Genomic DNA, 115,343 nt, shown 5'->3' with positions numbered 1-115,343 from the left:
GATAGCGGCATACCAAGAATTAACACACCATGTGGAGATCGTGTCTCTCAAAAATCGCTTTAAACAACCCAAAGCAAACGGCTATCGCGACTTAAACCTGGTTGTGCGCTTGCCGGTCAGCGGTCATTTGGCCGAAGTACAAATGCATCTGTCAGCCATTAGTGACGTCAAAAATGGCCCGGAGCATGAGATCTACCAACAGATCCAACAGCTGCAGCGCCAAGGCGATCTGTCTGAGTTCGAACTCAATCGCATCACTCGACTGCAAAATCAATCTTTGCAGATGTACGCCAATGCTTGGCATCACCACCTCAACCCTGCACCGACTCTGCTGCCAGAGTTCGCGCAGACCGCTTAACGTTCCCTCCCTTCCTCTCTCGCAACACTTTGCCGACGCCCAGGGCGTCGGCTTTTTTTTCCCTGAGATCAGCAATGCGAAAGACCGTCGTATCCGCCCCGCGCCAAGATCCTCATCTGCCAGTCTCGCTGGCGATACTGATGTGAATAGCCGCACGGATCTATCCGTCCCGTTGCCAAACAAGTGACCGAGGTCGTAAAACAGTTCGTCGACGGCCGGTTCAACCGACCAACCCTCGGCGAGGTGGTCACGTATGCATGATGGATGATGTCTAAGCACGGACGTTCCTAACGGCTGACTCTGATGCGCAAGCCGGTCGTGAGTAGACAAAGAGCGCGATGTTGAGTGGCCCAACCATTCACCGACGAGCCAACACAGAGATCTCAACCATAAGATCACCAGCAAGCTGCCGTCAGAGCAGAAAAAGCCCGTAAAGGATCGTCCTTTACGGGCTTCAGTGCATCTATCTAACGAGATCGCGCTGCGATCAGGCTTTCTCTGGTGGATTCAACGAACGATCCGGCAGCATCCGCAACATTGGGAAGCCCAGCAAGACCAAGATAAAGAAGCCCATGATGGTATTTCGTCCTGATCGCAGTCGAGCTTCTGCGTTCAGCGCAACCAATACCTGCATCTCGTCCTCAGTCTGCACCACAGCTTGCCACTGATCGACCAGTTGTTCGTCGCTGGCAAATGGCATGCTGGCTGTGGTTTGCAACGCTTGTTCCACCGAAACACTCAACTGCGGATGACCTTCGGTCCGTTGCTGCATTTCACCTGTAATAGACAGATTCATGATGGTACCCAACACCGCGAGGAAGATCCCGACACCGATATTCTTCATCGTCGCTTGCAATCCACCGGATTGCTGCGCATCGCGCGCCGCCAACGCCGAGGTGACGATCACCGGGGCCAACGCCACCATTGGGCCACAAGAGGCGCCGATCAACACCAAAGCGATAAACGCCAGGCTGTTATAACCATCAACCTGCATGCCGAAATACAACGCAATGGCGGCCATGGCCAACAACAGATAGCAAGCTCCGATCACCTTACGGATGGACATCGGCCCCAACTTGGCCGGGGTGAGGACAGACGCGATCACCATGGTGACGGCCATGATCATAATGCTCAGGCCCGTGGTCATGGCGGAGAAGCCAGCGACTAACTGCGCATAGGCGATGAACACAAACATCACACCAGACAACGCACCGGCAGAAAGAGCGAGTACATAGAAGCCTTTCATCACCTGAGGATTGCTGGTAAATGCCTTCGGCAGCAAGGCAGAGCCATATTTTGCTTCGAAGCGGGGCTCCCAACGCAGCAAGGCTGCCAACAACAATATGCCGCTGCATACTAGGACTAAGCTGGGCGATAGGCCAAAGATGGCAAAGTCTGTCAGTGGCTTGAAGACCCCCCAATTGGCGGCCTGCAGCAAACCAACGATCAGCAACACCATACCGCCACAGCCTAACAGGGCACCGATGCTATCAAATTTGGCGGCTGCCTCAGACTTAGGCATCTCGGCGATCTTAAACGACGCGACGAGTACCAAGGCAGTGTAGCCAGCCACGACCATGTAGGTTGCCGAGAAACCGAAGATATCAATCAGCATGCCTGCAGCAACGGGGATCAACACGCCAGTCAGTCCCAGTGCTGCGCCGAGCATGGCAAATGCCGTCGCGCGCTGTGCACCATGATATAAGCCTGCGACATGCGCTAAGACCGACGGGATCAACAAACAGGCGCCCAGTGCGACCAAGACCCGTACCCCGATCAGCACGGTCATATTTGGCGCCAATGCCATCAACACGAAGGCCGACAGCAGCGTAACAAGTCCTATCTGTAACTGCCGGTGCCAGCCGATCAGCAATCCGCTAAAGCCCCCGATCAACATACCGCCAGCGGCGATCATGGCATAGGTTGCGTTAGCAAATTGCACCTTGGGGAGATCGGCACCGAGTTGGGCGATCATGGCATCGGTAGACACTTGCAGGGTGGCTTGGTCGATAATGGTCACCAATTGAGCGGCGACAAGGATGATAAAGCTAAGCCAACTGACTTTTTCCGTCACACTCTCACTGGGACGACTGTCGGCGGCGGACACGGTTGCTGTCATAGAGTTCTCACTGTTGTGTTTGGGGATTGCACAATGCTTTCGGGCAGGTTTGGACAATTCAAACCTGCAACACTGCACCGGCAAGCGCCACCTTACGTCGTCCCATGCGCCGACAGCGTGAGGTGGCTGGCATCCGCACAAAATCTCACATTAATATAGTTACCCCCTGACACCGCCCGAGATAAAACAATAATATAAACAGTAATTTACCCACAAAAGGCAAATATTATCACAATTTCTATTGTCCGCCGTATCAGCCAAGCGAACGACGCCGTTCTGTGCCGCTGTCCCGAACGTGGTCCAGTCATTCGCCTCATCGAGAAGGTAAAGGGTGCCCTTGTTGTTCTGCGCTGAGCGGCACGCCCAGGGGGATAAGAGCATCACCGACAAAGCAAAGCCTTCGGGCTGAGCCAAACTGCCGCCGCGCTAACCCGCTTTCTCACTGCCCTGTGCCGGCATAGCCGCAATGTTGTCGGCCATAAGCTGCACCGGGTTGCGCCGCTGGGCGTAAGCACTCAACTTGTCGCAATACCCCTGAATGGCATGACCCACCGCACCGGCCCGCCCTCGTGTCGCTGAGAGTCGTGTCATCAGACACAGATCCGGCTTGACCATGCTGGGATCCTGCTACACGTGCAGATCGGCGAAGTCGCTTTGACAAGCGGTGAGGTAGCGCATATCGCCACAATGGCGAAAGCCCACCATGCTCTCCAGAAGATCGACCAACATTTTGCTCAGGTAGGGGATCCTAACCAGCTTAAACAGCGCATTAAGCCCATCTTGCAGGTAGGCCGGCGGTAGCCGCGAAGCCAGAACTGCCGCATTGACCACGCGATAGATCGGGGTGCGAACCGTTTCACCAAAGCCGAGCGAAGCAACCCGTGGGCCACCAAAGGTGTAGCAAGCCTCAATGCTATCGCAGGCTAAGAACTTGGTTGCCAGCAAGGCCAAGGCACCGCCGAGTGAGTGGCCGGTGATGTAAAGCGGGTAGCCGTTCTGGCGCATCGACAACAGTTGGGTCTCGATAGGCTGGCGCAGTGCCTCAAACGCGTGATAAAACCCGCGATGGATCCCATAGCCCCCAACCTGGATCATACCTGCGTCCAGATCGGCCTTGATGTCATCCATCTCCATCTCGGTGCCACGAAACGCCAACACATTCATTTGCAACGCGTCGCTGTTGCACATCAACGCTTGGCTGCCCTCATGATTGAACACGGCATGGAGACGAAACTCGCCGATGGATAGATAGTGTGCCATCTGCTCGCGCGCCTGCTCACTACTCATCTTTCGCTCTGACATCAACGCCGTAAGCGCGGATTCTACAGAGTGCGGCTCATGCTCCTGCGCCAGCTTCTGCGCCAACGAAGCCAGCTCCACGCTGCCTTCGGATTTGAAATAGGCCAAACGCGACAACTCGCCCATCAACCATGCGGTCCGATCGCTGTATGCGGCTCAGCTCACCGGTGGGGTTAACGGTGATCGGGCGTCAAAATACAGGTCTTATCCTTAAGGTTATCTATGAACGCCAAAGTGCCTTAATGACCGCTCTGAGGCGTCAACTCACGCGGCTGCGGCAGCAAGTCGAATCTCGGTTGTGCCAATGGCGTGCGGATCGGTACGGGCGCCAAGCTCCCTTCAGTGTCCGGCCCCAAGCGCTGGCGCAGGATCAAACCATCGAGTTCAGCGGCGGGCAGTTGCAGCAGGTTGGTCCGGACTTGGATGAAGCGCTCCACCTCGTCCCGCTCCCAGCCTCCTTGAGTTTGCTCATTGAAATAGCGAAAGCGCTCTAACTCCATGTGATCCCAACCGCCCCGGCTACCGGAATTCAGGTAGCGATCCGGTCCGATGCACGCGGCGCCATTGGTCAAACGGCTTTGTCGCAGTTGAACAAAGTACTGGGTATAGGGTTGCAGGAACGGATCCGTCAGCGACTCGCATAATAAGCGGTAGGCGGCGCTCATCAACAAGCGGTCTGACTGCGCTTTGTTGCGATACGCTTCATAGCTGATGGTTCGGCAGGTGGTTTGCAGTTCGTCTGGGCTTGGCGGCGCGGGCGGCTCCGCTAAGGCCACCACGCCATAGCCACACAACATCAGGGACAGGAGCTTGCGTTGCATGCGATCAGCCCTTCTCAGCCGGAAACGGGGGCTCATCAACGGCACCGGAGGTTAGGATCTTTGCGGGGTAGTCGGCAAAGTGATCCTTACTCTGGATCGTGGCGCTGATCAGGTACCCGCCGAGCAACATGGCGATGATCCCTGGAGAGCCGGTTGCCAAGGCCACGGAGAGGCCAGCCTGACCCAGATCGATCTGGGTTTGGTTTTTTAAGCTGTAGAAGCACACGGCCATACCGATAAACATCGCGGCAAATCCGGCGAAAAGCCCGACCGAGCGTTTGATCATGGCGAGGTGGAGATGGTGAATGTGGATCTGAAATTGATCGCTTTGCCAGTCCGGCGACTGCGGTGCCTGCGTCTTAAACCACTCAATATTCAGCGTCAGAAACACCGCCAAAGCCATCAAGGTGACGGTTGATATGATGGTCATGTACCAGGGGATCGCCGCTTCCCAATTGCGCATAAGACCGCTCCGTGTGTCCCACGCGCGCCCCGAAAGGGCGCGCTTTCAACACCCTAGTCGGTCTTTGCAACAACGGCGACTGGCAGGATCATCAGGTCTGTCGCCGCCAGCCCGAGCGGATCAGCGCAGCACCAGCTGACACGCCGAGCTCTTACTCTGGTGCTGAAAATAGGCCAACGCATCCTCTTTGCGGGTAAAGGTCTTCCAATTTAACGTGTTGCCACTTTCGGTCTGACGATTATCGGTCACCACATAGTGACCTGAATCATCCCGGCCCAAGGTGAGCAAGCGATTGCGCTGTTCGTTGCCGTGTTGCGAGATCACGTGATCGATCCCATGTGCGTCACTGCCAAAGGCCACGCGCTGATCAATATTGAGTTGATCCTCCAGCCGATCCAGCTTCTGCAATACCACACTCAGCTGGCTTTTCAGCTCCCGATTTTGGATCGACTTATCGAACAAGTCCCGCAGGTAGTCACTCACAAAGCCCACCACAAAACCGATATTGATGGCCCCCACCACAAACATGGAGCCCACCACGATGCGCCCTCCCAGAGTCACCGGATAGAAGTCACCAAAGCCGATCGTCGATGCGCTCATCCAGATGGTCCACCACGCGTCCTGCCGACTGAGGATATTGGCTGTTTCAACGCCGCTCTCAAAATGAAACAGCAACAAACCCATGCTCCAGACGATCAGTGCAACCGCCACAATGAAGGTCATTAAGATGGTCGGTTTGTGATACTCAGCTACGCCGTGCTCATCCACGGTCTTAAAGTTAAATGCCCTCACAGCAGCCTCCATGCGCCCAAAACTCCCACCAGTATCTTGAACTCGATACCGAGAAACAAGCGGTTTACCAAGCGAAACCGGCAGTCACCCGCCCGAGGATCATTCGTCCGCGGTCGGATCCGGTTTAGCGCACAAAATGGCAAAATTCTCCGCCAGACAAGATGGCCAGAGATTGACGCACCGGTGGGAACCGCACAGGCTCTCTACTCCCACATGCACAGTGAGCCGCTCAAGCGCGGACTCACACACAACAACAAGAGGCAGTTTTAACGATGAGAGCCCCCCGTCTACTCGGCACCTCGATGGCCATGCTCAGCCTAGGGATCGCCCCGGCATTCGCCACCGAGCGGCCCAATATTATTGTGATCATGGCCGACGATCTCGGCTACGGCGACGTCAGCTACAACCCCGAAGGGGAAGGTGACTTCGAGACTCCCAACATCGATCGCATCGCCAAACAAGGAGCCTCATTCACCTCAGGCTATGCCATGAACATGGTCTGCGGTCCCTCCCGCGCGGGCTTTGTCACCGGCCGTTATCAGCAGCGATTCGGCTACCACGACAATACTGGCCCTCGCGTCCGTGAGCACGGGATCACCCTTGGTCTGCCGCTCGAGTTAAACACCATTGGCGACTACCTGAGTGACGCTGGCTACATGACCGGGCTGATCGGCAAATGGCACGACGGCGACGATCCGGCCTACTGGCCCTACAACCGGGGCTTTCAAGAGTTTTACGGCTTCAACAACGGGGCAGCGAACTACTTCGTCGGCGCGAGCAACCAACAGCAGAAGAATTCCTGGCAGGGGATCTATCGCGAAGATGGCCAGCGCGTCGCCAACTTTCCTGAATACATGACCGATGCCTTCGGGCAGGAATCCCTTGCCTTCGTCGAGCGCCACAAAGCGGATCCCTTCTTTCTGTTCCTAGCCTACAACGCGCCACACGGACCGATGCAAGCCACCGCAGAAGACTTAGCCCGCTTTGCGCACATTGAAAATGAAGCCCGTCGCACCAGCGTCGCCATGGTCCACAACATGGACAAAAACATTGGCCTGCTGCTGGACAAGCTGGAAGCGGAGGAGCTGCTGGACAATACCCTCATCTTCCTGACCAGTGACAATGGCGGTGAGGGCTATCCCCACTCGAGCAATAAACCACTCAAGGGCATCAAGGGCACCACGCTGGAAGGGGGCATTCGTGTCCCTTATCTCATGATGTGGCCGGGAGTTGTGATGGAGGGCGTCACCCTGGATGCCCCCGCCAACGGCATCGATATCACCGCCACCTTGCTGCAGGCCGCCATTGGCGAGATCAAGCCGGAATGGCAATTGGAAGGGGTGGATCTGCTGCCGTATGCCGGCGGACAGGCAGACCACCTGCCCGAACGCTATCTGTACTGGGATAACATCACCAACTCGGCCATTCGTAACAGTGAGTGGAAATTCGTCGACAGCCACCGCAAAGAGTTTCGTGGTGACACTCGGCGCGATCGGATCCAAGCACTGTATCGGATCAGCGATGATCCGAGCGAAACCACCGATCTCAGCCGCCAATACCCAGAAGTCGCAGAGCGGATGAGGCAAGAACTCGACGCCTGGCGCCAAGGCAATGAAAAAACCCGCTTTGGCTGGGGCCGCCATATTGGTCCTAAAGTCGGTTATCGCGGCAAACATCAAGACTAAACACGCCAGCTCACCTCCCCCCCCCCACCCTCGTCGGTGGGGGTTCCCCATCACATCGACAAGTCGATATGACAAGGCCTGCAACCGATCGCTGTGCCAATCAAGCATACGCCAGGCTTCGTCATCCCTCGTTTGGTGGTCTAACCCCACCAACCCTGCCCAAGGGGCCGATCAAGTTCACACGCAGCCGAAAAGCGTGAGCTTGATTAAGGTACTTCATACTGTAAACGCCGCCATATTCATCACTGGGCGAACGGTCATGAGAGCAAACGCACACTTGAACCAAGTCAGCCATTCACCTGCAATCGCAGCAACTTTCAAACCGCTCAAAGATCATTATGATGCACGCAGATCCTAACGGATCCTATCATCACATCGCTTGGTCCCATTTATAATGGAGAAAACATGCACACTTTGGATCAACTCATCGCCTTCGCGGCCGTGTATGAAAAAGGCTCATACAGCGCCGCGGCCAGAAAACTGAGTCGAGACCGGGCGACGGTCAGAGAGCACGTCCTGAGCTTCGAAGACAATCTGGGCTACGCCCTATTTGAGATCGAGGGTCGCAAGGCGATCCCAACCCACCGCGCCAGACAGCTCTACCCTAAGGTGCGGATCCTGATCCAACAAAACGAGCAACTGATCCTGTTTGGCCAGGCATTCTTTAATGACGAACCCGTCTCGTTGACCATCTTGCACGACACCAGCGTACCGCGGGACATGCTCCATGCCGTCGAGCAACAGGCACTGCAACACTTTCCCCAACTGCAACTGAGCTGGTTAAACCGCAACCGACACGATACGCTGCGCGCCCTAATTGATGGAGAAGCGGGCCTGGGGATCGCCCTCAAAATGACCCAGGTGCAACCGGAAAAGGAACTCGATTTTACCCATTTAGGGACGATGCCCATTGTGCCCTATGTCAGCCCTAAATCGCCTTATACCCAGTTTTCTCAGGTCCGCTTTAGCGAGTTGATCACCGAGCCCCAGTACATCCTGGAGGACCAACTCAGCACCCGCCCCGAGCTGGGTGTGTCATCGCAGTTGCGTGTGGTCAGCCATTTCGACACCGCCGTAAGCCTACTCGGTGCCACAGGATGGACCGCCCTACCCAAGCACATAGCCCAGCCTTATATCGCACAAGACAAACTGGTGGAATTAAGCGTCGATGCCGCCACCCAGCCGCACACGCTTGAGCTTAATCTCTTTTATCGCCAAGGGATGTCGCAGTCATCCACCTGTACTGCTTTGATAAACTGGATAAAGCAGGAAGCTCAACGCCACCTAAGCTAAGCAAGCTGAAGCGGGCCGCCTTGATAGCAGAAATTGTAGATAGCTGAGTGGTTTCTGAGCGCAAGATCAAGAAAGCGATAGAGAACGTCCCACGGACGGGTCGACTGAGAACAACCAACACTGATGGCGATTGCGCTTTCTCTCTGCTCGTCCGCCTAGCGGAAAGATAAGCACTTGGTGCAGCCCAACGGGATCTGTCGCCCCTCGCTACCATGCAAATAGGCGACACGAAGGTTTATCCGCTCCAGCGCTGCTCTGGCCCACTCAACGACAGGGATAAAGCGCATTGCCAGCGCCGGTGGCAGCCCGCCTTAGGCTCCGGCGCCCCAGCCTGGCATCAGGCTGGGGACAACGCCCTCGCGCCGAGGCTAGCGCCGTCAAGCAACGGCCACCCGGCTGATCTGAAGCTGCTGACGCAGATGGTTCAGCAGCCAGGTTTCACGAACGATGGAAAGGCCCGCCCGCTCGCTGTGGCTGATGACCGCCTCGTTGTGCGCAATGGCGTCGGCCAGTGACACCCAACGCGCCTCCATGCCGTTCGCCCGCTCGTAATCCTCCAACTGCGCCGACCCCAACTCAGCGGCCGCTTCGGCGAAATAGCAGTAGGACAGCATCCGCACATTATCGTAGTCGTCTTTGTGCCAGGGGCGCAGCTCTTCGTAGAGCCCAAACTCCGCGGTGATCACCAGTTCGCGCGCACCGGTTTCTTCGGCGACCTCGCGTCGCAGCGCCTGCTCCAACGCTTCGCCTTCGTCGACGCCACCACCAGGTAGGCTGTAGTCGTCATAGCGCGCAGTATACATCAATAAGATCTGCTCCCCGCGCAAGATGATGGCCCGCACTGAGGGTCGCAGAAATTCGCTGCCACCGGCAATGGCTCGGGGGTGAGTGGCAAAATGAAGATGTCGCATAAGGCGCCTTTTCGCTAACAAGTCCGGCGATTGTACCCATGCTGGCGCCGGAGGCAATGGCGAGAGCACATAGCCCAATTCAGCGCACAATTTCCCGGGCAAGAACCACAAGGCTCATAGCATCATTTATGCGTCACATAGGCGAAACAGCAGCAACACGACGGCTGACTCGATCACCGCTGTCATCAGCAAGAGATGAAAAAACAGCCCACAGGAAGGTGGGCTGTCATTCGTGCAACGGTAACACCGATAAAGCTTACCAGCCGGTGATGTCCCGCAGTGCGCCGCCGATATCGGCCAGGGAGCGCACGGTGCGCACGCCGGCGTCTTCCAGCGCGGCGAACTTCTCGTCCGCCGTGCCTTTACCGCCAGCAATGATGGCGCCAGCGTGGCCCATGCGCTTGCCTGCAGGGGCGGTGACCCCGGCGATGTAAGAAACCACTGGCTTGGTGACGTTGGCCTTGATGTAGGCCGCCGCTTCCTCTTCGGCAGTGCCACCGATCTCCCCGATCATCACGATCGCTTCGGTCTGCGGATCGTTCTGGAACATCTCCAGGATATCGATGAAGTTGGAGCCCGGGATCGGATCGCCCCCAATACCGACACAGGTGGACTGGCCGAAACCCTCATCCGTGGTCTGCTTAACCGCTTCATAGGTCAGGGTACCGGAGCGGGACACAATGCCCACCTTACCCGGCTTATGGATGTGACCTGGCATGATCCCGATCTTGGACTCACCCGGGGTGATAACCCCTGGGCAGTTGGGTCCGATCATGCGCACGCCCGCTTGGTCCAGCTTCACCTTCACATCCAGCATGTCCAAGGTTGGAATGCCTTCGGTAATGGTGACGATCAACTCAATACCGGCGTCGATCGCTTCTAAGATGGCGTCCTTGCAGAACGGCGCAGGTACGTAGATCACCGAGGCGGTCGCGCCGGTCACTTCAACCGCTTCACGCACGGTGTTAAACACCGGCAGACCCAGGTGGGTGGTGCCGCCTTTGCCCGGCGAAACCCCACCGACCATCTGGGTGCCGTACTCCAGCGCTTGCTCAGAGTGGAACGTGCCCTGCCCGCCAGTGAAACCCTGACAGATAACCTTGGTATCCTTGGTCAACAAAACGCTCATTATTGGGCCTCCGCTGCTTTGACTACTTGTACTGCCGCATCCGTCAGGCTGGTGGCTGCAATGATATTGAGGCCAGATTCAGCCAAGACTTTGCTGCCCAGCTCGGCGTTGTTGCCTTCCAAGCGCACGACGACAGGCACCTTCACGCCCACCTCTTCCACTGCGCCGATCACGCCTTCGGCGATAAGATCACAGCGAACGATACCGCCGAAGATATTGACCAGCACCGCTTTGACGTTGTCGTCGGACAGGATGATTTTAAACGCTTCGGTCACCCGCTCTTTGGTCGCGCCGCCACCCACATCGAGGAAGTTGGCCGGGCTGCCGCCATGCAGGTTAACGATGTCCATGGTGCCCATGGCCAGGCCCGCGCCGTTGACCATGCAACCGATGTTGCCATCCAGTGCGACGTAGTTCAGCTCCCATTGCGCGGCGTGCATTTCACGCTCATCTTCCTGGGAGGGATCGTGCATTTCGCGCACGGTTTTCTGACGATACAGGGCGTTAGAGTCGATGTTGATCTTGCCGTCCAGGCAGTGCAGATCGCCCTGCTCGGTGATCACCAGTGGGTTGATCTCCAGCAGCGCAAAATCCAGGTCCAGGAACATCTGACCCAAACCCATAAAGATCTTGGTGAACTGCTTGATCTGATCGCCCTTCAAGCCCAGCTTGAAGGCCAGCTCACGGCCCTGATAGGTCTGCGGGCCCACCAGCGGATCGATCGCCGCTTTGTGGATCAATTCCGGGGTCTCTTCCGCCACTTTTTCAATTTCGACGCCCCCTTCGGTGGAGGCCATAAATACCACCCGCTGGCTGCCACGATCGACCACGGCGCCCAGGTAGAGTTCCTTGGCGATGTCGGTACACTCTTCCACCAAGATCTTGGTCACCGGCTGGCCATTGGCGTCGGTCTGGTAGGTCACCAGGTTTTTGCCCAACCAGCTCTGAGCAAACTCGCGGATCTCTTCTTTGCTGGAGGCCAACTTGACGCCGCCGGCTTTACCACGGCCACCGGCGTGGACCTGACATTTAACGACCCACTTGTCGCCACCGATCTTGCTGGCCGCTTCGGCCGCTTCTTGCGGGGTGTCGCACGCAAAACCTTCGGATACGGGCAAGCCGTACTCAGCGAAGATCTGCTTAGCCTGATACTCGTGCAGATTCATGTTTATTAATCCGTATTACTTCTTGCGTCCTTCCGGCGCCTCAGCCGAGACGCCATTTTATCAGGGGCACGTTGCCGCGCCCCGCGAGAAAAATCAGATATCCAACAGCAAACGGGTCGGATCTTCCAGCAACTCTTTAATGGTCACCAAAAAGCCCACCGACTCACGGCCATCAACGATGCGGTGATCGTACGACAGGGCCAGATACATCATCGGCTGGATCTCCACCTGACCATTCACGGCCATGGGCCGTTCCTTGATGGCGTGCATCCCCAGGATCGCGCTTTGCGGCGGGTTGATGATGGGCGTGGACATCAAGGAGCCAAACACGCCGCCGTTGGTAATGGTGAAGTTACCGCCGGTCAGCTCTTCGACTGTCAGTTTGCCATTTTGACCCTTAACCGCCAGCTCTTTAATGCCCTTTTCGATCTCGGCCACCGACAGCTTATCCGCATCACGCAGAACCGGCGTCACCAACCCCCGTGGCGTCGATACCGCGATGCTGATATCAAAGTAATTGTGATAGACCACATCGTCACCGTCCAAAGAGGCGTTGACTTCTGGATAACGCTTCAACGCTTCGACCACGGCTTTGACGTAGAAGGACATAAAGCCTAAGCGAATGTCATGACGCTTCTCGAAGATGTCTTTGTACTGCTTACGCAGGGTCATGATCGGCGCCATGTTCACCTCGTTAAAGGTGGTCAACATCGCCGTCGAGTTCTTGGCATCCAACAGCCGCTCAGCAATGCGTTTACGCAGACGGGTCATCGGCACGCGCTTTTCCGTCCGCTCACCCAGCTCAGGGGCGGGCGCAGGCGGCGCCTTGGACTGTATTGCCGGTGCCGCGCCTTTATTGGCGATGAAGGCTTCGACATCCTCTTTGCTGATGCGACCACCAGCGCCTGTGCCTTTAAGTTGGCTGACGTCAATATCGTGCTCCGCCACCAATCGGCGTACCGACGGGCTCAGTGCCTCATGACCCGCTTCAACGACCGGCGCCTCCGGCGTTTCCGCTTGCGCCTTGGTGACTTCCTGGCCGGCTTTGGCACCGGCAATGAAGCTGGCGATCACCTGCTCACCCAAGACGGTTTCGCCTTCGGTGTTGAGGATCTCGCCAAGCTGACCGTCTTCCGGTGCCGGAACCTCTAGCACCACTTTGTCGGTTTCAATGTCCACCAACACTTGATCACGACTTACCGCTTCACCTGGCTGAACGTGCCACGTGGCGATCGTGGCATCGGCGACTGACTCGGGCAGTACGGGAACCTTAATTTCGATGCTCATGGTTCAATCTATCCTTGTTTGTTCTTATTTCAGGTTGAGCGCGTCGTTGATCAACGCTTGTTGCTGACTGTTATGCAGCGAGACATAGCCCACTGCAGGCGCTGCAGAGGCTTCGCGTCCGGCGTAGGTTAACCCTGCACCCGCTGGGATCGCCTGCCAGAAATGGTGTTGACTGCAGTACCAGGCCCCCTGATTCTGCGGCTCTTCCTGACACCAGACGAAGTCGGTCACATGCTGATACTCCGTCAGCACGTGCGCCATCTCCTCGGCCGGGAAGGGGTAGAGCTGCTCGATGCGGATCAAGGCGACGTTGGTCACCCCTTCGCGGCGGCGCTTCTCTAGCAGTTCGAAATACACCTTGCCAGAGCAGAACACCACGCGCTCGATCCCACTTGGCGCCAACTCATCGACTTCGCCGATGACATTCTGGAAGGTGCCATTAGCCAATTCATCCAGGCTGCTGACCGCCAACGGGTGACGCAGCAAGGATTTCGGACTCATCACCACCAGTGGCCGACGCATCGGCCGCACGGTCTGACGACGGATCATGTGATACACCTGTGCGGGGGTGGTCGGCACACATACCTGCATGTTGTGATTGGCGCACAGCTGCAGGAAGCGCTCCAACCGCGCCGAGCTGTGCTCCGGACCTTGCCCTTCGTAGCCGTGAGGCAGCAACAGGGTCAGCCCACACAGGCGGCCCCATTTCTGCTCGCCGGAGCTAAGGAATTGATCGATCACCACCTGAGCGCCGTTGGCAAAGTCACCGAACTGCGCCTCCCACATGGTCAATCCTGATGGCTCTGCGGTGGCATAACCATACTCAAACGCCAGTACGGCGGCCTCCGACAACACCGAATCGTGGATCTCGATCGGCCCCTGCGTCTCACTCAAGTGACGCAGCGGCATGTAGGTGGTCGCATTGTCCTGATTGTGCAGCACGGCGTGGCGATGGAAGAAGGTGCCTCGGCCGGAGTCCTGGCCGGTCAAGCGAACCCGGTAGCCCTTGTCCAACAAAGTGGCGTAGGCCAAGGTTTCCGCCATGCCCCAATCCAGCGGCTTGTCGCCACTGATCATCGCTTCCCGATCCTTGTAGATCTTGGCAACACGGGATTGCACCGGATGCGATGCTGGTACGTCGGTCAGGGCCTGACCCAACTCCTGCAGCTTGTCGACCGCGACGCTGCTGTCCCAGTCGGAGTTCCAGTCGTGGCCCAGAAACGGGGTCCAATCGACCGAGTGTTCGGCCATGGTGCGCCACTCGGGCACCACGCAATCGCCATGATCCAGTTGATCCCGATAGGTGTTGATCTGCTCGGTCACCTGCTCCGCGGTCATGACCCCTTGCTCGATCAGCCGATCGGCGTAGATCTTACGTGGCGTCGGGTGCTTTTTGATCTTCTGATACATCAGCGGCTGAGTCGCATTGGGCTCATCCGCTTCGTTGTGGCCGTGGCGGCGATAGCAGATAAGATCAATAAACACATCGCGGCCAAACTCGTAGCGGTAATCCACCGCCAGCTGAGCCACCAATGCGACCGCTTCTGGATCGTCCGCGTTGACATGAAATACCGGCGCTTGCAGCATTTTGGCGATGTCGGTGCAGTACTCGGTTGAGCGGGTATCCTGCGGATTGGAGGTGGTAAAGCCCACTTGGTTATTGATCACCAGTCGGATCGCCCCGCCCACTTGGAAGCCGCGGGTCTGCGACATGTTGAGGGTTTCCTGCACCACGCCCTGACCGGCAATGGCCGAGTCACCGTGGATGGTAATGGGCATAACCAGTTTGCCGGTCTGGCAATGGCGCCGATCCATCCGCGCCCGCACCGAGCCCATGACCACGGGGGCGACGATCTCCAGATGCGACGGGTTAAAAGCCAACGCCAAATGGACGTTGCCGCCCGGCGTGGCAAAATCGGACGAGAACCCTTGGTGATACTTCACATCCCCTGAGCCCAAGACCTCATCGTGCTTGCCGGCAAACTCATCAAACAGATCCCCGGGTTTCTTGCCCAAGATATTGACCAACATGTTGAGGCGGCCCCGGTGCGCCATGCCCACCACGACCTCTTTGGCGCCTTGATCGCCCGCACGGTAGATCAACTCCCGCATCATGGGGATCATCGCATCGCCGCCTTCGAGCGAGAAACGCTTGGCCCCCGGGAACTTGGCGCCCAGATACTTTTCCAGCCCTTCCGCTGCGTTCAGCCCGTTAAGGATCCGCTGCTTGCCCTCGGCATCGAGCTGTGGCTGCCCCAGCACCGATTCCAGCCGCTGCTGGATCCAGCGTTTCTCCTCGGTGGAGATGATGTGCATGTATTCCGCGCCAATGTGGCCGCAGTAGGTTTGCTTCAGGCTGTCCACCAAGCTGCCCAGCGGCATGGTTTCGCCGCCATAGGCATAAGAGCCGGTGTTAAACTCTCGATTGAGATCGTCGCTGGTCAAGCCGTGGTGATTTGGATCCAGCTCCGCCACCGGCTCGCGCTGCCACAGCTCGAGGGGATCAAGCTTGGCGGCTTGATGGCCCCGAAAGCGATAGGCGTTGATCAGCTGAAGTACCCGAACCTGCTTCTCCGACAACTCCGGATCGACCGTGGTCGTTTTCGAGCGGTTACTGTCCAGCGCCGTTTCGCGGAAATATTCCCGGATCCGGGTGTGGCCGACGTCGGAGACCGTGCCATTCACCGGCAAGCCAGCAAACACTTGCTGCCACTGCTCGGCAACCGCACCTGGATCGTCCAGATAGGCCTCGTACAGCTCTTCGATATAGGCGGCATTCGCTCCGGCAAAATGGGAGCTCGCCTGCCAGGCCTTAAGAGAATCCCGTTGCATTCTTGTTCCTTTCACTCAATTCGCTCAGTCAGCGCACTTGATTTAAGTAACTTGCTGAACAATATATAGAAAAGCCACGCCCTTTGGTAACAAAGCGTGGCCTTTCATCTTGCTGCAGTGTTGCGGTTCATCGCGCCGTTAGACGGCGCGACTGAGCAGCATGGACTTGATGTGGCCGATCGCTTTGGTGGGGTTCAGTCCTTTCGGACAGACATTCACACAATTCATGATGCCGTGGCAGCGGAACACACTAAAGGCATCATCAAGATCACTCAGACGCTCTTCTGTTGCCGTATCCCGGCTGTCGACCAAGAACCGGTAGGCGTGCAGCAAGCCAGCCGGGCCAATGAACTTGTCCGGGTTCCACCAGAACGACGGACAGGAGGTCGAGCAGCAGGCGCACAGGATGCACTCATACAAGCCATCGAGCTTCTCCCGTTGCTCAGGGGATTGTTTGTTTTCCCCCGCCGGGGTCTTGCCGTCGTTGATCAGATACGGCTTCACCTTCTCGTACTGGGTGTAGAACTGGCTTAAATCGACCACCAGATCGCGCACCACCGGCATACCAGGCAGCGGGCGCAGCACCAGTTTCTTGCCCTTGAAGGTGGAGATCGGCGTGATACAGGCCAAGCCATTTTTGCCATTCATATTCAGACCGTCAGAGCCACAGACCCCTTCCCGGCATGAACGGCGGAAAGAGAGGCTGGGATCCTGCTCTTTGAGCAAGATCAGCACATCCAACACCATCACGTCCGAGCCTTCTGGCAACTCTAAGGTGTAATCCTGAGTCCGGGGCCGATCGTCGCTTTCCGGATTGTATCGATAGATTGAAACGTCCAGTTTCATGCTCTGGGCCCTCCTTAGTAAGTCCGAACTTTGGGTGGAAAGGCTTCACGCAACGACGGCGTCATGTTGACGTCACGGGTGCTCATCTCGCCGGTGTTCGGATCATACAGGCTGTGGCACAGCCAGTTGTCGTCGTCCCGCTCGGTGAAGTCTTCACGCGAGTGGGCACCACGGCTTTCGGTTCGGAAATTGGCCGCCATGGCCGTGGCCACCGCCGTTTCCATCAAGTTATCCAGCTCAAGGCACTCTATCCGCTGGGTATTAAACGACTTGGAGGTGTCCGTCAGTTTGGCGTTTTGCAGCCTTGCTTGGATCGTCTTCAGCTCCTCCAAGCCTTCGGCCATGGCCTCGCCTTGGCGGAAAACGGAGAAGTTCAGCTGCATGCACTGCTGCAGATCCTTGCGGATCTGCACCGGATCTTCACCGTCGCCCTCTTTGCTGACTTCCCAACGATTGAATCGGGCCATTGCTGCATCGATGTTTGCCTGAGTCGCAGGCTTAGGTGTGCCCTGCTCATCCAGGGTTGCCCCTAGGTGCATGCCAGCTGCCCGACCAAATACCACCAGATCCAGCAGCGAGTTGCCGCCCAAGCGGTTGGCACCGTGTACGGAGACGCAAGCGATCTCACCCACCGCCAGCAAGCCTTTGACTGGCTGCTCGTCAGCATCGATCACCTGACCGGTGACCTTGGTTGGGATCCCGCCCATCATGTAATGGCAGGTTGGGATCACCGGGATGGGCTCGACCACAGGATCGACGTGAGCAAAGGTACGGGACAGTTCACAGATACCCGGCAAGCGGGACTCCAGTACCTCTTTGCCCAGATGGTCAAGCTTGAGCTTAGCGTGTGGACCCCAGGGACCATCGCAGCCACGACCTTCGCGGATCTCGGTCATAATGGAGCGCGCCACCACGTCCCGGCCGGCCAGATCTTTCGCATTCGGTGCGTAACGCTCCATAAAGCGTTCGCCGTCTTTATTGAGTAGGTAGCCGCCTTCACCCCGGCAGCCTTCGGTCACCAGTACCCCAGCGCCGGCAATGCCGGTTGGGTGGAACTGCCACATCTCCATGTCCTGTACCGGAACCCCGGCACGCAGCGCCATGCCGACACCGTCGCCGGTATTGATGTGTGCGTTGGTGGTGGAGGCGTAGATCCGTCCGGCACCGCCGGTTGCCAATACGGTGGCTTTCGCTTTGAAGTAAACGATCTCACCGCTCTCAATGTCGATGGCGGTACAGCCGACGACGGCACCCTCGTCATTTTTCACCAGATCCAGCGCATACCATTCGGAATACACCTCGGTCTTGTTCTTGACGTTCTGCTGGTAGAGGCAGTGCAGCAAAGCGTGACCGGTTCGATCCGCCGCCGCCGCGGTGCGCGCGGCCTGCTCGCCACCAAAATTCTTGGACTGACCACCGAAGGGACGCTGGTACACAGAGCCGTCCTCAAAACGCGAGAAGGGCAGGCCCATGTTCTCCAGCTCGGTGATCGCTTCGGGTCCGGTGTTGCACATGTATTCGATCGCGTCCTGATCGCCGATGTAATCGGAGCCCTTGACCGTGTCGTACATATGCCATTCCCAGTTATCCGGATGGGAATTGCCCAGCGCAACCGTAATGCCGCCTTGGGCGGAGACGGTATGAGACCGGGTTGGGAACACCTTGGACAGCAAGGCACAACTTTTGCCTTCCTTTGAGATCTGCAACGCGGCGCGCATTCCCGCACCGCCAGCGCCGATCACGATGGCATCAAATTCTTTTACTGGAATACTCACTTACACACCCCACAGGATCACAACACCGACCGCAAAATAGGCCAACAGAACCAGGTTAACCGTCAACAGTAAGGTGGCCCGTAAGCCACTGGATTTGATGTAGTCGGTGATCACCTGCCACAGTCCGACCCAGCCGTGGATCAATACCGCCAGCAAGGCCAGCAAGGTATACACCTTCACACAGGTACCGGAAAATAAGCTCTGCCAAGTGGCGTAATCCAAGCCGGGGTTCGCCACCAAGTAACCCACTAGGAACAAGAGGTAGCTGGCCATCACCAACGCGCTGGCGCGGATCAGGACAAAGTCATGGACGCCGCTGCGCCCTATCGTGGCTGCATTCTTTACCATAACCAGATCCCCGCTAAGACAGAGAGCACTGCGGTCAGGGCGAAAGCGACCCGAGCCGAGTTATTGCCGCTTTCCATTGAGTCTTCGAAATACCCTAGATCCATCAGCAGATGACGAATGCCGCCACACAGGTGATAGGCCATGGCCGTCAAGATCCCCCAGAACACCAGTTTGGCGAACAGGGAATTGAGCAGATCGGTTACGGTTTGAAACCCAGCCGCGGATTCCAGTGAAGTGGCGAAAAGCCACAGTAGGACAGCTAGAGACACGAAGAGGATCACACCGGATACCCGATGCAAAATCGACGCGATCGCCGTCGCGGGGAATTGGATCTGTTGAAGATCCAGATAGACAGGTCTTTGCTTGTTCACGTTCTGCTCACTCAGCTCCATTGAGCAAATAGTTATCGTTTTGTCCTCCTGACAGCGACACCACCCTGTCCCGATAAAAAACAGACTTTACTGCCACCGCTCAGGCCCCTCCTTCGACGACTAATGGTCCACTTTAGTCTTACCTTTACTAAGTCCTGGCAGTCACTTAAATCCACCAGCGATTAGCCTCTCCCGGAGGGTCGCGGCCAGTATACACCGACCCAAAACAAATACAAACATCACATTTTTTGCCATTCTGAGACAGGGCGACCATTTAAAATTAACTAGTCCGAACAGAGGTCACTCGAATAAGCCTCATATGTATGCACTTTCGATGACAAGTGATGCGAATTGCCTTTTGTGACCTGCGTCACTTAGAATGGCGGGCGTGACATTATGGATAACGATAAATAGAAGTAAGGAGAACCAGCTATGGGTGACCACGTTGCCAAGCTTCAGATCCCCGGTCGGGAGACCATTGAGCTCCCGATCAAGTCCGGCTCTGCAGGCCACGATGTCATCGACATCAGTAGCCTGGGCAAGCACGATCACTTCACCTTCGATCCCGGCTTCTTGGCCACCGCCTCGTGTGAGTCAGAGATCACCTTCATTGATGGTGACAAGGGGATCCTGTTGCATCGAGGCTATCCGATCGATCAGCTCGCGACACAATCGAGCTATCTGGAGGTCTGCTATGTACTGCTGAAAGGCGAGTTACCAAATGATCAGCAGATGCAAGAATTTAAGGATCTGATCACCCGCCATACCATGGTGCATGAGCAGCTCGTGAATTTTTACCGCGGCTTCCGGCGGGATGCCCACCCAATGGCCATCCTCTGTGGGGCCGTGGGCGCTTTGTCCGCGTTTTATCATGACTCAACCGACGTCAACGACGAGCGCCACCGTGAGATCGCGGCGATCCGTCTCATCTCCAAGATGCCAACGTTGGCAGCGATGGCCTACAAGTACAATCAAGGCCAGCCGTTTGTGTACCCCCGCAATGAGCTGTCCTTTGCCGGTAACTTCCTGAGCATGATGTTCTCTGTGCCCTGCGAAGAGTATGTGGTCAACCCGGTGGTTGAGCGCGCGATGGATCGGATCTTCATTCTCCACGCCGATCACGAGCAAAACGCCTCCACCTCGACCGTACGGTTGGCGGGCTCCTCCGGCGCCAACCCGTTTGCCTGTATCTCGGCTGGGGTTGCGTCACTTTGGGGGCCTGCGCACGGTGGTGCCAACGAGGCCTGCCTGAACATGCTTGAGGAGATCGGCAGCGTCGATCGCATCCCTGAGTTTGTTGCCCGAGCCAAGGATAAGGACGATCCGTTCCGGCTGATGGGCTTTGGCCACCGCGTGTACAAGAACTTCGATCCTCGCGCCACGGTAATGCGAGAAACCTGCCATGAGGTCTTGGCCGAGCTGGATATCCAAGATCCGCTGCTGGATGTCGCCATGGAGTTGGAGCGCATTGCCTTGTCTGATGAGTACTTCATCAGCAAGAAGCTCTACCCCAACGTCGATTTCTACTCCGGTATCATCATGAAAGCCATCGGCATTCCGACCTCGATGTTCACGGTGATCTTCGCCCTGTCCCGAACCGTCGGTTGGGTTTCACACTGGCAGGAGATGTTGAGCCAGCCTGGGCATAAGATCGGCCGCCCACGTCAGCTCTACACCGGTGCGCCCCTACGCGACTACCTACCGGGCAATCAACGCTGATCCCTGCGCCGATCGCCTAACCAACGCCAGCCTTCGGGCTGGCGTTTTTTGTCTCTAACTACACCTTTTCCCTCCTGCTGCCAGCTCAGAGTCGCGCTTCTGACTATCCTTTTGTCGTTTTTGCTAACATTTCACCAACCACGCTTAACAAATTGCCAGTATTCGAGGTCAAAATTTTGAATTTAAAGGACATATGAACTCTGGCACGAATGTGGCTTAACTGACAGGTCATGATAAAAAACGTAGGGAACGTAAGATGGAACTGAAGCGACTCGCCCCCTGGGCATGCCTGCTGGTGCTCACCGCCTGTGGTCAGCCCCCTGCCGCACAAGATACGCCGCAAACGGAAGATGAGCCGGCCGTCGCCAGCATTCCGGTGGAAACCCAGCCCGTGATGCAAGATTCGGTCTCTGAGTATTACCACACCACCGCCGTGCTGGAGGCACCCGAAGCGGCCGAGGTCGTAAGTCGCGTGACGGGGATCATCGGCGCCATTGAGGTCGAGGAAGGCGATCAGGTCAAAGCGGGCCAAAGGCTGGCTTCCATCGACGCCAGACGCTATCAACTGAATCTAGCGAAGGCGCAAGCGGAGCTGGACGTGATCGAGCAGGAGCTGCACCGGCTCAACGCCATCGCCAATAAGCAACTGGTCAGCCAAGAGACGCTGGCCAAATTAAAATATCGCCGAGAAGCCGCGCTGGCCGAACGGGATCTCGCCCAGCTTCAGGTGCATTACAGCAAGATCACCGCGCCGATCGACGGGATCATCGCCAAGCGCTTGGTCAAAAATGGCAATATGGCCACCGAATACACCCCGCTGTTTCAGGTGGTACAACAGCACCCGCTGCATGGGATCCTGCACCTGCCGGAGCAGGAGCTGAGCAAGGTACACCCTGGCCAGCATGCGCAACTGCAACTCAGTGGCGTCGACGAGACGATCCAGGCCAAGATCTTACGGATCGCCCCTACGGTCGATCCCGATACCGGCACGGTTAAAATCACCCTCTTGGTCGATAACAGCGCCCATCGATTAAAAGCGGGCATGTTCAGCCGTACCCGACTGCGCTTTGACACCCACGACAATACCTTAGTGCTGCCACGCATCGCCGTGATCCGCCAGGATCTGGGCCATTCGGTGTTTGTGATCCATGACGGCAAGGCCAGCAGCCGCAGCGTTGAGCTGGGCTACAGCGATGGCGATCGGGTCGAGATCCTGTCCGGATTGGCGTTGGGCGAACAGGTCGTCGTACGCGGTCATCATCAGTTACGTGATGACGCGACGGTGGAAGTGATCGAAAGCCTGCAACTGGCCGCCAAGCGCTAAGGATCGCCCGATGAAACTGATCCAGACCGCCATCAAACGGCCCGTGACCGTTTGGATGGGGATCCTCACCCTGCTGCTGTTTGGTATGGTGGGCTTCTCCCGCCTGTCCGTCACCCTGCTGCCGGACATGAACTATCCCACCTTGACCATTCGCACGCTCTATCCGGGGGCGGCGCCCATCGAGGTGGAGCAGCTGATCTCCAAGCCTATCGAGGAGTCGGTCGGGATCGTCAAGGGGTTACGCCGGATGACCTCCACCTCCCGCGCAGGCTTGTCGGATCTGCAGCTGGAGTTTGAGTGGGGCACCCCGATGGATCTGGCGGCGCTGGAGGTGCGAGAAAAGCTCGATGCCATCTGGCTGCCACTGGACGTCGATAAACCCATTATCCTGCGATTTAACCCCAACCTGGATCCGATCCTTCGCCTCGGCGTCCAGGCAACGGACAGCGATGAGGCCAGCCTGATCGCCCTGCGCAGCTGGGCGGACGAAGATCTCAAACGCCAGCTGGAATCCGTCAGTGGCGTCGCCTCGGTTCGCCCCTCTGGCGGCTTAGTGCGCGAGGTGCAGATCCTGCTGGATCAAGAGAAGCTGGCGCAGTTGGCGCTCAAGCCCGAGCAGTTGGTCGAGCGGATCGGGGCTGAAAACATCAATCTGTCCGCCGGCAAGCTGACTCAGGGCACTCAGGAGCTATTGGTGCGGACCTTGAATCAGTTCAACAGCATCGAGGAGCTGGCCAATGTGATCGTCTATCGCGACGCCGACCGGCAGATCCGTTTGCGGGACGTGGCTCAGGTTCAAGACAGCTACGCCGAGCGCACCGATATCTCCCGGGTCGATGGCGTCGATGCGGTCGAGCTGGCGATCTACAAAGAGGGCGATGCCAACGCCGTGACGGTCGCGCAGGCGGTCAAACGTCGCCTGGCCCAATTGGCCGAGCAGCCGGACAGCCGCCCTATCGAGCTGTTGTACGACCAATCCCAATTTATCCAGGGGGCGATCGACGAGGTCACCTCGGCCGCACTGATCGGGGCGCTGCTGGCCATGCTGGTGATCTTCCTGTTTTTACGCAAGCTGCGCCCGACTCTGATCATCTCTCTCTCCATCCCGGTCTCGGTGATCGCCACCTTCAATCTGATGTATTTTGCCGGGATCAGCCTCAACCTAATGTCACTGGGTGGGATCGCCCTGGCCGTTGGCCTGCTGGTGGATAACGCCATCGTCGTGCTGGAAAACATCGACCGAAACGACACCGGCCAACGCAGCCGGGCCGAAGCGGCTGAACTCGGTACTCGGGAAGTGGCCGGAGCGATCACCGCCTCGACCCTGACCACCCTGGCGGTCTTTGTGCCGCTACTGTTTGTGGAGGGCGTTGCTGGTGCGCTGTTTGGCGATCAGGCCCTCACCGTCACCTTCGCCCTAGTGGCGTCCCTCCTCATCGCTTTAACCGCCATCCCAATGCTGGCAGGTCGCAGCGGCTGGCGCTGGCCAAGCCCGGTGGCGAAAACCCGCCGTCCAACCGCAACCACTCGCCGAGGACGATGGGGTCAACATGGGATCACCCTGGTCTCCTTTCCCTTTGTGCTGGTGCTACAGTGGCTGCCGGCCGCGCTGCTGACCGCATTGATCTACCTAGGTCGTATGCTGTCCCGTATCGCTGGCTTGGTATTTGCGCCGTTGCTGTGGGGCTTCAACCGCCTGTATGCAGCGCTGGCCTGGTTCTACCCACACCTGCTCACGCTGGCACTGCGTCAAAAAGCCCTAACCCTGCTCCTGGCCGTCGGCCTAACGGCGTTGGCGGCCTACCAAACCCCGAGATTGGGCATGGAGTTGATCCCACCGATGAATCAAGGTGAGTTTTATCTCGAGATCCAGATGCCGCCGGGCACCGATGTCGCCCATACGGATCGGGTTCTGGCCCATCTGGCACACGCGGTGCTAACCGCCCCCGGCGTACGCCACGCCTACTCTCAAGCCGGCAGCGCGGCGCTGATGTCTTCGGCCTCAAACCGCAGTGGGGAAAACTGGGGCCGGTTACAGGTGGTGCTGTCCGATCCTTCGGCCCAGCCCGAGGTGATGGCCTTGCTGCGCCACACGGCCAGCCGTGTGCCCGATCTGGAAGCCGAGCTGAAACAACCGCAACTCCTCTCCTTCAAGCAACCCCTGGCGATCGAACTCACCGGCTTTGATCTCGACCAGCTCAAGCACGCCAGCACGCAGATCGTGGCGACGCTGGCGCAGGATCCCCGCTTTAGCGATATCACCAACAGCCTGCGCGATGGCCAGCCGGAGCTGGCAATCCAGTTTGATCATGCCCGCCTGGCAGCGCTCGGCCTGACCGCGCCGGAGGTGGCCGGTCACATCGCCACCTTAGTGGGCGGCTCCGTCGCCAGTCGCTATACCCTGAATGACCGCAAGATCGACATTCGGGTTCGAGCCGACGAGCGCGCCCGAGATAGAGTGGAAGACATCGGCGCACTGATCGTCAATCCCGGCTCGGATCGACCTATCTCGCTCTCTGCCGTGGCCACCATCGAGCAGTCCGTCGGCCCCGCAGCGATCACCCGTATCGCCCAGCAACGGGTCGCGGTGATCAGCGCCGGACTGACCCAAGGCAGCCTGAGTGAGGGGGTCGACGCCGCTCGCTCGCTGTTGGCAAAACTGACCCTGCCCGCCGGCATGACGCTGATCTTCGGCGGCCAGAATGAGGAGATGGAGCAGTCCAGCCGCTCGCTCAAGATCGCCCTGGCCCTTGCTGTGTTCCTGGTTTACATCGTCATGGCCAGCCAGTTTGAGTCCTTCAAACAGCCGCTCATGATCCTTGCTGCCATTCCCATGGCGCTGGCGGGCAGTATTTATGGCCTGTGGCTGACCGTCACGCCATTGTCGGTGCTGGTCTTTGTCGGCCTGATCATGCTGTGCGGGATCGTCGTGAACAACGCCATTGTCCTGGTCGACCGCATCAATCAACTGCGTCAGCAGGGCCTGAGTACGATCACGGCCATCGAGCAGGCCGCGGCCAATCGGCTGCGGCCGATCCTGATGACCACCCTCACCACGGCGCTGGGCCTGCTGCCGATGTTGCTGGGGCTGGGGGAAGGGGCCGAGCTGCGGGCGCCGATGGCGATCACCGTGATCTTCGGCCTCGCCGTTGCCACCCTGCTGACTCTGGTGGTGGTACCCGTGCTCTACGCGCTGGGCGAACGCCACGCCATGACCACGGAGGTGTCCGATGGCCAAGCATGATCAACCCAAGTCAACCGGCCTGACCCAGGCCGCACTGCGCCGCCCGGTGACCGTGATGATGGCGTTTCTGGCGCTAACCCTGCTGGGGTTAGTCGCAACCCGGCTGCTGCCGCTGGAGATGTGGCCTGGACTGGAGATGCCAGAGATCACCGTGCAGGTGCCCTATCAGGGCGGCTCGCCGCAGGAGGTGGAACGGGAGATCACCAACGTGCTGGAGGAATCGCTGGCGACCCTGAGTGGGGTCAAACGGATGCGCTCAGGCTCAAGCCAGACCGAGTCCTGGATCCGGCTGGATTTCGACTGGGATCAACCCATTGGCAGTAAGGTGGTCGAGGTGCGAGAGCGGATCGATGCCGTGCGCCATCTGCTGCCAGAGGACGTCGAGCGCGTGCTGATCTGGCAGTTCTCGACTGCCGACATGCCTCTGCTCACACTGCGTCTGTCCTCCCAGCGGGATCTGGCGGGAGCGTGGGATCTGCTCGATAAACAACTCAAGCAGCCCATCGAGCGGTTGCCGGGGATCTCGCGGGTCAATCTGTATGGCGTCGAGCCGCAAGAGATCCAGATCCGGCTGCTGCCTGAGCGCCTGCTCAGTGCCGGGATCGAGCACCATGCCTTAAGCCAACTGCTGCAGGCACAGAACTTTGTCAGCTCCGCGGGCACCCTGCGCACCGGCCAGCAGATCTGGCAGGTATCACAGCAGGGAGAATACCGCTCGCTGGAGGCGATCCGCGCGCTGACCATCAAACCCGGCCTGCGCCTCGGCGATCTGGCCGAGATCGACTATCAACGACCGGAGATGGTGGAGGGGCGCCACTTGGATCGAACCTATGCGGTCGGCCTGGACGTGTTCAAAAGCTCCGGTGCCAATCTGGTGACCGTGGCGGATCGGGTACTGCAATTGGTGGAGCAGATCCGCAGCAATCCGCAATTTGATGGCATTGAGCTGTTTGTCATGGATGATCAAGCCGCTGGGGTGAAAGCCTCACTGAAGGATCTGGCCAGCGCCGGTGGGATCGGGGCGTTGTTGTCCTTTGCCGTTTTGTTCCTGTTTATCCGCAACCCTCTGACCACTGCCATCATCGTGATCTCCGTGCCCCTGTCCCTCATCATTACGTTGGCCCTGATGTACCTGCTGGGTTACAGCCTCAATATCTTGTCGATGATGGGTCTGCTGCTGGCCGTCGGCATGTTGATCGACAACTCGGTGGTGGTGTCGGAGAGCGTGCTGCAGCAAGATCCCAGTGATCGAGCCAAAGCCGTCAGCACCGGCGTCGACAAGGTTGCCCTCGCGGTGATGGCCGGGACCATCACCACCGCCATCGTCTTCCTGCCCAACATCTTCGGCGTCAAAGTCCAGCTCACGGTGTTTCTCGAACACGTCGCCATTGCCATCTGTATCTCACTGACCATCAGTCTGGTGATCTCCCGTACCTTGCTGCCCTTGCTGCTGTTTCGATTTGGTCATTTGGGTCAAACCCAGGCTCAGGTGCAAGCCCCGCGCTACCGCCGTACCCTGGCCAGGGTGTTGGATCACCCCAAGATCACCGGTTTGGTGGCGATTTTGATCCTAGCCAGCACGGCGATCCCCATGTCTCAAGTCACCAGTGGCGACGATGACGAAGGCGATCCCAATCGACTCTTCATCAATTATCAGCTTGAGGGCCGCCACAGTCTGCAGATCACCGAAGGGATGATCGATCAGATGGAAGCCTACCTCTATGCCCATCAGGCCGAATTTGGCATCGAGTCCGTCTACAGCTATTTCTCCGCCGATAACCTGCAAACCACGCTCTTGCTGCGCGATGACGTGCCGCGTGCACTGCCACAGCTCAAAGAGCGCATCGCGGCCGGGTTCCCAGTCTATACCCACGCCAAGCCGGTCTTTGGCTGGCAGGGCAGCGACGAAACCGGCATGCGGCTGTTCCTGCACGGGCGTTCAACCGAGGTTTTGCTGGAGCTGGCCGAGCAATTGCAGCCATTATTAAGCCGAATAGAGGGGCTGAGCGATGTCCGCTCCGATGTGGATGGGGGGGAGCAGGAGTTGTTGCTGCAGTTTGACCGCGAGCGCCTCAACCGGCTGGGGCTGGATCTGGCCCAGACCGCCCAAACCGTCGCAACCGCGCTGCGCGGTCAAAGCCTGCGCTCCTACCGGCACGATCCCAATGGCGAGATCCAGCTCAGACTGCAGTGGCAACCTCACTGGCGTCAATCGTTGGCGCATTTGCAGCAACTGCCGCTGGGCCGGATCGATGGCAAGATCATCACCCTGAAGCAGGTTGCCAGCTTGACCCAGCAGCCACGGTTGGACGAGATCCGACATGAAGGACGACAAACCGCGGTGGCCATCGGTGCCAATGTCACCGAGCGAGATATGGATGAGCTGCGCCAGGAGATCACCGCCCTAATGGACACCATCCGTCTGCCCGAGGGCTATCGCTACAGCTTTGGCGGCGGCTTTCAGTATCAGGATGAAAGCCAAGCACTGATGGCCACCAACATGCTGTTGGCCGTCGCCATGATCTACATCGTAATGGCAGCGCTGTTTGAATCCTTGCTATTACCCACAGCGGTGATCAGCTCCATCCTGTTCTCCATCACCGGCGTCTTCTGGAGCTTCCTGCTCACCGGCAACATGCTCTCCATCATGGGGATGATCGGGATCTTGGTGTTGATGGGTGTGGTGGTCAATAACGGCATCGTGCTGGTGGATCAGATCAATCAGCGCGAGCCAGCGCTGGATCGGCTGCGCAGCGCCATCATCGATGCGGCGGTATCCCGCCTGCGCCCAGTTCTGATGACGGTCGCCACCACCATTCTGGGGCTGCTCCCCCTCGCGTTATGGGAAACCCGCTTGGCCGGTGGCGGCCCAAGTTACACGCCCATGGCCATCGCCATCATCGGGGGGCTGGCCTTCTCGACGCTAACCAGCTTGCTGCTGGTGCCCTACCTCTACCTGATGCTTTGGCGTCTACGCCAACGGGCCAGCCTCGGCGTGGCTCGGGTATTGTGCTTCTGCGATCAACACCGACCGGCGTGGTTATAGCCAGGACGCTTTGGGGGATCCGATGGGATCCCCCTTTCCTTACTTATTAACAATCGGTTAACCTAAGGCATCGCATTTACGGACGACATGGCATGTTACGGCTCATTCCCTTGCTTTTGCTGATCGTTAGCGCCTCGATAGGCGCAAGCGGAGAACACTTTGCCCAAGCGGAGATCCGCAGTCAGAAGCTGGCTGAAGGGATCTTTATGCTGACCGGTCAGGGCGGCAACATCGGCGTCAGTGCCGGTAAAGATGGCCTGCTGATCATTGACGATCAGTTCGCGCCGTTGGCTGACAAGATCCAGGCCGAGCTCAACACCTTGCATCCCGCCAGTGCCGGACGACCGGACTATGTGATCAACACGCACCATCACAGCGATCATACCGGCGGCAACCGTCATTTTGCCCAGCAGGGCGTACTGATGGCCCATCGCAACGTCCGTCGCCATCTGCAGAGCGAAGGCGAGACGGATGTGACCGCACTGCCAGTCCTCACCTTCGAGCAGGGCCTTGAGCTGCACTATAATGGCGATACGGTGCGGATAATGCATTTGGGGCCAGGCCACACCGATGGGGATGCCGTGATTCTGTTTGAACAGGCAAACGTGCTCCATATGGGCGATCTCATGTTTAAGGATCGCTTCCCGTACATCGATCACCAGCATGGCGGCAGCGTCCGGGCCTACCTGCAGCGGATCGAACAGGTTTTGCCATGGTGTGATGACGACACTAAGATCATCCCAGGGCACGGTGACTTGGCCGATCGGCAAGATCTCGCCCGCTTTATGCTGATGCTGCAAGAGTCGCTGGATTGGGCGCAACAGATGTCCGGTCAGCCTGAGGCTCAATGGCACCAACAAGGCCTACCCAGCGCACTCGAAAACTGGAGTTGGTCTTTCATCTCTCAAGAACGCTGGATCGATACCCTTTGGCGGGAGCTACAGGAGTACTAACGTGGTATTGCAGTTATTTCTGTTTCTCATCATCGCCGTCTTGCTGGCGCTCACGCCGGTATTCGTCGGCGTGCGCGCCCTAAAGATCGGCAATCCTAGCTGGTTTGCCGCTTTGGCGGCCGTGGCCGCCCTGCTTGCACTGCAAGATCTGGCCCAGCTCTTTCTCGACGAGCCCAGGTGGATCTGGCTTGCGGGCCTGATCGGCGGCGGCTTTGCCTTTTCACTGCTACTGGATTGCCCCTACTGGAAAGCGTTTCTAATCTGCATCTTGGTACTATTAATGCAGTGGTTTGCCACCGTCAACCTGTTGGAAGGCACCCCGCCGGTGCAGGAGTTGCAACGCTTGGTCAAGGGCTCACAAGCGGAGATCTGGCCCCAGTATCAGGATTAAGCGGCCGACGATCAAAAAGGCCACAGCGCGGGCTGTGGCCTGAGTGTTTTGTCTGCCGGTTTACTTGAGCAGATCCTCCACCTGGTTCATGTCCAAGTGGCGAATATCTTTGCCTTTAACGTAATAGATCACGTATTCACAGATGTTCTGGCAACGATCGCCGATCCGCTCCAGCGAACGCGCCGCCCACAGCACGTCGAGGATACTGGGGATCGAACGTGGATCCTCCATCATAAAGGTCATCAGCTGACGCACCACCCCTTCATAGGCATCGTCGATCTTGCTGTCCTCTTTGTGGATCCGCATCGCCGCTTCCACATCCATGCGCGCAAAGGCGTCGAGCACGTCGTGCAGCATGCGCTGCGTCTGCCGCCCCATGGCGTCCATCGCCATCAGCATGCCTCGGTGGCGTTTGCCATCTTGCTCCGCCGCCATCCGCGCGATCCGCTCCGCGGAGTCGCCGATCCGCTCCAGATCCGTCACCGCCTTAGAGATCGCCAATACCAAGCGCAGATCCGACGCCGCCGGTTGCCGTTTGGCGATGATCCGGGTGCACTCCTCATCGATGGTGACCTCCATGGTATTGACCTTGCGATCATGGGCGATCACTTTATTCGCCAGTTGCTCATCACCGCTTTGCAATACCTCCAACGCGTTGGTCAACTGCTCCTCGACCAAACCGCCCATCGCCATCACCCGGTTACGCACATCCTCCAGCTCGGCATTAAACCGACCCGAGATATGCTTACTCAAATTAAGGTTATCCATCTGTCCGTCCTGCCTAGCCGTAACGACCGGTAATATAATCTTCGGTCTGTTTCTTCGCCGGTGTGGTGAAAAGGGTGTTGGTGTCACTGTATTCGATCATCTCACCCAGATACATAAAGGCGGTATTGTCCGAGACCCGCGCCGCCTGCTGCATATTGTGGGTTACGATCACCACGGTAAAAGACTGCTTTAGTTCGGTGATCAACTCCTCGATGGTCAAGGTCGAAATAGGATCCAACGCCGAGGTCGGCTCATCGAGTAGCAGCACCTGTGGCTCGATCGCGATCGCCCGAGCGATCACCAGGCGCTGCTGCTGACCGCCCGATAAGCTGTAGGCGTTGTCACCCAGTCGCTCTTTGACCTCGTCCCACAACGCCGCCGCCTTGAGCGCCTTCTCCACGGCCTCGTCCAACCGGCGCCGATCGTTGATGCCCTGTAAGCGTAAGCCGTACACCACGTTTTCGTAGATCGACTTAGGAAACGGGTTTGGCCGCTGAAACACCATGCCGACATTACGCCGTAGGGCCGCCACATCGATCCGCTTGTCGTGAATATCATCCCCGTCTAACAGGATCTGCCCCTCTATCTGGCAACCGTCGATCAGATCGTTCATCCGATTCAAGCAGCGCAACAGGGTGGATTTACCGCAGCCAGAGGGACCGATAAACGCGGTCACCTGATGTTTAGGGATCTTCATGCTGATCCGGTTCAGTGCGGGCTTGTCACCGTAAGACAGGCTCAGCTCCCGGATCTCAAACGCGGTTTGCTCCGGTGTCAGGGCGCTCAGATCCCGGTTGTGGGTGGAGAGGAGCCCGGTATCAATCGACAACATGCTTGAGTCCCTGAGTTAATTATCAAAACTGCGGTATTTTTCCCGCAGGTGGTTGCGCACGGCGATCGCCGTCAGGTTCAGCGAGACGATCACACTGACCAAAAGAAACGAGGTCGCGTACACCAGTGGTCGAGCCGCCTCGACATTCGGACTTTGAAAGCCCACATCATAGATATGAAAGCCCAAGTGCATAAATTTGCGCTCAAGATGGACAAAGGGGAAGTTACCATCGACCGGCAACTGCGGCGCCAACTTTACCACGCCAACCAGCATCAATGGTGCCACTTCCCCCGCCGCGCGCGCCACCGCGAGGATCAAGCCGGTCATGATCGCCGGGCTGGCCATTGGCAGCACAATACGCCACAGGGTTTCTGCCTGGGTCGCCCCAAGCGCCAAACTGCCCTGGCGCACCGAAGAGGGGATCCGTGATAGGCCTTCCTCGGTCGAAACGATCACCACCGGCAACGTCAGGATCGCCAACGTCAAGGCCGACCACAGCACGCCGGGCGTACCAAACGTCGGGGCTGGGTGCGCTTCAGGATAAAACAGGGCGTCGATCGAGCCTCCTAACATGTAGACGAAGAAGCCCAAACCGAACACGCCGTAAACGATGGAAGGCACCCCGGCCAAGTTGATCACGGCAATACGAATAAACCGAGTGAGCGCCCCATTGCCGGCATACTCGTGCAGATAGACCGCCGCCATGACACCAAAGGGGGTGACGATCACCGCCATCAAGAGCACCATAAATACGGTCCCGAAGATCGCCGGAAAAACCCCGCCTTCGGTATTGGCCTCGCGCGGCTCACTGCTGAGAAACTTTGCTATCTCCTGCGCCCACCAACGTCCCTTAGCCCACAGGTTCATTCGGTTTGGAAACGAGACCGCCATCACTTGGTCCAGCGGCAATGACACGCTCTCACCGCGCATATCCCGAACCACCACATGATCATCCGCCGCCTGCTCTCGCAGCGCAAAGAGCCGCGACTCCAGCACCAGATATTCCTGGTTTAATGCCTCCCGCGAGACGGCGATGGCGGCCAGCGCTGCCTCGCTGTCCTGGCCGTTGAGTGCCAATTTCCGCTCGGTCAAACGCAGCTGCTCCAGCTGATAGTTGATCTGACCGATCGCTTTGCTCTGCAGCTCATTGGCCTGGGCTGCCAAGGCGTTCGACTGGGCAATGGCGTCTTTCATCTGGGACTCCATGGCTGCCCCCTCGAAACGCGCTCCGTCGATCACCACCGCGATCGGATAGCCATAGAAGTTGCCGTTGCGGATCCGTTCGAACGCCGCCAGATCGACCGGGCTTCGCTCGGTCACCACCGTCGGCTGCCAGATCCAGCGAAAATCCAGTGGCACAAACTCTCGGTTGCCGGTTTTCACCAAAAATCGCTCGACGAATTCACCTTCAACCTCAAACTGGATCCCCGCCTCCTCTAGCCGCTCAAGCGGAACCTGCTCCCACTCATAGCGCTCGCCGATCACCACCTCTTCCCGTCCATCCGCATGCACCAGATCCCACTGGTACAGCGTCGACGGCCAGAAGTAGACCAAGCCACGGCTGGCGATCAGCAGCAACAGCCCTAACACGGCGATCAATGACAGGCTGACGGCCCCGCCCGTCATCCAGATCCACGGCGCCCCAGATTTAAACCACTTGTTCATCCTGTTTCGGGGCTCCTACAGCGTCGAGTATTTCTGACGTAACCGCTGACGGACAAATTCGGCCACGGTATTGAAGAAAAAAGTAAAGATAAACAGTACAAATGCCGTCAGGAATAACACCCGATAATGCGTACTGTCGATCGCCGATTCCGGCATTTCCACCGCAATGTTGGCCGCCAGCGTCCGCATCCCTTCGAAGATATTCCACTCCATCAGTGGTGTGTTCCCTGTGGCCATCAATACGATCATGGTCTCGCCGACCGCGCGGCCAAAGCCCATCATCACCGCCGAAAAGATCCCAGGGCTGGCCGTTAACAGCACCACTCGGGTCAGGGTTTGCCATTGCGTTGCCCCCAACGCCAGCGAGCCATTAACCAAATGACGCGGCACGGAAAAGATCGCATCTTCGGCAATGGAAAAGATGGTCGGCACCACAGCAAAGCCCATTGCCAGTCCCACCACCAAGGCGTTGCGTTGATCGAACGCAATGCCCAGATCATTGGTGACAAAGGCCCGCGCGTCGCCATCCATCAACCACAGCTCCAACCATGGGCTCAACGACATGCTAAGCCACCCCACCAGCAGCAAGACAGGCAACAACACCAGCTCGCGATAGTCTCCCCAGCGGCTGTTGCGCCAGCGCTCAGGGAGCTGGGTCCAGCCCCAAGCCGTGGCCAGCATGGCACTGGGCAAAGCCACAAGCAGCAAGAGGATCCCCGGCAGATGACTCTCAACGATGGGGGCGAGCCACAATCCGGCCAAGAACCCCAAGATCACCGTTGGCAACGCCTCCATGATCTCTACCGTCGGCTTCACCAAGCCCCGCACCTTGGGCGACATAAAGTACGCGGTATAGACAGCACCGGCGACCGCCAGTGGCACCGCAAACACCATGGCGTACAGCGCGGCTTTCAGGGTGCCAAACACCAACGGCATCAGGCTAAGCTTGGGTTCAAAGTCGTTTGAGCCCGATGTGGACTGCCAGACGTAATCCGGCTCGGGATAGCCTTCATACCAGATCTTCTGCCACAGCGCGCTCCAGGACACCTCCGGATGCGGGTTGTCCAGCTCAAACACCGTCAGTCCCTGTTCCGTTTGTGCAATAAAGCCATTGGCAGCCGGCGAAAAGGCCGCATGACTCACCACGGAGCCGGCGAGAGACTGCCGCAGCAGACGCCGCTGAGAAGTGGTGTAGTAAAGATCAAAGCCGCCCTGCGCATCGCCAACAGCAAAACTTTTGCGGTAATACTCGGTGGTAATGGCTGTGACTGCGGTATTGTGTCGAAACTCACGGATCCGCTGATAGCGGCGCTCGCCATCGATCCGGGCTTGGAACCATTGGGACACCACACCATCACTGTTGGCCACCAGCACCGAGCTGGCACCTGCCAACAGCGCCATATCGGTGATCTGCGCGCCCGGCTCCGCCGCCTCCAGCTGCTGAATTTGTTTTATTTGTCCAATGTCCCCCACCGACCAGACCTGGATCTGATTATCGGCCAACACAAACAGCTGGCGCTGATCCGGCGTCAACAACAGCTCATCGGCGGACACTGGGATCGCACTTAACGCCACATCATCGCGGTAAAGCACGGTTTCATCACTGAGAAAATCCACTTCCCTAGTGAGTCGAGACAAACGCAACTGCCCAGCCCCGGCGCGCCATACCAACGTCGTGATCTCGTCATCGGACTCAAAGGCATACACTTGGATCGGGGTATTGGTGTCGACCAAGCGGACACGACTGTCAGTCATGGGGTAACGCACATTGGGCGTGACCGTGCGAACGTCGTTTGGGTAAGACACATCAAAATCGGCTTTGGCGATCAGCACCTCACCGCTATCCAGTCCCATCGCCACGATCTCACTGGAGGGATGGCCCACAGCCGTGCGAACGATCTGTACCCCCTCGGGCAGATCCAACCGTCGAGCGGTATGCTCACCATTGGCTTGATAGAACTCGACGATGCCTTGATCGGTAAAACGGTAGCCAAACTGACGTGACTCATCCATCCCCACCGTCAACGTCTGGCCCGGGGAGAGGGGCTCCGCCTCAAATACCGGCGTCAGCGAAGCACTGCGAAAGGTCGGAGCAACCACATACAGTAGATAGAGGAAGATCAGCAGCAAAGCCACTAACACCATCACCCCGCCGCTGACGATAACCGCCCGGGCCAATCGGTCTTTCAACAACCGGCGCTGGCTGCTCTTGTAGCGCTCGAGTTTTACTGCGTCCATCGATCTCCAAACTCAATAGCAACCAACATAAACACTTAGCCTGACAGTATATGTCGTTTATATGACACTACGGTGACACTGATAAAGGCGTTGACTTGGATCACGACCGAGTGTTAATCATTGGAATAAGATAATTGCAGAACAAAGCGTTAGGTGATAGGACGCGCTTCACTCTCTGCGCCGAATGTTGTCACAGCGCCCACGCCGGATCGCTGTAATTGAACGCTATATGTCATCCATATGACACAGTCGCGCCCCACACTGGCCACTCGCAATTATCTGCCATTCCCACCCGTTGTCATAAGGAAGAACATAGGTGCAATCCTCATTCCCCTACATGGAAAAAGAACTGAGCTGGTTGAGCTTCAACGAACGCGTGCTGCAAGAGGCCGCCGACCCGAGCAATCCGGTGATAGAGCGGGTCCGCTTTCTGGGGATCTTCTCCAACAACCAAGACGAGTTTTTCCGGGTTCGAGTCGCGGGTGTCAAACGCCGCCGACTTATCGAGGAGTCCCGTGGCAGCGGCGAAGCCGCACGCACCTTGATGGCCGAGATCCACAATAAAGTACAAGTATTACAAACGCGTTTCGACGAGATCTATCATCAGCTGTTGCTGGATCTGGCCCGCCGCAACATCTTTCTTGTCAATGAAACTCAACTGACTGAGTTTCACGGCGCTTGGCTAAAGAAACACTTTCGCGACAAGATCCGTCGCCATATTATCCCCATCTTGCTCACCAAAGACACACGCCTGGATCTGTCATTAGAAGACGGTTTGACCTACCTCGTGGCCGAGCTTCGCAAGGATGATCGGATCCAATACGCCTTTATTCCCGTCCCCTCAGACAAGAGTGCGCGTTTCACCCTCATGCCAGCAGAGGGAACCAAGAAGCGCAAGACAATGATCCTACTGGACAACATCATCAGGCACTGCCTGGATGAACTGTTCGAGGGGATCGTCCAATACGACAGCATTCGATGCTTCTCCATGAAGCTCACCCGAGATGCGGAATATGGCCTGTCCAATGAGATCGACGAAAGCTTGCTGGAGCAGATGTCCGAAGGGCTCAAACAACGCCTGACGGCAGAGCCCGTCCGTCTGGTGTACGATCGCGAAATGCCCCATTCCATGCAGGAGATGCTGGTCGAACAGCTCGGTCATACCGATTATGACAACCTCAGCCCCGGCGGTCGCTACCACAACTTCCGTGACTTTATGTCCTTCCCCAATCCGGGCCGTAAGTATCTCGAACATGAAAAACTGCCGGCGCTGGCCAGCAACCAGTTCACCCGCTACCCAACCGCCTTTGCCGCGATCACCGCCGGGGACGTTCTGCTGAATTACCCCTACCACAAGTTTGCTCACCTGACCGAATGGTTGCGTCAGGCGGCCTACGATCCCTCCGTTCGCGCCATCAAGATCAACGTCTATCGGGTCGCCAAAAGCAGCCAGGTGATGAACGCGCTCACCGAGGCGGTGAAAAATGGCAAAGACGTCACCGTCGTGGTCGAACTGCGCGCCCGCTTTGACGAAGAAGCCAACATTGAGTGGGCCAAGTTGCTGACCGATGCCGGGGTTCGCGTCAGCTTTGGCATTCCTTCATTAAAGATCCACTCTAAGCTCTGCCTCGTGAGCCGCATCGAGCATGGAGAGCTGGTCAACTACGCCCACATCGGCACCGGCAACTTCCACGAGAAGACTGCCAAGATCTACACCGACTTCTCGCTGTTTACCAAGCACCCGGAGCTCACTCGGGAAGTCGAGCAGGTGTTTGACTTTATTGATCACCCCTATCGTCGCACCAAGTTTCAACATCTGTTGGTCTCACCGGTCGACAACCGTCGCAAGCTCTATAGCCTGATCGATCGCGAGAGCCAGAACAAACTGGCGGGCAAACCGGCGGGGATCACCCTGAAGGTCAATAACTTGGTGGATCAAGGATTGATCAAGCGACTCTATGACGCCTCTCGCAACGGGGTGAAGATCCGACTGATCATTCGTGGCATGTGCTCCTTGATCACTGAAGTCCCTGGCGTATCCGATAATATCCGCGCGATCTCCGTGGTCGACCGCTTCCTCGAACACCCGCGGATCATGGTGTTTGAAAATGGCGGTGACCAACGAGTCTTTATCACCAGCTCTGACTGGATGGGCCGCAATCTGGATGCGCGTATCGAGGTCGGCACCCCGATCTACGATCCCCGCTTGAAGCGGATCATCACCGATACCCTCGAGCTCCAATGGAGCGATACGCAAAAGGCGCGTCAATTGGATCGGCATCAGACCAACCCCTATGTCAAACGCGGCAACCGGCGGAAAACCCGTAGCCAGATCGAGATCTACGAATACCTCAAACAGATGGAAGACACCCTTTTGGCAGAATAAGCCACACTTAAGGGATCGCGACGCGCATGTACGACACTATGAATAATCAAGCCGCTCGGATCGGTGACACGATCGCTGCCATCGATCTGGGCTCCAACAGCTTCCATCTGGCGATCGCACGGGTACTGGAAAATCGAGTCCAGATCCTGCATCGGGTCAAACAGCGGGTCCAGTTGGCGGAAGGGATGGACGACGAGGGCAATCTGGCCGAAGCGGCAATAGCGCGAGGGCTGGCTTGCCTGACTCAGTTTGCCCAGCATTTGCAGACCAGTCAGATCAGCCAGATCCGCGTCGTGGCAACCTATGCACTGCGACGCGCCCCCAATCGCAACCGCTTCGTCAAACCCGCCCGTAAGATCCTCAATAGCCGTATCGATGTGATCCCGGGTACCGAAGAGGCGCGCTTGATCTATCGCGGCGTGGCGCAAGCCAGGCAACTGGAAAACCATAACCTAGTGATCGATATCGGCGGTGGCAGCACCGAGTTGGTGCTCGGGCAAGGACCCACGCCTATCCTGCTGGAAAGCCTGGACATGGGCTGTGTCAGCTATCAGGATCGCTTCTTTGCCGATGGCAAGTTGTCGGCCAAACGGTTCGACAAAGCCAGCCTCGCCGCCCAGCAGCAATTGGAATTATTGCAGGAGCGCTATACCCAACTCGGGTGGCAGCACGCCATCGGCTGCTCCGGCACCATTAAGGCCATCGCACAACTTTGTGGTGAGCCCCCCTTGCCCGGGCTCATCACCCAAGACGCTTTAGAGTCTTTATGTCAGCGTCTGAGTGAGCACGGGCTTTCTGATCCCCGTTTTGCCCATTTGAGCGACAGTCGTTTGCGGGTGCTGCCCGCAGGCCTGGCGGTGTTACTCGGCTGCTTCCGGGCGCTGGGGATCGACAACATGCAGTTCTGCGATGCCGCCCTGCGTGAAGGCGTGATCGTCGAAATGAGTGGCGAGCAGCCGCACGATTCGGTCTGTGCCACCACCGTCGCCGCCATGGAGCGGTTACACCACATCGATACCACACATGCCAGCCAGGTGGCGCAAACGGCGGTCAGCCTCTATCAGCAATCCAGCCAGCCCAATGATGAGCTGTCGGCTCTGCTGGGGTGGGCTGGCCGACTCCATGAGGTTGGGCTCTCGCTCAATTTTAAGGGGATGCATCGCCATACCGGCTACATTCTGGCCCACAGCAACCTGCCCGGCTTTACCATTGAGCAACAGCAACTGCTGGCGCTACTGGGCCGGTTTCAGCGCAAGCGACTGGATGACTTTGCGCCATTAGAGCTGGAGCTGGCCAGTGCCCAGCAACAGCAGCAACTGCTGATGGCACTGCGTTTGGCGGTGTTATGGCATCTGGGCCGACGCCACACACTGCCACCGCCCCGAGTGACTTGGCACTCAGATGGTCTGACACTCGAATTGAACCCCTCGGTGCAAACGGAGCCTTTGTTATTGGCGGATCTGCAGCAAGAGCAGCAATTGCTCGCCGCACGCTCATGGCAAGTTAAGATCGTCGCGAGTACCTAATGCCTACCAATCCAGCAGTTCGCGTCCTGGATTGGTAGGGGTAGGGGTAGGGGCAGAAACCGATCCGATCTCGCTGACCGGGGCAAGCGTCAATAGGAGAACTTTATGGAAGAGTTGCTGCTTGGTGCGCTGCGCTTGGCTGGGCGCTTGATGATTGAAATACTGGGGAGTCTTTGGGTGGAAAAGTGCCTGCGCATTCCCTGAGCCTGGCTGCTGTCTCTGCTGCTGAGAAAACCGGTGTCACCGCAGACGCCATCAGCCCTGCTGAACGGCGTCATGCTATGGTTGAGTGCGGCCGTCATCGCGATCTATCTGATCCCCTAAACCCGAATGCCGTCAATGCGCGCCAGCCGGCGCGACACTTCGCTCTTCGTGCTCAGCGCTACAGCGTAATTCCCAGCTTCAGCAGATCTTTCGCCACCACCGCCCGCGGCAGCGCCACATAACCGTCCTTCTCAACCACCCTCTGTCCCTGTTGGGACAAAGTAAACTTAATGAATTCAGCCACCACCGGCTCCAGTGGCTTATTCGGGTGTTTATTAACATAAACGTAGAGATATCGACTCAGCGGATAGCTGCCGGTCGAAGCCGTTTCTGCCGTCGCTTCGATAAAGTGCGTGCCCCGCTTAGCCAAAGGCACGGCCCTGACGCCGGCGGTCTGATAGCCGATCCCCGAATAACCGATGGCATTCAGCGAGGTCGACACCGACTGCACCACGGACGCCGAGCCGGGCTGCTCATTGACACTGGGTTTAAAATCCCCCTTACACAGCCCTTTCTTTTTAAAATAGCCATAGGTGCCGGACACCGAGTTGCGACCATACAGCTGAATATCCCGGGCCGCCCAAGAGCCCTGCAAACCCAGCTCGCCCCAGCGTTGGATCGGCTCCCCCCCACACTTCTGCGTGGTCGAAAAGATCGCATCAACCTGCTCGATGGTCAGCCCCGAGATCGGGTTATCCTTATGGACAAACACCGCCAGCGCATCGATAGCGACCCGGATCGCCGTCGGTTTGTAGCCGTAGCGCTTGACGAAGGCTTCCTCTTCACTGGGCTTCATCTTCCGGCTCATCGGACCAAACTGTGAGGTGCCTTCGGTGAGAGCCGGTGGCGCCGTGGAGGAGCCCGCCGCCTGGATCTGAGGGTTCACGTTCGGATAGTGGCGACGAAAATCCTCTGCCCATAGGGTCATCATGTTCGCCAAGGTGTCGGAGCCGGCCGACGAGAGGTTGCCCGACACGCCGCTGATCCGCTGATATTCGGGCAAAGTTGGATCCACCTCCGCTCGTGACGCGCTGCTGAGCAATCCACAGATCAGCCCCAATGCAGCCAAGCAAGTTTTCATGTGCATTATCGATCTCCAGAGCGTTCGCGAGGGGGGGGGCAATGGTCACCAGTATCAAAATTCAATGTGACGCTTTTACGTCACATTTGTTACCCGCTAATGATGGAGGGGATCTGCCGTTCTCGCCACCCCCAAGGCCGGCGCGAGCTCAAACGCAAAGCAGCTACCCCGTCCGATCTCAGAGCGGATCGTCAGTTGGCTGTTGTGATGACTCAATGCGTGCTTGACGATGGCCAGCCCCAGACCACTGCCACCGGTGTCGCGCGAGCGCGCCTTATCGACCCGATAGAAACGCTCCGTCAAACGGGGAATGTGCTCCGCTTCGATCCCTTCGCCTTGATCTTCCACCTCGAATCGCGCCGTATTGCCCTGCCTAAACCAACGAACGGTGACCTGCCGCCCCTCAGGGCTATAGCGCACCGCATTTTGTACCAGGTTGGCGCAAGCACTGTGCAGCTGCATCTCATCACCGTAGGCCTTCAGCTCCGGATCGACGTCAAACACCAATTCGTGCCGACCCGCAGACAGCTCGCTGGCTTCCTGCTGTACGGTATTCAATAGTGTTGGAATATCAACCACATGCTCAAGATCCACATCGGTCGAGGACTCGATCCGAGACAGCACCAACAGCCGGTCGACCAGATTCTTCATCCGTTGAGACTGATCCTCCATGGCACCGTATTGCTTCGCTAACATACTGCCCGGCTCACAGGTCATCTGCATCATCTCAACATAGCCTTGCAGCACCGTCAGCGGTGTCTTCAACTCATGGGACACGTTCGCAACGAAATCCCGCCGCATCTGCTCCAGTTGGCGCAGCCGGGTCACATCCCGCGCGATCAGCAGACGCTGGTTGTCGCCGTATGGGATGATCCGCACCTCGAGGATCCGCTCCTCATTCAACGGCGACACCAGCTCCAGCGGCTCGGCAAACTGGCGCTTATGCCAATATTTCACAAACCGCGGATGACGCAGCAGGTTGTGGATCCGGTTGCCGGAATCTTTCGGCCAATGGATCCCCAACGAGTGCTCGGCCAAGCGGTTGCTCCATAGGATCTGGCCTTCTGGCCCCAAGACCAGCGTGGCATCTGGCAACGCCTCAGCGCCCTCTCGAAAGCGCGACAACATGCGGGCCAGCTGAGCCCGGCGACGCCGGTTCTTGCCTTGCAGCCGGTAGATCCCATTGAAGATCGGCTCCCAACTGCCACTGCCATGCGGTGGCGTCAGGCTGCGATCATGCCAAAGCCAGTGGGCCAAGCGAGACAGATGACGATAATGCCAAAACATCAGCAACCAGCTGCCCGCCAGCAGGCTCCACCCCATCTGGGAGGTCAAGGATCCCAACAGGACGAATGGGACAAACCACAAAACCAGACGGAACAGCAGGCGTGGGCCTGAGTATTCTTCAAACATGGCAACGCTCAGACAAGCAAGATACGCCGCAAGCCTCAGGCACGGTATTCCGAGCTGAGGATGCGACGCGAACAGTGGAAAGAGGAGTCATTAAACTTTGGTGGAGAATCGATAGCCGGCACCACGTACCGTTTGGATCAATCGGTCATGGCCTTGGTTTTGGATCGCCTTACGCAAGCGGCGAATGTGCACATCGACCGTGCGATCCTCCACGTAAACGTTGGTGCCCCAAACATTATCCAACAGCTGCTCGCGGCTGTAGACCCGCTCTGGGTGGGTCATAAAAAAGTGCAACAGGCGGAATTCCGTTGGCCCCATATCGAGGCAATCTTCATCAACTGTGACCCGATGCGACACAGGGTCCAGTCGCAGCCCCTGCACCTCAACCGCTTCTTCCAGCCGAGTCGGTGCGGCGCGCCGCAACACCGCCTTAATACGGGCCACCAGCTCTTTGGGTGAAAAGGGTTTGGTGATGTAGTCGTCCGCACCAACCTCCAGCCCGCGAACGCGATCCTCCTCCTCACCACGCGCAGTCAGCATAATGATGGGGATCTGACGAGTATGCTCCTGCTGGCGCAACGTCTTGGCCAACTGGATCCCGCTGCCACCTGGCAACATCCAGTCGAGCAGCACCAGATCAGGGTAAGGTTCGTTGATCGCCTCCAGACCCTGATCGTAATCAGCAGCGCTGGTGGTACGGAAGCCATGCTGATCCAGCACGAAGGTCAACATGTCGCGAATGGCAGATTCATCTTCAACAATCAGGATATTAGCGGTCATAACTCTACATGAGATCCAAGGAGTGACAGTTCGTGAAGGATTATCTGGCAAATAAATGACAGAAATATTACCTCGTCGCAAGCGAAAGCCAAATATAAACGAAAAAGAGGACCTTACGGCCCTCTCAACATCAATAGCTTACGTTGCTCTGACGGAGCCTAGAAATCGTAACGTAGACCCACCGCAACATAACGGTCGTCATCACGATCGGCAGCGTCAAACTCAAGACCGGTGAAGTAAGCATTGAGCCGCAATTGCTTCGACAGCTTGTGCTCGGCACCCACACTGTAAGAAGTGTTCGCTTTACCCGGGATGTCACCATCGATGAACTGGGCTTTCACTTTGGTATCGCCAAAGCCATATGCAGCAGAGATCAAGAAGGCATCCCCTTGAGCACCGGAAGACACCACCTCTTCATCGGAATACATGGCACCCAGCTCGATGCCGGCAATTTTCCCCCCGGCAGTGATGCGCAGAATATCGCGATCAGACACTTCGCTGTCGTAGGCTACTGCACCGTAGAAGGCCTGCTTCTTATAGTTAGCATCACCCACAGTCGCCGCAACGGAAACACCGTGGTCGCCATTGGCGTCATCAGTTAAATAAGTCATCTCAGCACGGAACAGATCCGCAATAACCGGAGTCGCATAAGACACTTGCTGTGAGGCACGAACTTCTCCGCCCATGATCTTACCCAAATCACCATCAAAATCATTGAACTGATCCACTTTACCTTGAGACAGTTTCAGGGCGGTATCACGGCGACCAATGGTGGTCATACCGAAGTCACCTTTCAAACCGATAAACTGATTACGATTTGAAAACGCAGGATCTTTAGTCACGTTCAAGCCCCACTCAGCTTGGAAGATGGCTTCCAGGCCAGCTGAGATCTCATGGCTGCCTCTTACGCCAAAACGGGAAGAGTGGCTGGCAATTTTGGTTTCGCTTTCACCATCGATATCATTGGCTTGCAGGGTCAGGTTCAGACGACCATATACGTCTACATCGGTAGCAGATGCGGCAGTCGGCACGACAGCGGCAACCACGGCGGCAGCCAAAACAGAACGCTTTATAGACATGTTTCTTTAATCCTTGTTTGAGTAGGGTGCTTCTGGGTTCAGCAGAAAACGAGACGCAGTGTGACAACTCTTTGTGACACTTTTATTTCACCAGGTTGTAACGAGCTCGTGACGCCCAGTAATAGCACTCAATCTGGTGGCATCCTGTTCAGCCAGTTATCTGCGCTTGCCCACCTTGGGCAAATAAGCCACACATTCAGTACGACCAACCATCAATCGGCAGGCACTAACCCGATAAACTGGAACAGGTGTGTTCTGTTGTGCGAACAATCGCCGCAAAGCAATTGCCCCCTCGGCCGCTTTTCCCTAAACTCCGGCCCCACTATCTGAAGCAATTTACGGGTGATCCCATGTGGTTTAAAAATATCCAGCCGTACCGTCTGACCAAGACCATCGACTGGCAGACCAATGATCTGGAGCAACAGCTGGAAGCCTTGAGCTTCACTCCGGCCACCAGCCAGGAGATCAGCAAACTGGGCTTTGTTCCGGCCTTGGGCCCCAAGGCTAGCCATGCCATGGTGCATGACTCGGATGGCAACTTGCTGATTGCAATAGAGAAAGAAGAAAAGATGCTGCCCGCATCGGTGATCCGTGAAGAGTTAGAAGAGCGCATCAGTCAATTGGAAACGGATCAGGGCCGTCCCGCCCGCAAAGCCGAAAAAGAAGCGATGAAAGATGACATCATCGCCGTCTTATTGCCTCGCGCCTTCAGCCGCCGCAAGCAGGTGCGCGCCCTGATCATGCCCAAACAGCAGCTGATCCTCGTGGACAGCTCCAGCGCAGCCCGCGCCGAAGAGCTCTTGTCTCTGCTGCGCCAAGCCATCGGCTCCCTGCCTGTCGCGCCTTTGATGCCCAACACCTTGCCTGAAGAAGCGATGGCGGACTGGGTTCGTACCGGTAACGTAGGCAACAACTTCACCGTCCTCGAAGAAGCTGAGCTCAAGAGCCTAGCCGAAGCCGGTGGCAGCATTCGTCTTAAAGATCTACCGCTGGACAGCGATGAAGTGCGTGCTTATTTGGATTCCGGCTTGCTGGTCTCCAAGCTGGGGATGGACTGGGCCGAGAGCCTAAGCTTCGTGCTCAATGCCGATCTGTCGTTGAAGCGCCTCAAGTTCGCTGACGTACTGCAAGAGCAAAACGAAGAGATCGATAAGAAAGAAGATCTGATCGCCCGCCTGGATGCCGATCTGGCGCTGATGTGCGGCGAGTTCGCTCGCGTTTGGCCAGCCCTGCTCGACGCCATGGGCGGCGTTGACGACACGCTGTAACCCGCTCAACCGATAAAAAGCAGCACAGAGCCATACGCTGTGCTGCTCTGCGCGCTCACTCCTCGGCTGAAAATGGCCACTCAATGCCACTCCACTGCAGGAATCGATGCCGTTGCTCAGGGCTGGTTGACGCCATTGGCTGGATCGTACCCTCGACCTTTGGAGTGCGAAGCAATCGGAGCGGTCGCTGGATCAATCTGTCCCGGCGAAACACACTCACCTCAATGATATCGCCCTCCTCATGACCGGCCAGCAGTGAGCGCCAGTGCGACGCCTGCCAACGCAGGCCATTGAGCGCGACGATCCGATCCTGCAATGCCAGCCCGGCCGTCCAGGCAGCACCGTGTCGATCCAACCGAGTGATCTCGCCCTGCTCTGTTGCGAGCCCCAAGTCCCACTCTCGCTCGGTCGCATCCACCCATTCGAGCCCCACTTCGGCCAGCAGTGCATCAAAATTCAGCGACAAGGGTTGCATCACATGCTGCTGCCACCAAGGCTCGATGGACGCCTGCCCCAGCTCGCTGAGCAATCCGCGAAACTGTTCGGGATCATAGCTCGCAGGCAAAGAAAAGCGGCGCAATAACGCCTGATGCAACGCTTGCATCGAGCTGCCGCGGTTAAGCAACCAAGACTCCAGAGCCCACGACGCCATATAGCCCTGACTGTAGATACTGACGCTGTTGTTGTGACCGTAATCCCCATGCCGCGCGATCCAATTATCAAAGCTGGCCTCACTGACGGACTGGATCGCCACGCCGGGGCGCCGTTGATGTTGGTGGATCCGCTTGGCCAGACCGTTCAGAAATTCCTTAGGCGTCATGATCCCCGCTTCCAACAGCCAGCGATCCTGCAGATAGCTGGTGCCGCCTTCAGCGAACCAGAGCAGCTCACTGTAGTTGTCATTTTGGTAGTCATAAGGCACCAATCCTTTAGGCCGGTAACGCTTGACGTGCCAGGTATGAACCAGCTCGTGTGATGCGGTGGAAAGGAAACTCAGATAGTCTTTGCGCTCGCCAAAGCGCCAACGCGGCCGCTGGATCACCGTCGAGTTTCGATGCTCCGTCGCCCCTCGCGCGCCATCGGTGGCGTGGACGATAAACAGATAATACTGATACGGGTATTGCCCCCGATAATAGCGCCCGCCCACCGCGACCAAGGCTTTGAGATCCTCAAGGATCTGTGCGGCGTCATAATTGCCCTCGCCCCAGATCACCAACTCATAGTCACGTTGATCAACTTGAAATTGCCAACTTTGGTGCAAGCCCGTTTCGATCGGGCTATCCACCAAGATATCGTAGTTGGCTGCTCGGAACGCGTGCGGCCCGATCCGCTCCATGCCGGAAACGCTGCGCCACCCTTGCGGTACCTGCAATGACACGGTCACGGCTTGATCACGCCAAGCGTCGGTGTACATCAGCAGCCCCGACGCGTCCAAATACGCGTGGCTGTCATCCACATGCCGGCTACGATCCGCCAACTCATTGGCATGCACTCGATAGCGCACCGTCACCGGTCCCGGGCTATCCAAGGTTATGCGCCAACGTGCCCTATCCACCTTCCCCCAGTTCAGTTGCTGCCCTTGCCCATCCACCGCTTCAAACTGACGGATCCCATCGGCCATCGGCAGCAACTGATAACGGCCGGTGCGCCAATTCGGCAATTGGAGGATCAGCTCAGATGACTCGGACGTGGGTAAGTGCATGCTCACCTCCAGCCATTGCCGCTGAGGGTGCTCCAAGACAATGTCATACCGCACACCCGCCTGCACCGGCGTTAAGACAATCGCCATTAGAAGCAGGAGCATCCCTCTCACATTCATAATAAATCCCTTTATATAACTTATTGTTAAGCGCTGCTTAGGCTGGCAGTATACCAACATTAAGGATCCGTTCAGCTTCGGAAAGAGAATGCGTAAACTGATAGGCGTGATGCTGATGTTGGCAACAATATCCGCCATGGCGTCCACTTCCATCGACTGGCACACCCTTGAGGACCGGTTAGAGCTTGATCCGCAAGCCGTCCTCGAGCAACACCGCTTCCCTGCCGCCAGCGCCGTCGATGAAACCGATCGCTTGTTAGTCCAAGGCTTCGCCCACTTCCACCTACGGGATCAGGAGCAGATCGAGCAGAGCTTGACTCAGCTGCGTCAGCGCACCTTAAACCAGATGCAAAAAAGTCGATTTGGCTTGCTGGAAGGCACCTACGTCGGCGCGATGAAAAGCCAGTTTGAGCAAGCCTTACTACTGTACCAGGAAGCCAGTTTACCCTTAGCGAACCTCAACAGCGCAGATGCGCTGACTCTGCATATCGACGTTTTGCTGAAAACTGGCTCACTGCTGCGCTATCTTCGCCGCCCTGACGAAGCTATCGAGGTTTTAAGCAAAGCCCGGCAGCGGGCGCTGTTGGCCGATGATAAGAGCCGCGTGGCCAAAGCTGAACACCATCTGGGACAAGCGTATCGCATCGCCAACGATCCCCTCAAAGCCGCCGAGTTCTACCGCTCTGCATTAAATGCCAGCGACGAGGTAAACTCACCACGATTCCGAGTCGATCTGGGGATAGAGCTCACTCGGCTGCTTCGGGCGAATGGCGACTATCAGGGCTCGTTGGAGTACGCTCACCAAGCCACGGTTAACGCAAAGAAAGCCAACAAACTCCACCTGATGGCCAACGCACTATCCGAGATCGGTTATACCAACGAAGCCAAAGGCTCCATTTCCGAAGCGCTGCATTATCACCTCCTGGCATTGGACAACCTATTTCAGGTGCAATCCAGCCTAGCCATCGCCGCGGCCCGACACGACATCGGCCGCGTCTATCTGACCGCCGAGCAACCAGACAAAGCCATGGAGTATCTCCTCCCAGCAGAAACTGTGTTCGAACAGCGAGGTCACTTCCGCTACCTGTTTTTAAATCAACTTCGGCTCGGTCAAGCCCACCTGATGTTAGGCGAGCCCATGCAAGCACTGTCATTGGCGCAGTCGCTGGAGCAGCGAGTAGACGACAGGATCCAGATCAAGGAACAACGCGAAATGTGGCTGTTGCTGGCCGACGCTAACCACCAATTAGGCCATCAAGAACATGCGTGGTCACAACTGCAAACCGCGCTGGAGCTGCCACAGCCTCTCTCACCCATGGTGGTAGGAAGCAGCAGTCAGATCACCCAAGAGCAGCTCAGAACTCAACTGAAACAGGCGCAGCAACAAGACCTTAAGCAACAAAGCCAGTTACAGCGATTAACATTACTGCACAGCATTGGCCTAGCGACATCGGCGATGTTGTTTTGCCTACTGCTGCTGGTTTGGCACAGGAAAAGGCGGACCCAGCAGAGGCTGGAGCAAGCCTGTGAAGCCTTGTTAACCGATCCCATCAGCCAGCTTGGCAACCGCCAGGCCCTGTTCCAACAGCTAAAGCACGCATCGGATGGTGCGCTGGTGCTACTGCACTTTGGCGACTTGGCGCAGATGGAGCTCGCCACCGGCCAGTTTCAATATCGTCAGATGCGACGCGCCATCGCCCAACGATTGGCTCGCCTGGAAGATCTGCATCTGCTGGCCGAGCCCAGCCCCGGCCAGTATGCCTTGATCGTACGCTGTCAAAACATTGAAGATAAGCTGAAAACACTCTTGCGGATCTGTGCTCAATGGCCGGAAAGTCAGCCCGCTCTTGCCAGTCCGCTTGCCGTTGGCGCCATCGGTCTGCCATTTCAGCCGGGCTCCATGCTCACCCTGCCGCCGGCGCTCTCTTTGGAGCTATGCCAATTTGCACTTTGGTCTGCCGTGGACGCGTCTCACTCGGCTCAGGATCATCGCTTTGTCCTGCTGCAACCTGTCGCACTGAATGCCCCGTTGCTTAAGTCTGACGATCTCTATCGCAGTGCGGCCAAATGCGTCGACAACGGGGTCATTCGCTGCATCTCCAATCATGACGATCCGGTCCGCTTACCCCATTCTGCGACCACCAACCCCATGAGACCGGTCACAAAAGTGACCAACCGAACACAGCTTAATCAGGCCTTACCGTAAGATGTAGGCGGTTCAAAGTAGCTATGGTATAACCAAGCGATATATCTGAATTTTAGATTCGTTAATCAACCGCACCATGATCCGGCCCCAATCGCTAACGCGAATCTGGCAGCCGATCAAGATCAGAACAGGGATCGTCACCGCGCATGCATGATGCCATTGAGCCTCAAGCCAAAACGATAATGCTCGAACAGCAGCTAAAACGCGCTCAGCTTACCCAAAAAAAACTGCTTGAGTTAAGCGAAACCAACCAGCGGCAGATCCGCGGTTTGGTCGAGTGCATCCATCACCTCAGCATCAGTTGCAAAGGCCAAAACCTCGAGTTGGATAACCGACTGGCCAAGCTGCGTACCCGCCTCGCATCGGAAAAAAATGTCGAAGCCTTGCTGCCGGAGTTGGCCACGCTGTGCCGCACCCTGCAAGCACAAGCTCAGAGCACGCAGCGAGAGCTGCAAACCAACCAGCAGTCGATGGCCAGCTTGGCCAAACGTATGGGTCAACTGGCGTCCGCGCCCGAGCCGATGCTACGCGAGCTGAGTCATTTTCAGCAGGAGATGCAAAAGCCGATCTACAGCGTCTGGGAGCAGTTGCCCCAGCTGCGCCGCCTCGCCGGCTACTACGAAACTCTGCTGCTTGACCGCATGGCCAGCGCAGAGCCGCTCCCTGTCACCCCAAAGCAGATCCAGATGTGCCATGAGTTAGCGCATCTATTATCCGACCTGGACTTCCGGCCCGAGCATAAAGACAGCATTGCTGCGATGAAAGCAGAGCTGGCCGGTGAGATCAGCGGCGATGCCTTGCTGGATGCCTACCAACAAGTGCTCAACTTACTGGTTGAAGAACTGGTTAAAGAGAAAAACGCCTCACAACAGTTCCTGCTGGCCATCAATGATGCCCTGAGCGTGGTGCGCGAAGCGGTCTCCGACAACTGGAGCCAAACCGAGCGCAGTTTTGGCAATCAACGTGAAGTCAATAAACGCCTCACCAGCCAGTGTCAGGAGATAGGCTCGCACGTCGCTAACGCCACCGAGTTGGAGCAACTCAAACAGCATGTCAGCCGAGAGCTCTCGCTGCTGCGCGCCATCATCCGCAAGCGGGAGGTGGACGAGCAGCATGAGTTCACCAAGTTGAAAGCCTCCATGGACAGCATGCGCAAAGAGCTGAACGCGCTCACCTCACAGGCAAGCAATTATAAGGAGCGCTTGGTCGAACAGCAGCGTCTCAATATGATCGATAGCCTCACCCAACTGCCCAACAGAGCCGCGCTGGATGACCGACTAAAACGCGAATATCGCAACGTCCGTCGCTACAACACTCAGCTTTGGATCGCGGTGATCGATATCGACCATTTCAAGGAGATCAACGACCGGTTTGGCCACACCACAGGTGACAAGACCTTACAGGTGATCGCCATGGCGCTGAAGAACGCGCTGCGCCAAGAGGAGTTTGTCGCACGCTACGGTGGCGAAGAGTTTGTCCTATTATTGCCAGAGGTCGAGCTGGAGCAGGTCAACCAAACCCTCAACCGGATGCGGGAGCGGATCAAAGCGATCCCCTTTAAGTTCCAGAGCGATCGCCTGACCGTCACCATCTCACTCGGCGCTGCTCGTGTCGATGCCCAGGAGACGGTGCAGGAAACGTTTGAGCGCGCCGATGCGGCTCTGTATCGCGCTAAGCGACAGGGCAGAGATCGGGTCGAGATCGATCAATAAGGAGACCGGGCCTATGCAGATCCAGGTACGTCCCCGAGGCAGTCTGGATCAGCTGTCCCAATTGGAAGTTGAACGACTGAGAGAAAGCGCGGCCTCCGAGCTGTATCAACTGTTTCGCAGTTGTGCTCTGGCCGTTCTTGCGTCTGGTATTAAGACCGACGACAGCGAAACCCTGTTTAAACGCCACCTAGATTTTCATATTCGGGTGCTGAGACAGGAGCGCGGGGTGATCCTTGAACTGACCAATCCGCCCCAAGATGCACTGGTGGATGGCAAACTGATGCGCAGCATACAGGAACACCTGTTCGCGGTGCTGCGCGATATCCTGTACATCAATGATCGCTTCGAAAACCTACGCCACATCAACCTGACCAATGCCACGCACATCACCAACGTGGTGTTTGAGATCCTGCGCAACGCCAAAGCGATCCCCACCGGCGGCAAAACCAATATGGTGGTCTGTTGGGGTGGGCACAGCATTAATGACGTCGAGTTCCAGTACACCCGTGAAGTGGGCTTCCAGATGGGGCTGCGCGAGCTCAACATCTGTACCGGCTGCGGCCCGGGCGCCATGGAGGGGCCGATGAAAGGCGCCGCCATTGCCCACGCCAAACAGCGCGTTAAAGAGGGTCGCTTCCTCGGCCTGACCGAGCCCTCCATCATTGCCGCCGAGCCACCCAACCAGATCGTTAATGAGTTGGTGATCCTGCCGGATATTGAAAAACGCCTTGAGGGCTTCGTCCGCCTGGCGCACGGCATCGTGATCTTTCCTGGCGGTGTCGGTACAGCAGAAGAGTTGCTCTATTTACTGGGGATCCTGCTGCATCCAGACAATGCCGCCGAGCCCCTCCCCGTTGTACTGACCGGCCCAACCGAGAGTCGGGCCTACTTCGATGAAATCAATGACTTCATCGGTGCCACGCTTGGACCTAAGGCACAGGCGCGCTACCACATCATTATCGATGATCCGATCGCCGTTGCTCGCTGCTTAAAACAGCAGATCCCCAACGTCAAAGCCTATCGGCAACAAACCGGCGACGCCTTTGCCTATAACTGGCGCATGAAGATCGAACCGGAGTTTCAGCTGCCCTTTCTGCCCAGCCACCAAGCCATGGCCAACCTGGCGCTGCAGCCGCAAGCCCACACCGCCCAACTCGCCGGCAATCTACGCAAGGCCTTCTCCGGGATCGTCGCCGGCAATGTCAAAGCCGATGGCGTTCGCGCCATCGCCAAATATGGCCCATTTAAACTGACCGGCGATCCGCAATTAATGAAGCGAATGGACGCCCTGCTGTCCGCCTTCGTCAACCAAGGCCGGATGAAACTGCCCGGCAGCACCTACCACCCCTGTTATGAGATAGACCACGGATGACCGTCCAACTTTTACTGATCGACGCGCTCAACCTGATCCGCCGGATCCACGCAACGATCCCCGATAACCAAACCGCCCTGATCGAACGCTGTGATAGCGCCATAAAAAAAGCCCTACGCCAGCATGGCCCCAGCCACGCCATGTTGGTCTGGGATGGCGGCCACCAGCACAGCTGGCGTCGCGAGCTCTATCCGCAATACAAAGCGCAGCGCAAACCCATGCCCGACGATCTTGCCGCCAATCTGCCCGCACTGCAGCAGCACCTCGAACAGATGGGGTTAGGCTCAGTGCGGCAAGACAACATCGAAGCGGATGATCTGATCGCCACCATCGCCGTCAAGGTGGTTGAGCATGGTGGCCACGTGGTGATCCTCTCAACCGATAAAGGCTTTGGCCAACTCCACCGCGTCGGATTAACCCAGTGGGATCACTTTGAGGGCGAAGCCCTGGATCTGCCCAAGCTGGAGCAGAAAGTCGGCGTACCACAACACCAACTGCTCGACTTTTGGGCGCTTGCCGGCGACAGTGGCAACGGGATCCCCGGCGTGCCCGGTATCGGCAAAAAAACCGCGCAAAAGCTGTTACAACAACACCAAAATCTCAGCCAGATCTTCACCCCCGGCACCGTTGAGGGCAAGCTGGGCGACACGTTGCACCAACACCGCTATCAAGCTCGCCTCAGCTACGCGCTCGTGCGTCTGCGGCAAGATCTGATCCTCAACCTCAGCCTCAATCAATTTCGACTCAGGGAGCCTGCATGAAACCTACCCTCCTCATTACCGGTGCCAATCGAGGGATCGGCCTGGAATTCACCCGCCAATATCTGCACGATGGGGCCCAGGTTATCGCCTGTTGTCGACAGCCGGAGTCTGCCGACGCGCTGCAGCAGTTGGCCCAGCAGTTCCCCCAACAGCTGGAATTGGTTGGCTTGGATCTCAGCCATCCTGAGCAGATCCCGGCGTTGGCTGATTACCTAGGCGAGCGGAAGTTGGATCTGCTGATCAGCAACGCCGGGATCTACGGCCCCAAAGGCTTACCGCTGGGCCACTATCAAGCCGGCCCTTTTGCCGAGATCATGCAAATCAATGTGCTCGCTCCACTCCTGCTGGTGCAGGCGCTGCGCCCCAACTTTGCCCAAGGCGCGAAGATCGCCCTGCTGAGTTCCAAAATGGGCTCCATGGACGACAACGGCAGCGGCGGCGCCTACTTCTACCGCGCCTCGAAGGCAGCACTCAACGCCATTGGTAAGAGCCTGGCCAATGATCTCGCCGCGCAGGCCCACCCTGTCGCCCTACTGCACCCAGGCTGGGTCCAAACCGAGATGGGCGGACCCAATGCTTTCATCTCTGCACTCACGTCAGTTGAAGGGATGCGCAAGGTATTAGATCAGCTGACATTGGCGAATACGGGCAGATTCCTTAACTACGACGGCAGTGAGATCCCTTGGTAGCCCGCCCCCTTTGCCACGCGCGGGGCAACGATCGCCCCGCCATGCCGTCACCTGTCAAAAAGCCCCAAGTCAATCGATAACCCACCGCTGCGCACAGATAAGCCCCCATCTCATAGCCGCTCATCTTCGCTTGCCATTGGGCTCTACTAAGCCCTTGGCTCGCGCCATATCCGCTTATCGGCCCCATCAACGCCAGCATGGTCTACGGCGGCACGTTACGTTCTTACCCATTTTTTTCTCGCCCAGCCCATTGCACCAAGGCAACATCTTGTTAACCTAAGTGGCAGTCACAGCACAGCGTTGATGGAATATGAGAGAGCAAAAAAATCGCATTGTCCCCGTGATCCTCGGCCTGCTCGGGGCGTATTTGTTGTTTGTGATCATCACGATCACCCTGTGGGATGGCGCTGAGCGCACACCGGATCAACTCGATTGGGACGACCGGCAACAGCATAACGTCGCCACCATCGCCACATTACAGATGGGCATGGAGCAAGCTCAGGTCCTCAGCCTGCTGGGATCCCCGGATTTTAATGAAGCCTTTACCGCCAGCGATGGGGTGCAGATGCAGATATTGCGCTACCGCACCCATCGGCTCAAAGGGGATGGCATGACCACCGAAGACGAAACCACGCCTTTGCTGTTTCGCGATGGTGTCTTGGCCGCATGGGGCAAAACCGCATTAGCCCAACTCGAACCTTAACACTGAACGCGGCGCTTCGGACCGGCGTACGCACGCGCCGATAAATAACAAAAAAACGGCCCGATGGCCGTTTTTTATATCAACACTCCGAGCCTATTGCTCTTCTGGATCGGGCAGGCGCAGCGGTTGGCCTTGCAGCCACCAGCTAGGCGCTGCTGCGCCTTGCAGGGTATGGTCAAAAAACGCCATCATCTTCAGGCTATAATCGAGTTTGTTGTGGTACTCCTTGAGGTGATGCGGCTCCCCTTCATACTGCAGCATCACCACCTCCTTGCCTAAGCGGCGCATCGCCAGATACAGCTCGATCCCTTGTTGCCAGGGCACCGCATCGTCCTTATCACCAAACATGATCAGCATCGGAGTCTCGATCTTGTCGGCATGAAATACCGGACTGTTCTCAATATACAATTGCGGCGCCCGGTAGAGGCTCTGACCAATGCGGCTTTGACCCGCCTCATATTGAAACTGCCGGCCCAGCCCAGAGCCTAGGCGGATCCCAGTATACGCGGAGGTCATATTGGCCACTGGCGCCCCAGTCACTACGGCCTTAAAGCGATTGGTCTGAGTCACCAATTGGGCACTTTGATAGCCCGCCCAAGAGTGCCCCTGCAGACCCACTGCGTGCGGATCGGTCAGCCCCATCTCGACGAGCGTATCGAGCCCGGGCAAGAGTGCATCCGCCGTAGAGCGGCCAGGATGGCCTATCTCGAAGCGGATATCGGGCAGGAAGATGGCGTACCCTTTGCTGGCAAACCACGGGAAGTTCGGGCGGTGATTGAGCGCCATTGCTGGAAACTGATGCAACCTATCGCTCATAAAGCGGTAGAAATAGATCATCGTCGGCAGGGGCTTGTCGCCTTGATAACCCGGTGGCGTGATCAGCACACCGGACAAGGGCTCGCCGGTGCGCGAGCGCCAGCTGATCCGCTGTGCCTGACCCCAATCCAGCGTCTCGAGCTGCGCGCCAAGATCACTAACCTGAGTAAACTCGCCTTGCCAACCACGGGTCTGAAGCAGATCCGGATAGCGATCGTAACGCTCCTGAGTAAACAGCAGCACATCGCTTTGCTGCGCCTTTGCCACAAAACGGGTGCGTTGCGGCCCAGTTAACCAGGGCTGCAGTTGCCGCGGGGCGATCTTAAGATGGCTTAAGCCCTCATCCCGTGTGTGCTCGTTGTGCCGATGCAGCAGCAGATCCGCCTGACTCGACAGGAACAAGGCATCATCGTCGGTGCGCACTCGGCGATGGATCCAGCGCTGCGCACGCCCCTCCGTCAAACGCTCCAGTTCACCGCCTTTGGCCAACCAAATGTCGTACTTGTCATAAACCAGCACGCCGGCCCCCGGCTCCAGCCAAGCGTCAAAACCGTAACCCGGCGCCGGACTCGGGTAATCGTGATCCTCATCGGAAAAGCCCTCCGCAATGACGCGGGTGGAGTTGGCCTTAATGTCATGCCACTTGAGCTTACCGCGGACATGCCAGATCACCCCATCATCGTGAGGCGACAAGCTGGGCTCATCCGCCGACAAGGTCTGCTCAACCAAAGCCCGACGTTGACCGGTTTTCAGATCGACCAGATACCAATCTCGATAGAACCCGGCCCAAGAGGCCATTTTGCGATAAAGGGTATCACTGGACGCCAACAGGAATCGTCGGTTATCCGCCAGCTTCAAACTGGGCACGCGGGGATCGGTTAACTGAATAAACTCTTCGCCGCTAAGATGCCAGACACCTTGGTATTGACGTTTAAACTCGTCTTTATGGCGTTTTTGTTCGACGGATTTGATCCGCGCATCGTCGCCATGCCAGAGCACCAACTCGGTCCGACTTAATATCTGCTCTGGTTGGTAGAGGGCCGTCGGATCCGCATAATCTTCTATTTTGCGGCTTTGAGGCTGGCGCGCTTGGCGGCCAACGAACAGGCGTTCGCCGTCGCGACTGAAGGTTAACTCACTGAACCCAGAGACAATAAAATCGGCATGATTGAGCGCTTGCCAGCGCAACTTGCCCCCCTGAAAATGGCCCAGGCGATGCTCTCGCTGACGCTTCGCCACCTCTTCTGGGCCCCAACTGAATGCCAACTGCTTGCCATCCCGACTGAAGCGCAGTGCCCCACTGACGTGGCCCTTTTCTTGGTAGACCGGCACCGAGCTCAGATCGTGCGACAGTAAATAGACGCCATTAAGCTCTCCCGCCGGGGTCTCACTACTGTAAGCCAAGCCAAAGCCTTTTTCCGCCACGGCGATCTGGTGAACATGACTGAAGGTGCGGCTGGTGTCCTTGTGCAGATCGCGAATGGTCAAGGTTGCCCCAGCAACGGGCGTTTCATCCGTCGCCTTGGCCTTTTCATGCAAAACCAGTAAGTACCGGCCATTGTGACTGAACTTGGCTTCCTTGACCTCATCGAAGCGCCACTCCTGACCGGTTCGGCTATGCACCAGTACCCGGCCTGAATGCAACTTACGCCGCGCCTTCTTGGGCGTCTGCTCCCACTCCAACAGCGACGGTGGCACAGTAAACAAGGCATGGTCACCATCGCTCGACAGCACCGGCGCTTGTGCGCCCACAACATTAAACACATGGCCATCAGGACGGCGTAATCGACCGTTCGGCTCACCGCGATCGGCCTGCACGGCGTAGGCGATCACGCTGCCATCATCGGAAATGGCCGGATCTTTGAGTGACTCAAAGGCCATGACAGCCTCCGGCGTCACCGGGGCCGCACAGGACAGACCACTACTCCCCATCCCCAGCAATAGAACAAACACTAACTTCTTCACACGGCACCCTCACCTATCGTCCATATCCGTTGCTACGACTTTCCGCCAACTGTAAGTGGCCTGTGAAAAGCGGTAGACTGTGCGCCGAAACATGCTAACAAAGCCCCCATCTCCTGTCACAGTTGCTCTCGCTACTGGCTGGTACTAGAGGGGTACATAAACAAACACCAACGTGGAAGGATGTATGCATGTCCGCAACAACCATAACTGTAATACCCGGCGACGGGATCGGTCCCGATATCGTCGATGCAACCTTAAAGGTGCTGGATAAGGCGGGCTGTCAATTCGACTATGAATTTGCTGACGCTGGCTTAACGGCACTGGAAAAGCACGGCGAGCTGGTGCCTCAACAGACCTTAGATCTGATCGAAAAGAACAAGGTGGCGCTAAAAGGCCCCTTGACCACCCCCATCGGCGACGGCTTTACCTCCATCAATGTCAGCTTGCGCAAAACGTTCAATCTGTATGCGAACGTCCGTCCGGTGCTCTCGTTGAAGGGCACCCGAGCCCGCTATGAAAATGTCGATATCATCACCATTCGGGAAAACACCGAAGGCATGTACTCAGGTGCAGGCCAAACCGTCAGCGCCGATGGTCAAACGGCCGAGGCGATGAGCATCATCACCCGGGATGGTGCTGAACGGATCTGTGAATTCGCTTACCAACTCGCGCGCAAAGAGGGCCGCAAAAAAGTCACCGCGGTTCACAAAGCTAATATCATGAAGTCGACCTCCGGCCTGTTTCTCAAGGTAGCCAGAGAGGTGGCCGAGCGTTACCCGGAGATTGAATCGCAAGAGATGATCGTCGATGCCACCTGCATGAAGTTGGTGATGGATCCCAGCCAGTTTGACGTGATCGTCACCACCAATCTGTTTGGTGACATCCTGTCCGATCTCTGTGCTGGGCTGATCGGAGGGCTTGGCTTAGCGCCCGGCGCCAACATCGGCCAGGAGGCAGCGATCTTCGAAGCGGTCCACGGCAGCGCACCCGATATCGCGGGGCAAGATCTGGCCAACCCCACCGCTTTGATCCTCGCTGCTGTACAGATGCTCGAATATCTGGGGCTGGCGGAGCAAGCTGGTAAGATCCGCAATGCGGTGCGCGACACCATCGCAGCGGGGGAATGTGTTACCCGAGATCTCGGCGGTAACGCCGGCACTCAGGCCTTTACCGACGCCATTCTGGCCCGGCTGTAACGTCACCTCACGACGATGAGCCCCGGACTTTGCGGGGCTCCCTCCTCCAAGCGACTGGCCCTGTCACTCTCCTAGAGCACCGCCCGGCAGAATACCCCTTCCTCAGAGAAACACATAAACTGGTTTGCATACGCTAACCATTCGACAAGGATAGAAAATGACATCTGTCTTCCAAACATTGCCTATGCTGACGCGCCGTCTGCTCCCTTTGTTGCTCCTCATCGGCTGTGCAACGTTGCTCTCCACTCAGGTTCAAGCACAGAGCCGAGCGGAACAGGCCTGGCAGCTAATCGAACAAGGCGCTGTATTGATCGATGTACGCACGCCGCCGGAGTACCAAAGTGAACACCTAGCCGGCGCGCATAATCTTGAATACCAAACCATCACTCAGGCCATCAACGCCCTCAAACTCAACCAAGATCAACCCATTGTCGTGTACTGTCGGAGCGGGCGCCGCTCAGGGATCGCCGCCAATTCCTTATCAGCGTTAGGCTATCGGGTCCACAATGGCGGGGGTCTGGAGGAGTTAAAGGCGGCACGACGCTAGAAGTGAACACCGAGTTAGGCCATCCTCGATGGATGGCCCGATATGCGTCACTCAGCGCATCGGCAAGGCCATGCCTGCAAACATGGCATCGATCTGGGCCTGATCGCGCAGCCCCAAGGCTTGTTCCACCACCGGCCGCGTCAGGTGCGGGGCAAACCGCTCCATAAACTCATACATATAGGAACGGAGGAAACTGCCTTTACGGAAAGCGATCTTGGTTGTGTTCGCTTCAAACAGATGCGAGGCATCCACCACCACCAGATCTTTGCTGTCCTCCGGCTCCAACGCCATAGTTGCCATCACCCCTACCCCGAGCCCCATGCGTACATAAGTCTTTAACACATCAGCACTGGTTGCAGAGAACACCACACGCGGCTCGCCTTCAACCTGGGCGAAGGCTTTCTCCAACGATGAGCTGCGGTTAAAGCCAAACACATAGGTCACCAATGGGTATTGGATCAGCTCCTCCAGGCCCACATGGGCACACTTGGCCAGTGGATGATCCTTATGAAAGACGATCGAACGGTTCCAGTGGTAGCACGGCAGCATCACCAGATCGTGGAACAGGTTCATCCCTTCCGTGGCGATGGCGAAATCCGCGTCCCCTCGCACGGCCATCTCACAGATCTGATCGGGCGTCCCTTGATGCATCAACAGGTTCACATCAGGGTAGCGTTGGATAAAGCCACGGATCACCTCAGGCAGAGCATAACGCGCCTGCGTATGGGTAGTGGCGATATTGAGATCCCCTCGGTCGGGTTGGGTGTATTCCGACGCAACATTTTTTATCCCTTCCACCTTGCCAAGAATATCGCTGGCAAGCTCGATCACCTGCTGACCGGCTGGGGTAACGTGCGTCAGGTGTTTACCGCTTCGGCCGAAGATCTGTATGCCCAGCTCGTCTTCGAGCATCCGAACCTGCTTCGAGATCCCCGGCTGGGAGGTATACAGACTGTCTGCCGTCGCCGACACATTCAGGTTGTTATGAACGACCTCAACGATGTATCGCAATTGCTGCAGTTTCATACCTGCCTCTTACGCTAATTCTAAAGTGTTATATAGATAGCATAAAAACAACAGAAGTGTAATAAGGTGCGCTCAGCTAGCAAGATCAGAGATGCGCTCTAAGGGCAGATTGGTGTAGCATTGGAGCAAATAAAAAGGATCCAGAAAAACCATGTCTTTAACTCTTGTGTTGCTCTTACTCGGCGCCCTTCTTCTACTGGTTATCTGCGTTAATTTGATCCAGCAGCACAAAGAGCAGCTGGAGCTTGCTCGGCAGCAACAGCTCGCCAAGCACCGGGCCACCATCGATGAAACCGAGCAGTTACTGACCGCCGGTACTCTTCTACCAATGAGCAACGAGCTGCTGCTACTACTGAATCAGCGGATCCTCGATGCGATCGATGCCGCCTTAACCATCGAACGCAATCACAGCGACTATCTGCGCCGAAAGACTGACATCGAAGCGCAATTGATCTCACTGAACAAAAACGAAGGTGCAGCCAAAGGCTTGGATACCTTCACCGTCCCAACCAATGACAAACAAACCTTAAGCTTGGTACAGGCACTCAAACGTCTGAAAGACGTGTTACGCCATGAGCATAACAAGAGCCGCATTACCCACGATCTGTTTGTCAGCGAATCCGAACGAGCCGATCATCTACTGGCTCGGATCAACGCTACCGTCCTGCTCGACCGCGCCCGCGTCGCAATACAAAACAGTCAGCTGGGCTCGGCAAAACAGCTGCTGTCCAAGCTGATCAGCAACCTCAATGCGCAAAGCAGCGAAGACATCCTGTTTCGAGATGCCACCATGAACAAGGCCAACGCGATGTTGGCGGACATTGACCAACGTCAGCAGGCCAGCCTCCATAGCGGCAGTAGCGACAAGGGCAGCAATGAACTCGACGAGTTATTCCAGCCCAAGAAAAAGTGGTAGAACCGATTCCGACATTGCTACGCCGTCGGTTATAGCGACCAACAAGACGTAAAAAAGGCGCTCAATCGAGCGCCTTTTTCTATGCAACGAGATATCACTCCGCCTTCTTTGGCTTCGCTTTCGACTTCTTGGTCTGCTCTTCAACCCACTGACCGTTGACGTACTTGGCCACCCAACCGGTCGCCTTGCCATCAAGCTCAGAAGCCACATACTGCTCCTTGGTCTTACGGCTGAACTTCAACAGAGCCAGATTGCCGTCTGGATCCTGAGCCGGTGCATCCGCCAAATAATAGAATTTCGGCGAGATACGATCACGGAATCGTTTCAGCTCTTCGACTCGAGGCGCGCGTGTTTCGCGGCTTTTCGGGAAGGTACTGGCCGCCATAAACAAACCAGCGGCGCCATCGCGCAGCACAAAGTGCGCATCGGACTTTTCACAGGGCAGCTCAGGCAGCGGTACAGGGTCCTCCTTCGGCGGAGCAACCTCCCCACTTTTCAGAAGTTTACGTGTATTCTTACACTCAGCCCCTTTGGTATCGGTGCACGCAAAGTACTTACCGAAGCGGCCATCTTTGAGCTCCATATCTGAGCCACAGCGGTCACATTCGATCAGCGGGCCGTCATAGCCTTTGATCTTAAAGGTGCCCTTCTCAACCACATAGCCTTCACAGGTCGGGTTGTTACCACAGACGTGCAGCTTACGGGTTTCATCGACCAGGTAGCTGTCCATGGTCGAGCCACACAGCTCACAACGCTGGCGCGTGATCAGCGCCTCCGCCTCCTGCTCATCCGAAGTGATGGCTTCCGCCTCCTCTCCCGGTGTCAGGTTGATGGTGGTCTTACAGCGCTCTTTCGGCGGCAATGCATAGCCGCTGCAACCTAAGAAGACCCCGGTGGTCGCAGTGCGGATCCCCATTGGACGTTCACAGGTCGGACACGGAATATCCGTCAGCACCATCTGATTTGGGCGCATCCCGCCTTCGTCCACTTCCAGCTCGGCGGTTTCCAGTTTGTCTCCGAGGTCGAGGTAGAACTCGTTTAGAACCTGCTTCCACTCAAGATTGCCCTGAGCGATCTTATCTAGGGTCTCCTCCATCGAGGCGGTAAAATCGTAACTGAGCAGCTCTTCGAAATTCTCGACTAAGCGATCCGTGACGATCTCACCCATCTTTTCGGTGAAGAAACGGCGGTTTTCAACCCGCACATAGCCTCGATCCTGGATAGTAGAGATGATCGACGCATAGGTCGACGGACGACCAATACCGCGCTTCTCCAGCTCCTTGACCAAGGAGGCCTCGTTAAAACGTGCCACCGGCTTAGTAAAGTGCTGTTTAGGATCAAGCTTATTTAACTCCAGCGCCTCACCGATGGTGACCGCAGGCAAGGTCTTGTCCTCTTCGCCCTTGCGCCCCATGGGTGGCTGCGCCCGGGTCCAACCATCAAACACCATGATGCGGCCTTTAGCCTTCAGCTCGTAATCGCCCGCTTCCACGGTAATGGTGGACGCATCGTACTTGGCTGGCATCATCTGACAGGCAACGAACTGGCGCCAGATCAGCTCATACAGACGCTGTGCATCACGCTCCATGGTGCTGAGGGTGCTGGCTTTGGTGTTTACATCCGAAGGTCGGATCGCTTCGTGCGCTTCCTGAGCCCCCTCTTTAGAGCCGTAGCGATTCGGCTCTTTAGGCAAATATTTACTGCCGTACTCGGTGCCAATGAAATCACGAGCACTCTCCACCGCCTCTTTGCTGAGGTTGGTCGAGTCGGTACGCATATAGGTAATGTGGCCCGCTTCGTAGAGGCGTTGCGCCAACGTCATCGTCTTTTTCACCCCAAAGCCCAGGCGCGTACTCGCCGCCTGCTGCAATGTCGAGGTGATGTAGGGGGCCGATGGACGGCTAGAGCTGGGTTTATCTTCGCGCTTGCTGATCCGGTATTGCGCCGACTGGAGTGCCGCTACCGCCTGATCAGTATGGTTCTTATCACCCAGCTTCAGGGTTTGGCCTTGGTATTTCGCCACCTCCATCCGCAACGCAGCGCCACTGGCGCTCGACAGATCGGCGTGAATGTCCCAAAACTCCTCAGGCACAAACGCGCGGATCTCCCGCTCTCGCTCGACGATCAGGCGAACCGCAACGGATTGAACCCGTCCCGCCGACAGACCACGAGCCAACTTCTTCCACAACAGCGGTGAGACAGAGAAGCCCACCAGTCGGTCGAGGAAACGACGGGTTTGTTGCGCATTGACCTTGTCATGATCGAGAAACAAGGGTTGCGCAAACGCATCCTGGATCGCGGACTTGGTGATCTCATTGAACACCACCCGGCGATAACGCGCGTCATCGCCGCCGATCACCTCCTGCAAGTGCCAGGCGATCGCCTCTCCCTCTCTATCCAAATCCGTTGCGAGATAGACGGTGTCGGCTTTTTCCGCCAAGGTTTGCAGCTCTTTTACTACCTTTTCCTTGCCCGGCAAAACCTGATAGTCCGCCGCCCAATCCTGCTTGGGATCGATCCCCATACGGGCGATCAGCGTCTGATAATCCCGCTGTGCCTTGTAACGTGCTTTTTCGTCCGGCGCCATCTTGCGCACTTCGGCCGCGGTCTTGGTCGGCGCAGGCTTCTTGGTCGACTGACTGGCGGAGGTCGGCAGATCGCGAATGTGACCCACGGAGGATTTCACGACAAAGTCTTTGCCGAGATACTTATTGATGGTTTTCGCCTTAGCCGGCGACTCCACAATGACCAGAGATTTGCCCATGAGACTGGTTAGGACCTTATTAAACGCTGTGGATAGTAATTTGGCTTCATATATAGAGGCAGTCGGGTTCAGATTCAACCCTAGCGCAGTCGGAAGCCACACGCTTAGACGATTTTTGCTCAGTTAAACTTTTTTTAGCGACTGAACACGCAATTGCAGAAAGTACTAATGCATCAGAGCCCGACAAGCAAGCAATAGTTATGCATTTGTTAGCTTTCGCTCCAATTTTGACCGCTTGAGCCGCTTTTAAGACGCCGTATACTGGGCCGAGCTCGTCATCCCGCGTCTGCGTTGGTGATCCTTGCAGGGAAGAATTTAGGAAGGAATTTATGCATTACGAAGCCAACTTCGACGGACTTGTCGGTCCGACTCATAACTATGCCGGGCTCTCCTTTGGCAACATTGCCTCAGGCTCGAATGCCAACGCCGTCGCCAACCCAAGAGCCGCGGCACTGCAAGGTCTAGATAAAATGTTGGCCCTGCAGCAGATGGGGCTGGTACAAGGGGTGTTGCCACCTCAGTCTCGGCCCGATCTCGACACCCTGCGTCAACTTGGCTTTTCAGGTCAACCCGGCCAGATCCTCGATGCCGCCTACCGCCAAGCGCCGGAATTGCTACTGGCCTGCTATTCCGCCAGCAGCATGTGGAGTGCAAACGCCGCGACGGTCTCACCCAGTGCCGACAGCGCCGATGGCAAGATCCACTTTACCCCGGCCAACCTGATCAACAAGCTGCACCGGGCCATCGAGCCGGTGCAAACCCAGCGCACACTGCAAGCCGTCTTTTCCGATCCCGACCATTTTGTGCATCATCAACCTCTGCCGTCTCATCCAACTTTGGGTGACGAAGGCGCCGCAAATCACACACGTCTGTGCCGCCAATACGGCGAAGCTGGTTTGCAACTGTTTGTCTATGGTCGCAGTGAATGCCGCAAAGATGAGCTTGAGCCCGTCCACTTTCCTGCGCGCCACACCCTTGAGGCCAGCCAAGCCGTTGCCCGCCTGCATCAGCTCGCTCCCGAGCGCACCCTGTTCCTTCAGCAAAACCCAGCGGTGATCGATCAAGGCGTGTTTCACAATGATGTGATCGCCGTTGGCAATCGCGAACTGCTGCTCTGCCACCAACAGGCGTTTTTTGAGCAAGCCAACGCACTGGATCGGATCCATCAAGCCTTCGGTGAAGGCCTTACCGTCCTCGAGGTGCCAACCGAAGCGGTCTCGATCGACTCGGCGGTACAAAGCTACTTATTTAATACCCAACTATTAACCTTGCCAGACGGACGCCATGTGCTCGTCGCCCCGACGGAATGCCAGGACAACACGGAGGTCAACACCTACCTGCGCGAACTCACCGGCAGCACTGGCCCCATTGCGGAGGTGATCTACCTGGACGTTAAGCAAAGCATGCAAAACGGCGGCGGTCCGGCGTGCCTACGTCTACGCGTGGTGCTATCCGAGCGGGAACGTGCCGCGGTCAATCCTGAGTGCCTAATCGATCCCGCCAAACATCAGCAATTAACCCAATGGGTTCAGCGCTATTATCGCGACCAACTCAGCCTGGACGATCTGCGCGATCCGGCGCTGCTGGACGAAAGCCAATCCGCATTAGATCAACTCACCCAATTGCTGAGTCTGGGTAGCATCTACCCGTTTCAACGGTAGCCGACCATCACCCGCCGATGTCATAGGTAAAAGGAAGGGCCAGCGATCGCTGGCCCTTCTTACTTATCGCTTCCGCCTACCCATCATCACGCACAGCGAGAGTAAAGGTTCTCGGACTCCCCTTCGGGGTTTGTACTGTGATCAACAAGGTTCCGTCCGTCTTTTCGTTTGGAGTAGTCTCCCGCTCCAACACAAACACAAACGCCAATGGGGTCATCGTTGCTATGTTAGGAAAGGTGTAGCTGCTGCCAACGCTCAACTCACCGTTGCTGGTTGTCGCTTCAATGGTCGTTCCAAACGGCAGCGGATTGTTGTTCAGATCCGTCAAATAAAGGCGCAATGTCTGACTGGGATCTCCGGTTGCCGTTGTCAGATCCACCTCATCACTTCCATCCAACACCAGCCCATCGCGGGTGAGCTTGCCGTATGGCCAGCTTCCTGACATGACAATCGTTACCGACCGGCGCACATCGATTTGCGCATAACCGCCATCTACCCCCGTATCCACACAATCTGCCGTGGAGTCTTCGTGGCATAACAAGCCGGTGTATAAGCCATCTTTCCCGTTAAAGCTGCCATCGCGGTTAAAGTCCACAAACTCTTCGTTGATCGCCCCAGCCGGCACCAAGCCAGAGGGGTTAACCCCATCCACATCGTGGTCTCGGAACTGGCCATCCTCGTTATCGTCACGAAAAGCTTCTGACAGATCCGTCACCGTCGACAACTCAGCCGAGTCGAACTGCCCATTGCCGTTTAAGTCGACAAAACTCTCCTCTCCGATCGCATAAGCCAACACCGTGGCGCGGCCGTAGCGGGGTTCATCAATCGCCTCTGGAACATAACTGCCAGAACCACCGTCCACCAAACACGGCGGAGCAATGCTTCCTAAGTTATCCGGGTTACGGCAGATCTCATCTGACACGACTTGTCCACGTGCTTCCACAAAAGGACGAGGGTTTTGGCTGCGCCACTCAACCGAACAACCGCCTAGCGGATTAGGACGAGCGTCCTTCGGGCCCGTCTCACAAGATGCATCAACGGCTCCGCCTTCAGCCCAAAAACTGACGATCGTTCCATCAGGGACAGGATTATTAAAGTGATCGGCGGCAAGTGCATTCACACTCACCAGCTCATTATCGTGACTCCAGCCTTCTGGGTTAAATAATGAAACCGAGACGGAGAAGCTGTTTTGATCAGCTAGGCCTGTGCTGATCACCATCTCATCCGAAACATTGGAAATGATGTCCGTGCCGTCGGTCCACATAGCGAAAACCTTCACCGGCGTCGGCACAGATCCAGCATTCACGGTCGCAAAGACTTCACCGTCCCCATTGGAATAACCGTAGCCATACTTGCCCAGAGCAGTCCCTTGAATATTGCTGCAGTGACTCAACTCTGCCGCGGTCGGATCCGGGAACAGTGTAATACCGCCGACATCCGTTGCCAGCTCAAAACACACCAAGGCGTTCTCCACCGCCGCGCCCGAACTATCCAGCAGCTTAAAGGTCACCACAGACGACTCCGTACGCTGGCCTGTGCCAGCGATACCGCCACTGCCTTTAAGCGCCAACAGTTTTTCTGACACCGACACGTATTGGATCGACCCCACACCCGCATCAGCCACTTCAATGGTGGTGGCATTGCTAACGGTGGTTCCCCCAGTCAATGCCGTTGCGGTGATGGTGTCCGTTCCACTGCATCCCATTGCACGATATGTTGCCTGCGCCACGCCAGCAATCGTCGATACCGGGCTATCTATCACCGCACTGCCTGCAAACAGGCAGTCTGAACCGAGCTCAATCTCAAACGGCTGACCTAATGCTGGGGTATCATCCTGATTCAAAACTTCCACCGTTACTACCGTCGTGCCGCCAGCTGGCAAAACCGAGTCCCCAATGGTGGTGGCCAACGCCAATTTGACATCAACGCGGCCTATCTCAAACGCCTTCGTTGCACTCTGCCCTCCCGTCGAGACAGTGATCTCCCCCGCGCCAACATCGCCATTGGCGTACAGATCCAAGATGGCGACTCCGTCACTGTTGGTCACTGCAGTACCAGCAGTTGGACTGATCCCACCCAGTGTCGTCACGCCCAAAACCAGCGCTTGTTGCAATGGCTGGCTGCCCCCCGCCTGAGTCACAGTGACACCGATCACGCCCGACTCGGTATTAGTGATATTGTCGGTCGTTTCACACGCAGAGAAGTTGCGCAATGTGCGGTCCCAGCCCGGCGCTTGATGGCAATCATAGATATCGAACGCGATGTGAGGCACTAAGGTGTCCGGATCGATCACATCGCCTAGTGTGATGAACCCCAGACTCTCCTCGGTACCACGATAGTTCGCCGTAACCTCACCAGCCCCTTCAATACTACCGGCTTCCAACGCCATGGTAGCCACACCATTACTGTCAGTCAGTGCGGTGCCGAAAGCCGGCAGCAGATTGCCTAGCGTACTGGTGAAACTCACCACTTCTCCAGCGAGTACCTGCTGTTGGTTGTCTTTTAGCGTGACGCGAATAAAGCCCGGCTGGTCCGCCGATATCGTGCTGATAGCGCTGCCGGCAATCGAGTCCAGCAGCTCTACAGTCAGCATATTCCCGTCAGAGCCCGACTGCGGTGGCGCGTCACCGGCCGTAGTAAAAGCAAAACTATCGGTATAGTCCTTGCCGTCGTAGCTGAACCGAGCCGTCGCCATCGAGCCACCGGCTTGTTCACCTGGTAACAGCGTAACGTGCGCAGCACCGCTGCTGTCCGAGATCGCGGTGCCTAGCGATGGGTTTATCACGCCCACCGGATCGACAGAAAATGCTACAAATTGATCCGGAAGCGGCTCTCCATCCAAAGTGACATTGGCTTGCAGTTTTCCCGGCTCATCCTGAGAGACGATCTGGATGGGCTCACCTTGCAGATCATACAGCTCAAGCGAAATGGTCGGCACGCCAATGGCACCCGCCATAACTTCATAATTCACAGAGCCAACATAGCTTTCGCTCTCTGACTCAAAGGTAACCGTCAGCGTACCTGCACCAGACAAAGCACCAGCGATGAGCTGAACTTCTGCGACCCCATTGCCATCGGTCAGCTTGCTATCAACCGACAGCGCGCCGGGCCCACTCAGAGAAAACATCAAAACCTGCTGAGCCGACGTTGGGCCTTGCAGCGTTGCCTTCACCTGTAACGGCTGTTCTGTGGTGACTTGAGTGGCTCCTTGTTCATTGGCATCCAGTAGCACCACGCTGATCTGGTAGCTGTCGCCGCCACTTCCAGTGTCCCCTCCATCCCCCAGATCCGATCCGGAGCTATCCAAGCTCCCTCCGCCACTACACGCTGCCAGCATGACCATGCCAAATAGCGCAAAGAACAACCGATAAAAACAACCCATTAGCGACTCCATGCCACAAAATCATCCAAATCACACAACCCTAAAGCTACCACCAAGCCACCCAATAGACACCAACTTTTCACACCAGCACCACACTGGTAGCGCGACAGCAAACCCCACCTATAAAGTTATGCAAAAAGCCTCTTTTTTGTTGCACCCCCTTCCTGATAGGCTATCGGCCATTAGAAAAACGATAAAATCTGCAAAGGAAGTTATATGAGCTTAAATTCCACTAAGAAAATGGGCCTAACCACCCAGATCCTGCTAGGAATGTTCTTCGGGTGTGCCGTCGCTTTGATGTTGCGCAACCTGCTGCCTGGCAATGAACTGGTACAAACCATTTTTACCGACGGGATCTTTAATGTTCTGGGCTCGATCTTTGTATCCGCCTTGCGAATGCTGGTGGTCCCACTAGTCTTTATCTCTTTGGTTTGCGGTACCTGCAACCTGTCCGATCCGAGCAAGCTGGGTCGCCTCGGTGGCAAAACCGTCGCCCTGTACCTGTTGACCACCGCCATCGCCATCTCCCTGGCAATGGCCGCAGCTATCCTGATCCACCCGGGTAACGCGTCACTACAGCAGGAAGAGATGGCCTTCGCCGCAAAAGAAGCGCCCTCTCTGGCACAGGTCGTGATCGATCTGGTACCACGTAACCCTCTGGCAGCCATGGTCGAAGGCAACATGCTGCAAATCATCGTATTTGCCATTATCTTCGGTTTCGCCATCGCCCAACTGGGTGAAAAAACCGCCCAAGTACGTTCCTTGTTTAACGAGCTGAACGATGTGGTCCTGAAGATCGTCAACATCGTGATGATCTTGGCCCCTTACGGTGTGTTTGGTTTGATCGCCAAGCTAACCATGACCTTGGAAGCCGATGCATTCACCTCTGTATTGAAGTATTTCTTCGTTGTCTTGGGTGTACTGATCGTTCATGCACTAGTGGTCTACCCACTGTTGCTGAGTGTATTGGCAGGTCAGAACCCAATCACCTTCCTTAAGAAAATGCTGCCGGTACAGATGTACGCATTCTCTACCGCCAGCTCTGCGGCAACCTTGCCGATCACCATGGATAACGCAGAAAAGAACCTTGGCGTTAATAACCGCGTTGGCTCTTTCACCCTACCACTGGGCTCTACAGTCAACATGGATGGCACCGCAATCATGCAAGGTGTTGCCACCATCTTTATTGCCCAGGTGTTTGGCATCGACTTGTCATTTGCTGACATGCTGATGGTTATCCTAACGGCAACCTTGGCTTCTATCGGCACCGCCGGTGTTCCAGGCGTCGGCCTGATCATGCTGGCCATGGTACTGCAACAAGTTGGCTTGCCAGTGGAAGGTATCGCACTGATCCTGGGCGTTGACCGCTTGCTGGATATGGTACGCACCGCAGTTAACGTCACTGGCGACACCGCCGTTTCTGTGATTGTGGCCAAGTCCGAAGAGGACTTTGACCCGGCGATCTACAACGATCCAAACACCAGTGGTCAGCTGAAAACCGCGTAAGCGTTATTGACTCAGAGTGATCCGAAGGCAGCTGAAAAGCTGCCTTTTTTACGCCCGGCACTCCGGTCAACGTCGCCTTCAACAGCCGAACTGCGCCACCGTCGTTATAACCATGCCCTTCACAATCGCTCCTCCGTGCTCCTAAAGTCATTCGGCAGAGCCGCCGCTCTCGCTCCCTCACTCTTTACCACGCCCCCCTCGCTGACATTGACTCCACTATTTCAGGATCCCACCGTCGAGCTAGCCAGCCGAGCGCAACAACGCATGTGACTTTGCAATCCACAACACCAGAGTTGATGGTAAAAGGCAAAAGCCGCGCGTTACGGCTCAGTCGATCGACTTCACCCCATCAGACTTTGCCACGTCCGCCCTTTATCCGTTCCGGCCCGACCCGACCCAACCTGAGACAAAAAAGCCCTGCATTGTTACCAATGCAGGGCTTAGACATTGAGGAAGCTTAGCGCTTAACGGATTGACCCATCTCAGCCAGCTTCAAAGCAACGGCTTCCAGGGTCGATTCGGCTCCCTTGCCGAATCGCTTTGCCAGATTCTTTTTCTCAACGTACTGCAACTGAGTCACGCTCTTCTGCTTAGACTGCTGCATCACGTAATCATCAGAGGTTTGCAGCACATCGACCAGACCTAGCTCCAAAGCCTGCGTACCAAACCAGTGCTCTCCGGTCGCGACCTTGCTCAGCTCCAGTTCTGGCCGGTATTGGCTGACAAACTGTTTAAACAGCTCGTGAGTGTGCTCCAACTCTTGCTGGAACTTAACGCGCGCCTCCTCGGTATTCTCTCCAAACAGGGTCAGGGTGCGTTTAAACTCGCCGGCGGTGTGCTGCTCAAAATCAATGTCGTTTTTCTTCAGCAACTTATTGAAGTTTGGCACCTGTGCGATCACACCGATGGAGCCAATGATAGAGAAGGGCGCTGCGATGATCTTATCCGCTACGCACGCCATCATATAACCGCCACTGGCCGCCACCTTATCGACGGCGATGGTGAGTGGGATCCCAGCATCGCGGATCCGCGCTAGCTGACTGGAAGCCAAGCCATACGCGTGCACCATCCCGCCACCACTTTCGACCTTAACCAGCACCTCATCCTTCGACTCAGCCACCAGCAGTAAGGCGGTGATCTCTTCACGCAGACAAGCCACCTGCGCCGCATCGATACCGGCTTTAAATTCGATCACAAACAGGCGGCCATCCCGCCCCTTATCTTTATCCGCTTTTTGCGCTTTCTGCTTGGCTTTTTCCTCAGCCTTACGCGCTTTCGCCTTGGCCTTTAGCTGCTCTTCACTCAACAGCTCTGACTCAAGCTGATGCTGGTAGCCTTCCAGCGTTTCTGACAGATCATGAAGCTTCAAGCTGCCCTTATTGCTCTTTGCACTCTTACCTGCCGCGGCCGCCAGCACGATAATGGCCCCGGCCGCCGCCACCAGCGTTACGGCTTTGGCCAAAAACAGGCCATATTCGTATAGAAACTCCAAGGTTCTCTCCCAAAATTGAAATACCGCTCTAGTGTATCCAAAGGCCAATACCGAGAGAAATGAAAAAGCCCGGCATTTGCCGGGCTACCGTTCAAGTTCAGACTATTGCGCGCCGAGTATCACGCCCGGATCGTTGATCTTAATGCTCCGCCCCAGCGTCCGTGCGTGCTCAACCACCTGAGTCTGCATCTCAACCGTGGCTCGTAAGGACTCGACCGGATCGATCCCGGAAATTTCAGTATCCGGAGTGATCAATGAACTGTGATGTCCCTTGCTAAAACGAACCGCCCCACTTACCCGCTCGGGGCTTGATAAGAAAGTGGTCTCCGTGACAGCCGGCAAGCCTAAGGCGGCGATCAGCGGCTCTGTCCCAGACAGCGGGAAGCTCGTCACAGAATTGGGCAATGTCTGATCCCCAGGATTGGTCCCGCCGAGGCTCTCATCACCGACGATCTCAACCAGGTGCACCGGCGCCCCGGTCGCCACCAATTGTGCCGCATGATTGATCGGATCCATTGCATCAACGGCGGTTTGTACCGCTAAAGCAAAGGGTGGGATCACTACCGCATCAAGCGCTGCGAGTACTGCCGCATCACACTCTGGGATATCAAGTAATACGCCATCGACCACGCAGTCTGGAGCAGCGACCATCATCAACTCAACCAAGGGAGAGATACCGGTTTCCGGATCAACAATTGAGAGCTGAGCAATGAGCTCAGCTTCCAGCTGAGGTCGAAAAGCTGCCGAACCGGCAAACGCTCCCGCCAGGCCACCGGCAGGTGCTACCAGACTGGCATTCGCAAATGCATAAGGGTTGAGACTTTCGCCAGCGTCAAAGCTGTTAGCGTACGCAGTGACGGAGGTGCCAACGATACCTCCCAAACTCAAGCCCTGGAGGCTGACTCGGCTCAAATCAAAAATCGGAGCCTGAGACATGGCGACCTGCTGAGACACCAATGCAGTCAATGCCAAGCGCAACCCCAGGTTATCAATGATCCCCTGGCGAAAGTTATCTCTCACGGTCAATGAGCTGGCAATATTTACAAAGTTCAGCGGATTGCCATTATCAAACAGGTTAAAACCTGGGAACAAGTCGTTCAGGCTGCTGTCCGTTGCAGACACTTCAAAAGCACCTGTCGTTGCATTAAGCAACTTGGAACGCTCACCATGCAGTGGCATATCGATGCTGACGGTGGCGATCCCCGCAGCCGTGTACGCCCCCGCAACGGCCAGTGTCGTCTCCTTTGTGCCTCCAAGGCCATGAAGATTAATGGAAACCGGCCAACCGGTTGCCGGCGGCGTCCAGTTTGGATTCCCCTGTAACGCGTAGAAAGCGGCGAGCTTAATCGGATCCGGTATGGAGATCAGCACAGGAACGGATTCCCGGATCTGGCCCCCACCAAGACAGGTCATCAGAGCTGCGCCACCACAGGGATTGGGCACAGGATTAAAACGGGTCAAATGCTTATTGACGTCGACTGGCATGCCGGCACTCTCACCGGTATCCAAGACAAACTGGCCGCCAACCAGCAAACTTGGATCCACCAAGGCTGCTTGCGGATCGATCCCCTGGGCCTGGGCCTGGGCTGTAAATCCGTCCATGCTCAGGCCATCCCCCTCCAGCGCTTGGATCACCGCCAACGGACTGTCACCCAGCGCGCCCCAGCGACCAGCGATGTCGTCACTATCCACCGGGAAGGCCTGCAGATAGGGCAGCCTCAGCTCAGCAGTATAGAGATCTGCCATATCCGCCAACGCGCACACTTGACCGGAGCAGGTCGGATCGGCCACCCTCAAGCCCAAACGATCCGCCACTGTCATCCCTATGGGGGTCGGAGCCACAGACCACATGGGGGCAAACAGCGGTGAAACCGAAACTTGGGGATCTGGCTGCAGCCCATCCGCCATCAACATCGCCGTAGTGGCCACCACATCCTGCACCGACTGCGTGGTAAACACGCCAGAGTAGGTAATATTGGCCTTATCGACAGAGTGAGCAGCAGCCAGGCTGGTCTCATAGTTATTGACCAAGTCCTGCAAGAACAACTGATCCGGCGTAACCAATGGCTCTTCGTTGATATCCAGTTTCAACAGTTCATAGTTGGTGGATGGCGCGATCTCCAGACCGGCGCTGTCCATCAGTTGAGTAGTGGTGATCACCGCATAACTAGTGACCGGCGCCAAAGGCTGGATCGGCACCACGTTAACGCTGTTGCCGCTGGCTACGGTGACAAAGTCCGTTCCATACATCAGCTCCTCGCCCACCTTACAGATGCTCAATAAGAGCGCGGCCGTACATTCGGGATCCGGAGACAAAGGGCCGCCCAAGGTCACATTGAAGACACGTACGGAGCCTGGTGCCTCGGCAGAGACAGGATCCAAGGTAACACCTTCGCTGCCTGGAATAATTTCAATGCTCAACGGCATGAGAGTGGACCAGCCATCCAAGGCACCCAATGCGATCTGGGGATCCAAATAATTGCCGCTCTCCACCTCTCCTGGGATCTGCAAGGTGCCGTCCGGCGTACCATTGAACAGGAGATCATTCGGCAGAGGAAGCACACCATTTCCAGGATCAAACGCGATCCGCGAAAGCGGTGCCGGCGTCACACTGTCGTTGATGATGTCCTGATGGCTGTCCCCACTGCATCCCACCAGTCCCATCGCTGACGAAATGGCCACACCTAGCAACAATCGTTTCATGTACTCTCCCCAATCCTTTGCTTTTCTTTTGTCTTCCAGCTCAGCTTTGGTCACAATACTGACCTATGTTGGCACACAGAAAACACTCTGAACTGACTGTTCCTTTAGGAAAAGTAACGCAGAAACCAGACGTTAGCTACAACTTCAAAACAATTGTTTGGCAACTCTGTCAGGTTTGATGACTCAAGTGTTTTAAACGATTGATTAATGTCAACTTATGGGAATTTTAACAACAACTTAAAATAAGAACGGGAAGTCACCATGTTGGAATATCAGGCTCAGGCAGACGCACTCAAAGGCAAGATCATTCTGATCACCGGCGCCGGCAGCGGGATCGGCCGCAGTGCCGCACGGCATTACGCCCAATATGGTGCCACGATTATTTTGCTGGGACGCACCACCGCCAAGCTGGAGCAGGTGTATGACGAGATCGTCGCCGCCGGCGGCGCAGAGCCGGCCATTGTCCCCTTGGATATGAAAGGGGCGACCGAGCAAAACTATCAGGACATGGCACAGACCATCCTAGAACAGTTTGGCAAGCTTGACGGGTTACTACTCAACGCCTCCATCTTGGGCGCAGTTACCCCCTTCGAACAACTGGAGCTCGAGACCTTTAATGAAGTCATGCAGGTCAACGTCACCGCCCAGTTTGCCATGACAAAGTCGCTGCTGCCTGTGCTGCGCTTGGCACCGAAGGCCTCGATCATCTTTACCAGCTCAGGGGTCGGGCGACATGGCCGCGCCTACTGGGGCGCCTACGCCATTTCGAAGTTTGCCACCGAAGGCATGATGGAGACACTTGCCGACGAGTTGGCTGGCACCAACGTCCGCGCCAACTGCATCAACCCGGGTGCCACCCGCACCAAGATGCGCGCCACCGCTTTTCCTGCGGAGGATCCGCAAACGCTGAAGACCGGCGATGATCTGATGCCGACCTACCTCTACCTGATGAGCGACGACAGCATCGACGTCAACGGTCAGAGCCTGGACGCACAGCCCAAACGCTGATTTTTCCTTCCAGATCAAAAAAGGCAGCCCGCGGGCTGCCTTCTTCATTCAAAGCGCTGTTATTTACCGCGCTTTGGCGTGGCTGAACGCGCCTTATGGCGGGTCACAGCACGACGGATCTTATTGGTCTTCAGCGATTTCTGGCGACGCAGGCTGGCCTTATCTTGGGCCAACATGGTGCGGCTCTCCGGATCCATCTCCACCAGCTTACGCAGGTAGTTGACCTGATCCAGTGGCAACTCCATCCAGCCGCCGCGCGGCAAACCTTTCGGCAGTGGGATATCACCATAGCGGATCCGCATCAGTCGGCTCACCTGAACCTCCTGGCTTTCCCACATACGACGAACCTCGCGGTTACGGCCTTCACTCAATACCCCGTGGTACCAAGTGTTCATCCCTTCACCACCGGCACGGCCCAAACGGCGGAACTTGGCCAAACCATCTTCCAGCTCGACCCCATTGCGCAGTCGATTCAGCATGGCGTCATCCACTTCACCAAAGACGCGGATGGCGTACTCACGCTCAACCTCACGAGAGGGGTGCATCAGACGATTGGCCAACTCGCCGTCGGTGGTGAACAACAGCAATCCGGAGGTGTTGATATCCAACCGGCCTACCGCGACCCAGCGGCTGTCTTTCACGGTCGGCAGGCGATCAAACACGGTCGGGCGTCCTTGAGGATCGATACGAGAACACAGTTCCCCTTCCGGCTTGTAATACGCCAACACTCGGCAGATCACATCTTCTTCCGATTTCAGGGACACGGTGTGGCCGTCGATACGGACCTTTAGCTCACTGCCGTCAACACGATCACCCAGCTTGGCCACCTTGCCATCGATGCTGACGCGTCCAGCGGCGATCATAGCCTCCATCTCACGACGGGAGCCATGACCTGCTCGAGCTAATACTTTCTGTAACTTTTCGCTCATTGATCTCTTCTTTAATGTACCTGTAGCTCAGGCTCTATCGCGGCTTGGCTGAACAGCGCCGTCAGCGCCTGTTCATCGTCCAATGCCGGCAGACTCGCTAAGCTGTCCAGGCAAAAATATTGCAAAAATTCATGGGTTGTCGCGTATAACGCCGGGCGTCCCGGCACCTCTTTGTGACCCACCACACGTACCCAACCACGATCGGTCAAGGTGCGAATGATGTTGGAGCTCACCGACACGCCACGCACCCGCTCTATCTCGCCACGGGTGATCGGCTGACGGTAGGCGATCAACGCCAGGGTTTCCAGCAGCGCGCGCGAATAGCGCGGCGCCTTCTCCTGCCAAAGCGCACCTAAATACGGACTTAAGTCTGGATGGCTTTGGAACCGATAGCCACCCGCGACCTGAACCAATTGTACGCCTCGAGGCCGATAGTCCAGCTCCAGCTGGTCTAACACCTCGTTAATACGGCCGAGCGATACCGCGAAATCCGCCAGCACACTTTGTTTCAGGCCCTTCGCACTGAGCGGCCTGTCCGCCACAAAAAGCGCGGCCTCAATCAACTGCTTTAACTGCTCATCATTGATCCGACTCATGCTCTCGCTCTCACATGGATCTGGCTACCCGGCGCGACTTGCTGCAGCTCGATCAGGCCCTCTTTGGTGAGTTCCAAGATCGCAAGAAAACTGACCACCACCCCGGCCTTGCCTTCCTCCGGGGTGAACAGCGCCTGAAACGGCGTAAACCGCTCAGGCGTCAACAACGACAAGATCAAGCTCATCCGCTCCCTCGTTGACAGTGCCTCTTTCTCGATCTGATGGTGCTCAAAATGATCAGCTCGCTGCACCACTTCCCGCAACGCGCCGATCAACTCGGTCAGATCCACCTCGGGCGGTACCACCACCGGAGCCAGATCCGCCGCACGCATCGCCGACGCCGTCCAGACATCCCGCTCCATGCGCGGTTGGTCGTCCAGATCCTGCGCCGCCTGCTTGATCACCTCATAAGCCTGCAGCTGACGGATCAGCAAGGTTCGAGGATCTTCCTCCTCATCCTCCTCACTGATCTGTCTGGGCAGCAACAAACGGGATTTGATCTCCGCCAGCGTCGCGGCCATCACCAGATACTCCGCCGCCAGCTCAAACTTCATCTGCTCCATCAGCGCGATGTATTCCATATACTGACGCGTGATCAACAGCAGCGGCAGATCGAGGATATCCAGCTTCTGCTTACGGATCAGATATAGCAGCAGATCCAACGGCCCTTCGAACGCCTCAAGGATCACCTCCAGCGCCTCCGGCGGGATAAACAGATCCACCGGCGGCTCCATCAGGGGCTCGCCGCGCACGATCGCCAAAGGTAAGGGCTGCTGGACAGTAGGAGCGTTCATAGGCCGAATAAAAAACGCGTCATTATAGGGGCGGTTGATGGCTTTGTCAGCGAATTATTCAAAGGCTGTGGGATCGCCCGCCCCCTCCCGTACAACGCGAGGCTGATCATCACTGAAATCCACCACAGTGGTCGGCCGCTCAGCCAGAACACCGCCATGAATGATCAGATCCAACTGATGCTCTAATTGATCGCGGATCTCTTCCGGATCGGACTCAGCCAACTCCGCGCCCGGCAGGATCAATGACGTCGACATCAACGGCTCCCCTAACGCCTCAAGCAAGGCTAATGCGATCCGATTATCCGGCACCCGGATCCCAATGGTCTTACGCTTCTCATTCAGTAAGCGGCGCGGCACCTCTTTGGTGCCCTTAAAGATGAAGGTATAGGGCCCTGGGGTGGCACTCTTTAGCAATCGAAAGGCGGTGTTATCCACCCGCGCATAGAGTGACAACTCCGCCTGATCGCGGCACATCAAGGTAAAATTGTGATCGCTTTTCAACTGACGGATCCGGCAGATCCGGTCCAGTGCCTTCTTATCGCCAAGATGACAACCCAGCGCATAGCCTGAGTCGGTCGGGTAGGCGATCACCCCGCCCTTGTGGATTAAAGCAACGGCCTGATTGAGCAGGCGAGCTTGCGGATTATCCGGATGTACATAAAAAAACTGGCTCATACCCTTTCCTTAGGCTGGCGCGGCAGAATGCTCATTGGTGATCCCACCCCAAATGATCCCACACTCCAGGTTGCGGCGGTCGGTGCAACCCCCGACCTAATTCAACCCAGCGACTGGGAAAATGAAAATCTGAACCCGCAGAGATCAACAATTCGTACTCTTGTGCCAATGCCAGTAAAAACTGCCGTTGCTGGGTATTTTGCTGACAGTGGATCGCCTCCATGGCACGACCACCCGCCACCTTAAACTCCACCAGAAGCTTGCGTAACCATTTGTTTGATAGTTGATACTTACTTGGATGCGCCAAGACTGCAAGCCCGCCGGCCTGCTCAATAGCGTGGATCGCCTCCGCCACGCTGCACCATTGATTACTGACATAGGCGCTTTGACCACGGCCCAAGTACTTGTCAAACGCCGCCTGCTTAGCGGTCACCAACCCCCGCTCTTGCAAAACCCGCGCAAAATGGCTGCGACCAACGCTGCCCCCATCGGCATAGCCCATCGCCTGCTCCAGCGTTCCGTCGATCCCACGTTTGGCCAATTTGGCCGCAATGGCCTCTGCTCGGCTGATCCGCCATTGCCCGTGACGATCCAACAATCGGTTGAGCGGCACATCGTCTGGATCAAAGTTCAACCCGATGATATGGATATCAAAGCTATGCCAGCGGGTGGAGATCTCCACCCCGCTGATCAGCTGTAAGCGGCTGCCCTGCGCCGCTTGTCGTGCTTCCGCCAACCCCGCCACCGTATCGTGATCGGTGATCGCCAGGATCTCGACCTGCTGGTTTAATGCGCGCGCCACCAGATCAGAGGGCGTTAACGTGCCGTCTGAGGCCCGAGTGTGACAATGCAGATCGATTTTCATACGTTACCTTAATGACTGGCCCATGTTGAGTTCGGCGGGTCGATGCAGCGACCGCCAAGACATGGGCCACAGTGCTGCCATTGTACGTCACTCCGATGAGAATGTCCGTCTGAGTGAATTTTGCGCTTGACAGGGCCAAAGCGTAACCGGTAATCTTTGCTGTAAAGATAAAGCGTCAACTTTTCATTACAGGTTTACACTCGATGTTTAATGCTCAGTTCAACAACACAAATTGGTGGTGGCTCTCCCGAACATAGCGGGGGTGCAATGAACTGTACCTTATTGAAAAATACCAAATTTCAGAAAACCCGCTTTCGCTCAACACGAAAGCGGGTTTTTTTATGCCTTAAGGGAACACACGCAATGATCATCATTCTGAAAGCCGGCGTTGGTGAAGCGGATGCCAAAGAGCTGGTACAAAAGATCGAAAGCACCGGCCTCAAGCCGCTGTACATGCCCGGGGTTGAGCGCACCGTTTTAGGAGCCATTGGCGATGAGCGCGTGTTGCAATCACTGCACCTCGACAGCGATCCCCGCGTTGATGAGATCAAACCCATCCTGTCCAAGTACAAGCAGGTCTCCCGCGAGCTCAACCCCATCGACACCCACGTCATGCTCGGCAACCATGCCGTGGGCGGTGAAAAATTCACCGTCATCGCCGGCCCTTGCGGCGTCGAAGGCCGCGACCAGATCCTGGATGTGGCCGAGATGGTCAAAGGCCATGGCGTGGCTGCCCTGCGCGGTGGCGCTTTCAAGCCGCGTACCAGCCCGTACAGCTTTCAGGGCATGGGCGAAGCGGGCCTGAAATTGCTCAAAGAAGCCAATGCTCTGACTGGCTTGCCAACGGTGTCCGAAGTGATCGAAGCCAGCGATGTGGATCTGATGGCGCAATACGTCGACGGACTGCAGATCGGGGCCCGCAACATGCAGAACTTCCGCCTGCTCGAAGCCGCCGGCGAATGTGGCTTGCCGGTGCTGCTCAAGCGCGGCATGAGCGCCACCATCGAAGAGTTCCTCTTGGCCGCGGAGTACATCGTCAACGCAGGCAACCCCAACGTGATCCTGTGCGAACGTGGCATCCGCACCTTTGAGACCGCCACCCGCAACACGCTGGATCTCAACGCCGTCGCCTACCTCAAGCGCAAAACCCACCTGCCGGTGCTGGTCGATCCCAGCCACGGCACCGGCATTCGAGAGTTGGTTGCGCCCCTGTCTTATGCCAGCGCAGCGGTCGGCGCCGATGGTATTATTGTCGAAGCCCATATGAACCCTAAGGAAGCCTTGTCGGATGGCCATCAGTCACTGGACGGCAATGACTTCGCTGCTCTAATGTCGGGCCTACGCCCCTTTGTTGAAGCCGCCGGGAAGCGACTCTAATGACCACGAATCTTCAGTCCGGGCACGCCCGGACCCTGACCACCGCCGTGAACTACCACAGCGAAGCCGCGCAGGTGTATCAAGCGCTGTGCGGCGATCGTCCGCACACCCTGCTGCTCGAGTCCGCCGAGATCGAGTCCAAGGCCGGGCTGAAAAGCCTGCTGATGATCGACGCCGCCCTCTCGCTGCGCTGCATGGGCCGCACCGTGGCGATCCGCGCCCTCAGCGTCAATGGCGAAGCCTTGCTGCCCTTCATTGCCGAGCTGCTGGCCGAATACGGCCCGCAACCGAGCGATAAAGGCCTGAGCGTCACCCTGCCACAGCCCATGGTCGGGTTGGACGAGGACAGCCGTCTCAAAGCCGCCTCCCCCCTAACCGTGCTGCGTCTGCTGCAACAGGAGATCCGCTCCGACGACGCCCTGCCCGAGTCGGTACTGCTGACCGGCTGTTTCGCCTTCGATCTGGTCGCCAGCGTCGAGCCGCTGCCCGAGGTCGCCGACGGCGTCAACAACTGCCCGGACTATCTGTTCTATCTGGCGGAAACCACCCTGCTGCTGGATCACCAAGCCCGCACCGCCCGCCTGATCGGCTCCGTGTTCGGCGGCGATAAAGCTGAGCTGGTGATGAACGACAAGCGCCAGCGCCTAGGCGCCCTTAGCGCCACCTTGGCGCAGCCTTTGGCGCCACTGCCACAGGAAACCCCGACCGCCCATCCGGTCGAAGTGAATCAAAGTGACGCTCAGTTTCGTGCTGTGGTGCAGGCTCTCAAAGAGCATGTGATCGCCGGCGATATCTTCCAAGTGGTGCCGGCACGCTGCTTCTCCCTGCCGTGTCCAAATCCGTTGGCCGCCTATGGCCGCCTGCGGGTGCTCAATCCCAGCCCCTACATGTTCTATATGCGGGCCGATGACTTCACCCTGTTCGGTGCCTCACCGGAGAGTGCCCTGAAATACGACGTGCAGACCAATCAGGTCGAGATCTACCCCATTGCCGGCACCCGCCAGCGTGGAAAGTTTGCCGACGGTCAGATCGATCACGATCTGGACAGCCGCATCGAGCTGGGCCTGCGCCAGGATCAAAAAGAGCTGTCCGAGCACATGATGCTGGTGGATCTGGCCCGCAATGACGTGGCCCGGATCGCCCAGCCCGGCACCCGTCGCGTGGCCGAGCTGCTCAAGGTCGACCGCTACAGCCACGTCATGCACTTAGTCTCCCGTGTCGTCGGCCAACTGCGCCAAGACTTGGATGCGCTGCACGCCTACCAGGCCTGCATGAATATGGGCACCCTCACCGGGGCCCCCAAAGTCAGCGCCGCCAGCCTGCTTCGCCGCGCCGAGGGCAAACGTCGTGGCAGTTACGGCGGCGCCGTCGGCTATCTCAACGGCCGCGGCGACATGGACACCTGCATCGTGATCCGCTCGGCACTGGTCAATGACGGCATTGCCCACGTCCAAGCCGGGGCCGGGGTTGTGTTTGATTCCGATCCCCAATCCGAAGCCGACGAAACCCGCAACAAAGCGCAAGCCGTGCTGCGCGCCATTGGAGGTGCGTCATGATCCCGGTCACCCTGCTCGATAACTTCGACTCCTTTACTTGGAATTTGGTGGATCAGTTCCGCAGCGCCGGCTACCCGGTCACCGTCTACCGTAACGACATCGATCCCCACGTGTTGGCCGACAAACTGTTGGCCCAAGCCGAGCCCGGTGTGTTGGTGCTCTCGCCCGGCCCCGGCGCCCCCCACGAAGCGGGTTGCCTGATGGAACTCCTGTCTCTGGTGGCTGGCAAATTGCCGGTGCTGGGGATCTGCCTGGGTCACCAGGCGCTGATCGAACACTACGGCGGCCGCGTCGGTCGTGCGGCCAAGGTCATGCACGGCAAATCCAGTCCGATGCAGCACGATCAAAGCCCGCTGTTTGACGGCCTGCCCAACCCGCTGACCATCGCCCGTTATCATTCGTTGGTGGGACTAGAGCTACCGGATTGCCTGCACGTACCGGCGCAAGTGGACGGCATGGCCATGGCCGTGGTCCATCCCGAGCACCGCGCCGTCGGCTTCCAATTCCACCCCGAATCCATTTTGACCGAACACGGCGCTGCCCTGCTGAGCCGAACCTTAGATATGCTGACCAAGGACGCGCCCTTATGCTGATCCCAACCCAAAAATTGATGGCCCAACTGATGGATGGCCAGCCGCTCACCCGAGAACAAGCCAAGTTTCTGTTTGGTCAGGTGGTCAATGGTCAGATCAACGAGGTCGAGCTGGCTACGGTACTGACCGCAATGAAAGTCCGCGGCGAGACCATCGATGAGATCGCCGGCGCCGCCGAAGCACTGCGCGATGCCGCCAAGCCCTATCCCCGTCCGGAGGGGGAGCTGCTGGACATCGTCGGCACCGGCGGGGACGGAGCCAATACCTTCAATATCTCCACCACCGCCACCTTTGTCGCCGCCGCCGCCGGCGCCCGTGTCGCCAAGCACGGCAGCCGCAGCGTCTCCTCCCTGTCGGGCGCGTCGGACTTGCTCACCCAGTTTGGCATCAACCTGACCATGACGCCGGGGCGCTCAGCTGAATGCTTGGCGCACCTAGGGGTGACCTTCCTGTTTGCCCCCTTCTACCATGCCGGCATGAAGCACGCCGCCCCGGTTCGAGCCCAACTCAAGACCCGCACCCTGTTTAATCTGTTGGGCCCGCTCATTAACCCAGCCCGACCGACCCAGATGCTGTTGGGGGTCTATGACGCCACGCTGATCCGGCCGATCGCCGAGGTGATCCGCTCTATGGGCGTCAAACGGGCCTTGGTCGTACACGGGCTGGGATTGGACGAACTGGCTATCCACGGCGAGAGTCAGGTGATCGAGCTCAAAGATGGCGAACTGATCGAGCGGCAGTATTCGCCGCAGCAGCTGGGGGTCGATCAGTTTGAGCTGAGCGAGATCCGCGGCGGTGAGCCGGACGAAAACAAGGCGATCTCCGAGCGTATTCTCTCCGGAGAAGGCACCCCGGCCCAGCGCGCCGCCGTGGCCGTCAACGCAGGCGCAGGCTTATATCTGGCCGGCGTCACCGACTCCATCCAGGCCGGCACTCGGTTGGCGCTGGAAACCATGGACTCGGGTAAAGCCTTGGAGTTGATCCAGTCCTTCGCCGAGGCCAGCAGCCAATGAGCAAACTCAATCACAACGTCGACATCGATCAGCTGCGCCAAACCGGCACCGTGCTGGATAAAATTGTCGCCACCAAACCGGCCCACATCGCGGCACTGGCCCAGCGCTACGGCGACTTGCTCGACACCCGCGCAGCCAAGTCCGATCGCAGCCTGTTCGATGCGTTGAAAGAGGGCCCCACCGGTTTCCTCTTGGAGTGCAAGAAAGCCAGCCCCTCCAAAGGGTTGATCCGCGCCGATTTCGATCCCGTGGCCATCGGTCGCGTCTACGACCAATACGCCGCCGGCATTTCGGTGCTAACTGACGAACAGTTCTTCCAGGGCGACTTCGAGTACATGAAGGCGGTGCGCGAGGCGGTCTCCGTGCCGGTGCTGTGCAAAGATTTCATCATCGATCCACGCCAGCTGCGCCTGGCCCGCCACCTCGGTGCCGATGCGGCGCTGTTGATGCTCTCCGTGCTAAGCGATCAACTCTACACCGAGCTGGCCGCCGAAGCGGCGCTACTGGGGCTGGACGTGTTGACCGAAGTGAGCAATCAGGAGGAGATGACGCGCGCCATCGCCCTCAATGCCCAGATCATCGGGATCAACAACCGGGATCTGCGCGATCTCTCCATCGATCTGGCTACCACCGAACGTCTGGCCGGTCAGGTGCCGTCCGATCGGGTGGTGATCAGTGAGTCCGGCATTTACTGCCATTCTCAGGTTCGCCGTTTGGCCCCCCATGCCGATGCATTCTTGGTGGGCTCCAGCCTGACCGAGCAGCCGGATGTGGATCTCGCCTGCCGCCAACTCATCTATGGTCACACCAAGATCTGCGGCCTGACCCGAGTCGAGGACGCCGTGGCGGTAGCCAAGGCCGGCGCCAGCTACGGCGGTCTCATTTTCGCCGAGAAGTCACCCCGCTGCGTCAGCCCGGAGCAAGCCAAACGGCTGATCCACGCCGCCCCGCTGCGCTTTATCGGCGTTTTTGTCGACCAATCCAAGCAGCAGATCGCGGCGCTGGCCAAAGAGCTGGGCCTCTACGCGGTACAGCTGCACGGTAACGAGGATGCACGCTACATCGACAAACTGCGTCATGCTCTCACGCAAGAGGGCTGCGACTGCATGATCGTCAAAGCGGTCAAACCCGATGGCAGCAACGACGTGGCGAACGCCGACCGACGCCTCTATGACTCCGCCAACGATGGCCAGTTTGGTGGCACCGGCCAAATCTTTGATTGGGATCGGATCACCACCGCGCGCAGCGAAGCCTTCCTCGCCGGTGGCCTCGGCCCCGACAACATCGACGCCGCCGCGGCAGCGGGCTTCTACGGCCTCGATCTGAATTCGGCGGTGGAGACCGCGCCTGGGATAAAAGATCCGGGCAAAGTCGCCATCAGCCTCCGCAAGATCCGTCAGTATTGATCCGATAAACAGAATTAAAGAGAGAACCCATGAGTATCCTCAACCCTTACTTCGGCGAATTCGGTGGCCAGTTTGTGCCACAAATTCTGGTGCCGGCCCTCGACCAACTCGAGCAGGCGTTCATCGACGCCCAGCAAGATCCGGAATTTCAACAAGAGTTCACCGATCTGCTCAAGCACTATGCCGGTCGCCCGACCGCGCTGACCAAGACCCGCAACTTCAGCCCGAACGACAAGGTGTCCATCTACCTTAAGCGCGAAGATCTGCTGCACGGCGGCGCCCACAAGACCAACCAGGTGTTGGGTCAGGCCTTGTTGGCCAAACGCATGGGCAAAAACGAGATCATCGCCGAGACCGGTGCTGGCCAACACGGCGTAGCCTCCGCCCTGGCCTGTGCCCTGCTGGGCCTCAAGTGTAAGGTCTACATGGGCGCCAAAGACGTCGAGCGCCAGAGCCCGAACGTGTTCCGCATGCGCCTGATGGGCGCGGAAGTGATCCCGGTACACGCCGGCTCCGCCACCTTAAAAGATGCCTGTAACGAAGCGCTGCGCGACTGGAGCGCCAACTACGACAAGGCCCACTATCTGCTGGGCACCGCGGCCGGGCCGCATCCGTTCCCCACGATCGTACGGGAGTTCCAGCGCATGATCGGGGCTGAGGCCAAAGCACAGATCCTCGAGCGCGAAGGCAAGCTGCCGGATGCGGTGATCGCCTGTGTCGGCGGCGGCTCCAACGCCATCGGCATGTTCGCCGATTTCATCGAAGAGGAGGGGGTCCGTCTTGTCGGCGTCGAGCCTGCCGGCCACGGCATCGAGTCCGGCGAGCACGGTGCGCCACTGGCCCACGGCAAACTGGGGATCTTCTTTGGCATGAAAGCGCCGCTGATGCAGGACGATCATGGTCAGATCGAAGAGTCCTACTCCGTGTCCGCCGGCCTGGACTTCCCGTCCGTTGGCCCTCAGCACGCCCATCTGGCCGCCACCGGCCGCGCGGAGTACCCATCGGTGACTGACGACGAAGCACTGGAGGCATTCCAATTGCTGGCGCGCACCGAAGGCATTATTCCGGCGCTGGAGTCCGCCCACGCACTAGCCCAAGCCTACAAGATGGCCGAAGCGGCCACCGAGGAGACGCTGCTGCTGGTCAATCTGTCCGGCCGCGGCGACAAGGATATCTTTACCGTTCACGACATTCTGGAGAAGGAGGGCAAGCTATGAGCCGCTATCAATCCCTGTTTACTGCCCTTGAGGCCAAAAACGAAGGCGCCTTCGTCCCCTTCCTGACCCTGGGCGATCCCAATCCGGGCGACAGCCTGGCCGCCATCGAAGCGCTGATCGCCGGTGGCGCGGATGCACTGGAGTTGGGCTTCCCCTTCTCCGATCCCTCCGCCGACGGCCCAACCATCCAGGACGCCAATATCCGCGCACTGGCGGCAGGCACCACGCCGCAGCACTGTTTTGATATCCTTAAGCAGGTGCGGGCACGCCATCCGGATCTGCCCATTGGTCTGCTGGTGTACGCCAACCTGGTGTTCTCGCCGGGCCTCGATGTGTTTTACCGCCGCTGCGCCGAGGTCGGCGTCGATTCGGTCTTGGTCGCCGATGTGCCGGTGCGCGAATCCCAACCCTTCGCCGACGCCGCCAAGGCCGCCGGAGTCGCGCCGATCTTCATCGCGCCACCCAACGCCAATGAGGCTACGCTCAAACAAGTGGCTGAGGCAGGCGAAGGGTACACCTACCTGCTGTCCCGTGCCGGCGTCACCGGTACCGAGACGGCGGCGGGCATGCCGGTGGATCATCTGCTGGACGGACTCAAGCGGTTCAATGCACCACCTGCCATTCTTGGGTTTGGCATCGCCAAGCCGGAGCAGGTCAAGGACGCCATTGCCGCTGGCGCCGCCGGAGTGATCTCCGGCTCGGCCGTGGTGAAGATCTTGGCCGCCGATCTGAACGACGCGGCGGCGCGAAATGCGGCACTGACCGAATTCTGTCAAAACATGAAGGCCGCCACACGGGCTTAAACCGCCCTTGAACCGGATCTGAACTTAAGTATGCTAGAGCCCTTAAGTTCGGCTCCAAGAGAGATCCATGAAACAACTCCTCGATTTTTTGCCGCTGTTGGTGTTCTTCGGCGTCTACAAATTTTACGGGATCATTCCCGCCACCGGCGCCATCGTTGTGGCCTCCGGGATCCAGCTCGGTCTGATGTACTTGCTCTATAAAAAAGTAGAGAAGATGCATCTGGCCACCTTTGCCCTGCTGCTGGCGTTTGGTGGCGCAACGGTCTGGCTCAACGACGATGCCTTCATCAAATGGAAGGTCACCGTGGTTTACAGCCTGTTCGCTATCGCTTTGCTGGTGAGTCAATGGATGGGTAAACCGGCCATGAAGGCCATGCTGGGTAAGGAGATCACCCTGCCGGACGCGATCTGGGCCAAGATCGGTTATGCTTGGGCCGCCTTCTTTATCGGCTGCGCAGGCTTAAACCTCTATGTCGCGTTCACCATGGCGCAAGAGACTTGGGTCAACTTTAAGGTGTTCGGCCTGATGGGGATGACCTTTGGTTTCCTGATCCTGACCATCGTCTATCTCTATCGGCATATGCCCAAAGAAGAGGAGGAAACAAAGGAGCCTTAACGCCCTTTGCTTTCACACTCAAGACAACGCCCCGCTGCAGTAAAATGCGCCGGGGCGTTTTGTTTCTCTGTCTAACACCGAATTCGACGTGACCCAGATCACACTCAAGATCCAGCAAAACTGTGCACTCCGTCAAAATATGAAATTGACCGACCTTCCTGCCTCTCCCCACTGGCCTGAACCGAGCTTAGCCACTATAGTACGCCGTCCTAAATTGGACTGACCAAATAACCGTTGCGCCAGCGCACAAAACTTGAGCGATCCGCTTTTGTTTTGACCGGTCATTGGTAGACTGCGCCGCCTTTAGTGCCCAAGCGCAAACCCGAATCCGTAAGTTGAAACTGTTCCGATACCCCATCGGACGTGTCAAAGAGAACCGTGATGAATCGAGCCGTAAAGATCCTGATTGCTGGTATCGCAATCAACCTGTGTATGGGCGTCCTGTACGCTTGGAGTGTTTTCAGCAAAGCGCTGGTGAGCGAGCTGGGCTGGTCCAGTGTTGATGCAGGCATGCCTTACACCGTCTCCATCGTGGTATTTGCCGCCTCTTTGCTGGTCGCTGGGATCCTGCAGGATCGCATGGGCCCACGTCGCATGGTGATCCTGGGTTCCACCATGGTTGGTCTGGGCCTGATCGCCTCTTCGTTCGCCACCTCCGTCGTTGCTCTGGTTCTGACCTTCGGTGTGATGGTCGGTGCCGGTATCGGTTTCGCTTACGCTTGTCTGACGCCAGCGGCAATGAAGTGGTTCCACTCCTCCAAGAAAGGTCTGGTCAGCGGCCTGATCGCCGGTGGTTTCGGTATGGCGCCACTGTACTTGGCACCCACCACCACTAAGCTGATCGCCGACTACGGCATCAACAATGCCTTCCTGGCGCTGGGCTGCATGGTCTTGCTGATCGCCCTGCCGTTGGCCTTCACCATTGTTAACCCGCCTGCCGGTTACACCCCAGAAGCACCAAAAGGTCTGGTCGAAAGTGCGGCCAAAGCCGATACCGGTAAAGACTTCAGCTGGCGCGAAATGGTGAAAACCAAGCAGTTCTACATGCTGTGGGTAATGTTTGCCTTTGCTTCTTCTGCCGGTCTGATGCTGATCGGCAACATCACCACCATCGCCAGCGTTCAGGGCGGTATCGCCAACGCGGCGTTCCTGGTGGCGGCGCTGGCCGTGTTTAACACCTTTGGCCGTATCGGCATGGGCATGCTGTCCGACAAGATCGGTCGCACCCAAACCCTGCTGCTGGTGTTCCTGCTGCAAGGTCTGAACATGATGCTGTTCCCAATGTTCACCACTGAGCTGGGCTTCGTCCTGGGTGCGGCACTGGCCGGTATCGGTTACGGCGCGCTGCTGTCCGTATTCCCGACCATCACCGCGGATTACTACGGTATGAAGAACTACGGCTCCAACTTCGGCGTACTGTACACCGCTTGGGGTGTGTCCGGCTTCATGGGCCCAGTGATGGCCACCGTGGTGGTTGACCAAACCGGCTCTTACGCCATTGCCTACACCGTCTCAGCCATCATGCTGGCCGTTGCTGCGGTACTGGCGGTGCTCATCAAGCCAGTTGGTGCAGAGCAAACCGACAAGAAGGCGGAGTTGGCTTCCGCCTAAGCTCTTGCCTCCAAACAAAAAGCCGGCGCCCTGTGCGCCGGCTTTTTTGATCCTGCCAGCCGTGCTACTTTTCCTCTCACTGACTCTGGATAAATAGAAGGATCAAACAGATGTGGTACATGATCTGCTCCACCGACGTTGCCAACAGCCTGCCTCTGCGCAAAACCGCTCAAACCGAACATCGTGCTCGATTGCAGCAACTGCAGGATGAAGGTCGACTGCTGACCGCAGGTCCATTGCCTGCAGTGGACAGCAATGATCCCGGCGATGCCGGTTTTACCGGCTCCTTAGTTGTCGCCGAGTTTGATTCGCTGGAGCAGGCCCAGGCCTGGGCAGATTCCGATCCCTATATTGCCGCTGGTGTCTACACTGGCTCCGTCGTCAAACCCTATAAACGAGTTTTTGGCTAATGAAATTTGTCTCATTTAATATCAACGGCCTACGTGCCCGCCTGCATCAGCTAGAAGCCTTGATTGAAAAACACCAACCGGATGTCATTGGTCTGCAGGAGATCAAGGTCGATAACCCGCAGTTCCCGCTCGATGCCGTTGAGGCCATGGGTTATCACGTCCACTACCACGGTCAAAAAGCCCATTACGGCGTCGCCATGCTGACCAAGCAGGCCCCTTTGGCAGTTCAATACGGCTTTGCAACCGATGATGAGGACGCCCAGAAGCGGATGATCATGGTGACGCTGGCTGATAAAGACGGCCAGCCGATCAAGGTGCTCAATGGCTACTTTCCCCAAGGGGAAAACATCAACCACGAGACCAAGTTTCCGGCCAAACGAAAGTTCTACGCCGATCTGATGCACCACCTCGATAGCCAATGCCAGCGTGAAGAGCAGATCGTGGTGATGGGGGACATCAACATCAGCCCGACGGATCTGGACATCGGCATTGGCGCCCCCAATGCCAAACGCTGGCTAAAAACCGGTAAATGCTCGTTCCAGCCCGAGGAGCGGGAATGGCTCAAACTCCTGCTCGATTGGGGCTTTACCGACAGCTTCCGCCATCTCAAGCCGGACGTATCCGATCGCTACAGCTGGTTTGACTATCGCTCACGCGGATTTGATGACAATCGAGGGCTGAGGATCGACGTTATCCTGACCACCGATGCTCTGACTCAACGCCTACTCGATTCCGATGTGGATTACGAGTTGCGCGGCATCGAAAAACCGTCAGACCATGCACCCATTTGGACCCTCCTCGACTGAAGGCTCAAGTCACTTCCGCCCAGCGGCGGGAGTGACAATTTCTTACAGAGCCGAGAGACAATTTCAGCCACAACCGCAAGAAAGTCACCTCCAAAAGACGCCATTTTCCCCAGAGTGGAACAGGATGTCACACGACTGTTTCTCACCACGCAAAGCCCCAACAACCAAGCAGCACATTAACCACAAGACAGAACGCCGCTCATATCATTATCGTAAGAACATGATCTGTAATTGGAATTAAGAGAACAATACTGTGCGCCACTTCATACTTCCGCCCGCATTCACTGGCAGGACTTAGCCGCTACTGGTATCAATGTTCTGCGCTTAAGGAGTTTGATCGGCAAGGTCGCCTATTTTGATCGATTCTTGACAGATCAACCCTACAAATAAAACCAACTAAAAGCCCTGTTGAGCAGAGGAATAATAGAACAATGAGTCAAGCTCAATTGAACAAAATCATGGAATGCGTTGAGATCTTCCGTGAAGTTTACAGTGAGATCCCACCCCAGACTTGCCTGATGTTTATGCAAGTTTGCCAGGAAGAGGGTTGCTCTATTAAAGAGTTGCAGGAACGCTTTGAGATGTCTCAAGCCAGTGCCAGCCGTAACGCACGCCTGCTGTCCGATCGCGTCCACTCCGGCCGTAACGGTCTGGGCTTGGTTGAGCTGCGTGTGGATGAGCAAGACTACCGCATTAAACGTGCTTACCTGACCGAGCGTGGCCGTGAGATCCGCGATCGCTTGTCCGGTATCATGCACTAAAAGATCACACCCGATCTATTAAGGCCGCTCATGATGAGCGGCCTTTTTCATGCACAGCATAAATTTAGTCTTTCTTAGTTTTATGATTTATTTCAATTGCTTAACTATGGGTTTGAGCCCTGTCCCAAGGCAGCGACAATCAGCCTTCTTGGCAAAGCTGATAGCATGGTATCTCTTCGTGGCCCCAACCTATTGCCGCTCTCTGCGTTGCTGGCGACACGCCAACAAACACACGGCTGTTCGCCCTTGTTGTGGCAGCAAACCGGCAGTAAGCCGTCTGGCCAATGCGGTCAAACAGGAGCTTCCAACGCGCTTTGATGGCAGCAGACCGCTGCCATCAAGGCTCACAAGGTGCAGCGCTGAACGACCCTGCGTAAGAAGCCGCTGTTATTGACGATCCTGCCCTTTCGGCCTCCGGCCGTTGACCAGAACGAACGCCAAGCCAGACAAACACAAGGCCGGCACGATCGGGTGAAGGGCAAAAGGCTTGATCGCCCCAAACGTCCAATAGAGGTAGCTGCTCGCGCCCATCAACATCGCCGCCAGTCCCCCTCGAGCCGTCGCCCCAGGCCAGAACAGCCCCAACACGATCGGCCACAAAAAGATCACCTGGAGCACGCCAAAAGCCGTCAGATTCAGCCAGACGATCATCTCAGGCGGGTCCAGCGCCATCAGTCCACAGCCAAACGCCAGCGAAAACAACACAACATAACTGAGGCCTTGCTGTTGACGGTCGCTTAACGGTCGATGACGTTGCACCAGATCCTTCACCAGCGTTGAGCCGGTTTGCAATAACATGGAATCCACCGATGACATGATCGCCGCCAGCGGTGCGGCAAGAAGCAGACCCGCCACCATCGGCGGAAAGAGGGTGACCATCAGCGTCGGCAATACATCATCCGGACTGGTCAACTCTGGCAGGAAAGCCCGCCCCAGCACACCACTCAAATGCGGCAGTAACACCATTAAGGCCGACACCGCCGTGCCGAGCACCATAGCCTTTTTCAAGGCTGTACCATCCTTCACCGCCATAGCGCGGATCGCCGTATGGGGCAGGCCGATGGTGCCGACACCCACCAAGATCCAAAACGACAAGAGGAAAGGCCAGGAAAGAAAATCATCCGGCCCTTTCGGGGTCAATAGGCTGGGATCGATCGCCGAGATCTGGGCCGTTAAGTTGCCCAAGCCGCCACCTTGATAGAGCAGGCCGATAAACAACGCCAGCACCCCAAAGATCATCACCAATCCCTGCAGCGCGTCAGTATAAGAGACCGCACGGAATCCGCCCCACAGCGTGTAGATCAATACCGTACCGACGAACATGGCTAACGCGACGCTGTAGTCAACGCCGGTCATCACCGACAGCAGCCGCGCCCCACCGGTAAACTGCACCACTACCATGCCAATAAACGCCCCGATCAGGCTCAGTCCGGCCACCAATACCAAGCTGCTGCTTTGATATCGATGCTGTAGGACGTCCAGAATGGTGACCGCGTTGCATGATCTTGCCAGCCGCCATAGCTTTGGCCCGACCACACCCAGCGTCAGCATCGCCACCGGCACCTGGATCATCGCCAGCAAGACCCAGCCCAGGCCGAATTTGTAAGCCGCGCCAGGCCCACCAATAAATGAAGAGGCACTGGTGTAGGTCGTCACTAGCGCCAACGCCAACAGGGTGCCGCCCATAAACTGGCCACCAAGAAAGTAGCGTTGACTGAAGCTGCCCGAAGTTTCAGCACGCCGAGCCGCCAACCGCGAAACCAGTAACGTCACCATGAGGTAGCCGAAGATAGGCAGCAGTAAACTGATGTCACCCATGGCGTTTTTCCCGGAGCCAGCACCACACGGCAAGGCTTAATAAGGAAGGAGCCAATACACAGGAGAGCCAGAACCACAGTGGTAAGCCATACCAGATCCCGCCATCGGCAAACCACAACGGGCCGATCAGCCAAAGCGCAAAATACACCGCCGTCAGGCCAAGCGCCCCTTTCGCCAGGGCCACTGAATTTATCTCCTGCATCATTCTCCGGAGTCCTAAGTTCATCATCAGCGCTCAATGATAAGCGCTGCCCTTTAGGGATCCAAGCACTGTCCCAGAAACCCGATCAACATTGGTATGACCAAAGCAGACAGCTTCACTGAGCCACCTCAAGCTCGCGCCACAGAGCACAGAAAGAAGCAAGAACATGAACCGAACACTCAGGCAACCCCACCCACGGTGAGCCCGATCACGAATAACAAATAATCTCCGGATCCGATCCCTTTGCGCGAGTTGAGGCACTGCAGCACAGTGCTTTGCTGTGGTAATCTCCTTGATGTCATTTGGTATGACCAATGATAATTTTGGGTTTGTAGGGGCTGTGGCCTCAGCGGTCTTGCGAAAGACGGCTCAGATCACACAAACCAAACGACGCCGAGATATACTCTCAGCAGTGACTCCACTCTAGAGGTGCAGTCATCGAGCGAATAGCGTATCGACCATTTCAGAGTCTCCAGCGATGAACACTGGTCGCGTCAATGCTCAGCCCAAAAAGCACGACCTATTCACAGCCTTCGCATGATTGCGCAGGCGCAGCCTCCCTTAGAGGTTGCAATTCTCCGACACTGAACGGCTCAGTGTCGGCACCGGTTAACCTCGGAATGTACGAGAAGGTAGATCTCATGACTGATAACACCGAACTGTTCTCCAAAGCCTGGGACGGTTTTACCGCTGGCGATTGGAAGACCGAAGTCAACGTTCGTGACTTCATCCAGCAAAACTACGCCCCTTACGAGGGCGACGAAGCCTTCCTGGCCGGCGCCACCGAAGCCACCGACACCCTGTGGGCCAAGGTGATGGAAGGTATCCGCCAGGAAAACAGCACTCACGCGCCTGTCGATTTCGACACCGACGTGATCTCCACGCTGACCTCCCACGACGCGGGCTACATCAATCAAGATCTGGAGACCATCGTTGGTCTGCAGACTGATGCTCCGCTGAAGCGTGCCATCATCCCTAACGGTGGCATTCGCATGGTTGATGGCGCGTGTAAGGTTTACGGTCGTGAACTGGATCCTACCATCAAGGAGTTCTACTCCGAGCACCGCAAGACCCACAACGCCGGTGTATTCGATCTGTACAGCCAGGACATCCTGCGCTGCCGTAAGTCCGGCGTACTGACCGGTCTGCCAGATGCGTACGGCCGTGGTCGTATCATCGGTGATTACCGTCGTATGGCCCTGTACGGTGCCGACTTCCTGATGAAGGACAAGTACGCTCAGTTCGTTTCCACTCAAGCGGATTTCGAAAACGGCGTTAACCTGTCCGAGACCATGCAGCTGCGCGAAGAGATCGCTGAGCAGCATCGTGCCCTGGGCAAAATGAAAGAGATGGCGGCCAAATACGGTTTCGACATCAGCCGTCCTGCGCAAAACGCACAAGAAGCCATTCAGTGGACCTACTTCGCTTACCTGGCGGCCATCAAGTCCCAGAACGGCGCTGCGATGTCTCTGGGTCGTGTTTCAACCTTCCTGGACATCTACATCGAGCGTGATATCGCCGCTGGCGTGATCACCGAGTCTCAAGCTCAGGAAATGGTCGACCACTTCGTCATGAAGCTGCGTATGGTTCGCTTCCTGCGTACCCCTGAGTACGACGAGCTGTTCTCCGGCGACCCTATCTGGGCCACCGAGTCCCTGGCGGGTATGGGCACCGACGGTCGTACCCTGGTTTCCAAGACCACCTTCCGCTTCCTGAATACTCAGTACACCATGGGCGCCTCCCCAGAGCCAAACATGACCGTACTGTGGTCTGAGCAGCTGCCAGAAGGCTTCAAAAAGTACTGTGCTAAGGTATCCATCGATACTTCTTCTATCCAGTACGAAAACGATGATCTGATGCGTCCTGACTTCGACTCTGACGATTACGCCATCGCCTGTTGTGTATCCCCAATGGTTGTGGGTAAGCACATGCAGTTCTTCGGCGCCCGCGCTAACCTTGCCAAAACTCTGTTGCTGGCCATCAACGGTGGTGTAGACGAGAAGACCGGCATGCAGGTTGGTCCTAAGCTGGAAGCGATCACCGCTGACGTTCTGGACTTCGAAACCGTGTACGCCAAGCTGGACGTGTTCATGGATTGGCTGGCCAAGCAGTACGTGACTGCGCTGAACAGCATCCACTTCATGCACGACAAGTACTCTTACGAGTCTGCGCTGATGGCACTGCACGATCGCGACGTCACCCGCACCATGGCCTGTGGTATTGCCGGTCTGTCCATCACCGCTGACTCCCTGGCTGCGATCAAGCACGCCAAAGTAAAAGTGATCCGTAACGAAGACGGCATCGCGGTTGATTACGAAATTGAGGGTGACTACCCGAAATTTGGTAACAACGACGCTCGCGTTGATGACATCGCCTGTGAGCTGGTAGAAACCTTCATGAACAAGATCCGTTCACTGAAGACCTACCGCAACGCGATCCCAACTCAGTCTATCCTGACCATTACCTCTAACGTGGTATACGGTAAGAAGACTGGCGCGACTCCAGACGGTCGTCGTGCAGGTCAGCCGTTCGCTCCGGGTGCAAACCCAATGCACGGCCGTGATGAGTCCGGTGCGGTTGCGTCCCTGACTTCTGTAGGTAAACTGCCGTTTGCCCACGCCAAAGACGGGATCTCCTACACCTTCTCCATCGTACCTGGCGCCCTGGGTAAAGATGAAGACGGTCGTCGTGCCAACTTGGCTGCCCTGATGGACGGCTACTTCAAGCACACCGATTCCCGCGAAGGTGGTCAACACCTGAACGTGAACGTGATGAACCGTGAGATGTTGCTGGACGCCGTTGAGAACCCAGAGAAATACCCTCAGCTGACCATCCGTGTTTCTGGTTACGCGGTTCGCTTCAACGCGCTGACCAAAGAGCAGCAGCAGGACGTGATCACCCGTACCTTCACCAACGCCCTGTAAGGCCGAGGTCGTAAGGACAAAAGCCCCACCGGTCTGCCGGTGGGGCTTTTTTATTTTCAGAAATACCCCCGTTCGATCATAAAATGTTCAAACAGTGGCTCAGAGCACAAAGCCTCTGGTCGCCAGCCCGGCAAATTCGTTATTCTAATCCCAATAAGTGGGGTTATTTTGACGATAATCACTGTATCACTGTGAGTTAGGAGTCGATCATGGGCGTCAAAGGACGCGTTCATTCTTGGGAGACCTGCGGCACCGTCGACGGGCCAGGGATCCGCTTTATCGTTTTTCTGCAAGGCTGCCTGATGCGCTGCCTGTATTGCCATAACCGGGACACCTGGGATCTGGAGGGAGGGAAAGAGGTTTCGGTCGAAGAGATCATGGCCCAGCTCACCAGCTACCGACACTTCTTCGAAGCCAGTGGCGGCGGGATCACCGCCAGCGGTGGCGAAGCCGCCCTGCAACTCGAATTTGTTAATGAGTTGTTTGCCGCCTGCAAAGCCGAAGGGATCCACACCTGCTTGGATACCAACGGTCTGATCCGAAAGCATACCCAAGTAGTCGACGACGCGCTGGCAGTCACCGATCTGGTGCTGCTGGACATCAAGCAGATGAACGACGACGTGCACCAAAACCTGGTTGGTGTGTCCAATAAGCGTCCACTGCAATTTGCCGAGTATCTGAATCGTATCGGCAAAAAGACCTGGATCCGCTATGTCGTGGTGCCAGGCTATACCGACGACGACGCCTCTGCGGAGCAATTGGCCGACTTTTTGGCGCCGATGGACAACGTCGAGAAGGTCGAAATGCTGCCTTATCATGAACTGGGCAAGCACAAGTGGGAGGCCATCGGCGAAACCTATCAGCTCGATGGGGTGTCACCGCCGCCCAAAGAGACCATGGAACGTCTCAAACAGATCTTTATCAGCCGTGGCCTTAACGCCAGCTACTGATCCCAAAGCCAGCATTTGCTGGCTTTTTTCTTTCCCGTTTGCAAAATGCCGATAGACTAAAGAGGTCGTTGAGTATCGAGGTCATGATGATCCAGGAGCTGAATTCCGTATTGCTGGTGTTGTACTTGCTGTTCCTGATCTGGATCTTGCGTACCAGTGCCCTCAAGCATAACTGGCGTCAACAAACCTACCTCAACCTCGCGCTCTGCGCCGCAGCGGGATTGCTCTGCCTCTGGCGGATCCGAGCTGGGATCTTTCCGGGGCTGGATCTGCACTTTCTCGCCCTCCCCTTGATCACCCTGATGTTTGGCTGGCGCAGCGCCATCCTGATCGCCTCTCTGCCTCAACTCATCCTGCTGCTGCTCGGCGTGGACCTTTGGCAGCACGCAGCCGGCTTACTGTGGCTTGGCGTGGCCCTCCCAATCATGATCAGCTATCTGTGGCTGTCTCTGTGCCATACCCTCCTGCCCAAAAACCTGTGGTTCTATGTCTTTGCCGGCGCATTTGCTAACGGCGCACTGATCTACGCCCTGCGCACAGCGAGTCTCGGTTTGTGGTATCAAGGCTGGTATGGCTGGGAGGTTATTGTCGACAATTACCTGATCCTTATCCCGCTGTTTCTGATGCCAGAAGCGATGCTCAACGGGTTCCCGACGGTATTACTGGTGGTGTATAAACCCCAATGGTTGGCAACCTGGAATGAACAGCAGTACCTGCACAGCAAGGATAAACGCGAGTAGGACAAACCGCGGGGGGAGATTATAGCCAGCGCGCGTGGGTCGCCAGATATAGGAACGCCGCCTCAGTGGGCGGCGCCGGGTTACAGCACGGCAGTCTTACAATTCGCGCCAAAAGGCGTCATCGAGGCGTCTGAACGCTCGTTCTAACAGGCATGCCATGTGCTGATACTGGGACTGCGGCACCATCGGCGCCACTTCGCAACCGGCTTCCACCAGCCGCGCTCTTACCTCCTTGCACCAGTTTAACGTTGGCAGCGGTAAAGGCTGTACTGACCGCCACCCTAACCAGTATAGACCCTGCAGCGGCAAACTGACGATCAAAAGTGCCTGAGCCAATGCCATCGGCAAGATCTCATATCCCACCAACTTTAACTGCACTGACAAACCCACCATAGCCACAACCGGTAGCCAAGTCAGACCAAAACGGGTGGCCTTGATCACCCGCACTTCGGGAAAACGATTGGCCAACATTGGGTTGATCGGCCAGCGACTCATGTATCGGTAGCCCGATTTCAGCCTGACGAATATCTGCATCGATAGGATTGCCCTTTCATTAGTGAATCAGATCACAGTTCTGTGAACTCTTACACATTAGCACAATTCATAAGCCGCCGGAATTGGGTAAAATGGTCTTACCTGAGCAGCATGCACAGCTTGATGTTTCCTTGGTGAAACGAGGAATTTCAGTGAATGAAAGTCACGACGTGACCCCGTGCACAAAAATGCTGCGACTATACTGATAGCTTTCTATCACTTTCTACGCGAGGTTCCCGCAGGAAACTGATGGGCACTTCGGACAACATACTCTTTTAGGTGTTGAAATAATGAGCAAACTTGTTCTGGTTCTTAACTGTGGTAGCTCCTCTCTGAAATTTGCCGTCCTGGACGCGCAAAACGGTGACGAACTGCTGTCCGGTCTGGCTGAGTGCTTCAATCTGGTTGATGCGCGCATCAAGTGGAAGATGGACGGTAAGAAAAACCAAGCGGATCTGGGCGCCGGTGCCGCACACCGTGAAGCTCTGGACTACATGGTTAACACCATTCTGGCCAGCAAGCCTGAACTGGCTGAGCAGCTGGTGGCTATCGGTCACCGTGTGGTACACGGCGGCGAGAAGTACACCAAATCTGTCCTGATCGACGACGCCGTTGTTGCCGGCATCGAAGAGTGTGCCACCCTGGCGCCTCTGCACAACCCGGCTGCTCTGATCGGTATTCGTGCCGCTCAAGCCTCTTTCGCTGGTCTGCCACAAGTTGCCGTATTCGACACCGCATTCCACCAGACCATGCCTGCGGAAGCGTACTCTTACGCCATCCCACAGAAGCTGTACCGCGAGCACGGTATCCGTCGCTACGGCATGCACGGTACCAGCCACCTGTTCGTTGCTGGCGAAGCCGCTAAAGCCCTGGGTAAAGATGCCGCTGACACCAACGTGATCTCCTGTCACCTGGGTAACGGTGGTTCCATCACCGCGGTACGCAACGGCAAATCCGTTGATACCTCTATGGGCCTGACCCCACTGGAAGGTCTGGTTATGGGCACCCGCTCCGGCGATCTGGATCCAGCCATCGTTTTCCACCTGGTGGACAACCTGGGTTACACCCTGACCGAAGTCAACAACATGCTGAACAGCCAATCCGGTCTGTTGGGCCTGTCTGAGCTGACCAACGATTGCCGTGGCATCGAAGAAGGCTACAACGAAGGCAACAAGGGTTGCGTACTGGCAATGGAAGTTTTCTGCTACCGCCTGGCCAAGTACATCGCTTCTTACACCGTCCCTCTGAAGCGTGTTGATGCCATCATCTTCACCGGCGGTATCGGCGAGAACTCCGATCTGATCCGTAAGAAGGTGCTGGAGCACCTGACCATCTTCGGTTACGCCGTTGACGAAGAGAAGAACCTGTCCGCTCGCTTCGGTGGCGAAGGCGTGATCACCAAAGACGGCACCCCAGTTGCCATGGTGATCCCGACCAACGAAGAGTTCGTGATCGCTTCTGACGCTCTGGGCTTGATCTAAGCCCCTAGTTAAGACCGGGCTCCTTAGGGAGCCCGTTTTGGGTTATAACGAGGAATTTATGTCCCGATCCATTATGTTAGTTCCGGTAGGTACCGGAGTTGGCCTGACCTCCGTAAGCATGGGCATGGTCCGTGCACTGGAGCGTCAAGGCGCCAAGGTAAACTTCTTCAAGCCGATCGCCCAGCAACGTCCTGGCGATCTGGGCCCTGAGCGTTCCAGCACCATCCTGGGAACCTCACCCACCATCAACCCGCCAGAGCCGTTGACCATGGAGTTCGCGGAGCAGTGCATCACCGCCGGTGATACCGACGTGCTGCTGGAAGAGATCGTTGCCGCCGCCAAACCGACCGAAGCCGACGCAGAAGTGCTGGTGCTGGAAGGTCTGGTTCCGACCCGCACCCACCCGTTTGCCAACACTCTGAACGGTCGCATCGCCAAGGCAATGGATGCGGACATCGTGCTGGTGATCAACCCAGGTTCCGACTCTGCCGCACAGGTTCAGAGCCGTCTGGAAGTCGCAGTAAACAACTTTGGCGGTAAGGCCAACAAACGTATCTTGGGTGCCATCGTCAACAAGATCGGCGCACCGGTTGATGAGCGCGGCCGTGCTCGTCCTGATCTGTCCGAAGCGTTTGACCACGAAGGTGTGGTGCGCGGCTCTCAGTCAGAGATGTTCCAGCTGTCCGCCAACAGCCCTGTGCCGATCCTGGGTGCGGTGCCGTACAACCTGGGTCTGGTTTCGCCTCGTGCGTCCGATCTGGCCAAGCACCTGGGCGCGCGTATCGTTAACGCCGGTGACATGAACAGCCGCCGTCTGCGTCGTGTCAGCTTCTGTGCCCGCTCCATCCCGAACATGATCGGTCACCTGCAGGCGGACTCGCTGCTGGTTACCTCTGCCGACCGTGAAGACGTGGTTGTCTCTGTCTGTCTGGCGGCCATGAACGGCATGAAGCTGGGTGCTCTGCTGCTGACCGGCGGCTACGAGCTGGACGAGCAGGTTGAGCGTCTGTGTCAGCAAGCCTTCGATACCGGCCTGCCGGTCTTCATGGCGGACACCAACACTTGGCAGACCGCGCTGAATATTCAGAACTTCAACCATGAAGTGCCTCTGGATGACATGGAGCGTATCGAAGAAGCGCAAAACTTTGTTGCCTCCCACATCGACCGCAAGTTTGTTGAGAGCCTGACCGACAACTCCAAGCGTGAGCGTCGTCTGAGCCCACCGGCTTTCCGCTACCAACTGACCGAGCTGGCGCGTAAAGCGGGCAAGCGCGTTGTCCTGCCAGAAGGCGATGAGCCACGCACCGTGAAAGCGGCGGCCATCTGTGCCGAGCGCGGTATCGCTGAGTGTGTTCTGGTGGGTAACCCTGCCGAGATCCGCCGCGTGGCTGAGCAACAGGGCGTGACTCTGGGCGAAGGCATCGAGATCGTCGATCCTGAAACCGCTCGTGAGCGCTTCGTTGCCCCTATGTGCGAATTGCGCCGCAACAAGGGCCTGACCGAAGTGGTTGCCCGCGAGCAACTGCAGGACAACGTGGTACTGGGTACCATGATGTTGGCCGAAGATGAGGTTGATGGCTTGGTTTCCGGTGCGGTACACACCACCGCGAACACCATCCGTCCACCGCTGCAGCTGATCAAGACCGCGCCAGGCGCCTCTTTGGTCTCCTCCATCTTCTTCATGCTGCTGCCTGATCAGGTTCTGGTTTACGGTGACTGCGCCATTAACCCGGATCCAAACGCCGAGCAGTTGGCTGAGATCGCCATCCAATCCGCCGACTCCGCCAAGTCCTTTGGTATTGAGCCTAAGGTTGCGATGATCTCCTACTCCACCGGCGCCTCTGGCACCGGCGCAGACGTAGAGAAAGTGCGCGAAGCGACTCGCATCGCCCAAGAGAAGCGTCCAGATCTGATGATCGACGGTCCTCTGCAGTACGATGCGGCGGTAATGCCAAACGTAGCAGCGTCCAAGGCACCGAACAGTAAAGTAGCCGGTCAGGCCACTGTGTTCGTGTTCCCGGATCTGAACACCGGTAACACCACCTACAAAGCGGTACAGCGCTCTGCGGATCTGATCTCCATCGGTCCAATGCTGCAAGGCATGCGCAAGCCGGTCAACGACTTGTCCCGTGGCGCTCTGGTGGAAGACATCGTCTACACCATCGCCCTGACGGCCATCCAGGCCAACGGCTAAGTCACAAAAAACCGGACTCCATGAGTCCGGTTTTTTTTATCCACAGAGATAGATCTCTGCCCCGTTTTAGGGCAATATCAGAGGGATGACGCAAAACTAGACACCCCATCTAACTTCTTTAATTTCATCTAGTTAAAAACTATGCACTGGCGTTTCAACAGGCTTGTCCACAGATTCTGTGGATAAATCACTGGGTGCTGTTGAGCACCAGATCTCGGTAGCTCACCAAGCCGACGATCACCTCTCCCTCAACCACCGGCGCCTGATTAATACCAAACCGCTCGAATAAACGCGCGCAATATCGAATATCCATCTCCGTCGACACGGTTATCACCGGCTTCGACATGATCTCATACAGGTTTACCCGCGCAGTCGCCCGATCCTTAGCGATCACCCGCTTACCGATGTCCGACAGCAACACCAGGCCGTATTCATCGCCGTCATCCCGCTTGGCAATGATGATCGCTTCCGCCCCTTTCTGCTTCAGCTTTTCAACCGCCTCCGCCACGGTATGCAATCCATCCATTTCAAACCAGTGATCGCTCATCACTTGCTGTACTACCGTTCGGGTCGTCATAACTTTTCCTCCACCTTGCCGCTGAGGCTTTCTATCTGGTGCGCCACCCCAACCACGTCTTCCACATCCAATTGGACGGCGATCCCCGTCCCTGGGGTATGATCAAACTGACCGGTTTCGGCCAATTGCTCCAACACCGTCCGTGCCAAGTGCTCCTCAACCACGAAGAGCAAGACATCCCGTTGCAGCTCCAGATTCAAACCGAAGAAGGTCTTCTTCGGCTTCAAGCCTTCGCCCCGCGCATGATTGATCAGCGTGACACCGGTTGCTCCGGCATCCCTCGCCGCTTTGACCAAAGCCTGCGTTTGCTGATCATCAACAAACGCCACAATTAACTTGAAGCGCATCCTTCACCTCGCACAGATTGACGGCGCTGCCGCCATTGGATCAACTGGGCATAACCCATCACAGTCATAATTGGAAATAAACTGGCAAAGGCGATCAGCCCAAAGCCATCGATCAGCGCACTGCGTCCTGGGATCGACGTCGCCAAGCCCAGCCCCAGTGCCGCAACCAGCGGCACGGTCACGGTCGATGTCGTCACCCCGCCCGAATCGTAAGCCAAAGGGATAATGGTGTCCGGTGCAAACCGAGTTTGGATCACCACCACCAAATAGCCGGCCAAGATATACCAGTGGATCGGATCGCCCACCACGATGCGATAACAACCCAGCGAGATCCCAGACGCGACCCCAAGGGCAACGGCGAAGCGCAATCCCCAGGGCTTGATACTGCCGCCACTGATCTCCTCCGCCTTCATCGCGACAGCGATCAATGAGGGTTCTGCCACCGTCGTGGCGAAGCCAATGGCAAAAGCAAACAGGTACACCCAGTAGTACTGCCACCAAAACTCCGGCTGACCTAAGAAAGCCGGCGCCGTCAATTGACTGGCCATCACCTCGCCAAGGGGGAACAGCGACCGCTCCAGCCCCACCAAAAACAACGCCAAGCCCAGGATCACGCATCCCAGGCCAAATAACTTCTCTTTCAGCTGCGCCAAGGGCTGGCGCAATACCCAGTATTGAAACCCAAACAGCACGGCCACAATAGGAACGACGTCCACCATAGTGGACAGTAACGTGGTCGCGATCTCAATCAACCAAGCCATGGCAGCAGGATCCCAAATAACAGTACGAAGATGATCGGCAGTAACGACGCAAAGGCGATCAGACCAAAGCCATCCAACATCGGATTACGTCCCTCAATGCTGTTGGCCAGCCCGACCCCCAACGCCGTGACTAAAGGCACGGTAATGGTCGAGGTGGTCACCCCGCCGGAGTCGTAAGCGATGCCGATGATGGAGGCCGGCGCAAACAATGTCAGCAGCATCACCAGCAAATAACCGCCGATCATCATTAATGGCAAAGACCAACCCAGCAGGATCCGAAGCACCCCAAGCACGATGGCAAGCCCCACCGATAACGCAACGGTGAGCCTCAATTGATTGGCATAACGAGATTCACTCGCCTCTCCCGAACCGATCTGCCCGGCTTCAGCGGCGATCTCTGCCGCCTCTTCGGCCACGGCGATCAACGCAGGCTCGGCCACCGTCGTACCAAACCCCAAAAGAAATGCGAAGGTTAATAACCAGAAGACCGAACCTTTACGGGCAAATGCCTGCGCCAGCGACTCGCCGATAGGAAACAGAGCCAGCTCCAAGCCATAGATAAACAGGGTTAACCCTGTCACCACCAGCAGCAAGCCCAGTATGATCTCCATCAACCCCGGCAACGGCTGGCCAAGTACCCCCCACTGAAAAAACAGCACAACCAGAACAATGGGACACAGATCCCGCCCACTGTCCAGCAGCGTCCTCATCAGTTGAACTCGTTTCAAGCGCCCTCCTTGCCACCCGTCAGTTACACTCAGTTAACCACAAATTAACCCGGGGCACCGCTGATCTGGATCAAGCAGATTGAAGTTGAACTATGGCAGAGGCCCGCCTATGGTAGCGACTGAATGAGGAGATCTTAATGAAGCTCAGTTTGATGTTGGTGATCGCGGTTGCTTTGATGGCGTGTCGCCCGTCCCCCCCCACCGAAAAACCGGAAACAACGGCACTGGCCTTTTTCCAAGCGATCTACATCGAGCATGATGTGGCAGCGGCCACGCAATTGGTGGATCCTGCCATCGCCGAGCTGCTGCAACACTATCGCCTTGCCAGCCAGATCCAACGCAACCTCTTGGGCCTCAATCTCACCGAGGTCAATGTGGGGATCGCCGAGGTGGACATCGACTTCTTCCGCCGGCAAACCGACGAAGTCAATGTCCTGATCAAGCTCACAGGCTATCGCAACGGCCAATTCATTATGGATGATCGGCGCGTGCAATTGACCCGGCTCAATGATCGCTGGTTGATCACCGAACTGTACGCCGATCCCTTTAACAGCAACGGCTAATGCGCCGACTTACGCTCGACCATTTGCCCACCGAGGGCGGTGCCCTCTCTGCGCGGATCCGCCGCCCCGTACCAGCCCTTACCGGCCCGCTGGATCACCTGCACCCCGCTGTTTAACGGCCCGAGCTTGACGTCATAGCCTTTTGCCGACATCGCCTCGACCAGCGTAGGATCGCTCCGCTCCGATTCGAGCAGCAGATAATCGTTCCGATGGCTGATCCGAGGCAGCGCCAACGCCTCAGCTAGCGGCAACTGCCAGTCCAGCAAAGCGACTAACATCTGCGATACGTAGTTGATGATCCGGCTGCCCCCTGGCGAGCCCAGCGCCAAACTCGGTTGCCCCTGTGGATCCAGCACGATAGTGGGTGCCATCGAAGACCGCGGCCGCTTGCCCCCTTGCACCCGATTGGCCGCAAGCGCCGGCGCACTGCCGGGATGCAAAGAGAAATCGGTTAACTGATTATTCAACAAAAAACCGCCTACCATCACAGTGGAGCCAAAGCCCATCTCAATACTCGAGGTCAGGCTCAACAGATTGCCCTGTGGATCCGCCATCACCATATGCGTGGTCGAGGGCAGCGGCTGAGTCTGATCCGCCCCGTTGGATCCACCGACACGCCCGGGTTGAGCCTGACCCGGATCCGTCAACGACAGCAACGCCTCGCCACGCCGCTGTAGATAAGCAGGATCCAGCAGTGCTTCCGTCGGCACCTCGACATAATCACTGTCCGCCACATAGAGACCGCGATCGGCATAAGCCAATCGCGACGCCTGGCTGTAGAGATGGGTAAAGGCCACGCTGTCGTTGGCAATGGCCTTGATATCGTGTGGCTCCAATAGCGCCATGATCTGTCCGACGGCGATCCCACCTGAGCTAGGAGGGCCCATGCCGCATACAGAATGACGCCGGTAGCGGGTACACACAGGCTTCCGCCACTGCGCCCGGTACTGCGCCAGATCCGCCTCGGTCAACAAGCCCGGTCGATCCGGATCCTGCTGAACCGCCTCAACCATGCGCAGCGCTAATGGCCCCTGATAAAACCCCGCCGCACCGGCGTTGGCCAGCGTCGTCAGCGTCTTTGCGAGCTCCGGATTGGTTCGGCGCTGACCGGCTTCGAGCCAATGGCCCTCTGGCGCAAAATAACGATTCGCCGGCCCCGGCCGCTGCAACCCCGGATTGATCTCCGCCGCCAGTAACTTCGCCAGGCGGGGCGAGACGATAAACCCTTCTTGAGCGAGGATGATCGCCGGTTGCAGCAAGGTTGACCAAGGCAACACACCATAGCGTTGATGGGCTTGGTACAGTGCCGCAACCGCCCCGGGCGTGCCCACTGCGCGCCCGCCGATCACCGCATCCAACCAGCGCATCGGTGTTGCGTCATCTTGCATAAACAGCGAGGGCGTTGCCGCCTTCGGTGCTGTCTCCCGCCCATCTAAGCTGACCATCTGCTGCGCCTGCGCATCCCACAGCAACATAAACAGCCCACCACCTATTCCCGAGGATTGCGGCTCGGTTAAGGTCAGCACCATCTGCGCCGTGATAGCCGCATCCACTGCGCTGCCCCCTTGCGCCAAGATCGCCTGAGCCGCTTCCGTCGCGTAGGGGTTGGCGGTCGCCGCCATGTAGTCCTGACCCCAAGCCACCTCACGCGCCTGGAACCCGGTTGCTGCCTCAGGCTCTATCAGGGCGGCCTGAGCCGTCCCCAGAATGACTGCCCCGCACCACGCTATCCATCGCATACTTCTACTCAAACCAAGGAAATAGCAGCCAGTCTAGATCAGAGACACGCCAGGATACACAGGTGTCAGCGCCAAAACGCAAACAGCGACCCGAAGGCCGCTGCTTAATCTTGGAGCTTATGTGGGATCAGGAATCGAGGAAAGCATCTTCGTCCAGATCGACCGGAAGCTCTTCCACGACTTCATCCTTAATCTGGTAATAAGCGTCCTGATAGTCTTGTTGTTCCATCCCATTAACCTCTCAAACAATGTGAAAACCTGTGAAGCCACACCCAGAGATTAACAATAACTCACACCCAGATCCAATAAGTTTCTGTTTTTATTAGTCATGTTGTTTAATTACATCCTGTTAATGCTAACTTGCTGATCTTCGGTCTAACACCGTGTCGAAATTTGCTAAAAGCACATCAAGCGTGCCATCGGTTCAGCAGAGAAAGACGGATCCGCCATCACGCCCTCCGCTGACAACATATCATTCTAACAAGGCTCGCCGAGTTGGCGCAGGGTGGGGAAGCAGACGAGGGAGACCGAGGATGAATACGTCGGTTCAATATGATGCGCAGGCCATTGAGCGGTTGTTGTGCCGCTCGAGCTGCGCATGTTCTGGGAAAAATTCACCGGCCGCACGATGTGCAAGCTCCGATCATCGGTGAGATCATCCGGCTGCGCCGCATGGCACATGCACAGCCGGCTCTGGCTCATAAAACAACACGGCATCAGCCGAGGGTCAGAACGCCTGACTAACTCTGCTCTCGGCGTCCTGCCGACGGTAATGGAACACCTTGAGGCCACGATCGGGGTCCGACTCAGGAAAGGTCACAGGGTTGTCGAGTTGTCGAACAAAGGTTAACTCTGGCGCATGATCAGCCACTTGCTGGCGTAGATACGCACGATCAAGCTCCGGAGCGTTCAAGCACAGCAGCGCCTCTCCCCCCGGGCTGATCAGCTCAGCCAGGCGACGCAGCAAACGAGGATAATCCTTGGTGGCGATAAAACTGCCTTGCTGGAAGCTGGGCGGATCCACCACCACCAGATCAAATGGGCCGAGCTTTCGCAGCTTTCCAAAGGTCTTAAACAGATCATGCCCAAGGTAACGCACGCCGGCGTCAAAGCCATTTTTCATATGGTTTCGCTTGCCTTGGCCCAGCGCAGGCTTACTCATATCCAGGTTCACCACCTCACGGGCACCACCGGCCATCGCAAACACGGAAAATGCGCAGGTGTAAGCAAACAGGTTGAGCACCTTTTTGTCACCACTGTGCTGCCGTACCCAGTCACGACCGCTGGCCATATCCAGAAACAGGCCATGATTTTGGCCCCGAAGCAGATCTAACTCGAACCAGAGACCGGACTCCTCGACCCAGTGGGGCTGAGGCGGAGACTGGCCGATACAGCGCGTCTGAGCCGGGCGGCTATGACGATCCTGCCAGACCAAACTTAAGGGTCGATCCGTGACGCTCTGCCACCAAACGGCGATCTGGCCCTCCAATTGGGCCGCCTGTTCTTCGCTCAGTGGGCAAAAATGGGTGAACAGCAGCGAAGGAGCCAGCCAATCCAAGGTAACGCCCTCCAGTCCTGCAAAGCAGTGACCACGGCCGTGAAATAACCGGACACAGCCGGTTTCCGGCAACTCGGCCGGCAAATGTGTAACAAGATCCATTAAACCCGCTCCTCGGCGGTATCATCATCAGAAAGTGTTTTGGTGGGGCTGGGCTCGCCCTCAAGCAGAACCGCCAACCAGCGGCCATCATTGGACGATTCCAAGCCGATCTTAACGATCATGGTCAGCGGCACCGACAGCAGCATGCCCACCGAGCCCAGCAACCAGCCCCAGAAGATCAAAGACAGGAACACCACCAAGGTCGACAGCCCCAAGGTGCGGCCCATCAGTCGCGGCTCGATCACATTGCCCATCACCATATTGGCAGCGACAAAGACCCCGCCGGCAGCGGCGGCGCCGCCCGGGCCAAACTGCAATAACGCCAGGGCGACGGCTGGGATCGCGGCGATGAACGAGCCGATATTGGGGATGTAATTAAGCAAAAAGGCCAGCAGTCCCCACAACAGGTAATAATCCACGCCGATCAGATACAAACCGAAGCCACAAAACACCCCGGTGGCCAGGCTAACCAAGGTCTTAATCGCGAGATAACGGTTTACTGACTCGATAAAGCGATCGATCTGATTCACCCGCATTTCAGGATCATCCAACGCATAGTGCAGCTTACGATTGACCCCTGAGGCCTCCAACAGCATAAACACCACCGTCAGCACGATCAGCAGCGTATTGGCCATCAGGTTGCCTACCCCGGACAAGATATCGGTCGCCAGGCTCATCGCCCGACTCGGATCAAACTGCTCGCGGATCTGTTCGACCGACAGATGCACGTTGAACTGGGCCAGCAGATCGACCAGCGGCTGGAACTGGCCGGTAAGCTGCTCGCGATACATGGGCAGCTGGCTACGAAAATCCGCCGCCGAGCTGCCCACCACCGCCCCCAACCACACGCTAACGAGCAGGATCAAGGCGATCACCGCAAGGATCGCGAGCCAGCGTGGCAGATAGGCGCGCATCAACAGATTGACCAGAGGGCTGCAGATGATCGCCATAAACATCGCCAGCAAAAACGGAACAACGATGGTACTGGCGGCCTTGATCCCGGCAAAGATCACCACCAGCGCAGCCAGCATCAATGTGGTACGCAAAGCAACAGAAGCTTGATTAAAGGGGGACGGAACCATTACTTTGGTTATCCAACATAAGGAAATATTGGGGACATTATGAAGCAAGATCAGGCTGTAATTCGAATAAAAAATTTACGTTTACGCACCTTTATCGGCATAAACGATGATGAGATCCAAAACAAACAAGATGTGGTGATCAACGCCACCATCGCCTATTGCGCCACCCGCGCCACCAATAGCGACAACATGGACGACGCCCTCAACTATCGCACCATCTGCAAGGCGATCATCGCGCGGGTGGAAAATAATCGCTTTAGTCTGCTGGAAAAGCTCACCGCAGAGGTACTCGGGCTATGCTGTGAACATCACTGGGTCGACAACGCCACGGTGGAGATCGACAAACCCCACGCCTTGCGGTTTGCCGATTCCGTGTCGATGTCGCTCAGTTGGCAACGCCCCAACTAATCGCAGTAAGGAGCCACAAGATGAAGATCCTGATCACCGGAGGTACCGGCTTTATCGGCTCCGCCCTCCTCCCTTTGCTCAACGAGCATCAACTCACCCTCCTGACCCGTGAACCAGCCCAGGCGGAAAAACGTTTCGGCCATCAACATCAATACCTACGCTCCCTAGCCACCCTGTCCAATCTTGACGGCTTCGATGCGGTGATCAACCTGGCCGGTGAGCCGATCGCCGGCGCCCGCTGGACCATGCGCAAGAAGCGCGCGATCTGTGACTCTCGCTGGGATACCACACAAAAACTGGCCGCCTTGTGCAACAGTGGGGTCGCCCCGCCCAAGATCTGGCTTAACGCCTCTGCGATCGGGATCTACGGGCCCCGGGACGCTGAGCCGGTTGACGAAACCACCCCCTGCCCTGCGTTGGACTTTGCGGCGCAGGTTTGCGAGCGCTGGGAGCTACTGGCCAAACGGGTCGAACCACACTGCCGGCTCTATCTGCTGCGGATCGGCTTGGTTCTGCACCCAGAGGGAGGCGCGCTCAACAAAATGTTGCCCGCCTTCCGCTTAGGTTTAGGCGGGCCGATAGGCAATGGCCGGCAGATGATGTCCTGGATCCACCGCAGCGATCTGCTCGGCCTGATCCTGCACCTGATCAACAACGCCCCACCGGCCGGGATCTACAACGCCACCAGCCCAAACCCGATCAGCAACCGCGAATTCAGCACCGCCTTAGGCCACGCCCTGCACCGGCCGGCCAAACTGCCGGCCCCCAGCTTCGTACTGAAGGCCGCCTTAGGCGAGATGAGTGAGCTGTTACTGACCGGCCAGGCCGTACTGCCCCGCGCCGCCCTTGCCAGCGGATTCGAATTCCGCTTCCCCCAGCTCGAACCCGCCCTGCAGGATCTGCTTAGCGCAGCAGCAACGCCGCGCACCGATTAGCCAGCAATCGACGACAAGCCCAGCGGCCCAACAGGCCGATGAGCCCTGCACCCAACAACGGGATAGTGGGCCACCAGATCCAGTGCGGTTGCACCACCAGATCAAACAACTGGGTTTTGATCAAAAACAGCAGCAACTCCGCCACGATCACAGCCAACAGACCCGACAGCGCCCCCAACAAGGCAAATTCCCAGCTCACCGCCTGGCGCAGTAAGCGCCCACTGGCGCCGATGGTCCGCATAATGGCCAGCTCCTGCCGGCGAGACGCCATTCCTGCCTCGGTCTGAGCCAATAACAACAGGCTCGACGCCAGCAGTACAACGGCCAATACCCAACCCAGCGCCAACGACACCTGATCCACCACATCCCGCAATTGATGGATCATCGCCCCGACATCGAGCACCGACACCGTCGGGAATTGGCGGATCAATTGCGCCACCAACTCGGGTTGATCCTGCGGGTGATAGAAACTGGCGATGTAGGTCGGGTAGAAGCGCTCGAGCACCGCCGGCGGAAAGATCATAAAGAAATTCGGCTGCATGGTTTGCCAGTTGACCTCACGCAGACTCGTGACCCTCACCGAGAACGCCTGACCATCGATGGTGAAAGACAAGCGATCCCCCAACCCGATCCCGAGCCGCAGTGCCACCTGAGACTCGACCGACACCTCATCAGTGGCCTCCGAGGCAAACCACTGGCCGGCCGTGATCGGATTGTTCGGCGGCAAGGTCGTCCGGTAGGTCAGGTTCAACTCACGCCCTATCCCCCGAGGCCCGTCCGCCCCCGGCTCGCCCTCCGCCTCTTTGGTCACCGCTCGACGCACCTCATCGCCATTGATCGCCGATAGACGACCCCGGATCATCGGGTACAGCTCGGTCGCGGCAACCGAGCGCTCAGCCAGAAACTGCGTCATCGGCTCGCGCTGCTCCGGCGAAATATTCACCAGAAAATGATCCGGTGTACCCACGGGCAGTTGCCGTTGCCAATCCTCCAGCAGATCTTGCCGCAATGCCAATACCGTTAACAGCAACATCAATGCCACCGTAAACCCCACCAACTGCAGCACATTCTCCCCGGCGCGCCGACGCAGTCCGGCCAACGCCAGCTGCAGCGCCGAGCCGGTCCGGATCCCCAGCTGTCGGCCCCAACTGAGCAAAGCAAAACCCACCGCCCCAAGCAGAAGTGCCAAGGCCCCGGCGCCCGCGATCAATACCCAAGTCATGGTCCAACTGCCGCTATAAAGCCAAGCCAGGAGGGACAGTGCCAATAACGACAGCAACCCATTGAGCCAAAGACCCCACGCCATCGGATCCAGATCGCGCCGCAACACCCGCAGCGGTGGAACCTTGAGCAATCGCAGCAAGGGGTACAGGGTAAATCCAATGGCCGCGATCAACCCAGTCGCGATCCCAAGCGCCATCGCCCGCCAAGGATCGCCCGCCGCAAGCGGCAACTCGCTAGGCAACAGCTGGCCAATCAAGCCGGCGCCGGCACTGCCCAAAATCAGTCCCGCGGCGATCCCCAACCCGGTCGTCAACGCCAAATGAAGCATGAACACCCGACGGATCTGGCGATGGCTGGCCCCCAAGGTCTTAAACATGGCGACCACATCCAGATGCCGCTGGCAATAACGTCGCGCCGCAACGCCAACCGCGCCACAGGCCAATGCGATCCCCAGCAGGGTTGCCAGCAACATAAACTGCTCGGCGCGCTCGATCGCCCGTGATAGCGGCGAATCTTGCTGTTTTACATCCAACCAACGCTGGCTGCTGGTTAACTGCGGCAATAACCAGCGCTCGAAGCGCTGGATAGCGCCCGGATCGCCGGTGAACTGGTAACGCCAAGTCAATCGACTACCGGGCTGCACCACGCCAGTTTGTGCCACATCCTCCATCCGCATTAGCACCGTTGGCGCCGACGCAAACACGTTAAAGCCCCCATCAGGCAGACGAGCGAACGCGCCGCTCACGGCAAGATCCGCCTCACCCAACTCAACCTCATTGAAGTCCGTCAGCAAATGACTCAAGCGCCCATCAAACCATACCGTGCCCAGACTCGGTAACGCGCTGTCGAGCGTGGTCAATGGCTCGATCTGCCCCTTGAGCGGATATTCGGCCGTGACCGCCTTGACCGAAACCAACTGCAATTGCTCGCCGACAAAGATCATCGACTGAAACGAGAGCACCTGTGCACTCACTAACCCCTCAGCCTCCGCCTGCGCCAACCATTCCGGCGCAACAGCTTGAGGCGAATTAAGGACGCGATCCGCCGCTAAGAACGTCGTTGCCTGCGCCATTAATCCCTGTTTGAGGCGATCACTGACCAACCCCAAACTGGTGACCGATAACACTGCTAACGTCAGGGCAGCGGTGATCAGGCGCAACTGCCCCCCTTGCAACTCGCGGCGGAACAAACGCCATGCCAATGCCCAAGGAGTCATGACGCCTCCAATTGACCAGCCACCATCCGAACCTGACGCTGGCATCGTTGTGCCAAGGTCAGATCGTGGGTAACCAAGACCAGCGTGGTGCCATGCTCACGGTTGAGCTCAAACAACAGATCCTCCACCAGGGCGCTGTTGTGATGATCCAGATTACCGGTCGGCTCATCGGCAAACAGGATCTCAGGCTGGCTCACAAACGCCCGCGCGATGGCGACCCGCTGCTGCTCACCACCGGACAACTGATTGGGAAAGTGCGTCAAACGTTGCGACAACCCAACGCGATGCAGCAGTGCTTCGGCTTGCGATCGCGCGGCCTTGCCCCCAGCCAACTCCAGCGGGAGCATCACATTTTCCAGCGCGGTGAGACTGTCCACCAACATAAAAGACTGAAAAACAAAGCCAACTCTCCGGCCTCTCAGGGATGCCCGCTGCTCCTCATCCAGCTGATGCAACGGCTCTCCGGCTAACCAGATCGCCCCCTGATCGGCTCGGTCCAATCCAGCAAGCAGCGCCAGCAAGGTCGACTTGCCTGCGCCAGAGGGGCCGGTGATGGCTAAAGACTCGCCGCGCTTGACATCAAGATCAACGCCGTTAAGGATCGATAAATGCCCCTCTAGAGCGGGGACATGACGGCTCAAGTCGGAAACATGAATGGCAAGATCATTGGGTGGAGAGATCATAGTGCGGCAATCCTTGCTAATCGTTGTATTTGTATTAAGCGCCGGGTTCAACCTGGTCTGGGCACAATCCGTCTCCATTTTAATACTGGGAGATAGCCTCAGTGCAAGCTATGGCATGGATGAAAAAGAGGGATGGGTCACTTTGATGCAACAGAAGCACCCCGATCTGACGCTGATCAACGCCTCGATCAGCGGTGAGACCACCGCAGGGGGGCGCAATCGATTGGCCAAGCTATTGCACCAGCACACGCCGGACTGGATCTTCATTGAGCTGGGTGGCAATGACGGGCTTCGCGGCTTCCCACCGATGCACACCCAGCAAAACTTAGAGAGCATTATCGATCAAAGCCTCGCTGCCGGCAGTCGCGTCATGCTGTCGGAGATCGCCCTCCCGCCCAATTACGGCCGGCGATATACCCAAGCGTTTGCGCAGATCTTTACCACCTTAACCGAACAGTATGAGCTCACCTTGGTGCCCTTCTTTATGGAGCCAATCGCCGTTCAGCCTGAACTAATGCAAGCCGACGGGATCCACCCGAACCAACGCGCCCAAGGTGAAATAGTCGAGTTTCTCGAGCCCTGGTTTCGTCAGTTAGCAGAATAGAGCTTGCGTGAGCATTGCAGCCCTGCGGGGCGCGTCAATGCGCACAGATCCATCGGACGTATACCTGACACCACAGCAAGGCTTGTTGAAAGCCGCGGATAGATAATACCAATTCCATTATCTATTTGGTCAGTCTGGCCCATTCCCTGCTGCACAGATGCCGCACTTGTTCTGCATCTTTTCGAAAGCTGTTCCAAGCATCTGCAACCTGGTCGACAATGTGGTCATA

General features: G+C 57.1%; 92 protein-coding genes (1 of these 92 running past the window's edge). 45 read left to right on the top strand and 47 right to left on the bottom strand.

The window, feature by feature from the left end; translation table 11 throughout:
- Positions 1-358 carry the end of a RelA/SpoT domain-containing protein gene (locus ABEA08_RS20095; RefSeq protein ID WP_345337211.1) on the top strand. Its footprint begins 473 nt before the window's first position, so the window shows 358 of its 831 coding nt (coding positions 474-831); the start codon falls outside the window, past its left edge; its stop codon occupies positions 356-358.
- 487 nt (positions 359-845) lie between these two features.
- Here ABEA08_RS20095 and ABEA08_RS20090 read toward each other — a convergent pair whose 3' ends face one another.
- The 6 genes from ABEA08_RS20090 to ABEA08_RS20065 all read right to left on the bottom strand — a co-directional run bounded on the left by ABEA08_RS20090 (position 846) and on the right by ABEA08_RS20065 (position 5,852).
- Positions 846-2,477: an MFS transporter gene (locus ABEA08_RS20090; RefSeq protein ID WP_345337210.1), complete on the bottom strand. Its 1,632-nt coding sequence runs from the start codon at positions 2,475-2,477 to the stop codon at positions 846-848.
- A gap of 426 nt (positions 2,478-2,903) precedes the next feature.
- Positions 2,904-3,092, bottom strand: coding sequence for a hypothetical protein (locus ABEA08_RS20085; protein WP_345337209.1), 189 nt, complete (start codon positions 3,090-3,092; stop codon positions 2,904-2,906).
- Positions 3,093-3,104: 12 nt separating this feature from the next.
- Positions 3,105-3,902: a lipase family protein gene (locus ABEA08_RS20080; protein ID WP_345337208.1), complete on the bottom strand. Its 798-nt coding sequence runs from the start codon at positions 3,900-3,902 to the stop codon at positions 3,105-3,107.
- A gap of 113 nt (positions 3,903-4,015) precedes the next feature.
- Complete coding sequence (locus ABEA08_RS20075) at positions 4,016-4,597, bottom strand: hypothetical protein (RefSeq protein ID WP_345337207.1); 582 nt, start codon at positions 4,595-4,597, stop codon at positions 4,016-4,018.
- Positions 4,598-4,601: 4 nt separating this feature from the next.
- A complete protein-coding gene (locus ABEA08_RS20070; protein ID WP_345337206.1) occupies positions 4,602-5,060 on the bottom strand; it encodes a hypothetical protein in 459 nt (152 codons plus the stop codon).
- A gap of 120 nt (positions 5,061-5,180) precedes the next feature.
- The gene (locus ABEA08_RS20065; RefSeq protein WP_345337205.1) at positions 5,181-5,852 is read right to left on the bottom strand and encodes a potassium channel family protein; all 672 of its coding nucleotides are present in this window, start codon (positions 5,850-5,852) and stop codon (positions 5,181-5,183) included.
- A gap of 272 nt (positions 5,853-6,124) precedes the next feature.
- On the opposite strand from ABEA08_RS20065, the gene ABEA08_RS20060 reads away from it, so the two are divergent.
- Both ABEA08_RS20060 and ABEA08_RS20055 read left to right on the top strand, forming a co-directional pair.
- On the top strand, positions 6,125-7,537 hold the full coding sequence (locus ABEA08_RS20060; RefSeq protein ID WP_345337203.1) for a sulfatase-like hydrolase/transferase: 1,413 nt from the start codon (positions 6,125-6,127) through the stop codon (positions 7,535-7,537).
- 405 nt (positions 7,538-7,942) lie between these two features.
- On the top strand, positions 7,943-8,830 hold the full coding sequence (locus ABEA08_RS20055) for a LysR family transcriptional regulator (RefSeq protein WP_345337202.1): 888 nt from the start codon (positions 7,943-7,945) through the stop codon (positions 8,828-8,830).
- Positions 8,831-9,207: 377 nt separating this feature from the next.
- Here the strand turns inward: ABEA08_RS20055 and ABEA08_RS20050 are convergent, their stop codons facing one another.
- The 9 genes from ABEA08_RS20050 to sdhC form a co-directional block, all read right to left on the bottom strand.
- Complete coding sequence (locus ABEA08_RS20050; RefSeq protein ID WP_345337201.1) at positions 9,208-9,741, bottom strand: NUDIX hydrolase; 534 nt, start codon at positions 9,739-9,741, stop codon at positions 9,208-9,210.
- Between the two features lie 256 nt (positions 9,742-9,997).
- A complete protein-coding gene (sucD, locus tag ABEA08_RS20045; protein ID WP_345337200.1) occupies positions 9,998-10,870 on the bottom strand; it encodes a succinate--CoA ligase subunit alpha in 873 nt (290 codons plus the stop codon).
- Positions 10,870-12,036 (bottom strand): ADP-forming succinate--CoA ligase subunit beta, encoded by a 1,167-nt coding sequence (sucC, locus tag ABEA08_RS20040; RefSeq protein ID WP_345337199.1) that lies wholly within the window; start codon positions 12,034-12,036, stop codon positions 10,870-10,872. Before sucC ends, sucD begins: the two co-directional genes overlap by 1 nt.
- A gap of 93 nt (positions 12,037-12,129) precedes the next feature.
- Positions 12,130-13,323: a 2-oxoglutarate dehydrogenase complex dihydrolipoyllysine-residue succinyltransferase gene (gene odhB / locus ABEA08_RS20035; protein ID WP_345337198.1), complete on the bottom strand. Its 1,194-nt coding sequence runs from the start codon at positions 13,321-13,323 to the stop codon at positions 12,130-12,132.
- A 24-nt stretch (positions 13,324-13,347) separates the two neighbouring features.
- Positions 13,348-16,155: a 2-oxoglutarate dehydrogenase E1 component gene (sucA, locus tag ABEA08_RS20030; protein WP_345337197.1), complete on the bottom strand. Its 2,808-nt coding sequence runs from the start codon at positions 16,153-16,155 to the stop codon at positions 13,348-13,350.
- Between the two features lie 138 nt (positions 16,156-16,293).
- Positions 16,294-17,001, bottom strand: a complete 708-nt coding sequence (locus ABEA08_RS20025) for a succinate dehydrogenase iron-sulfur subunit (RefSeq protein ID WP_345337196.1) — start codon at positions 16,999-17,001, stop codon at positions 16,294-16,296.
- A gap of 14 nt (positions 17,002-17,015) precedes the next feature.
- Positions 17,016-18,776, bottom strand: a complete 1,761-nt coding sequence (gene sdhA, locus ABEA08_RS20020) for a succinate dehydrogenase flavoprotein subunit (protein WP_345337195.1) — start codon at positions 18,774-18,776, stop codon at positions 17,016-17,018.
- Positions 18,777-19,124, bottom strand: a complete 348-nt coding sequence (gene sdhD / locus ABEA08_RS20015) for a succinate dehydrogenase, hydrophobic membrane anchor protein (protein WP_345337194.1) — start codon at positions 19,122-19,124, stop codon at positions 18,777-18,779.
- The gene (gene sdhC / locus ABEA08_RS20010) at positions 19,118-19,516 is read right to left on the bottom strand and encodes a succinate dehydrogenase cytochrome b556 subunit (RefSeq protein WP_345337193.1); all 399 of its coding nucleotides are present in this window, start codon (positions 19,514-19,516) and stop codon (positions 19,118-19,120) included. The genes sdhD and sdhC overlap by 7 nt, the downstream gene beginning before the upstream one ends.
- A gap of 411 nt (positions 19,517-19,927) precedes the next feature.
- On the opposite strand from sdhC, the gene ABEA08_RS20005 reads away from it, so the two are divergent.
- The 6 genes from ABEA08_RS20005 (at position 19,928) to ABEA08_RS19980 (ending at position 30,172) form a co-directional block, all read left to right on the top strand.
- Positions 19,928-21,214: a citrate synthase gene (locus tag ABEA08_RS20005; protein ID WP_345337192.1), complete on the top strand. Its 1,287-nt coding sequence runs from the start codon at positions 19,928-19,930 to the stop codon at positions 21,212-21,214.
- A 256-nt stretch (positions 21,215-21,470) separates the two neighbouring features.
- Complete coding sequence (locus ABEA08_RS20000) at positions 21,471-22,538, top strand: efflux RND transporter periplasmic adaptor subunit (protein WP_345337191.1); 1,068 nt, start codon at positions 21,471-21,473, stop codon at positions 22,536-22,538.
- Between the two features lie 10 nt (positions 22,539-22,548).
- Positions 22,549-25,782: an efflux RND transporter permease subunit gene (locus tag ABEA08_RS19995; protein ID WP_345337190.1), complete on the top strand. Its 3,234-nt coding sequence runs from the start codon at positions 22,549-22,551 to the stop codon at positions 25,780-25,782.
- Entirely contained in the window at positions 25,769-28,828 is a 3,060-nt protein-coding gene (locus ABEA08_RS19990) for an efflux RND transporter permease subunit (RefSeq protein ID WP_345337189.1), read from the top strand. The genes ABEA08_RS19995 and ABEA08_RS19990 overlap by 14 nt, the downstream gene beginning before the upstream one ends.
- A gap of 92 nt (positions 28,829-28,920) precedes the next feature.
- Positions 28,921-29,781: an MBL fold metallo-hydrolase gene (locus tag ABEA08_RS19985; protein ID WP_345337188.1), complete on the top strand. Its 861-nt coding sequence runs from the start codon at positions 28,921-28,923 to the stop codon at positions 29,779-29,781.
- 1 nt (position 29,782) lies between these two features.
- Positions 29,783-30,172 carry a hypothetical protein gene (locus ABEA08_RS19980; RefSeq protein WP_345337187.1) on the top strand — a complete coding sequence of 130 codons (390 nt, stop codon included), beginning with the start codon at positions 29,783-29,785 and terminating at the stop codon, positions 30,170-30,172.
- A 60-nt stretch (positions 30,173-30,232) separates the two neighbouring features.
- Here the strand turns inward: ABEA08_RS19980 and phoU are convergent, their stop codons facing one another.
- The 4 genes from phoU to ABEA08_RS19960 are packed head-to-tail and all read right to left on the bottom strand — an operon-like array spanning position 30,233 to position 35,675.
- Complete coding sequence (gene phoU / locus ABEA08_RS19975; protein WP_345337186.1) at positions 30,233-30,940, bottom strand: phosphate signaling complex protein PhoU; 708 nt, start codon at positions 30,938-30,940, stop codon at positions 30,233-30,235.
- A 13-nt stretch (positions 30,941-30,953) separates the two neighbouring features.
- Positions 30,954-31,772, bottom strand: coding sequence for a phosphate ABC transporter ATP-binding protein PstB (gene pstB / locus ABEA08_RS19970; protein ID WP_345337184.1), 819 nt, complete (start codon positions 31,770-31,772; stop codon positions 30,954-30,956).
- A 15-nt stretch (positions 31,773-31,787) separates the two neighbouring features.
- Positions 31,788-33,437: a phosphate ABC transporter permease PstA gene (pstA, locus tag ABEA08_RS19965; RefSeq protein WP_345337183.1), complete on the bottom strand. Its 1,650-nt coding sequence runs from the start codon at positions 33,435-33,437 to the stop codon at positions 31,788-31,790.
- A 15-nt stretch (positions 33,438-33,452) separates the two neighbouring features.
- Positions 33,453-35,675, bottom strand: a complete 2,223-nt coding sequence (locus ABEA08_RS19960; RefSeq protein WP_345337182.1) for an ABC transporter permease subunit — start codon at positions 35,673-35,675, stop codon at positions 33,453-33,455.
- 316 nt (positions 35,676-35,991) lie between these two features.
- Between ABEA08_RS19960 and ppk1 the strand changes: the two genes are divergently transcribed.
- A complete protein-coding gene (gene ppk1, locus ABEA08_RS19955) occupies positions 35,992-38,061 on the top strand; it encodes a polyphosphate kinase 1 (protein ID WP_345337181.1) in 2,070 nt (689 codons plus the stop codon).
- 26 nt (positions 38,062-38,087) lie between these two features.
- The gene (locus ABEA08_RS19950) at positions 38,088-39,587 is read left to right on the top strand and encodes a Ppx/GppA phosphatase family protein (RefSeq protein WP_345337180.1); all 1,500 of its coding nucleotides are present in this window, start codon (positions 38,088-38,090) and stop codon (positions 39,585-39,587) included.
- Positions 39,588-39,969: 382 nt separating this feature from the next.
- Here ABEA08_RS19950 and ABEA08_RS19945 read toward each other — a convergent pair whose 3' ends face one another.
- From ABEA08_RS19945 to ABEA08_RS19930, 4 genes are all read right to left on the bottom strand, one after another.
- Positions 39,970-40,938 carry a PstS family phosphate ABC transporter substrate-binding protein gene (locus ABEA08_RS19945; protein ID WP_345337179.1) on the bottom strand — a complete coding sequence of 323 codons (969 nt, stop codon included), beginning with the start codon at positions 40,936-40,938 and terminating at the stop codon, positions 39,970-39,972.
- 90 nt (positions 40,939-41,028) lie between these two features.
- Positions 41,029-42,345, bottom strand: a complete 1,317-nt coding sequence (phoR, locus tag ABEA08_RS19940; RefSeq protein ID WP_345337178.1) for a phosphate regulon sensor histidine kinase PhoR — start codon at positions 42,343-42,345, stop codon at positions 41,029-41,031.
- 90 nt (positions 42,346-42,435) lie between these two features.
- Positions 42,436-43,125 (bottom strand): phosphate regulon transcriptional regulator PhoB, encoded by a 690-nt coding sequence (gene phoB, locus ABEA08_RS19935; RefSeq protein WP_345337177.1) that lies wholly within the window; start codon positions 43,123-43,125, stop codon positions 42,436-42,438.
- A gap of 158 nt (positions 43,126-43,283) precedes the next feature.
- Positions 43,284-44,204 carry a porin gene (locus tag ABEA08_RS19930; RefSeq protein ID WP_345337176.1) on the bottom strand — a complete coding sequence of 307 codons (921 nt, stop codon included), beginning with the start codon at positions 44,202-44,204 and terminating at the stop codon, positions 43,284-43,286.
- Between the two features lie 350 nt (positions 44,205-44,554).
- Here ABEA08_RS19930 and rdgC point away from each other — a divergent pair, with 350 nt between their 5' ends.
- Positions 44,555-45,472 (top strand): recombination-associated protein RdgC, encoded by a 918-nt coding sequence (rdgC, locus tag ABEA08_RS19925; RefSeq protein WP_345337175.1) that lies wholly within the window; start codon positions 44,555-44,557, stop codon positions 45,470-45,472.
- A 55-nt stretch (positions 45,473-45,527) separates the two neighbouring features.
- On the opposite strand, the gene ABEA08_RS19920 is transcribed toward rdgC, so the two are convergent.
- Positions 45,528-47,276, bottom strand: coding sequence for a M61 family metallopeptidase (locus ABEA08_RS19920; protein WP_345337174.1), 1,749 nt, complete (start codon positions 47,274-47,276; stop codon positions 45,528-45,530).
- A 103-nt stretch (positions 47,277-47,379) separates the two neighbouring features.
- Here ABEA08_RS19920 and ABEA08_RS19915 point away from each other — a divergent pair, with 103 nt between their 5' ends.
- The 6 genes from ABEA08_RS19915 (at position 47,380) to ABEA08_RS19890 (ending at position 54,734) form a co-directional block, all read left to right on the top strand.
- A complete protein-coding gene (locus ABEA08_RS19915; protein ID WP_345337173.1) occupies positions 47,380-49,497 on the top strand; it encodes a tetratricopeptide repeat protein in 2,118 nt (705 codons plus the stop codon).
- A gap of 146 nt (positions 49,498-49,643) precedes the next feature.
- Positions 49,644-51,209 carry a diguanylate cyclase gene (locus ABEA08_RS19910; RefSeq protein ID WP_345337172.1) on the top strand — a complete coding sequence of 522 codons (1,566 nt, stop codon included), beginning with the start codon at positions 49,644-49,646 and terminating at the stop codon, positions 51,207-51,209.
- Positions 51,210-51,222: 13 nt separating this feature from the next.
- A complete protein-coding gene (gene ppnN, locus ABEA08_RS19905) occupies positions 51,223-52,581 on the top strand; it encodes a nucleotide 5'-monophosphate nucleosidase PpnN (RefSeq protein WP_345337171.1) in 1,359 nt (452 codons plus the stop codon).
- Positions 52,578-53,342, top strand: a complete 765-nt coding sequence (gene xni, locus ABEA08_RS19900; RefSeq protein ID WP_345337170.1) for a flap endonuclease Xni — start codon at positions 52,578-52,580, stop codon at positions 53,340-53,342. The genes ppnN and xni overlap by 4 nt, the downstream gene beginning before the upstream one ends.
- The gene (locus ABEA08_RS19895; protein WP_345337169.1) at positions 53,339-54,031 is read left to right on the top strand and encodes an SDR family oxidoreductase; all 693 of its coding nucleotides are present in this window, start codon (positions 53,339-53,341) and stop codon (positions 54,029-54,031) included. The genes xni and ABEA08_RS19895 overlap by 4 nt, the downstream gene beginning before the upstream one ends.
- 310 nt (positions 54,032-54,341) lie before the next feature.
- Positions 54,342-54,734, top strand: a complete 393-nt coding sequence (locus tag ABEA08_RS19890) for a DUF3192 domain-containing protein (protein WP_345337167.1) — start codon at positions 54,342-54,344, stop codon at positions 54,732-54,734.
- Between the two features lie 93 nt (positions 54,735-54,827).
- Here ABEA08_RS19890 and ABEA08_RS19885 read toward each other — a convergent pair whose 3' ends face one another.
- Positions 54,828-57,515, bottom strand: a complete 2,688-nt coding sequence (locus ABEA08_RS19885) for an alpha/beta hydrolase family protein (protein ID WP_345337166.1) — start codon at positions 57,513-57,515, stop codon at positions 54,828-54,830.
- Positions 57,516-57,703: 188 nt separating this feature from the next.
- Between ABEA08_RS19885 and ABEA08_RS19880 the strand changes: the two genes are divergently transcribed.
- Complete coding sequence (locus ABEA08_RS19880; RefSeq protein ID WP_345337165.1) at positions 57,704-58,711, top strand: isocitrate dehydrogenase; 1,008 nt, start codon at positions 57,704-57,706, stop codon at positions 58,709-58,711.
- Positions 58,712-58,868: 157 nt separating this feature from the next.
- Positions 58,869-59,258: a rhodanese-like domain-containing protein gene (locus tag ABEA08_RS19875; RefSeq protein ID WP_345337164.1), complete on the top strand. Its 390-nt coding sequence runs from the start codon at positions 58,869-58,871 to the stop codon at positions 59,256-59,258.
- 51 nt (positions 59,259-59,309) lie between these two features.
- Here the strand turns inward: ABEA08_RS19875 and cysB are convergent, their stop codons facing one another.
- A complete protein-coding gene (gene cysB / locus ABEA08_RS19870) occupies positions 59,310-60,284 on the bottom strand; it encodes an HTH-type transcriptional regulator CysB (protein ID WP_345337163.1) in 975 nt (324 codons plus the stop codon).
- Positions 60,285-60,435: 151 nt separating this feature from the next.
- Between cysB and ABEA08_RS19865 the strand changes: the two genes are divergently transcribed.
- A complete protein-coding gene (locus ABEA08_RS19865) occupies positions 60,436-61,200 on the top strand; it encodes a hypothetical protein (protein WP_345337162.1) in 765 nt (254 codons plus the stop codon).
- 94 nt (positions 61,201-61,294) lie between these two features.
- Here ABEA08_RS19865 and topA read toward each other — a convergent pair whose 3' ends face one another.
- On the bottom strand, positions 61,295-63,964 hold the full coding sequence (gene topA, locus ABEA08_RS19860; RefSeq protein WP_345337161.1) for a type I DNA topoisomerase: 2,670 nt from the start codon (positions 63,962-63,964) through the stop codon (positions 61,295-61,297).
- 329 nt (positions 63,965-64,293) lie between these two features.
- On the opposite strand from topA, the gene astB reads away from it, so the two are divergent.
- A complete protein-coding gene (astB, locus tag ABEA08_RS19855) occupies positions 64,294-65,625 on the top strand; it encodes an N-succinylarginine dihydrolase (RefSeq protein ID WP_345337160.1) in 1,332 nt (443 codons plus the stop codon).
- A gap of 76 nt (positions 65,626-65,701) precedes the next feature.
- Here the strand turns inward: astB and ABEA08_RS19850 are convergent, their stop codons facing one another.
- Positions 65,702-69,007 (bottom strand): invasin, encoded by a 3,306-nt coding sequence (locus tag ABEA08_RS19850; protein ID WP_345337159.1) that lies wholly within the window; start codon positions 69,005-69,007, stop codon positions 65,702-65,704.
- Positions 69,008-69,223: 216 nt separating this feature from the next.
- On the opposite strand from ABEA08_RS19850, the gene ABEA08_RS19845 reads away from it, so the two are divergent.
- The gene (locus ABEA08_RS19845) at positions 69,224-70,513 is read left to right on the top strand and encodes a dicarboxylate/amino acid:cation symporter (protein ID WP_345337158.1); all 1,290 of its coding nucleotides are present in this window, start codon (positions 69,224-69,226) and stop codon (positions 70,511-70,513) included.
- 457 nt (positions 70,514-70,970) lie between these two features.
- Here ABEA08_RS19845 and sohB read toward each other — a convergent pair whose 3' ends face one another.
- Positions 70,971-72,005, bottom strand: a complete 1,035-nt coding sequence (gene sohB / locus ABEA08_RS19840; protein WP_345337157.1) for a protease SohB — start codon at positions 72,003-72,005, stop codon at positions 70,971-70,973.
- Positions 72,006-72,107: 102 nt separating this feature from the next.
- Positions 72,108-74,708, bottom strand: coding sequence for a VolA/Pla-1 family phospholipase (locus tag ABEA08_RS19835; protein WP_345337156.1), 2,601 nt, complete (start codon positions 74,706-74,708; stop codon positions 72,108-72,110).
- A 261-nt stretch (positions 74,709-74,969) separates the two neighbouring features.
- Here ABEA08_RS19835 and ABEA08_RS19830 point away from each other — a divergent pair, with 261 nt between their 5' ends.
- The gene (locus tag ABEA08_RS19830; RefSeq protein ID WP_345337155.1) at positions 74,970-75,716 is read left to right on the top strand and encodes a YciK family oxidoreductase; all 747 of its coding nucleotides are present in this window, start codon (positions 74,970-74,972) and stop codon (positions 75,714-75,716) included.
- 59 nt (positions 75,717-75,775) lie between these two features.
- Here ABEA08_RS19830 and rluB read toward each other — a convergent pair whose 3' ends face one another.
- Genes rluB through ABEA08_RS19805 form a run of 5 tightly spaced genes read right to left on the bottom strand, consistent with a single transcriptional unit; the run spans position 75,776 to position 79,575 of the window.
- A complete protein-coding gene (gene rluB / locus ABEA08_RS19825; RefSeq protein WP_345337154.1) occupies positions 75,776-76,645 on the bottom strand; it encodes a 23S rRNA pseudouridine(2605) synthase RluB in 870 nt (289 codons plus the stop codon).
- 11 nt (positions 76,646-76,656) lie between these two features.
- Entirely contained in the window at positions 76,657-77,241 is a 585-nt protein-coding gene (scpB, locus tag ABEA08_RS19820) for an SMC-Scp complex subunit ScpB (protein WP_345337153.1), read from the bottom strand.
- On the bottom strand, positions 77,238-78,035 hold the full coding sequence (locus tag ABEA08_RS19815) for a segregation and condensation protein A (RefSeq protein WP_345337152.1): 798 nt from the start codon (positions 78,033-78,035) through the stop codon (positions 77,238-77,240). Before ABEA08_RS19815 ends, scpB begins: the two co-directional genes overlap by 4 nt.
- Before the next feature lie 54 nt (positions 78,036-78,089).
- Positions 78,090-78,710 carry an L-threonylcarbamoyladenylate synthase gene (locus ABEA08_RS19810; RefSeq protein WP_345337151.1) on the bottom strand — a complete coding sequence of 207 codons (621 nt, stop codon included), beginning with the start codon at positions 78,708-78,710 and terminating at the stop codon, positions 78,090-78,092.
- Between the two features lie 31 nt (positions 78,711-78,741).
- Positions 78,742-79,575 (bottom strand): PHP domain-containing protein, encoded by an 834-nt coding sequence (locus tag ABEA08_RS19805; RefSeq protein WP_345337150.1) that lies wholly within the window; start codon positions 79,573-79,575, stop codon positions 78,742-78,744.
- Positions 79,576-79,938: 363 nt separating this feature from the next.
- Here ABEA08_RS19805 and aroF point away from each other — a divergent pair, with 363 nt between their 5' ends.
- The 12 genes from aroF to ABEA08_RS19745 all read left to right on the top strand — a co-directional run bounded on the left by aroF (position 79,939) and on the right by ABEA08_RS19745 (position 91,744).
- A complete protein-coding gene (aroF, locus tag ABEA08_RS19800) occupies positions 79,939-80,952 on the top strand; it encodes a 3-deoxy-7-phosphoheptulonate synthase (RefSeq protein ID WP_345337149.1) in 1,014 nt (337 codons plus the stop codon).
- Positions 80,952-82,508: an anthranilate synthase component 1 gene (locus ABEA08_RS19795; protein ID WP_345337148.1), complete on the top strand. Its 1,557-nt coding sequence runs from the start codon at positions 80,952-80,954 to the stop codon at positions 82,506-82,508. The genes aroF and ABEA08_RS19795 overlap by 1 nt, the downstream gene beginning before the upstream one ends.
- Positions 82,508-83,101 (top strand): aminodeoxychorismate/anthranilate synthase component II, encoded by a 594-nt coding sequence (locus tag ABEA08_RS19790; RefSeq protein ID WP_345337218.1) that lies wholly within the window; start codon positions 82,508-82,510, stop codon positions 83,099-83,101. Before ABEA08_RS19795 ends, ABEA08_RS19790 begins: the two co-directional genes overlap by 1 nt.
- Positions 83,095-84,114: an anthranilate phosphoribosyltransferase gene (trpD, locus tag ABEA08_RS19785; protein ID WP_345337147.1), complete on the top strand. Its 1,020-nt coding sequence runs from the start codon at positions 83,095-83,097 to the stop codon at positions 84,112-84,114. Before ABEA08_RS19790 ends, trpD begins: the two co-directional genes overlap by 7 nt.
- Entirely contained in the window at positions 84,111-85,520 is a 1,410-nt protein-coding gene (gene trpCF / locus ABEA08_RS19780; RefSeq protein ID WP_345337145.1) for a bifunctional indole-3-glycerol-phosphate synthase TrpC/phosphoribosylanthranilate isomerase TrpF, read from the top strand. Before trpD ends, trpCF begins: the two co-directional genes overlap by 4 nt.
- A 29-nt stretch (positions 85,521-85,549) precedes the next feature.
- Positions 85,550-86,737, top strand: coding sequence for a tryptophan synthase subunit beta (gene trpB / locus ABEA08_RS19775; RefSeq protein WP_345337144.1), 1,188 nt, complete (start codon positions 85,550-85,552; stop codon positions 86,735-86,737).
- Positions 86,734-87,540 (top strand): tryptophan synthase subunit alpha, encoded by an 807-nt coding sequence (trpA, locus tag ABEA08_RS19770; protein ID WP_345337143.1) that lies wholly within the window; start codon positions 86,734-86,736, stop codon positions 87,538-87,540. Before trpB ends, trpA begins: the two co-directional genes overlap by 4 nt.
- A 67-nt stretch (positions 87,541-87,607) precedes the next feature.
- Entirely contained in the window at positions 87,608-88,156 is a 549-nt protein-coding gene (locus ABEA08_RS19765) for a septation protein A (protein ID WP_345337141.1), read from the top strand.
- A gap of 381 nt (positions 88,157-88,537) precedes the next feature.
- Positions 88,538-89,767 (top strand): L-lactate MFS transporter, encoded by a 1,230-nt coding sequence (locus tag ABEA08_RS19760; protein WP_345337140.1) that lies wholly within the window; start codon positions 88,538-88,540, stop codon positions 89,765-89,767.
- Positions 89,768-89,877: 110 nt separating this feature from the next.
- Positions 89,878-90,177 carry a YciI family protein gene (locus tag ABEA08_RS19755; protein ID WP_345337138.1) on the top strand — a complete coding sequence of 100 codons (300 nt, stop codon included), beginning with the start codon at positions 89,878-89,880 and terminating at the stop codon, positions 90,175-90,177.
- On the top strand, positions 90,177-90,983 hold the full coding sequence (gene xthA / locus ABEA08_RS19750) for an exodeoxyribonuclease III (protein WP_345337137.1): 807 nt from the start codon (positions 90,177-90,179) through the stop codon (positions 90,981-90,983). Before ABEA08_RS19755 ends, xthA begins: the two co-directional genes overlap by 1 nt.
- A gap of 431 nt (positions 90,984-91,414) precedes the next feature.
- Positions 91,415-91,744 carry a hypothetical protein gene (locus ABEA08_RS19745; protein ID WP_345337136.1) on the top strand — a complete coding sequence of 110 codons (330 nt, stop codon included), beginning with the start codon at positions 91,415-91,417 and terminating at the stop codon, positions 91,742-91,744.
- A 387-nt stretch (positions 91,745-92,131) separates the two neighbouring features.
- On the opposite strand, the gene panF is transcribed toward ABEA08_RS19745, so the two are convergent.
- Together panF and ABEA08_RS19735 are read right to left on the bottom strand one after the other, a co-directional pair.
- Complete coding sequence (panF, locus tag ABEA08_RS19740; RefSeq protein WP_345337135.1) at positions 92,132-93,562, bottom strand: sodium/pantothenate symporter; 1,431 nt, start codon at positions 93,560-93,562, stop codon at positions 92,132-92,134.
- A complete protein-coding gene (locus ABEA08_RS19735; protein ID WP_345337134.1) occupies positions 93,555-93,767 on the bottom strand; it encodes a YhdT family protein in 213 nt (70 codons plus the stop codon). The genes panF and ABEA08_RS19735 overlap by 8 nt, the downstream gene beginning before the upstream one ends.
- 638 nt (positions 93,768-94,405) lie before the next feature.
- On the opposite strand from ABEA08_RS19735, the gene pflB reads away from it, so the two are divergent.
- From pflB to ABEA08_RS19720, 3 genes are all read left to right on the top strand, one after another.
- Entirely contained in the window at positions 94,406-96,688 is a 2,283-nt protein-coding gene (gene pflB / locus ABEA08_RS19730) for a formate C-acetyltransferase (RefSeq protein WP_345337133.1), read from the top strand.
- Positions 96,689-96,897: 209 nt separating this feature from the next.
- A complete protein-coding gene (gene pflA, locus ABEA08_RS19725) occupies positions 96,898-97,638 on the top strand; it encodes a pyruvate formate lyase 1-activating protein (protein WP_345337132.1) in 741 nt (246 codons plus the stop codon).
- 68 nt (positions 97,639-97,706) lie between these two features.
- Entirely contained in the window at positions 97,707-98,378 is a 672-nt protein-coding gene (locus ABEA08_RS19720; RefSeq protein WP_345337131.1) for an energy-coupling factor ABC transporter permease, read from the top strand.
- 96 nt (positions 98,379-98,474) lie between these two features.
- Here the strand turns inward: ABEA08_RS19720 and yfbV are convergent, their stop codons facing one another.
- Positions 98,475-98,912 (bottom strand): terminus macrodomain insulation protein YfbV, encoded by a 438-nt coding sequence (yfbV, locus tag ABEA08_RS19715; protein ID WP_345337130.1) that lies wholly within the window; start codon positions 98,910-98,912, stop codon positions 98,475-98,477.
- A 287-nt stretch (positions 98,913-99,199) separates the two neighbouring features.
- On the opposite strand from yfbV, the gene ABEA08_RS19710 reads away from it, so the two are divergent.
- Entirely contained in the window at positions 99,200-100,393 is a 1,194-nt protein-coding gene (locus ABEA08_RS19710) for an acetate kinase (RefSeq protein WP_345337217.1), read from the top strand.
- A gap of 58 nt (positions 100,394-100,451) precedes the next feature.
- Entirely contained in the window at positions 100,452-102,587 is a 2,136-nt protein-coding gene (gene pta, locus ABEA08_RS19705) for a phosphate acetyltransferase (protein WP_345337129.1), read from the top strand.
- Positions 102,588-102,774: 187 nt separating this feature from the next.
- Here the strand turns inward: pta and ABEA08_RS19700 are convergent, their stop codons facing one another.
- Genes ABEA08_RS19700 through ABEA08_RS19685 form a run of 4 tightly spaced genes read right to left on the bottom strand, consistent with a single transcriptional unit; the run spans position 102,775 to position 104,982 of the window.
- Positions 102,775-103,164, bottom strand: a complete 390-nt coding sequence (locus tag ABEA08_RS19700; RefSeq protein WP_345337128.1) for a CBS domain-containing protein — start codon at positions 103,162-103,164, stop codon at positions 102,775-102,777.
- The gene (locus tag ABEA08_RS19695; RefSeq protein ID WP_345337127.1) at positions 103,161-103,511 is read right to left on the bottom strand and encodes a P-II family nitrogen regulator; all 351 of its coding nucleotides are present in this window, start codon (positions 103,509-103,511) and stop codon (positions 103,161-103,163) included. Before ABEA08_RS19695 ends, ABEA08_RS19700 begins: the two co-directional genes overlap by 4 nt.
- Complete coding sequence (locus tag ABEA08_RS19690; protein WP_345337126.1) at positions 103,496-104,272, bottom strand: DUF1538 domain-containing protein; 777 nt, start codon at positions 104,270-104,272, stop codon at positions 103,496-103,498. Before ABEA08_RS19690 ends, ABEA08_RS19695 begins: the two co-directional genes overlap by 16 nt.
- Positions 104,260-104,982 carry a DUF1538 family protein gene (locus ABEA08_RS19685; protein ID WP_345337215.1) on the bottom strand — a complete coding sequence of 241 codons (723 nt, stop codon included), beginning with the start codon at positions 104,980-104,982 and terminating at the stop codon, positions 104,260-104,262. Before ABEA08_RS19685 ends, ABEA08_RS19690 begins: the two co-directional genes overlap by 13 nt.
- A 155-nt stretch (positions 104,983-105,137) precedes the next feature.
- On the opposite strand from ABEA08_RS19685, the gene ABEA08_RS19680 reads away from it, so the two are divergent.
- The gene (locus tag ABEA08_RS19680; RefSeq protein ID WP_345337125.1) at positions 105,138-105,563 is read left to right on the top strand and encodes a hypothetical protein; all 426 of its coding nucleotides are present in this window, start codon (positions 105,138-105,140) and stop codon (positions 105,561-105,563) included.
- Here ABEA08_RS19680 and ggt read toward each other — a convergent pair.
- The 3 genes from ggt to ABEA08_RS19665 all read right to left on the bottom strand — a co-directional run bounded on the left by ggt (position 105,560) and on the right by ABEA08_RS19665 (position 110,044).
- On the bottom strand, positions 105,560-107,302 hold the full coding sequence (gene ggt, locus ABEA08_RS19675) for a gamma-glutamyltransferase (protein ID WP_345337124.1): 1,743 nt from the start codon (positions 107,300-107,302) through the stop codon (positions 105,560-105,562). The two genes, ABEA08_RS19680 and ggt, sit on opposite strands and share 4 nt — an antisense overlap.
- Before the next feature lie 727 nt (positions 107,303-108,029).
- Positions 108,030-108,962 (bottom strand): class I SAM-dependent methyltransferase, encoded by a 933-nt coding sequence (locus ABEA08_RS19670; RefSeq protein WP_345337123.1) that lies wholly within the window; start codon positions 108,960-108,962, stop codon positions 108,030-108,032.
- Complete coding sequence (locus ABEA08_RS19665) at positions 108,962-110,044, bottom strand: AI-2E family transporter (protein ID WP_345337122.1); 1,083 nt, start codon at positions 110,042-110,044, stop codon at positions 108,962-108,964. The genes ABEA08_RS19670 and ABEA08_RS19665 overlap by 1 nt, the downstream gene beginning before the upstream one ends.
- A gap of 39 nt (positions 110,045-110,083) precedes the next feature.
- Between ABEA08_RS19665 and folX the strand changes: the two genes are divergently transcribed.
- The gene (gene folX, locus ABEA08_RS19660) at positions 110,084-110,452 is read left to right on the top strand and encodes a dihydroneopterin triphosphate 2'-epimerase (RefSeq protein ID WP_345337121.1); all 369 of its coding nucleotides are present in this window, start codon (positions 110,084-110,086) and stop codon (positions 110,450-110,452) included.
- 20 nt (positions 110,453-110,472) lie between these two features.
- Entirely contained in the window at positions 110,473-111,387 is a 915-nt protein-coding gene (locus tag ABEA08_RS19655) for a TIGR01777 family oxidoreductase (protein ID WP_345337120.1), read from the top strand.
- Here the strand turns inward: ABEA08_RS19655 and ABEA08_RS19650 are convergent.
- Positions 111,356-113,827 carry an ABC transporter permease gene (locus ABEA08_RS19650; RefSeq protein ID WP_345337119.1) on the bottom strand — a complete coding sequence of 824 codons (2,472 nt, stop codon included), beginning with the start codon at positions 113,825-113,827 and terminating at the stop codon, positions 111,356-111,358. The genes ABEA08_RS19655 and ABEA08_RS19650 overlap by 32 nt on opposite strands.
- The gene (locus ABEA08_RS19645) at positions 113,824-114,510 is read right to left on the bottom strand and encodes an ABC transporter ATP-binding protein (RefSeq protein ID WP_345337118.1); all 687 of its coding nucleotides are present in this window, start codon (positions 114,508-114,510) and stop codon (positions 113,824-113,826) included. The genes ABEA08_RS19650 and ABEA08_RS19645 overlap by 4 nt, the downstream gene beginning before the upstream one ends.
- Here ABEA08_RS19645 and ABEA08_RS19640 point away from each other — a divergent pair.
- Positions 114,482-115,114, top strand: a complete 633-nt coding sequence (locus ABEA08_RS19640) for an arylesterase (protein ID WP_345337117.1) — start codon at positions 114,482-114,484, stop codon at positions 115,112-115,114. The genes ABEA08_RS19645 and ABEA08_RS19640 overlap by 29 nt on opposite strands.
- The last annotated feature ends 229 nt before the right edge of the window (positions 115,115-115,343 follow it).

The organism is Ferrimonas pelagia (genome assembly GCF_039543565.1).
GTDB lineage: Bacteria > Pseudomonadota > Gammaproteobacteria > Enterobacterales > Shewanellaceae > Ferrimonas > Ferrimonas pelagia.
Note: the sequence above shows the minus strand (reverse complement) of the source record. Positions and strands in the feature narration are given on the sequence as shown.

Coding starts and splice junctions, on each gene's coding strand:
- ABEA08_RS19695 (WP_345337127.1), bottom strand. CDS start 103,511: ATGCGCTTCAAGTTAATTGTGGCGTTTGTTGATGATCAGCAAACGCAG.
- ABEA08_RS19990 (WP_345337189.1), top strand. CDS start 25,769: ATGGCCAAGCATGATCAACCCAAGTCAACCGGCCTGACCCAGGCCGCA.
- xthA (WP_345337137.1), top strand. CDS start 90,177: ATGAAATTTGTCTCATTTAATATCAACGGCCTACGTGCCCGCCTGCAT.
- pstA (WP_345337183.1), bottom strand. CDS start 33,437: ATGAACAAGTGGTTTAAATCTGGGGCGCCGTGGATCTGGATGACGGGC.
- ABEA08_RS19835 (WP_345337156.1), bottom strand. CDS start 74,708: ATGAAACGATTGTTGCTAGGTGTGGCCATTTCGTCAGCGATGGGACTG.
- trpA (WP_345337143.1), top strand. CDS start 86,734: ATGAGCCGCTATCAATCCCTGTTTACTGCCCTTGAGGCCAAAAACGAA.
- ABEA08_RS19910 (WP_345337172.1), top strand. CDS start 49,644: ATGCATGATGCCATTGAGCCTCAAGCCAAAACGATAATGCTCGAACAG.
- ABEA08_RS19810 (WP_345337151.1), bottom strand. CDS start 78,710: ATGAGCCAGTTTTTTTATGTACATCCGGATAATCCGCAAGCTCGCCTG.
- ABEA08_RS20080 (WP_345337208.1), bottom strand. CDS start 3,902: ATGGGCGAGTTGTCGCGTTTGGCCTATTTCAAATCCGAAGGCAGCGTG.
- ABEA08_RS20075 (WP_345337207.1), bottom strand. CDS start 4,597: ATGCAACGCAAGCTCCTGTCCCTGATGTTGTGTGGCTATGGCGTGGTG.
- ABEA08_RS19950 (WP_345337180.1), top strand. CDS start 38,088: ATGTACGACACTATGAATAATCAAGCCGCTCGGATCGGTGACACGATC.
- ABEA08_RS19875 (WP_345337164.1), top strand. CDS start 58,869: ATGACATCTGTCTTCCAAACATTGCCTATGCTGACGCGCCGTCTGCTC.
- ABEA08_RS19680 (WP_345337125.1), top strand. CDS start 105,138: ATGAAGCTCAGTTTGATGTTGGTGATCGCGGTTGCTTTGATGGCGTGT.
- ABEA08_RS20060 (WP_345337203.1), top strand. CDS start 6,125: ATGAGAGCCCCCCGTCTACTCGGCACCTCGATGGCCATGCTCAGCCTA.
- phoB (WP_345337177.1), bottom strand. CDS start 43,125: ATGACCGCTAATATCCTGATTGTTGAAGATGAATCTGCCATTCGCGAC.
- ABEA08_RS19665 (WP_345337122.1), bottom strand. CDS start 110,044: ATGGTTCCGTCCCCCTTTAATCAAGCTTCTGTTGCTTTGCGTACCACA.
- ABEA08_RS19690 (WP_345337126.1), bottom strand. CDS start 104,272: ATGGCTTGGTTGATTGAGATCGCGACCACGTTACTGTCCACTATGGTG.
- yfbV (WP_345337130.1), bottom strand. CDS start 98,912: ATGCAGATATTCGTCAGGCTGAAATCGGGCTACCGATACATGAGTCGC.
- ABEA08_RS19865 (WP_345337162.1), top strand. CDS start 60,436: ATGTCTTTAACTCTTGTGTTGCTCTTACTCGGCGCCCTTCTTCTACTG.
- ABEA08_RS20050 (WP_345337201.1), bottom strand. CDS start 9,741: ATGCGACATCTTCATTTTGCCACTCACCCCCGAGCCATTGCCGGTGGC.
- phoR (WP_345337178.1), bottom strand. CDS start 42,345: ATGTTTGAAGAATACTCAGGCCCACGCCTGCTGTTCCGTCTGGTTTTG.
- folX (WP_345337121.1), top strand. CDS start 110,084: ATGAAGCAAGATCAGGCTGTAATTCGAATAAAAAATTTACGTTTACGC.
- ABEA08_RS19815 (WP_345337152.1), bottom strand. CDS start 78,035: ATGAACGCTCCTACTGTCCAGCAGCCCTTACCTTTGGCGATCGTGCGC.
- aroF (WP_345337149.1), top strand. CDS start 79,939: ATGATCATCATTCTGAAAGCCGGCGTTGGTGAAGCGGATGCCAAAGAG.
- xni (WP_345337170.1), top strand. CDS start 52,578: ATGACCGTCCAACTTTTACTGATCGACGCGCTCAACCTGATCCGCCGG.
- ABEA08_RS19845 (WP_345337158.1), top strand. CDS start 69,224: ATGAGCTTAAATTCCACTAAGAAAATGGGCCTAACCACCCAGATCCTG.
- ABEA08_RS20090 (WP_345337210.1), bottom strand. CDS start 2,477: ATGACAGCAACCGTGTCCGCCGCCGACAGTCGTCCCAGTGAGAGTGTG.
- ABEA08_RS19645 (WP_345337118.1), bottom strand. CDS start 114,510: ATGATCTCTCCACCCAATGATCTTGCCATTCATGTTTCCGACTTGAGC.
- ABEA08_RS20070 (WP_345337206.1), bottom strand. CDS start 5,060: ATGCGCAATTGGGAAGCGGCGATCCCCTGGTACATGACCATCATATCA.
- ABEA08_RS19880 (WP_345337165.1), top strand. CDS start 57,704: ATGTCCGCAACAACCATAACTGTAATACCCGGCGACGGGATCGGTCCC.
- ABEA08_RS19960 (WP_345337182.1), bottom strand. CDS start 35,675: ATGGACGCAGTAAAACTCGAGCGCTACAAGAGCAGCCAGCGCCGGTTG.
- odhB (WP_345337198.1), bottom strand. CDS start 13,323: ATGAGCATCGAAATTAAGGTTCCCGTACTGCCCGAGTCAGTCGCCGAT.
- pstB (WP_345337184.1), bottom strand. CDS start 31,772: ATGTTGTCGATTGATACCGGGCTCCTCTCCACCCACAACCGGGATCTG.
- ABEA08_RS20000 (WP_345337191.1), top strand. CDS start 21,471: ATGGAACTGAAGCGACTCGCCCCCTGGGCATGCCTGCTGGTGCTCACC.
- ABEA08_RS20025 (WP_345337196.1), bottom strand. CDS start 17,001: ATGAAACTGGACGTTTCAATCTATCGATACAATCCGGAAAGCGACGAT.
- ABEA08_RS19930 (WP_345337176.1), bottom strand. CDS start 44,204: ATGTCTATAAAGCGTTCTGTTTTGGCTGCCGCCGTGGTTGCCGCTGTC.
- ABEA08_RS19735 (WP_345337134.1), bottom strand. CDS start 93,767: ATGATGCAGGAGATAAATTCAGTGGCCCTGGCGAAAGGGGCGCTTGGC.
- pta (WP_345337129.1), top strand. CDS start 100,452: ATGTCCCGATCCATTATGTTAGTTCCGGTAGGTACCGGAGTTGGCCTG.
- ABEA08_RS19640 (WP_345337117.1), top strand. CDS start 114,482: ATGGCAAGATCATTGGGTGGAGAGATCATAGTGCGGCAATCCTTGCTA.
- sucA (WP_345337197.1), bottom strand. CDS start 16,155: ATGCAACGGGATTCTCTTAAGGCCTGGCAGGCGAGCTCCCATTTTGCC.
- ABEA08_RS19655 (WP_345337120.1), top strand. CDS start 110,473: ATGAAGATCCTGATCACCGGAGGTACCGGCTTTATCGGCTCCGCCCTC.
- ABEA08_RS19650 (WP_345337119.1), bottom strand. CDS start 113,827: ATGACTCCTTGGGCATTGGCATGGCGTTTGTTCCGCCGCGAGTTGCAA.
- pflB (WP_345337133.1), top strand. CDS start 94,406: ATGACTGATAACACCGAACTGTTCTCCAAAGCCTGGGACGGTTTTACC.
- ABEA08_RS19700 (WP_345337128.1), bottom strand. CDS start 103,164: ATGACGACCCGAACGGTAGTACAGCAAGTGATGAGCGATCACTGGTTT.
- ABEA08_RS19895 (WP_345337169.1), top strand. CDS start 53,339: ATGAAACCTACCCTCCTCATTACCGGTGCCAATCGAGGGATCGGCCTG.
- ABEA08_RS19850 (WP_345337159.1), bottom strand. CDS start 69,007: ATGGGTTGTTTTTATCGGTTGTTCTTTGCGCTATTTGGCATGGTCATG.
- ABEA08_RS19920 (WP_345337174.1), bottom strand. CDS start 47,276: ATGCTCCTGCTTCTAATGGCGATTGTCTTAACGCCGGTGCAGGCGGGT.
- ABEA08_RS19915 (WP_345337173.1), top strand. CDS start 47,380: ATGCGTAAACTGATAGGCGTGATGCTGATGTTGGCAACAATATCCGCC.
- rdgC (WP_345337175.1), top strand. CDS start 44,555: ATGTGGTTTAAAAATATCCAGCCGTACCGTCTGACCAAGACCATCGAC.
- ABEA08_RS19985 (WP_345337188.1), top strand. CDS start 28,921: ATGTTACGGCTCATTCCCTTGCTTTTGCTGATCGTTAGCGCCTCGATA.
- rluB (WP_345337154.1), bottom strand. CDS start 76,645: ATGAGCGAAAAGTTACAGAAAGTATTAGCTCGAGCAGGTCATGGCTCC.
- ABEA08_RS19795 (WP_345337148.1), top strand. CDS start 80,952: ATGACCACGAATCTTCAGTCCGGGCACGCCCGGACCCTGACCACCGCC.
- scpB (WP_345337153.1), bottom strand. CDS start 77,241: ATGAGTCGGATCAATGATGAGCAGTTAAAGCAGTTGATTGAGGCCGCG.
- panF (WP_345337135.1), bottom strand. CDS start 93,562: ATGGGTGACATCAGTTTACTGCTGCCTATCTTCGGCTACCTCATGGTG.
- sucD (WP_345337200.1), bottom strand. CDS start 10,870: ATGAGCGTTTTGTTGACCAAGGATACCAAGGTTATCTGTCAGGGTTTC.
- ABEA08_RS20055 (WP_345337202.1), top strand. CDS start 7,943: ATGCACACTTTGGATCAACTCATCGCCTTCGCGGCCGTGTATGAAAAA.
- trpCF (WP_345337145.1), top strand. CDS start 84,111: ATGAGCAAACTCAATCACAACGTCGACATCGATCAGCTGCGCCAAACC.
- ABEA08_RS19945 (WP_345337179.1), bottom strand. CDS start 40,938: ATGCACATGAAAACTTGCTTGGCTGCATTGGGGCTGATCTGTGGATTG.
- ABEA08_RS19890 (WP_345337167.1), top strand. CDS start 54,342: ATGAGAGAGCAAAAAAATCGCATTGTCCCCGTGATCCTCGGCCTGCTC.
- ABEA08_RS20005 (WP_345337192.1), top strand. CDS start 19,928: ATGGGTGACCACGTTGCCAAGCTTCAGATCCCCGGTCGGGAGACCATT.
- sdhC (WP_345337193.1), bottom strand. CDS start 19,516: ATGGAGCTGAGTGAGCAGAACGTGAACAAGCAAAGACCTGTCTATCTG.
- ABEA08_RS19995 (WP_345337190.1), top strand. CDS start 22,549: ATGAAACTGATCCAGACCGCCATCAAACGGCCCGTGACCGTTTGGATG.
- astB (WP_345337160.1), top strand. CDS start 64,294: ATGCATTACGAAGCCAACTTCGACGGACTTGTCGGTCCGACTCATAAC.
- phoU (WP_345337186.1), bottom strand. CDS start 30,940: ATGGATAACCTTAATTTGAGTAAGCATATCTCGGGTCGGTTTAATGCC.
- ABEA08_RS19760 (WP_345337140.1), top strand. CDS start 88,538: ATGAATCGAGCCGTAAAGATCCTGATTGCTGGTATCGCAATCAACCTG.
- topA (WP_345337161.1), bottom strand. CDS start 63,964: ATGGGCAAATCTCTGGTCATTGTGGAGTCGCCGGCTAAGGCGAAAACC.
- ABEA08_RS19685 (WP_345337215.1), bottom strand. CDS start 104,982: ATGAGGACGCTGCTGGACAGTGGGCGGGATCTGTGTCCCATTGTTCTG.
- ABEA08_RS19670 (WP_345337123.1), bottom strand. CDS start 108,962: ATGGATCTTGTTACACATTTGCCGGCCGAGTTGCCGGAAACCGGCTGT.
- ABEA08_RS19765 (WP_345337141.1), top strand. CDS start 87,608: ATGAAACAACTCCTCGATTTTTTGCCGCTGTTGGTGTTCTTCGGCGTC.
- sucC (WP_345337199.1), bottom strand. CDS start 12,036: ATGAATCTGCACGAGTATCAGGCTAAGCAGATCTTCGCTGAGTACGGC.
- ABEA08_RS19755 (WP_345337138.1), top strand. CDS start 89,878: ATGTGGTACATGATCTGCTCCACCGACGTTGCCAACAGCCTGCCTCTG.
- trpB (WP_345337144.1), top strand. CDS start 85,550: ATGAGTATCCTCAACCCTTACTTCGGCGAATTCGGTGGCCAGTTTGTG.
- ABEA08_RS19830 (WP_345337155.1), top strand. CDS start 74,970: ATGTTGGAATATCAGGCTCAGGCAGACGCACTCAAAGGCAAGATCATT.
- cysB (WP_345337163.1), bottom strand. CDS start 60,284: ATGAAACTGCAGCAATTGCGATACATCGTTGAGGTCGTTCATAACAAC.
- ABEA08_RS19805 (WP_345337150.1), bottom strand. CDS start 79,575: ATGAAAATCGATCTGCATTGTCACACTCGGGCCTCAGACGGCACGTTA.
- ppnN (WP_345337171.1), top strand. CDS start 51,223: ATGCAGATCCAGGTACGTCCCCGAGGCAGTCTGGATCAGCTGTCCCAA.
- sdhD (WP_345337194.1), bottom strand. CDS start 19,124: ATGGTAAAGAATGCAGCCACGATAGGGCGCAGCGGCGTCCATGACTTT.
- ABEA08_RS19745 (WP_345337136.1), top strand. CDS start 91,415: ATGAGTCAAGCTCAATTGAACAAAATCATGGAATGCGTTGAGATCTTC.
- ggt (WP_345337124.1), bottom strand. CDS start 107,302: ATGCGATGGATAGCGTGGTGCGGGGCAGTCATTCTGGGGACGGCTCAG.
- pflA (WP_345337132.1), top strand. CDS start 96,898: ATGGGCGTCAAAGGACGCGTTCATTCTTGGGAGACCTGCGGCACCGTC.
- trpD (WP_345337147.1), top strand. CDS start 83,095: ATGCTGATCCCAACCCAAAAATTGATGGCCCAACTGATGGATGGCCAG.
- ABEA08_RS20085 (WP_345337209.1), bottom strand. CDS start 3,092: ATGGTCAAGCCGGATCTGTGTCTGATGACACGACTCTCAGCGACACGA.